97 protein-coding genes and 1 tRNA gene are annotated in these 115343 nt (G+C 59.6%); 43 read left to right on the top strand and 55 right to left on the bottom strand.

The features are described 5' to 3' along the window. Positions 1–129: 129 nt before the first annotated feature. A complete protein-coding gene (gene rloA2, locus AC1DXW_RS04420; protein ID WP_477753036.1) occupies positions 130–636 on the top strand; it encodes a retropepsin-like aspartic peptidase RloA2 in 507 nt (168 codons plus the stop codon). 12 nt (positions 637–648) lie between these two features. Here the strand turns inward: rloA2 and AC1DXW_RS04415 are convergent, their stop codons facing one another. The 8 genes from AC1DXW_RS04415 to AC1DXW_RS04380 all read right to left on the bottom strand — a co-directional run bounded on the left by AC1DXW_RS04415 (position 649) and on the right by AC1DXW_RS04380 (position 9871). Further along, positions 649–1278, bottom strand: a complete 630-nt coding sequence (locus AC1DXW_RS04415; RefSeq protein WP_477753035.1) for a glutathione S-transferase — start codon at positions 1276–1278, stop codon at positions 649–651. Between the two features lie 166 nt (positions 1279–1444). Then, complete coding sequence (locus AC1DXW_RS04410; protein ID WP_477753034.1) at positions 1445–1624, bottom strand: hypothetical protein; 180 nt, start codon at positions 1622–1624, stop codon at positions 1445–1447. Next, positions 1621–2751: a PepSY-associated TM helix domain-containing protein gene (locus AC1DXW_RS04405; protein WP_477759792.1), complete on the bottom strand. Its 1131-nt coding sequence runs from the start codon at positions 2749–2751 to the stop codon at positions 1621–1623. The genes AC1DXW_RS04410 and AC1DXW_RS04405 overlap by 4 nt, the downstream gene beginning before the upstream one ends. Positions 2752–2823: 72 nt before the next feature. Next, positions 2824–5268, bottom strand: coding sequence for a TonB-dependent siderophore receptor (locus AC1DXW_RS04400; RefSeq protein WP_477753032.1), 2445 nt, complete (start codon positions 5266–5268; stop codon positions 2824–2826). Between the two features lie 243 nt (positions 5269–5511). Beyond that, positions 5512–6486: a FecR family protein gene (locus AC1DXW_RS04395; RefSeq protein ID WP_477753031.1), complete on the bottom strand. Its 975-nt coding sequence runs from the start codon at positions 6484–6486 to the stop codon at positions 5512–5514. Further along, positions 6483–7001, bottom strand: coding sequence for an RNA polymerase sigma factor (locus tag AC1DXW_RS04390; protein WP_477753030.1), 519 nt, complete (start codon positions 6999–7001; stop codon positions 6483–6485). The genes AC1DXW_RS04395 and AC1DXW_RS04390 overlap by 4 nt, the downstream gene beginning before the upstream one ends. A 225-nt stretch (positions 7002–7226) precedes the next feature. Then, on the bottom strand, positions 7227–7934 hold the full coding sequence (locus tag AC1DXW_RS04385) for a 3'-5' exonuclease (RefSeq protein WP_477753029.1): 708 nt from the start codon (positions 7932–7934) through the stop codon (positions 7227–7229). Further along, a complete protein-coding gene (locus AC1DXW_RS04380) occupies positions 7931–9871 on the bottom strand; it encodes a putative nucleotidyltransferase substrate binding domain-containing protein (protein WP_477753028.1) in 1941 nt (646 codons plus the stop codon). The genes AC1DXW_RS04385 and AC1DXW_RS04380 overlap by 4 nt, the downstream gene beginning before the upstream one ends. A 253-nt stretch (positions 9872–10124) precedes the next feature. Here AC1DXW_RS04380 and AC1DXW_RS04375 point away from each other — a divergent pair, with 253 nt between their 5' ends. Together AC1DXW_RS04375 and AC1DXW_RS04370 are read left to right on the top strand one after the other, a co-directional pair. Next, entirely contained in the window at positions 10125–10583 is a 459-nt protein-coding gene (locus tag AC1DXW_RS04375; protein ID WP_477753027.1) for a response regulator, read from the top strand. A 372-nt stretch (positions 10584–10955) separates the two neighbouring features. Further along, the gene (locus AC1DXW_RS04370) at positions 10956–11855 is read left to right on the top strand and encodes an EamA family transporter (RefSeq protein ID WP_477759791.1); all 900 of its coding nucleotides are present in this window, start codon (positions 10956–10958) and stop codon (positions 11853–11855) included. A 73-nt stretch (positions 11856–11928) separates the two neighbouring features. Here AC1DXW_RS04370 and AC1DXW_RS04365 read toward each other — a convergent pair whose 3' ends face one another. Continuing rightward, positions 11929–14118 (bottom strand): malate synthase G, encoded by a 2190-nt coding sequence (locus tag AC1DXW_RS04365; RefSeq protein ID WP_477759790.1) that lies wholly within the window; start codon positions 14116–14118, stop codon positions 11929–11931. 560 nt (positions 14119–14678) lie between these two features. Here AC1DXW_RS04365 and AC1DXW_RS04360 point away from each other — a divergent pair. Further along, positions 14679–15197 (top strand): glycine cleavage system transcriptional repressor, encoded by a 519-nt coding sequence (locus AC1DXW_RS04360; protein WP_223460390.1) that lies wholly within the window; start codon positions 14679–14681, stop codon positions 15195–15197. A 215-nt stretch (positions 15198–15412) separates the two neighbouring features. Here the strand turns inward: AC1DXW_RS04360 and rarD are convergent, their stop codons facing one another. The 5 genes from rarD to AC1DXW_RS04335 all read right to left on the bottom strand — a co-directional run bounded on the left by rarD (position 15413) and on the right by AC1DXW_RS04335 (position 21203). After that, positions 15413–16300, bottom strand: coding sequence for an EamA family transporter RarD (gene rarD / locus AC1DXW_RS04355; RefSeq protein ID WP_477753024.1), 888 nt, complete (start codon positions 16298–16300; stop codon positions 15413–15415). Positions 16301–16512: 212 nt separating this feature from the next. Beyond that, positions 16513–17487, bottom strand: a complete 975-nt coding sequence (locus AC1DXW_RS04350) for a serine/threonine protein kinase (RefSeq protein ID WP_477753023.1) — start codon at positions 17485–17487, stop codon at positions 16513–16515. A gap of 178 nt (positions 17488–17665) precedes the next feature. Continuing rightward, positions 17666–19567, bottom strand: coding sequence for a PhoX family protein (locus tag AC1DXW_RS04345; RefSeq protein WP_477759789.1), 1902 nt, complete (start codon positions 19565–19567; stop codon positions 17666–17668). Positions 19568–19634: 67 nt separating this feature from the next. Next, complete coding sequence (locus tag AC1DXW_RS04340; RefSeq protein ID WP_477753021.1) at positions 19635–20399, bottom strand: TOBE domain-containing protein; 765 nt, start codon at positions 20397–20399, stop codon at positions 19635–19637. Between the two features lie 63 nt (positions 20400–20462). After that, positions 20463–21203 (bottom strand): double zinc ribbon domain-containing protein, encoded by a 741-nt coding sequence (locus AC1DXW_RS04335; protein ID WP_477753020.1) that lies wholly within the window; start codon positions 21201–21203, stop codon positions 20463–20465. 93 nt (positions 21204–21296) lie between these two features. Here AC1DXW_RS04335 and bioB point away from each other — a divergent pair, with 93 nt between their 5' ends. The 7 genes from bioB (at position 21297) to AC1DXW_RS04300 (ending at position 28413) form a co-directional block, all read left to right on the top strand. Continuing rightward, positions 21297–22352, top strand: a complete 1056-nt coding sequence (bioB, locus tag AC1DXW_RS04330; protein WP_095944924.1) for a biotin synthase BioB — start codon at positions 21297–21299, stop codon at positions 22350–22352. A 172-nt stretch (positions 22353–22524) separates the two neighbouring features. Next, the gene (gene bioF, locus AC1DXW_RS04325) at positions 22525–23703 is read left to right on the top strand and encodes an 8-amino-7-oxononanoate synthase (protein ID WP_477753019.1); all 1179 of its coding nucleotides are present in this window, start codon (positions 22525–22527) and stop codon (positions 23701–23703) included. Beyond that, entirely contained in the window at positions 23696–24427 is a 732-nt protein-coding gene (locus tag AC1DXW_RS04320; protein ID WP_477753018.1) for an alpha/beta fold hydrolase, read from the top strand. The genes bioF and AC1DXW_RS04320 overlap by 8 nt, the downstream gene beginning before the upstream one ends. Continuing rightward, the gene (gene bioC, locus AC1DXW_RS04315) at positions 24420–25232 is read left to right on the top strand and encodes a malonyl-ACP O-methyltransferase BioC (RefSeq protein ID WP_477753017.1); all 813 of its coding nucleotides are present in this window, start codon (positions 24420–24422) and stop codon (positions 25230–25232) included. Before AC1DXW_RS04320 ends, bioC begins: the two co-directional genes overlap by 8 nt. Next, the gene (bioD, locus tag AC1DXW_RS04310) at positions 25229–25909 is read left to right on the top strand and encodes a dethiobiotin synthase (RefSeq protein WP_007982063.1); all 681 of its coding nucleotides are present in this window, start codon (positions 25229–25231) and stop codon (positions 25907–25909) included. Before bioC ends, bioD begins: the two co-directional genes overlap by 4 nt. Positions 25910–26032: 123 nt before the next feature. After that, positions 26033–26329 (top strand): pyrroloquinoline quinone biosynthesis protein PqqE, encoded by a 297-nt coding sequence (locus tag AC1DXW_RS04305; protein WP_477753016.1) that lies wholly within the window; start codon positions 26033–26035, stop codon positions 26327–26329. 278 nt (positions 26330–26607) lie between these two features. Next, positions 26608–28413, top strand: coding sequence for a phenylacyl-CoA dehydrogenase (locus AC1DXW_RS04300; RefSeq protein WP_008051571.1), 1806 nt, complete (start codon positions 26608–26610; stop codon positions 28411–28413). Between the two features lie 82 nt (positions 28414–28495). Here AC1DXW_RS04300 and AC1DXW_RS04295 read toward each other — a convergent pair whose 3' ends face one another. Further along, positions 28496–30283 carry a hypothetical protein gene (locus tag AC1DXW_RS04295; RefSeq protein ID WP_477753015.1) on the bottom strand — a complete coding sequence of 596 codons (1788 nt, stop codon included), beginning with the start codon at positions 30281–30283 and terminating at the stop codon, positions 28496–28498. Positions 30284–31392: 1109 nt separating this feature from the next. Between AC1DXW_RS04295 and AC1DXW_RS04290 the strand changes: the two genes are divergently transcribed. The 4 genes from AC1DXW_RS04290 (at position 31393) to AC1DXW_RS04275 (ending at position 38871) form a co-directional block, all read left to right on the top strand. Beyond that, positions 31393–33552 carry a cytochrome-c peroxidase gene (locus tag AC1DXW_RS04290; protein ID WP_477759788.1) on the top strand — a complete coding sequence of 720 codons (2160 nt, stop codon included), beginning with the start codon at positions 31393–31395 and terminating at the stop codon, positions 33550–33552. Positions 33553–33722: 170 nt separating this feature from the next. Further along, positions 33723–34997 (top strand): GGDEF domain-containing protein, encoded by a 1275-nt coding sequence (locus AC1DXW_RS04285; RefSeq protein WP_477753041.1) that lies wholly within the window; start codon positions 33723–33725, stop codon positions 34995–34997. A gap of 85 nt (positions 34998–35082) precedes the next feature. Beyond that, positions 35083–36879: an acyl-CoA dehydrogenase C-terminal domain-containing protein gene (locus AC1DXW_RS04280; RefSeq protein WP_477759787.1), complete on the top strand. Its 1797-nt coding sequence runs from the start codon at positions 35083–35085 to the stop codon at positions 36877–36879. 213 nt (positions 36880–37092) lie between these two features. Continuing rightward, entirely contained in the window at positions 37093–38871 is a 1779-nt protein-coding gene (locus AC1DXW_RS04275; RefSeq protein ID WP_477753012.1) for an acyl-CoA dehydrogenase C-terminal domain-containing protein, read from the top strand. Positions 38872–39098: 227 nt separating this feature from the next. Here the strand turns inward: AC1DXW_RS04275 and AC1DXW_RS04270 are convergent, their stop codons facing one another. Beyond that, positions 39099–40028 carry a LysR family transcriptional regulator gene (locus AC1DXW_RS04270; protein ID WP_477753011.1) on the bottom strand — a complete coding sequence of 310 codons (930 nt, stop codon included), beginning with the start codon at positions 40026–40028 and terminating at the stop codon, positions 39099–39101. A gap of 169 nt (positions 40029–40197) precedes the next feature. Between AC1DXW_RS04270 and AC1DXW_RS04265 the strand changes: the two genes are divergently transcribed. Both AC1DXW_RS04265 and AC1DXW_RS04260 read left to right on the top strand, forming a co-directional pair. Further along, positions 40198–41481 (top strand): aspartate aminotransferase family protein, encoded by a 1284-nt coding sequence (locus AC1DXW_RS04265; protein ID WP_477759786.1) that lies wholly within the window; start codon positions 40198–40200, stop codon positions 41479–41481. 205 nt (positions 41482–41686) lie between these two features. After that, positions 41687–41845: a YqaE/Pmp3 family membrane protein gene (locus AC1DXW_RS04260; RefSeq protein ID WP_003228885.1), complete on the top strand. Its 159-nt coding sequence runs from the start codon at positions 41687–41689 to the stop codon at positions 41843–41845. A 104-nt stretch (positions 41846–41949) separates the two neighbouring features. On the opposite strand, the gene AC1DXW_RS04255 is transcribed toward AC1DXW_RS04260, so the two are convergent. The 10 genes from AC1DXW_RS04255 to AC1DXW_RS04210 all read right to left on the bottom strand — a co-directional run bounded on the left by AC1DXW_RS04255 (position 41950) and on the right by AC1DXW_RS04210 (position 52923). Next, on the bottom strand, positions 41950–43776 hold the full coding sequence (locus tag AC1DXW_RS04255; protein WP_477755084.1) for a S9 family peptidase: 1827 nt from the start codon (positions 43774–43776) through the stop codon (positions 41950–41952). Continuing rightward, positions 43742–44914 (bottom strand): pyrroloquinoline quinone biosynthesis protein PqqE, encoded by a 1173-nt coding sequence (gene pqqE, locus AC1DXW_RS04250; RefSeq protein ID WP_477755085.1) that lies wholly within the window; start codon positions 44912–44914, stop codon positions 43742–43744. The genes AC1DXW_RS04255 and pqqE overlap by 35 nt, the downstream gene beginning before the upstream one ends. Then, complete coding sequence (gene pqqD, locus AC1DXW_RS04245) at positions 44886–45161, bottom strand: pyrroloquinoline quinone biosynthesis peptide chaperone PqqD (protein WP_008051583.1); 276 nt, start codon at positions 45159–45161, stop codon at positions 44886–44888. Before pqqD ends, pqqE begins: the two co-directional genes overlap by 29 nt. Then, a complete protein-coding gene (gene pqqC / locus AC1DXW_RS04240) occupies positions 45158–45910 on the bottom strand; it encodes a pyrroloquinoline-quinone synthase PqqC (RefSeq protein WP_007993179.1) in 753 nt (250 codons plus the stop codon). The genes pqqD and pqqC overlap by 4 nt, the downstream gene beginning before the upstream one ends. Before the next feature lie 138 nt (positions 45911–46048). Beyond that, positions 46049–46960, bottom strand: a complete 912-nt coding sequence (gene pqqB, locus AC1DXW_RS04235; RefSeq protein ID WP_477755086.1) for a pyrroloquinoline quinone biosynthesis protein PqqB — start codon at positions 46958–46960, stop codon at positions 46049–46051. Between the two features lie 78 nt (positions 46961–47038). Further along, the gene (pqqA, locus tag AC1DXW_RS04230) at positions 47039–47113 is read right to left on the bottom strand and encodes a pyrroloquinoline quinone precursor peptide PqqA (RefSeq protein ID WP_003444522.1); all 75 of its coding nucleotides are present in this window, start codon (positions 47111–47113) and stop codon (positions 47039–47041) included. A gap of 158 nt (positions 47114–47271) precedes the next feature. Beyond that, the gene (pqqF, locus tag AC1DXW_RS04225) at positions 47272–49701 is read right to left on the bottom strand and encodes a pyrroloquinoline quinone biosynthesis protein PqqF (protein WP_477755087.1); all 2430 of its coding nucleotides are present in this window, start codon (positions 49699–49701) and stop codon (positions 47272–47274) included. Positions 49702–49749: 48 nt separating this feature from the next. Then, positions 49750–50544 (bottom strand): carbon-nitrogen hydrolase family protein, encoded by a 795-nt coding sequence (locus tag AC1DXW_RS04220; RefSeq protein ID WP_477755088.1) that lies wholly within the window; start codon positions 50542–50544, stop codon positions 49750–49752. Between the two features lie 12 nt (positions 50545–50556). Next, positions 50557–52239 (bottom strand): flavin monoamine oxidase family protein, encoded by a 1683-nt coding sequence (locus AC1DXW_RS04215; RefSeq protein ID WP_477755089.1) that lies wholly within the window; start codon positions 52237–52239, stop codon positions 50557–50559. Positions 52240–52461: 222 nt separating this feature from the next. Continuing rightward, positions 52462–52923: an Lrp/AsnC family transcriptional regulator gene (locus AC1DXW_RS04210; RefSeq protein WP_007980298.1), complete on the bottom strand. Its 462-nt coding sequence runs from the start codon at positions 52921–52923 to the stop codon at positions 52462–52464. A 128-nt stretch (positions 52924–53051) separates the two neighbouring features. On the opposite strand from AC1DXW_RS04210, the gene AC1DXW_RS04205 reads away from it, so the two are divergent. Continuing rightward, on the top strand, positions 53052–53693 hold the full coding sequence (locus tag AC1DXW_RS04205; protein ID WP_477755090.1) for a zinc metalloprotease: 642 nt from the start codon (positions 53052–53054) through the stop codon (positions 53691–53693). Positions 53694–53820: 127 nt separating this feature from the next. Here the strand turns inward: AC1DXW_RS04205 and AC1DXW_RS04200 are convergent, their stop codons facing one another. From AC1DXW_RS04200 to rpsU, 6 genes are all read right to left on the bottom strand, one after another. Further along, positions 53821–54129 carry a DUF3077 domain-containing protein gene (locus AC1DXW_RS04200; RefSeq protein WP_477755091.1) on the bottom strand — a complete coding sequence of 103 codons (309 nt, stop codon included), beginning with the start codon at positions 54127–54129 and terminating at the stop codon, positions 53821–53823. A 403-nt stretch (positions 54130–54532) separates the two neighbouring features. Next, positions 54533–54609 (bottom strand) — tRNA-Ile (locus AC1DXW_RS04195). Positions 54610–54624: 15 nt separating this feature from the next. Further along, on the bottom strand, positions 54625–58371 hold the full coding sequence (locus AC1DXW_RS04190; RefSeq protein ID WP_477759785.1) for a bifunctional diguanylate cyclase/phosphodiesterase: 3747 nt from the start codon (positions 58369–58371) through the stop codon (positions 54625–54627). 122 nt (positions 58372–58493) lie between these two features. Further along, positions 58494–60341, bottom strand: coding sequence for an RNA polymerase sigma factor RpoD (gene rpoD / locus AC1DXW_RS04185; protein ID WP_477754896.1), 1848 nt, complete (start codon positions 60339–60341; stop codon positions 58494–58496). Between the two features lie 67 nt (positions 60342–60408). Next, positions 60409–62376 carry a DNA primase gene (gene dnaG / locus AC1DXW_RS04180; RefSeq protein WP_223460320.1) on the bottom strand — a complete coding sequence of 656 codons (1968 nt, stop codon included), beginning with the start codon at positions 62374–62376 and terminating at the stop codon, positions 60409–60411. A 480-nt stretch (positions 62377–62856) separates the two neighbouring features. Next, positions 62857–63072: a 30S ribosomal protein S21 gene (gene rpsU / locus AC1DXW_RS04175; protein ID WP_002551877.1), complete on the bottom strand. Its 216-nt coding sequence runs from the start codon at positions 63070–63072 to the stop codon at positions 62857–62859. Between the two features lie 199 nt (positions 63073–63271). Here rpsU and tsaD point away from each other — a divergent pair, with 199 nt between their 5' ends. Then, complete coding sequence (gene tsaD, locus AC1DXW_RS04170) at positions 63272–64297, top strand: tRNA (adenosine(37)-N6)-threonylcarbamoyltransferase complex transferase subunit TsaD (protein ID WP_477754895.1); 1026 nt, start codon at positions 63272–63274, stop codon at positions 64295–64297. Positions 64298–64320: 23 nt separating this feature from the next. Here tsaD and plsY read toward each other — a convergent pair whose 3' ends face one another. Next, positions 64321–64890, bottom strand: a complete 570-nt coding sequence (gene plsY / locus AC1DXW_RS04165; protein WP_477754894.1) for a glycerol-3-phosphate 1-O-acyltransferase PlsY — start codon at positions 64888–64890, stop codon at positions 64321–64323. Positions 64891–64964: 74 nt separating this feature from the next. Here plsY and folB point away from each other — a divergent pair, with 74 nt between their 5' ends. Both folB and folK read left to right on the top strand, forming a co-directional pair. Beyond that, the gene (gene folB, locus AC1DXW_RS04160; protein WP_477754893.1) at positions 64965–65321 is read left to right on the top strand and encodes a dihydroneopterin aldolase; all 357 of its coding nucleotides are present in this window, start codon (positions 64965–64967) and stop codon (positions 65319–65321) included. Beyond that, positions 65312–65830 (top strand): 2-amino-4-hydroxy-6-hydroxymethyldihydropteridine diphosphokinase, encoded by a 519-nt coding sequence (folK, locus tag AC1DXW_RS04155; protein WP_477754892.1) that lies wholly within the window; start codon positions 65312–65314, stop codon positions 65828–65830. The genes folB and folK overlap by 10 nt, the downstream gene beginning before the upstream one ends. 121 nt (positions 65831–65951) lie before the next feature. On the opposite strand, the gene AC1DXW_RS04150 is transcribed toward folK, so the two are convergent. The 11 genes from AC1DXW_RS04150 to AC1DXW_RS04100 all read right to left on the bottom strand — a co-directional run bounded on the left by AC1DXW_RS04150 (position 65952) and on the right by AC1DXW_RS04100 (position 80125). Next, positions 65952–67175, bottom strand: coding sequence for a multifunctional CCA addition/repair protein (locus AC1DXW_RS04150; RefSeq protein ID WP_477754891.1), 1224 nt, complete (start codon positions 67173–67175; stop codon positions 65952–65954). Positions 67176–67238: 63 nt separating this feature from the next. Next, entirely contained in the window at positions 67239–68801 is a 1563-nt protein-coding gene (locus AC1DXW_RS04145; RefSeq protein WP_477754890.1) for a SpoVR family protein, read from the bottom strand. Then, entirely contained in the window at positions 68798–70069 is a 1272-nt protein-coding gene (locus tag AC1DXW_RS04140; protein ID WP_007993202.1) for a YeaH/YhbH family protein, read from the bottom strand. The genes AC1DXW_RS04145 and AC1DXW_RS04140 overlap by 4 nt, the downstream gene beginning before the upstream one ends. Before the next feature lie 203 nt (positions 70070–70272). Beyond that, positions 70273–72195, bottom strand: a complete 1923-nt coding sequence (locus tag AC1DXW_RS04135) for a PrkA family serine protein kinase (RefSeq protein WP_108216905.1) — start codon at positions 72193–72195, stop codon at positions 70273–70275. Between the two features lie 297 nt (positions 72196–72492). Further along, complete coding sequence (glpE, locus tag AC1DXW_RS04130) at positions 72493–72822, bottom strand: thiosulfate sulfurtransferase GlpE (protein WP_007982657.1); 330 nt, start codon at positions 72820–72822, stop codon at positions 72493–72495. A 33-nt stretch (positions 72823–72855) separates the two neighbouring features. Next, positions 72856–73737, bottom strand: coding sequence for a symmetrical bis(5'-nucleosyl)-tetraphosphatase (locus AC1DXW_RS04125; protein WP_477755970.1), 882 nt, complete (start codon positions 73735–73737; stop codon positions 72856–72858). Beyond that, complete coding sequence (gene apaG, locus AC1DXW_RS04120; protein ID WP_477755971.1) at positions 73737–74117, bottom strand: Co2+/Mg2+ efflux protein ApaG; 381 nt, start codon at positions 74115–74117, stop codon at positions 73737–73739. Before apaG ends, AC1DXW_RS04125 begins: the two co-directional genes overlap by 1 nt. Positions 74118–74231: 114 nt before the next feature. After that, positions 74232–75050, bottom strand: coding sequence for a 16S rRNA (adenine(1518)-N(6)/adenine(1519)-N(6))-dimethyltransferase RsmA (rsmA, locus tag AC1DXW_RS04115; RefSeq protein WP_477755972.1), 819 nt, complete (start codon positions 75048–75050; stop codon positions 74232–74234). Continuing rightward, entirely contained in the window at positions 75047–76036 is a 990-nt protein-coding gene (gene pdxA, locus AC1DXW_RS04110) for a 4-hydroxythreonine-4-phosphate dehydrogenase PdxA (protein WP_477755973.1), read from the bottom strand. The genes rsmA and pdxA overlap by 4 nt, the downstream gene beginning before the upstream one ends. Beyond that, entirely contained in the window at positions 76033–77349 is a 1317-nt protein-coding gene (gene surA / locus AC1DXW_RS04105; protein WP_477755974.1) for a peptidylprolyl isomerase SurA, read from the bottom strand. The genes pdxA and surA overlap by 4 nt, the downstream gene beginning before the upstream one ends. Beyond that, positions 77330–80125, bottom strand: a complete 2796-nt coding sequence (locus AC1DXW_RS04100; protein WP_477759784.1) for an LPS-assembly protein LptD — start codon at positions 80123–80125, stop codon at positions 77330–77332. The genes surA and AC1DXW_RS04100 overlap by 20 nt, the downstream gene beginning before the upstream one ends. A 130-nt stretch (positions 80126–80255) precedes the next feature. Here AC1DXW_RS04100 and AC1DXW_RS04095 point away from each other — a divergent pair, with 130 nt between their 5' ends. From AC1DXW_RS04095 to AC1DXW_RS04085, 3 genes are read left to right on the top strand one after another with little or no spacing between them, the layout of a single operon-like run. Continuing rightward, positions 80256–81275, top strand: coding sequence for an aminoglycoside phosphotransferase family protein (locus tag AC1DXW_RS04095; protein WP_477756437.1), 1020 nt, complete (start codon positions 80256–80258; stop codon positions 81273–81275). Beyond that, the gene (gene murU, locus AC1DXW_RS04090; protein WP_477759783.1) at positions 81272–81943 is read left to right on the top strand and encodes an N-acetylmuramate alpha-1-phosphate uridylyltransferase MurU; all 672 of its coding nucleotides are present in this window, start codon (positions 81272–81274) and stop codon (positions 81941–81943) included. Before AC1DXW_RS04095 ends, murU begins: the two co-directional genes overlap by 4 nt. 1 nt (position 81944) lies before the next feature. Beyond that, on the top strand, positions 81945–82712 hold the full coding sequence (locus tag AC1DXW_RS04085) for a TerB family tellurite resistance protein (RefSeq protein ID WP_477756622.1): 768 nt from the start codon (positions 81945–81947) through the stop codon (positions 82710–82712). 152 nt (positions 82713–82864) lie between these two features. Here AC1DXW_RS04085 and AC1DXW_RS04080 read toward each other — a convergent pair whose 3' ends face one another. After that, entirely contained in the window at positions 82865–83854 is a 990-nt protein-coding gene (locus tag AC1DXW_RS04080) for an alpha/beta hydrolase family protein (RefSeq protein ID WP_477759782.1), read from the bottom strand. A gap of 73 nt (positions 83855–83927) precedes the next feature. Between AC1DXW_RS04080 and AC1DXW_RS04075 the strand changes: the two genes are divergently transcribed. The 10 genes from AC1DXW_RS04075 to trpE all read left to right on the top strand — a co-directional run bounded on the left by AC1DXW_RS04075 (position 83928) and on the right by trpE (position 96371). Then, positions 83928–86330, top strand: a complete 2403-nt coding sequence (locus tag AC1DXW_RS04075) for a PAS domain-containing sensor histidine kinase (protein WP_477759781.1) — start codon at positions 83928–83930, stop codon at positions 86328–86330. 17 nt (positions 86331–86347) lie between these two features. Then, positions 86348–86977 (top strand): response regulator, encoded by a 630-nt coding sequence (locus tag AC1DXW_RS04070; protein WP_008051638.1) that lies wholly within the window; start codon positions 86348–86350, stop codon positions 86975–86977. 374 nt (positions 86978–87351) lie between these two features. Continuing rightward, positions 87352–88476: an ABC transporter ATP-binding protein gene (locus AC1DXW_RS04065; protein WP_477759780.1), complete on the top strand. Its 1125-nt coding sequence runs from the start codon at positions 87352–87354 to the stop codon at positions 88474–88476. Between the two features lie 48 nt (positions 88477–88524). After that, positions 88525–89568 (top strand): ABC transporter substrate-binding protein, encoded by a 1044-nt coding sequence (locus tag AC1DXW_RS04060; RefSeq protein ID WP_477756444.1) that lies wholly within the window; start codon positions 88525–88527, stop codon positions 89566–89568. Between the two features lie 182 nt (positions 89569–89750). Continuing rightward, positions 89751–90998: an ABC transporter permease gene (locus tag AC1DXW_RS04055; RefSeq protein WP_108216892.1), complete on the top strand. Its 1248-nt coding sequence runs from the start codon at positions 89751–89753 to the stop codon at positions 90996–90998. A 12-nt stretch (positions 90999–91010) separates the two neighbouring features. Then, positions 91011–91835: an ABC transporter permease gene (locus AC1DXW_RS04050; protein ID WP_046039496.1), complete on the top strand. Its 825-nt coding sequence runs from the start codon at positions 91011–91013 to the stop codon at positions 91833–91835. 230 nt (positions 91836–92065) lie between these two features. Beyond that, positions 92066–93214 carry an iron-containing alcohol dehydrogenase gene (locus AC1DXW_RS04045; RefSeq protein ID WP_477755508.1) on the top strand — a complete coding sequence of 383 codons (1149 nt, stop codon included), beginning with the start codon at positions 92066–92068 and terminating at the stop codon, positions 93212–93214. Positions 93215–93329: 115 nt separating this feature from the next. Continuing rightward, the gene (rpe, locus tag AC1DXW_RS04040; RefSeq protein ID WP_477755507.1) at positions 93330–94004 is read left to right on the top strand and encodes a ribulose-phosphate 3-epimerase; all 675 of its coding nucleotides are present in this window, start codon (positions 93330–93332) and stop codon (positions 94002–94004) included. Next, positions 94001–94819 (top strand): phosphoglycolate phosphatase, encoded by an 819-nt coding sequence (locus AC1DXW_RS04035; RefSeq protein ID WP_007986028.1) that lies wholly within the window; start codon positions 94001–94003, stop codon positions 94817–94819. The genes rpe and AC1DXW_RS04035 overlap by 4 nt, the downstream gene beginning before the upstream one ends. A gap of 70 nt (positions 94820–94889) precedes the next feature. Further along, positions 94890–96371 (top strand): anthranilate synthase component I, encoded by a 1482-nt coding sequence (trpE, locus tag AC1DXW_RS04030; RefSeq protein ID WP_477755506.1) that lies wholly within the window; start codon positions 94890–94892, stop codon positions 96369–96371. 169 nt (positions 96372–96540) lie between these two features. Here trpE and estP read toward each other — a convergent pair whose 3' ends face one another. Further along, complete coding sequence (gene estP, locus AC1DXW_RS04025; protein WP_477759779.1) at positions 96541–98451, bottom strand: esterase EstP; 1911 nt, start codon at positions 98449–98451, stop codon at positions 96541–96543. A gap of 408 nt (positions 98452–98859) precedes the next feature. Here estP and AC1DXW_RS04020 point away from each other — a divergent pair, with 408 nt between their 5' ends. From AC1DXW_RS04020 to AC1DXW_RS04005, 4 genes are all read left to right on the top strand, one after another. Further along, the gene (locus tag AC1DXW_RS04020) at positions 98860–99453 is read left to right on the top strand and encodes an aminodeoxychorismate/anthranilate synthase component II (protein WP_007906885.1); all 594 of its coding nucleotides are present in this window, start codon (positions 98860–98862) and stop codon (positions 99451–99453) included. Positions 99454–99462: 9 nt separating this feature from the next. Next, on the top strand, positions 99463–100512 hold the full coding sequence (gene trpD, locus AC1DXW_RS04015; RefSeq protein WP_223548332.1) for an anthranilate phosphoribosyltransferase: 1050 nt from the start codon (positions 99463–99465) through the stop codon (positions 100510–100512). Continuing rightward, on the top strand, positions 100509–101345 hold the full coding sequence (gene trpC, locus AC1DXW_RS04010; RefSeq protein WP_477759778.1) for an indole-3-glycerol phosphate synthase TrpC: 837 nt from the start codon (positions 100509–100511) through the stop codon (positions 101343–101345). Before trpD ends, trpC begins: the two co-directional genes overlap by 4 nt. 143 nt (positions 101346–101488) lie before the next feature. Then, entirely contained in the window at positions 101489–102190 is a 702-nt protein-coding gene (locus AC1DXW_RS04005; RefSeq protein ID WP_477756211.1) for a lipoate--protein ligase family protein, read from the top strand. A 10-nt stretch (positions 102191–102200) separates the two neighbouring features. Here the strand turns inward: AC1DXW_RS04005 and crp are convergent, their stop codons facing one another. Then, the gene (gene crp / locus AC1DXW_RS04000; RefSeq protein ID WP_477756210.1) at positions 102201–102845 is read right to left on the bottom strand and encodes a cAMP-activated global transcriptional regulator CRP; all 645 of its coding nucleotides are present in this window, start codon (positions 102843–102845) and stop codon (positions 102201–102203) included. A gap of 230 nt (positions 102846–103075) precedes the next feature. Between crp and AC1DXW_RS03995 the strand changes: the two genes are divergently transcribed. Further along, a complete protein-coding gene (locus AC1DXW_RS03995; RefSeq protein WP_007994936.1) occupies positions 103076–103498 on the top strand; it encodes an OsmC family protein in 423 nt (140 codons plus the stop codon). A gap of 239 nt (positions 103499–103737) precedes the next feature. Then, the gene (gene speD, locus AC1DXW_RS03990; protein WP_477756209.1) at positions 103738–104529 is read left to right on the top strand and encodes an adenosylmethionine decarboxylase; all 792 of its coding nucleotides are present in this window, start codon (positions 103738–103740) and stop codon (positions 104527–104529) included. A gap of 81 nt (positions 104530–104610) precedes the next feature. On the opposite strand, the gene coq7 is transcribed toward speD, so the two are convergent. The 6 genes from coq7 to hemJ form a co-directional block, all read right to left on the bottom strand. Beyond that, positions 104611–105258: a 2-polyprenyl-3-methyl-6-methoxy-1,4-benzoquinone monooxygenase gene (coq7, locus tag AC1DXW_RS03985; RefSeq protein ID WP_096515638.1), complete on the bottom strand. Its 648-nt coding sequence runs from the start codon at positions 105256–105258 to the stop codon at positions 104611–104613. Between the two features lie 148 nt (positions 105259–105406). Then, positions 105407–105745, bottom strand: a complete 339-nt coding sequence (locus AC1DXW_RS03980) for a histidine triad nucleotide-binding protein (RefSeq protein WP_046039514.1) — start codon at positions 105743–105745, stop codon at positions 105407–105409. An 80-nt stretch (positions 105746–105825) separates the two neighbouring features. After that, positions 105826–106614 carry an SDR family NAD(P)-dependent oxidoreductase gene (locus AC1DXW_RS03975; RefSeq protein WP_477759777.1) on the bottom strand — a complete coding sequence of 263 codons (789 nt, stop codon included), beginning with the start codon at positions 106612–106614 and terminating at the stop codon, positions 105826–105828. Positions 106615–106675: 61 nt separating this feature from the next. Then, positions 106676–107641, bottom strand: coding sequence for a DUF805 domain-containing protein (locus AC1DXW_RS03970; RefSeq protein ID WP_477756860.1), 966 nt, complete (start codon positions 107639–107641; stop codon positions 106676–106678). Between the two features lie 93 nt (positions 107642–107734). Further along, positions 107735–108703, bottom strand: coding sequence for an NAD(P)H-dependent flavin oxidoreductase (locus AC1DXW_RS03965; RefSeq protein WP_477759776.1), 969 nt, complete (start codon positions 108701–108703; stop codon positions 107735–107737). Between the two features lie 33 nt (positions 108704–108736). After that, positions 108737–109168 carry a protoporphyrinogen oxidase HemJ gene (hemJ, locus tag AC1DXW_RS03960; RefSeq protein WP_477759775.1) on the bottom strand — a complete coding sequence of 144 codons (432 nt, stop codon included), beginning with the start codon at positions 109166–109168 and terminating at the stop codon, positions 108737–108739. A gap of 135 nt (positions 109169–109303) precedes the next feature. Between hemJ and argC the strand changes: the two genes are divergently transcribed. Both argC and erpA read left to right on the top strand, forming a co-directional pair. Next, positions 109304–110338, top strand: a complete 1035-nt coding sequence (gene argC / locus AC1DXW_RS03955) for an N-acetyl-gamma-glutamyl-phosphate reductase (protein ID WP_008051660.1) — start codon at positions 109304–109306, stop codon at positions 110336–110338. Positions 110339–110504: 166 nt separating this feature from the next. Then, positions 110505–110855, top strand: coding sequence for an iron-sulfur cluster insertion protein ErpA (gene erpA, locus AC1DXW_RS03950; protein WP_007906865.1), 351 nt, complete (start codon positions 110505–110507; stop codon positions 110853–110855). Between the two features lie 68 nt (positions 110856–110923). Here erpA and AC1DXW_RS03945 read toward each other — a convergent pair whose 3' ends face one another. Together AC1DXW_RS03945 and AC1DXW_RS03940 are read right to left on the bottom strand one after the other, a co-directional pair. Beyond that, positions 110924–112015 carry an anhydro-N-acetylmuramic acid kinase gene (locus AC1DXW_RS03945; RefSeq protein WP_477759774.1) on the bottom strand — a complete coding sequence of 364 codons (1092 nt, stop codon included), beginning with the start codon at positions 112013–112015 and terminating at the stop codon, positions 110924–110926. 3 nt (positions 112016–112018) lie between these two features. Next, positions 112019–113437 carry a peptidoglycan DD-metalloendopeptidase family protein gene (locus tag AC1DXW_RS03940; RefSeq protein WP_477759773.1) on the bottom strand — a complete coding sequence of 473 codons (1419 nt, stop codon included), beginning with the start codon at positions 113435–113437 and terminating at the stop codon, positions 112019–112021. A gap of 211 nt (positions 113438–113648) precedes the next feature. On the opposite strand from AC1DXW_RS03940, the gene tyrS reads away from it, so the two are divergent. Next, the gene (gene tyrS, locus AC1DXW_RS03935; RefSeq protein WP_477759795.1) at positions 113649–114848 is read left to right on the top strand and encodes a tyrosine--tRNA ligase; all 1200 of its coding nucleotides are present in this window, start codon (positions 113649–113651) and stop codon (positions 114846–114848) included. The last annotated feature ends 495 nt before the right edge of the window (positions 114849–115343 follow it).

Below are 115343 nucleotides of genomic sequence, written 5' to 3'. Positions count from 1 at the left end.
AAGCAGCTTCGGGCGGCAGGCCAAATCGGTGCTGACGAATGTTTCACTTTTGGGTCGGTAACGTTGTGGGAACGATCAAGCGAACGACGGTCTAAAATCCGATTGCTCACTCTCATGGAAACCCATTACGTGAAATCCCTCCTTGCAGTGCTCTCCCTTATCGCCCTGCCGGTCATGGCCGCCGAGCCGACCCTGTACGGGCGTTACGAATACATTGCCCTGCCGGAAATCGGCGGGCAGGTTCTCAAGGCCAAAATGGACACCGGCGCCCTGACCGCGTCGCTGTCGGCCAAGGACATCGAAACCTTCAAGCGTGACGGCGAAGACTGGGTGCGTTTCCGCCTCGGCACCAAGGACGCGAGCAACCAGGTCTACGAACACAAGGTCGCGCGCGTCAGCAAGATCAAGACCCGTTCCGAAGAGGACGAAGAGGACCGCGAAGTCGTCGCGCCGACCAAGCGTCCGGTGGTCGATCTGGAACTGTGTCTGGGCAACGTCAAGCGCACCGTGGAGGTCAACCTCACCGACCGCAGCAGCTTCAACTACCCGTTGCTGATTGGCGCCAAGGCGTTGCGTGAGTTCGGGGCGGCGGTGAATCCGGCTCGGCGGTTTACGGCCGACAAGCCGGATTGCTGATCTTTTGCAGGCTTAAACCTTCGGCATCGTCGCAATCATCGAAGGCCGCTGGCTCACCTCGAAATACCACGCCGCCAGTTGCGGATTCGCCGTGCGCCAGTCCAGATCCGGATGGCGCAAATCCAGGTAACCCAGTGCACAGGCCACGCTGATCGCGGCCACGTCGAAGTGGCAGGTCAGCTCGGCAATCGCGTCCTTTTCCAGCAATGCCAGGGCGCGGCGGATTTTGTCGCGCTGGCCGTCGAGCCATTCGTCCCAGTGTTTTTCCGGGGCGCGCAGGGCGACTTCGTAGCGCACCAGCACGGCCGCGTCCATGATCCCGTCGGCCAGCGAAGCGAGGGTCAGGCGCCGCCAGCGGGCCGAGCCTTCGCGGGGGATCAGCGGGTTGCCGACGTGCTGCTGATCGAGGTAATCGAGGATGACCCGGCTGTCATGGATGATGTTGCCATCGGCCAGGCGCAGCGCCGGGATCTTACCCAGGGGATTATCTTCGATCAGCGTGAGGTCCGGGTTGACCGGGGTGAGTACGCTGGTCTGCAACGCCACGCGGTCCTGTTGACCGGTTTCGTGCAGCAGCACCATGACTTTGCGAACGAAGGGAGAGAGCGGGTTGTGGTACAGGGTCATGCTCGGGGCAGACATGGCAGCGTCTCGATCGGTGGCAGTGTCGGGCAGCATAGCGTGTTGATCCGATTGCTCAAGATCACAATCTCCTGTGGGAGCGAGCTTGCTCGCGATAACGGTACGACAGTCACTATCAGTGTTGACTGATCTATCGCCATCGCGAGCAAGCTCGCTCCCACAGGGATCAGTGGCGTTGCAGGAGGCCGCGCAGGGCAAGAGCGGCCGGGATGCCAAGCCCCAACCAGCTCAACGAATCCCAAACACCATCCCCGAGCAACGCGGCAAACAACCCTGCCGCGCTGAGCACTGCGATGACGGTCGGAATGGCAAACACTTTCCAGAAGTTCGACTGCCGGGGCTTCATGCCACGCTCTCCGCTTTTTCCGCCACGGGTTTTACAGCCTTGCGCCGCACCACCCACAGATAAACACCGCTGCCGAGCACGATGATGGTCAGCACATCCAGGGTCGCCCAAAGGATCTTCATCGGCATGCCTCCGTAGTCGCCGAAGTGCAGTGGCTGCGACATGCCCATGGCGTCCATGTACCACGGTCGTTCGGCCACGGCAGTGACTTGCAGGGTGCTGGCGTCGATCAGTACCGGCGTCAGCAGGTGCGAGGTCAGGTGCGTGCTGCCTTTCATGAACACTGCGTAATGGTGCTCGCTGGAGAATCGCGTGCCGGGAAAGGCGATGAAGTCCGGCTGCATGCCCGGCGCAACGTCCCTGGCGATGTCGAGCAGATGGGTGGCCGGCGCCCGTTGCGTCAGCGGTGGCGCATCGCGGTACGGCGCGACCATCGCGCTCAGGCTGTCGTTGCGCCAGGCGGCAATGATCAGGTCGGCGCAGGCACTGATCACGCCCGTCACGCCGACCACCAGGGCCCAGGTCAACGTCACCACGCCGATCAGGTTATGCAGGTCGAGCCAGCGCAGGCGCGTGGATTTGTCCTGGCGCACGGTGGCGAATTTCAAGCGGCGCATGAACGGCAAATACAACACCGTGCCGGAAACGATCGCCACCACGAACAGAATCCCCATGAACGCCAGCAGCAATTTGCCCGGCAAACCGGCGAACATGTCCACGTGCAGGCGCAGCATGGTCAGCATGAAGCCGCCGTTGGCCGATGGCGTCTCCAGCGCTTCGCCGGTACGGGCGTCGAGCATGAAGGTGTGGGACGAGTTCGGCTCGGTGCCCGCGGTCGCGGCCATGATGGTCAGCACGGTGTTGGGCTCATCATCTTCGAAGCCAAAATACTGCAGGACTTCGTAGGGGCGATGTTGCTCGGCGGCCTGCACCAACTGCTGCAAATTCAGGTGCGGAGTGTCCGCCGGCATTTCCTTCACTTCAGGCGCATCGCCCAACAAGTGGTCAATCTCGTGGTGAAAGATCAACGGCAGGCCGGTCAGTGCCAGCAGCAAGAGGAACACCGTACAAATCAGGCTGGTCCAGGTATGAACAGCGGACCAGCGGCGAATAGTTTTACTTTTCATTTCTTGGCCTTCAGAAAAACCAAAGCCGTCCACGAAGGACGGCCTGATCATTGGGCGTGTCAGCTCAACGCGTTACCACTTGTAGGTTGCACTGGCGACGACACTGCGCTGGTCGCCGTAGTAGCAGTAGAAGCTGTCGCAAGTCGAGATGTAGTCCTTGTCGAACAGGTTGGTTGCGTTAACGGCCAGCGAAGCGCCTTTGAGGCTGTTGTCCAGGCGACCGAGGTCGTAGTGAACCACCGCGTCGAACACCGTGTAAGCACCGGCTTTGCCCAGCCAGGTGTTGGCCTGATCGCCATAGGTATTGCCGGTATAGCGCGCGCCAGCGCCGATGCCGAAGCCATCCAGCACGCCGTTGTGCCAGGTGTAGTCGCCCCACACCGATGCTTGCTGGTTAGGCATCAGTTGCAGGCGGTTGCCCTTGTAAATGCCCTCTTGCACTTCGGATTTGGCCAGAGTGTAGGCAGCCGTGACCTTGAGGTTTTCAGTCACGTCGGAAACGGCTTCCAGCTCCAGGCCTTTGACTTTCACTTCGCCGGTCTGGCTGGTGACTGTCACGTTGCCCACGTTGTGGGTGACGGAAACGTTTTTCTGGGTCAGGTCATATACCGCCGCCGTCAGCAGGGTGTTGCTGCCCGGTGGCTGGTACTTGATACCCAGTTCCCATTGCTTGCCTTCGGTCGGCTTGAACGACTCGGTCGGCGAGGCGACGGCATTGCTGGTCGGCTGGAACGATTCGGCATAGGACAGGTATGGCACGAACCCCGAGTCGAACACGTAGCTGATCGCCGCGTTGCCGCTGAAGTTCTTGTCGCGCTCGGTGTTGGTGGCATCGCCTTTGTTGAAGAACGTGGTGCCGGTGTGGACCCAGTCTTCACGACCGCCGAGGGTCAGGCGCCATTGGTCGATGGCCATCTGGTCCTGGAGGTACAGGCCGGTCTGCTGGGTCTTCTGCTCGTAGTCGTAGAACGCCGTGGAGCGTGCCGGACGGGTGATCGGCAAACCATAGATCGGGTCGTTGACGTTGATGCCCGGCGCGGTGCCGAAGATCGAGAGGTAGTTGGTGGTGTTGCGCTGGTGGTCCAGGCCGATCAGCAAGGTGTGACTGACGTCGCCGGTGACGAAGTCGCCCTGGAAGTTGTTGTCCACGGCGAATTGGGTGATGTCTTCGTCGACATTGGTGGTGCCACGGCCGGTGTTGCCTTGATCGTCGACGACAAAGCCGAGGTTGGCAAAGTCAGGGTTGTAGCTGTTGACGGTCACGGCCTGGAACGACAGCTCCGACCTGGTGTAGCGCAGGTTCTGCCGGAACTGCCAGACATCGTTCAGGCGGTGTTCGAAGGCGTAACCCAGCGCGTAGTAGGTGCGGTCATAGAAGTCATAGTTCGGATCACCCAGGTTCTTGTGGTGGGAGATCTCGCCGAATGGCATGTCGATCTTGGTGCCCTGGATCGGATAGAACTGACTGGTGATACCGGTATCGTCACGGGTGAACTGCGTGAGCAGGGTGAACCTGGTGTCTTCGTCGATGTTCCAGGTCAGGCTCGGCGCAATGTTGTAGCGCTTGTCATCGATGTGGTCGATCGGAGTGCCGCCGTCGCGCAGCACGCCGCTGAGGCTGTACAGAAACTGGCCTTCGTCGTCGATCTTGCCGGTGCTGGCGAAGTTGATCTGGCGATGGTTGTCGCTGCCGTACTGCAACTGGATCTCGCTGCTGGCTTCAGCGCTTGGGCGCCGGCTGACCATGTCCAGCAGGCCGCCCGGCGGGGTCTGGCCGTATACGGACGAGGCCGGGCCACGCAGCAGCGCCAGGCGGTCGAGGTTCCAGGTTTCCTGTTTCGGGTTGGCGTACACACCTTTTGGCAGTGGCAGGCCGTCGAGGAATTGAGTCGGTTCGAAACCACGCACGCGCAACCAGTCGGAGCGGGTGTCGCTGCCGAAGCTGCTGGCGGTGATGCCCGGCAAGTAGCGCACGGCATCATCGAGGGTGTGCACGTTGCGGTCGTCCATCTGCTCACGAGTGACGACCGAAATCGAACGCGGTGCTTCGACCAGCGCGGTGTCGGTCTTGGTGCCGGCGGCGGTGCGCTTGGCCAGGTAGCCCTGTGCCGGGCCCCAGGCGCTTTCAGTGTCTTGCACACCGATCACGCTGGTTGCCGGCAGGTCCATCACGCCCTCGGGCACGGCCACCAGGCTGTAGGTGCCCGCACTGCTCAGCTCCAGTTGCAGGCCAGTGCCACGCAGGGCTTCGCGCAACGCGCCGGCTGCGTCGAACTGGCCTTTGACCGGCGCCGAGGTCTTGCCCGCCGCCAGGGATGGGTTCAACGACAGGGCCAACCCGGCCTGGCTGGCGATCTGGTTCAGGGTGCTGGCCAACGGTGCGGTTGGCAGGTTGTAGGTGCGGACGCTGGACACCTGTTCAGCGGCGACCAGTTGGCTGCCGGCCAAAGGGGTGCAAAGGGCAATGGCGACCGCCAGCAAACTGCGGCGCAACAGAGAGTCTAGCGAACGAGGCATACAGCGGCTCCTGAATGGAAATATTTCTCAATTGCCTGTGTGCCGAACGAAAATCAAAAAGTGATAGGGCTTGATGAAAATAATTTCGATTCAGAAGTCGGTTGCGGCTGGTATTGGGTCAAAACGGTTTTTGCGGGGAGTCGAACGCCGTCATCGCGAGCAAGCTCGCTCCCACAATTTGAAATGCATTCCAATGTGGGAGCGAGCTTGCTCGCGATGACGGTTGATCAGACACAAAGCTTTTCAGGGTCTGGTATCGGCCTTGGCCACGACCTTCACCCACCATGGCGTGTGTTGTTCGATCTGCACCGGCAGGGTCGGCAGCAGGGCATTGAGTGCCAGGTCGGTGTCGCGCAGCGGGAAGCTGCCGGTGATGCGCAGGTCGGCCACCTCCGGTGCGACCCCGACGAAACCGTTTCGATAGCGGCCGATTTCATGCACCAGGTCTTCCAGTCGCGTGTTGTCCACCACCAGCATGCCGCGGGTCCAGGCATCCGCGCCGAGGTTGACGGCCAGCACCGGACCCAGACCGTTGTTGCGGATCAGTGCCTGCTGGCCTTCGTGCAGAATCTGTTCGGCCGGGTTGGACTCAGGGTGAACCGCCACCGCCGACTGCAACACACTCAGGCGCGTGCCTTGTTCTTCGCGCTTGACCAGAAACCGCGTACCCAGCGCGCGCATGCTGCCTTCACGGGTTTCGACGATGAACGGCCGCGGATCGCCATGGCCGGTTTCCACCAGGATTTCGCCCTCCTGAAGCACGATGCGCCGCTGCTTTTCATCGAAACGCAGATCCAGCGCGCTGTGGGTATTGAGATTGATCAGCGTGCCGTCAGCCAGGCGCAGGGTGCGCTGCTCGCCAACGGCGGTGCGCTGGTCGGCCAGCCAATAGTCGATCGGCAGGTAACGATCCCCGGCGAACAGGGCCAGGCCGATCACTGCAACGATACTGGCGACACTGTTGCCAAGCTTGCGCACTCGCCGGCGAATGCCTTCGCGTGATTGCAGCAAGGCAGTGCGGGCCGGGCCGCTGGCCACGCCGATACGCTGGTCGAGCATGCCCAACTGGCGCCAGGCGCGGGCGTGCTCTTCGTGGGCCGCGTGCCACTTGGCGAACTCTTCGCGTTCTACCGGGTTGGCACAATCCATGGACAACTGCCAGGCAATCGCCGCGTCCAGCACGTTGGCCGATACCGGTTTGGAACTGAGCGGATTCACGTCGGCTCACCATATAGCGCGATGTAACACTGGCGAATGCCTTGGGCCAGGTACTGGCGCACCCGCGGCACCGACACCCCCAGGCGCTCGGCGATTTCTGCGTGGCCGAGGCCGTCGAGACGGTTGTAGAGGAACGCTGCCCGGGCCTTGCTGGAAAGCTTGCCGAGCAATCGGTCGATGTTTTTCAGGTCTTCGAGGATCATTTGCTGTTCTTGCGCCGACGGTTGTTCGGCTTCGGGAACCAGCATCAACTCGGTGAGGTAAGCCTGTTCCAGCGCGGCGCGGCGGAAATAATCGAACAGCAGGCCCTTGGCGATCGCCACCAGGAATGCCCGGGGTTCGCCCGGGACCTTCAGTTCCTCGCGGCCCAGCAAGCGCACGAACGTGTCCTGGCTCAGGTCCTCGGCCCGCTGCGGGCAGGCGACGTTGCGTCGAAGCCAGGCCAAAAGCCAACCGCGATGGTCGCGATATAACGCACCGACGAGCTCACTTTGAGGGCTTGGGACTGACGACACGCCGCACACCGATTGGGAAATATTAACTAACGAGAATTGTTCTCGATTGTGTCAGAAGCGAGGGAGGTAAGCAATTGGCGTTGGTCGTGTGGGAATTTGGCGACAGCCTTTGTAGGAGCGAGCTTGCTCGCGATGAGCCAGAGAACAACGCGGGGTGTCAGATTGGACGCGTTATCGTTGACGACCATCGCGAGCAAGCTCGCTCCTACAGGGATGGTGTAAGGATCAGAAGGAAGGCGCCTGCTGCCGACGTTTCCACTGACTCAAGCGCTGTTGCAGATTCAACGGGCTATGAATCTGCTGCTGCCGCGCGCGGCTGAACAGAATCAGCGCCAGCTCAGCGGTGGCCAGGGCGTCGGCGCTGGCGTGGTGGCGCTCGAAGACTTCGAGCTTGAACCAGTCGATCCAGTCGTCCAGCCCGGCCTCGCGAATATGCGCCTGGGGGCATAGCAGTGGCGCAATGTCCGCCACGTCCAGAAACGGATGCTGCAACTTCAAGCCCAGATGATCTTTCAGCGCACGGCCGAGCATGTGTTGGTCAAACGGCGCGTGGAAGGCCAGCACCGGACTGTCCCCGATGTACTCCATCAGGTCGAGCAGTGCTTCTGCCGGGTCGCTGCCTGCCGCAATGGCGCTGGGGCCAATGCCGTGGATCAGCACACTGGGGCCGAGTTTCACTTGCGGATATTGCAGGGTGCGTTCGAACTGCTGGCGAAAATCGATGGCCCCGTCCTCGATCACCACCGCGCCGATGGACAACACCTGGTCCTTGTTCAGGTTCAAGCCGGTGGTTTCCAGATCGAGCACCACCCAGCGTTGCTCGCGCAGGCTGCACTCAGACAGGTCGGCAGCCGTCGGTAATTGGTCCAGCCGATGTTGCAGATGAGCTGGGAGGGTGGGACTCGCCGGGCGCAGCCATGAAAACAGGCTCATAACTGATACCGCAAGGTCAGGCTGCTTTGCAGGCGTTGTGCCTGGCGCAGGGACTCACGCAGGATGCGCCGGTCCAGATGATTGAGACTGTCGGGATCGACCCGATTTGAGTAAGGAAAATTCTCCCGGGTCTGTAGTTGATGTTGCTGCATGCGGGTTTGCTGGATGAAGTGATAGGCCTCTTCGTACGCGGCGCCGTCCAGGGGTTCGATGACCTCTTTGGCGACCAGCTGGCGAAAACGCTCCAGCGTGTTGTTCGCTTCGATACCGTGGGCGAGGGCCAGCAACCGGGCGCCGTCGACGAACGGTGCCAAGCCCTGAATCTTCAGGTCCAAGGTGGCCTTCTCGCCATTTTTGCGCGCCAGCACGAATTCGCGGAAACGCCCAACAGGCGGGCGATTACGCAGCGCATTCTCGGCCATCATGCGCTGGAACAAACGGTTGTCGCCGACCTGATCGAGAATGCCCCGACGCAACTGCTCACAGCCTTGCTCGCTGCCCCAGACCACGCGCAAATCGAAATAGATGCTCGAACCCAGCAGGTTCTCCGGGGTGGCCTCGCGGATAAACACTGCAAAGCGCCGCGCCCATTCGGCCCGGGACAGGCACAGCTCGGGGTTACCGGCCATGATGTTGCCCTTGCACAAGGTGAAGCCGCACAGCGCCAGGCTCTGGTTGATCTGCTGGGCAATGGGCAACAACTTGCCGCGAATCTCGGCGGCATGGGCCGCATCCCTGGCTTCGAACAGAATGCCGTTGTCCTGATCGGTGTGCAGGGTCTGCTCGCGACGGCCTTCACTGCCGAAACACAGCCAGCTGAATGGCACACCGGGGTCGCCTTTTTCGGCGAGGGTCAGTTCGATCACCCGGCACACGGTGTGGTCGTTGAGCAAGGTGATGATGTGGGTGATCTGCGTCGAAGACGCGCCGTGGGCCAGCATGCGCTCGACCAGTTGACCGATTTCGCCCCGTAGCGCCACCAGGTTTTCCACCTTGTGGGCATTGCGGATAGTGCGCGCCAGGTGCACCAGGTCGACCCGCTGCAGGGAAAACAGATCGCGCTCGGAAACCACGCCGCACAAGCGTCGGTCCTTGACCAGACAGACATGGGCGATGTGCCGCTCGGTCATGGCAATCGCCGCATCGAATGCACTGTGATCCGGCGACAGGAAAAACGGTGCCCGGGTCATGTGCCCTTCGATGGCTTCGTTGAAATCACTGCTGCCGTTGGCCACGGTTTGACGCAGGTCGCGCAGGGTGAAAATCCCCAGTGGCGCCTTGAGTTCATCAACCACCACGATGCTGCCGACCTGTTGTTCGTGCATCAACGTCACGGCTTCGCGCAATGGCGTCTGTGGGGCGCATGTCACCGGGTGGCGCATGGCCAATTCGCCCAGTCGGGTATTGAGTGAATATTGGGTGCCGAGGGTTTCCACGGCTTTTTGCTGCACTTGCTGGTTGACCTGATCCAGCAGGCTGCTGACGCAGCGCAGGGCGAAGTTGCGGAAGGTGTCCGATAGCGAAAACAGGCGGATGAATGCCGGTTTGTTCAGTTGCAGGCAGAAGGTGTCCTCGCCGGCCAGGTGCTCGGTGCGGGTCGCCCGTTCACCCAGCAACGCCGCGAGAGGGAAACATTCGCCAGTGGTGATCTCGAAAACCGTTTCGGTGCCACCCTTGGCCGTGTGCGGACGCTCGCCCACGACCCGGCCTTGCTTGACGATATAGAAGTGCTCGACCGGGCCGTCGGCGGGTTTGATGATGCTCTCGCCGTGGGCGTAAAAACGCAGCTGACATTGCTCGACCAGATACGCCAGATGAGCGTGTTCCATCTGGTTGAAGGGCGGGAAGCGCTGAAGGAATTGCAACGTGCCCTGGATGTTCTGCAACACCGCGGTTTTCCCTGCCTGTGTGAAGGCGTCCGCTTTACTCATAACCATTACCGCAGTCTTTTTTGAATTGTTTTAGTCGGATGACCCGGACATGGTCGACCCCTGTGGCCGGGGTGCCCATTGGACGTAAGTCTAGGTAGGCGATCAGGGTGATGGAATGTCGGAAAAACCTTACGCAACTGTGAGAAAAACCTCTCTATTCTGCTATTGGAAAAATATCCGACGGGGTGCACATTGATGGTTCGCTGAGCGATGTCACACCGCTGTGTCAGGGAATTGTATTGAACATATAGGGAAAGCCATGTCCGACCACGACATTTTGAGTGACGCCGAGCGCGAAGCGCTGAGCGCCGTAATGCTGGAACCTGACCTGCCGCAGCAACGGGTGCTGATCGTCGATGACGATGAAGACGCCCGGGAGCTGCTGTCAGAGATTCTGGCGATAGACAGCATTCACTGTGTAATGGCGTCCAGTGGCGAAGCGGCACTCAAGATCCTGCTGACCAAGGCAGAAATCAAAAAGCTCTCGATTGGTTTAATGATCACCGACCTGCGAATGGGCCACGTTGACGGGCTGGATCTGATCCGCCATGTACGCGAATCGGTAAGGGCGGCATTGCCGATCATCATTGTCTCGGGTGACGCCGACGTGAAGGATGCGATCGCCGCAATGCATTTGAGCGTGGTGGACTTTCTGCTCAAGCCGATTGACGCCAGTCATCTGCGGACACTGGTAAAACGCGAATTGGGCATTAAATAACTCAAGCCTGTAATTGTTAATTACAGGCTTGAGTTGTTTTTGTGAGCTAGGCTTGTAATTAAATTTATCTAATTGGTGTGCGAAAAAGCTACTCACACATAGCTTGTTTCTTCTTTCGATTATTCAGCTATCGTTCGGTTCTTGAAAGCCAATGTGGGCATCTATTTGATGTTGTACTTGGTTTAATGAAATCTGTCGTAGCACTATCCAGGTTGCCAGTTTGGCACTCCGCTTTTTAGTGGCTTGAGTATGCCGATGGTTGTCGTGTATTCAGTCTGCGGCTAGTTCCTGCGGATAAAATACCGACAAAGGTCATTGCTTTTCCTGGGTTGTGTGGCTGTGTATCGCATTGAGGACGATATGATAAAGAAAATGGAATTTCGCGATCTTGTACTTATTGTCGGTGTCACAATCATGTGGGGCAGCAATTTTACGGTAATTGATATCAGTCTCGATGGCATCGATCCATTCATATTGACAGCAATGCGCTTTACTTTCTGTGCATTGCCACTGGTGTTCTTCATCCCGAAACCGAAAGGTGTCAGTACTTTTGTAACTATCGTCTACGGTTTGTTGTTTGGTATCGGAATGTGCTGGCTGATGAACTACGGCATGTTTCTTGGCGTCAGTGCCGGCGTGACATCTTTGCTCTTGCAATTCAGTGCTTTTTTTACGGTCATCTGGGGAGTGCTGCTGTTTGGCGAGAAAATGACGGCAATACAAGTGGCCGGCATTCTCATGGCGTTGGTGGGGCTGATGTTCATTATTCATGTAACGCACGGTGATGCCGAAAGCTTTGGACTTTTTCTGGTACTGCTCGGCGCATTGTTCTGGAGTCTTTGCAATGTGCTGGTCAAGAGAAGCAAAGTGGTTGATATATTTTCCTTTGTCGTTTGGTCGAGTCTGTATGCAACACCTCCTCTATATCTGATGACTTACTGGGTCAAGGGAGCAGCCCCTTTCCAGGCGTTGCTAACGGATATAACTGCTCCAGTGCTGGCATCGGTCCTGTTCCAGGCCTATGTGGCGACGGTATTCGGGTATTGGGTGTGGAACCGAATGATTGAGAAGTATCCGGCGAGCCAGGTTGCACCCTTGTCAGTGATTGTTCCGATATCGGGTATCTTGACCTCGTGGTATGTACTCGACGAACCCATTGGTGGTGAAAAACTGTTTGCTCTCATCATCACGGTCCTTGGAATTGCCTTGTTCATGAATGCATCGAGAATAGGCCGCCACATCGCTGCAAACGCGTTGCGCTTCAGGAGATAGTTCTGCATTTGCAGGACGCAGAAACAAAAATCCCCCGGTTTTCAACCGGGGGATTGCTGTGGAGTGAGCTGGTTTACAACCCGTTCTTCGCCTTGAACTCGCGACGACGACGGTGCAGGACCGGCTCGGTGTAGCCGTTCGGCTGTTTGGTGCCTTCGACCACCAGTTCGACGGCTGCCTGGAAGGCAATGTTGCTGTCGAAGTTCGGGGCCAGCGGACGGTACAGCGCGTCGCCGGCGTTCTGGCGGTCAACCACTGGCGCCATGCGCTTGAGACTTTCCATGACCTGGTCTTTGGTGACGATGCCATGGCGCAGCCAGTTAGCGATGTGCTGGCTGGAAATACGCAGCGTTGCACGGTCTTCCATCAGGCCGACGTCGTTGATGTCCGGCACTTTCGAACAGCCGACGCCCTGGTCGATCCAGCGCACCACATAACCGAGAATGCCCTGGCTGTTGTTGTCCAGTTCGTTCTTGATCTGCTCAAAGGTCCACTGCGGGTTCACCGCCAGCGGGATGGTCAGGATGTCGTCCACCGAAGCATGGGCACGCTTGGCCAGTTCGGCCTGACGGGCGAACACGTCAACCTTGTGGTAGTGCAGCGCGTGCAGGGCAGCAGCGGTCGGTGATGGTACCCAGGCGGTGTTGGCACCGGCCATCGGGTGAGCGATTTTCTGCTCGAGCATCGCCGCCATCAGGTCAGGCATGGCCCACATGCCTTTACCGATCTGCGCGCGACCTTGCAGGCCGGTGCTCAGACCGATATCGACGTTGGAGTTCTCGTAGGCGCCGATCCATTTTTCCGCCTTCATGTCCGCCTTGCGCACCATCGGGCCGGCTTCCATGGAGGTGTGGATTTCGTCGCCCGTGCGGTCGAGGAAACCGGTGTTGATGAACACCACGCGCTCGCTCGCCGCCTTGATGCAGGCCTTGAGGTTGATCGTGGTACGACGCTCCTCGTCCATGATCCCGACTTTGAGGGTGTTGCGTGGCAGGCCCAGCACGTCTTCGATGCGACCGAACAGCTCGTTGGTGAACGCTGCTTCTTCAGGGCCGTGCATCTTCGGCTTCACGATGTAGATCGAGCCGGTGCGGGTGTTTTTGCGCGAGGTGTTGCCGTTCAGGTTGTGCATCGATGCCAGGCAAGTCACCAAGCCATCGAGAATGCCTTCCGGCACTTCGTTACCGTCTTTGTCGAGGATTGCGTCGATGGTCATCAGGTGACCAACGTTACGCACGAACAACAGCGAGCGGCCGTGCAGGCTCAGATCACTGCCGTCGACAGCGGTGTAGGTGCGGTCGGCGTTCATGGTGCGGGTAAAGGTCTGACCGCCCTTGGCGACGTCTTCCGACAGATCGCCCTTCATCAGGCCGAGCCAGTTGCGGTAGATCACCACTTTGTCATCAGCGTCGACGGCGGCAACCGAGTCTTCGCAGTCCATGATGGTGGTCAGTGCGGCTTCCATCAGGATGTCTTTGACGCCGGCCGCGTCGGTCTGGCCGACCGGGGTGCTGGCGTCGACCTGGATTTCGAAATGCAGGCCGTTGTTTTTCAGCAGGATCGCGGTCGGTGCCGAAGCATCACCCTGGAAGCCGATCAGTTGCGCATCGTTGCGCAGGCCGGTGTTGCTGCCGCCTTTAAGGGCGACCACCAGTTTGCCGTCGACGATCTTGTAGCCGGTGGAGTCGACGTGGGAGCCGGCCGCCAAAGGCGCCGCTTCGTCGAGGAAGGCACGGGCGAAAGCGATGACCTTGTCACCGCGCACCTTGTTGTAGCCTTTGCCTTTTTCCGCGCCGTCGGCTTCGCTGATGGCATCGGTGCCGTAGAGCGCGTCGTACAGCGAGCCCCAGCGGGCGTTCGAGGCATTGAGCGCGAAGCGGGCATTCATGACCGGCACTACAAGCTGCGGACCGGCCATGCGGGCGATTTCTTCGTCGACGTTTTGCGTCGTTGCCTGGAAATCGGCCGCTTCTGGCAGCAGATAACCGATCTCTTGCAGGAAGGCTTTATAGGCCTTCGGGTCGTGCGCCTGGGCTGACCCAAGAGCTTGGCGGGATTGGTGCCAGCCATCGATACGAGCCTGGAAATCATCGCGTTTGGCGAGTAGGGCTTTGTTCTTCGGCGCCAGGTCATGGATGACCTTGTCGGCACCGGCCCAGAACTTATCGGCGGTGAGGCCGGTACCGGGAATGGCTTCGTTGTTCACGAAGTCGAACAGGACTTTGGCGACCTGCAGGCCACCGACTTGAACGTGTTCAGTCATTGCTTGCCTCACTCTGCTCAGCTATTTCGCTTTTCAGCTCTTCAATTTAACAATGAAGCCTTGGGCCATTTAAACCACAAACCCGTCTACCAGTACATGCCATTTGCGGGCGGCTGGGTTGGGACCAATCAACGGCTTGGGGCCTTGCTGACAGGGCTTTCAGGGTTGCGAACGTGCCTGCGGCAGACATCGATCCAACGTTATGTAGTGCGCGCTGCGGCATACTACATGATGAATTGCGGTTGTGAAAATTAGACTTATTACGTCGTTCTGCGACCCCATGACGCATTGCGGTCACGGCGCGGAGCAGGATGTTCTCAAAAAACCAGTGGATTGTTCCAGTTAAATATCGAAAGTTGTACACGATTTGTTGTTCGCAGGTTCATCGGTTGCGACCCTATCGCGAGCAAGCTCGCTCCCACAAAGGCCTGCGCGATCCCTGTGGGAGCGAGCTTGCTCCGGGCGGCGTTCCGACGATGACGTCAGACCTGTCAACACCGAGTCAGCCCTTGCCTATACTTGGTTCTCTATAACAAAAGTCATGACCAGAGGGCTGCGCCATGGACCACCTCGTACTCACCGTATTCGCACCGGACAAGCCAGGGCAAGTCGAGCGCATTGCCCAATGCATCGCCGAACACGGCGGTAACTGGCTGGAAAGCCGCATGTCGCGCATGGCGGGACAATTCGCCGGGATTCTTCGAGTGGGTGTGCCGGCCGAGGCCTACGACGAATTGGTCGATGCCCTACAGGGCTTGTCCACCCAGGGCATTCGCGTGTTAATCGCCGAAAGTGGCATCGAACAATCCTGCACCTGGAAGCCGATCGCCATGGAACTGGTGGGCAATGATCGTCCGGGGATCGTGCGTGACATCACACGCTTGTTGAGCGAGCAGGGGGTGAACCTGGAGCGGCTGGTCACCGAAGTGCGCCCGGCACCGATGAGCAGCGAACCGTTGTTCCATGCCGAAGCGATTCTTGCCGTCCCGCTGACGCTGTCGCTGGACGTACTGCAATCGCGCCTGGAAACCCTGGCTGACGACCTGATGGTCGAATTGGTGCTGCGCAGTGAACCCTGATGAGGTTATCCAAGTTAAACGTGCACCCGCCTGTGGATAACCTGTAGAGACACCCCGCCAGGCCACACCGGCCGGGGTTCTCCAAGATCTGATCAAAAAACCAGCAGTTTCAACCACTTGCGCACAATCGGCGGGGATCACGCTGTGGATAACCTTGGGAAGGAATGATACAGGCCACGGGAGACGTGGCCTGTAGGGTTTTGTGTGTTTTTTGATCAGCTGCGGCGGCGCAAACTTATCCACGCGTCGACGCTGTAAACCGCCAGACCGGCCCAGATGAACATGAACGCTACCAGGGTGCTGGACGACAGGTGTTCGCCAAACAGCAGGACCGCTTGCAGCAGCACCAGTGTCGGTGCCAGATACTGGAGAAAGCCCAGTGTCGTGTAGGGCAAATGCCGGGCAGCCGCGTTGAAACAGACCAGCGGCACCAGCGTGATCGGGCCGGCGGCCACCAGCCACCAGGCCTGGGAGGTGGTCCAGAATTCGGCCTGGGCGCTGCTGGCCGTCGGATTGAGCAGCAACCAGCCGAGGGCAATCGGTACCAGCATCCAGGTTTCCACCACCAGCCCCGGCAGCGCCTTGACCGGTGCCTGCTTGCGAATCAGGCCATAGAAACCGAAGGTCAGTGCCAGCACCAGCGACACCCACGGCAGGCTGCCCACTTGCCAGACCTGCTGCGCCACACCCACAGCCGCCAGACCGACGGCAATCCATTGCATGCGCCGCAGCCGTTCGCCGAGGATCAGCATGCCCAGCAACACGTTCACCAACGGGTTAATGTAGTAACCAAGGCTGGCCTCCAGCATGCGGCCGTTGTTCACCGACCAGACGTAGGTCAGCCAGTTGGCCGCAATCAGTGCACCGCTCAGGGCCAGGGTCGCCATCCTTCGCGGGTTCTCCCGCAGTTCGCGCCACCAGCCGGGATGCTTCCAGACCATCAGCAACAAGGCGCCGAACAGCGCCGACCACAGTACCCGGTGGATGATGATTTCCACGGCGGGCACGCTGGCGATGGCTTTGAAATAGAGGGGGAAAAGTCCCCAGATGATGTAGGCACTCAGGCCTAGAATGTACCCGCGACGCGGGTTGGCGGCTTGCATGCAGAATCCTTGCTTAGGCAGCTAACAAAGAGGGGATTGTAAGGAGATTTATCTGCGAATGTCCTGACTGAATAGGTAGGTCATTTGTGAACATCGGTATCTGTAGGAGCGAGCTTGCTCGCGATGGACGCCAACGATAACGCGTGCTGTCTGGGTAAACGCGCTGCCCTTGCGTTTTTCGCGAGCAGGCTCGCTCCTACAGGGGGGGGTAGTCAGAAAAGTTTAAGCGGCTCTTCGTTAAGCGCAGCACATTGCTCACGCAACGCCAAAACCTGATCACCCCAATAACGCTCGGTGCCGAACCACGGAAAACTGCGGGGGAAGGCCGGGTCTTCCCAGCGGCGGGCGAGCCAGGCGCTGTAGTGCATCAGGCGCAAGGCGCGCAACGGTTCGATCAAGGCCAGTTCACGCGGGTCGAAGTCGTGGAATTCGTTGTAGCCATCCATCAGTTCCGACAACTGGCTCAGGCAATCCTGGCGATCGCCGGCGAGCATCATCCAGATGTCCTGTACTGCCGGACCCATACGACAGTCGTCGAGGTCGACGATATGGAACATCTCGTCGCGGCACATCATGTTGCCGGGGTGGCAGTCACCGTGCATGCGAATGTTCTGGTGTGGCGTGTTGCTGTAGGCATCTTCCACACGCTTGAGCAGATCGCGGGCCACCGACTCGTAGGCCGGCAGCAGGCTGCGGGGGATGAAGTTGCCGTCGAGCAACGTGGCCAGCGAGTCATGGCCGAAGTTTTTCACCGCCAGTGCTTCACGGTGCTCGAATGGTCGGGTCGAGCCGACCGCATGCAGGCGGCCGAGCAACTGGCCCAGGCGATACAGCTGGTCGAGGTTGCCCGGCTCCGGTGCGCGGCCGCCACGGCGGGGGAACAGGGTGAAACGGAAACCGTTGTGTTCGTGCAGGGTTTCACCGTTGTGGATCAACGGCGCCACGACCGGTACCTCGCAGTCGGCGAGTTCGGCGGTGAACTGGTGCTCTTCCAGAATCGCTTCGTTGCTCCAGCGTTGCGGCCGGTAGAACTTGGCGATCAGCGGCTCGGCGTCTTCGATACCGACCTGATAGACGCGGTTTTCGTAGCTGTTGAGCGCCAGGATGCGCGCGTCGCTGAGAAAGCCGATGCTTTCTACAGCATCGAGCACGAGGTCTGGTGTGAGGGTTTCAAACGGGTGGGCCATGCTGACTCCTGCGCGCAGCAGGCTGCTGCGTCCGGCCAGGCATGGTAGCGCAGACGGGCGCAGATAGGTGGTGACTGTGCTGACGCTTTCGCGGGCAAGCCCGCTCCTACAGGGGTATGCGCGGGTTTCAAGTCGGCGCAAATCCTGTGGGAGCGAGCTTGCTCGCGATGAGGACCTATCAGGCGCCGACGACTCCGCCATCCTCGCGGGTAATCGCCATCACCGAAGACCGCGGCTTGCCATTGGGCAGGTGCTCGGGGAAGGTCGAACCACCGTTTTCACCCGGGTGCTGGATCCCGACAAACAGGGTTTTCTGATCCGGTGAGAAGCTGATCCCCGTCACTTCACAACCTACCGGGCCAACCATGAAGCGGCGAATCTCGCCGGTTACCGGGTCGGCACAGAGCATCTGGTTGTTGCCCATGCCGGCAAAGTCTCCGGCGTTGCTCGAATCGCCGTCGGTGAGAATCCACAAGCGTCCGGCCTTGTCGAAGCCCAGCCCGTCCGGGCTGTTGAACATGTTCTGCGGCGTGATGTTCGACGATCCGCCTTTGGGTGTGCCGGCGTGAATACCCGGATTACCGGCGACGACGAACAGGTCCCAGGCAAAAGTTTTCGAGCCGTGATCGTCGCGCTCGGTGCGCCAGCGCAGGATCTGGCCGTAGACGTTCTTCTCGCGCGGGTTCGGCCCGCCCACCGGTTGCCCGTCTTCGCCGCGCTTGGCGTTGTTGGTCAGCGTGCAGTAAACCTGGCCATCCTTGGGGCTGACCACGATCCATTCCGGGCGGTCCATGCGCGTGGCTTTCACCACGCTGGCGGCGAGACGGGCGTGGATCAGCACTTGAGCCTGATCGGCAAAACCGCTGCTGGCGTCGATGCCGTTTTTACCGTGGGTCAGCTCGATCCATTCACCCTGGCCTTTCGGGTGATCGGCGTTGCCGTCCCCCGCATCGAAACGCGCCACGTACAGGGTGCCGTGATCGAGAATGTCGCGGTTGGCCTTGGGGTTTTTGTGGTCGATCTTGTCGCGGCTGACAAATTTGTAGATGAACTCGCCGCGTTCATCGTCGCCCATGTACACCACGGCATGACCGTCGCCGGTTTCGGCCAGGGCGGCGTTTTCGTGTTTGAAGCGCCCCAGGGCCGTGCGTTTGACCGGTGTCGATTTCGGATCGAACGGATCGATCTCCACCACCCAGCCGTGACGGTTGAGTTCGTTGGGGTTCTTCGCCATGTCGAAGCGTTCGTCGTGCGGGTGCCAGTTGATCTCTTTGCTGGTGGCCACCACACCATAGCGTTTTTGCGCCGGGTCGAATTTCTGCTCGGCGTTGCTGCTGCCGAAGCAGTCGGTGAAGTTCTCTTCACAGGTCAGATAGGTGCCCCACGGTGTCTTGCCGTTGGCGCAGTTCTGGAACGTGCCCAGAACGTTCTTGCCGTGCGGATCGGCGCTGGTTTTCAGCAGGGCATGTCCGGCGGCCGGGCCGCTCAGGGTGATGGGTGCGTTGCCGTGAATGCGGCGGTTGTAGCGCGAACCCTGGACGAACTGCCATTGGCCGTTCTTGCGCTGCACTTCAATCACTGACACACCTTCGCAGGCCAGCGCCTTGCGCACTTCTTGTGCCGATTGCGGCATGCCGCCGTGAGCGTAGAGGTAGCGGTAGTTGGTGTATTCGTTGTTGATCGCCATCAGCGCCCGGTCTTTTTCGCCCGGAAATTCGAACAGGCTCATGCCGTCGTTGTTGTCGCCGAACTGGGCTTCCTGATGTTCGGCGCTGCCGTTGCCGCTCGGGTCGAACGCCGGGCCGTCCTTGTGCAAAGGCTGGCCCCAGCTGATCAGCACCGAGGACTTGTAGCCCGGCGGCAGGGTGATGGTGTCAGTGGCGGCGGCGGCAATACTGTCAAAGCCCAGCAGCTGGCTGTTACCGGCGCTGACGCTGGCAGCCATCACACTGCGGCTCAGCAGGTTGCCGCCGAGGAACATCGCGGCGCCGCACAGGGCACCTGCGCTGATGAAGCCGCGACGACTGAGGCCGACCATGGTTTCGAGGTCGGTGGACTGGTTTTCTTCTAATAGGCTCATTTCAGGCTCCCTGCGGATTTTGCAGACACCTTAATGGTGAGTAATGAACCTTTTGTTGCAGTTTTGCTTATAACGGTGTGCCCAGCAGAACCCTGGACGGCGAAAACTCCACGCGCACCGGTTTGCCGCAGGTCAACCGCGATGCTTGCAGATGACTCGGTTCGGCCAAGGCGCATAGGGTCAGACCGTTGGGCAGGGTGATGCGCACTTCGCTGGGGCCGTCGTCGGCGTCGAGAATTTTTTCGATGATGCCGCTGAGGCAATTGTTTCCAGGCGTTTCGACAGAGTCTATTTGCAGCACGTCGAGCCAACCGGCCTTGATCAATGCCACGACTTCGGTGCCGATTTGCAGTTCCAGGCGCTCGGTGCTGTCGTGGGTGATTTGCGCGGCGACGATCACGCCTTCGGCAACTTCGAGGCGAATCAGGTCGTTGCGCCCCTGAGGTTCGATCGCCATCACCTTGCCGTGCAACTGGTTGCGCGCGCTGGTGCGCAGCATCAGGCGCCCGAGCAGATCCAGATCGCTCGCGTCTTCAGCGGCTTCCAGCACCTGGGCCTGCAGGGCTTGCAGCTTCTGGTACAGCCGCAACACCCGCTCCCCCTCGTTGGACAGGCGCGCACCGCCGCCGCCCTTGCCGCCGACAATCCGCTCCACCAGAGGCTTCTGCGCCAGGTTGTTCAGCTCATCGATCGCATCCCAGGCGGCCTTGTAGCTCATGCCCGCGCTTTTAGCCGCGCGGGTGATCGAGCCTTGTTCGGCGATGTGCTGCAGCAGGGCGATGCGCTGCGGACGGCGGACAATGTGCTGGGACAACAAGGTTGGCAAAGACATGACAAGTCGCTTTGGGTGGTGACGATGGTGAGGACGTTGGCCGCTTGGGTCGCGCGAGTCAAGTCAGGGGGTCTCACCGGGTTTTGGTGTGCGGGCCAGGCAATAGACGTCGACCCTCGCCGCACCGGCGTCCATCAGCAGGCGAGCCAGGGCCTGGGCCGTGGCGTCGGTGGTCAGGACGTCGTCGATCAGGGCCAGGTGTTGGCCTTTGACGACGACGCCGGACGCCAGGGCAAAAGCGTTACGCAGGTTCTTTCGGCGGGCTTCGGCGTTCAAGGCCTGTTGGGCATCGGTGTCCTGGGTTCGTAGCAGCAGTCGTTCGTCGCAAGGGATATCGAGACTCGTACCCAGCCACTGAGCCAGCATCGCCGCCTGATTGAACCCTCGCTGGCGCAGGCGTCGGTTGGCCAGCGGCACCGGGATCAGTACATCGGGTCGCTGCAGATCGTCATCGAAGCGATGTTGCAGGTATTGAGCGAGAAGTTCGGCGAGCAGGCGGCCAAACGGCCACTTCGCGTTGTGTTTGAAGCGGGTGATCAGGCCGTCTACCGGGAAGCTGTAGGTCCAGGGGGCAATCACTTGTTCGAATGCCGGTGGCTGCTTCAAGCAATGGCCGCAGGTCAGTCCCGCCGCCGGGAGCGGCAGGGCGCAGGTCTGGCAGTGATCGCCGAGCCAGGGCAACTCGGTTTCGCAGGCCGTGCAGACAGGGTAGATGCCGTCGGCCGTTTCATCGCACAAAAGACATGTTTGATTGTTTTTTGACCAGATGTAAACCTGGCCTTCGTATCGCGGTTGACAGCGCATCGCTCTTCCTTAAATATGCCGAAACATCTGTGAAGCGGCTGTGACATTCCATTACCCAGCCGCATGCCAAAGCATAATTCAAAGGAAACGCCCATGAGCGCCAGCACCACTGCAACCCTGCGTCATGACTGGACTTTGGCCGAAGTCAAAGCACTCTTCGTTCAGCCATTCAACGACCTGTTGTTCCAGGCGCAGACGGTGCACCGTGCGCATTTCGACGCCAACCGCGTCCAGGTGTCGACCCTGTTGTCGATCAAAACCGGCGCTTGCCCGGAAGATTGCAAATATTGTCCGCAGTCCGGTCACTACAACACCGGCCTGGAAAAAGAAAAGCTGATGGAAGTGCAGAAGGTCCTCGAAGAGGCCGCCCGCGCCAAGGCCATCGGTTCGACCCGCTTCTGCATGGGCGCGGCGTGGAAGCACCCGTCGGCCAAGGACATGCCATACGTGCTGAAGATGGTCGAAGGTGTGAAAGCCCTGGGCCTGGAAACCTGCATGACCCTCGGTCGCCTGGATCAGGATCAGACCGAAGCGCTGGCCAAGGCCGGTCTCGACTACTACAACCACAACCTCGATACGTCGCCGGAGTTCTACGGCAGCATCATCACCACCCGCACCTACAGCGAGCGCCTGCAAACCCTGGCGTATGTACGTGAGTCGGGGATGAAGATCTGTTCCGGCGGCATTCTCGGCATGGGTGAGTCGCTGGACGACCGCGCCAATCTGCTGATCCAGCTGGCCAACCTGCCCGAGCATCCGGAGTCGGTGCCGATCAACATGCTGGTGAAAGTCGCCGGCACGCCGCTGGAAAATGCCGACGACGTCGACCCGTTCGACTTCATCCGCATGCTCGCCGTCGCGCGCATCCTGATGCCGCAATCCCACGTGCGCCTGTCCGCCGGCCGCGAAGCCATGAACGAACAGATGCAGGCCCTGGCGTTCTTCGCCGGTGCCAACTCGATTTTCTACGGCGAAAAACTGCTGACCACCGCGAACCCGCAGGCCGACAAGGACATGCAACTGTTCTCGCGTCTGGGCATCCTGCCGGAAGCTCGCGAAGAGCACGCCGACGAAGTGCATCAGGCGGCTATCGAACAGGCTCTGGTGGAGCAGAAGAGCAGCGAGCAGTTTTATAACGCGGCCGTCTGAAATTTGCTCCGGTTCCTCTGAGGGAATGCAACCCCCCTGTAGGAGCTAGCTTGCTCGCGAAGGCGTCAGGTCAGTCGACATGAATGTTGAATGTTAAGGCCTCATCGCGGGCAAGCCCGCTCCCACAGGGATCGTATTTACTTCGATTTTTATGATCTGACCCGAGGCCTGCATGTCTTTCGATCTCGCCGCACGCCTTGCTGCCCGTCGTGCCGAAAACCTCTATCGCCAGCGTCCGCTGCTCGAAAGCCCGCAGGGGCCGCAAGTGGTGGTCGATGGCCAGCCGTTGCTGGCGTTCTGTAGCAACGACTACCTGGGCCTGGCCAATCACCCGCAAGTGATCGAAGCCTGGCGCGCCGGCGCTTTGAAGTGGGGTGTGGGCGGAGGGGCGTCACATCTGGTCATCGGCCATAGCGCCCCGCACCATGCCCTGGAAGAAGCATTGGCCGACTTGACCGGTCGCCCTCGCGCGTTGCTGTTCACCACCGGCTACATGGCCAACCTCGGCGCGGTCACGGCGCTGGTGGGGCAGGGCGATACGGTGCTCGAAGACCGGCTCAATCATGCGTCGCTGCTCGACGCGGGGCTGCTGTCCGGCGCGCGGTTCAATCGTTATCTGCACAACGACCCGGTGAGCCTGGCCAAGCGCCTGGAAAAAGCCACCGGCAATACACTGGTGGTCACCGACGGCGTGTTCAGCATGGACGGCGATATCGCCGACTTGCCAGCGCTTGCCCGAGAGGCCAAAGCCAAAGGCGCCTGGTTGATGGTCGACGATGCCCATGGTTTTGGACCGCTGGGCGCCAACGGTGGCGGCATCGTCGAACATTTCGGTTTGAGCCAGGATGACGTTCCGGTGCTGGTCGGCACCCTCGGCAAAGCGTTCGGTACGGCGGGTGCCTTTGTGGCTGGCAGCGAAGAGCTGATCGAAAGCCTGATCCAGTTCGCCCGGCCCTACATCTACACCACCAGCCAGCCACCTGCGCTGGCTTGCGCCACGTTGAAAAGCCTGGAACTGCTGCGCAGTGAACACTGGCGCCGCGAGCATTTGCAGGCGCTGATCCGCCAGTTCCGCCACGGCGCCGAACAGATTGGCCTGGAACTCATGGACAGCTTCACGCCGATCCAGCCGATCATGATCGGCGACGCCGGGCGCGCGGTGCGCCTTTCGCAAATGCTGCGCGAACGCGGGTTGATGGTGACCGCAATTCGCCCGCCGACCGTACCCGCCGGCAGCGCCCGACTGCGGGTCACGCTGACGGCTGCCCACAGTGAGGCCCAGGTACAGCTATTGTTAAACGGACTGGCCGATTGTTTTCAACAACTGAAGCCGGAGCCAAGCCATGCGTGATCGTCTGATTCTGCTGCCCGGCTGGGGCCTTGGCGTTTCACCGCTGGAGCCTTTGGCGGCGGCCTTGCGAGGTCTGGATGAACATCTGCGCGTCGAGATCGAGCCATTGCCGGAGCTGGAGTCGAGCGATCTTGAAGAGTGGCTCGATGAGCTTGACTCGACCTTGCCGCAAGATGCCTGGCTTGGCGGTTGGTCGTTGGGCGGCATGCTCGCTTGCGAGTTGGCGGCCCGGCGTGGCGATCGCTGTTGTGGTGTTTTCACCCTGGCCAGCAATGTTTCTTTTGTCGCTCATGAACAATGGTCAAGCGCCATGTCCGGGGAAACCTTCGATGCGTTTCTGGCGGGATGTGCAGCCGATCCTCGTGCGACATTGAAACGCTTTTCATTGCTCTGCGCCCAAGGCGCCGAAGACCCGCGCGGATTGTCGCGGTTGTTGCTCGGTGGCGCACCGAACACCGTCGCGCCGGTGCTGCTCAGTGGTCTGCAAGTGCTCGCGCAACTGGATACACGACAGGCTTTGCAATCGTTCCGCGGTCCGCAACTGCATTTGTTCGCCGGCCTCGACGGGTTGGTGCCGGTGGAAGCGGCGGGCGAGTTGTTGGCATTGCTGCCGGATGTCGAAGTCGGTCTGATTGAACAGGCCGGTCACGCGTTTCTTCTGGAGGATCCCCACGGGGTAGCGGGGGCGATCCAGGCCTTTTTGCATGAGTCCGGCGATGACTGATTTATCTCTTCCCAAACTGCCCGGCGGCTTGCCTGACAAGCGCCAGGTAGCAGCCTCTTTCTCCCGTGCGGCGACAAGCTACGACAGCGTGGCCGAATTGCAACGTGATGTCGGTAGCCAATTGCTCAGGCGCCTGCCGCAGGGCTTCGTACCGCAGCGTTGGCTGGATCTGGGCTGTGGCACCGGGCATTTCAGTCGTGCGCTGGATGAGCAATTTGCGGGCAGTCACGGTGTGGCGCTGGACATTGCCGAAGGCATGCTCGACCACGCCCGGCCATTGGGCGGTGCCACGCACTTCGTGGCCGGCGATGCCGAGCGATTGCCACTGCAGGATTCGACCTGCGACCTGATCTTCTCCAGCCTGGCGGTGCAGTGGTGCGCGGACTTCGCCTCGGTGCTCGGTGAAGCCTTTCGGGTGCTGAAACCGGGTGGCATTTTCGCGTTTGCTAGTCTGTGTGCAGGGACATTGTTTGAATTGCGCGACAGCTGGCGGCAGGTCGACGGTATGGTGCACGTCAATCGCTTCCGGGAGTTTGGTGTGTATCAACAGCTGTGTGCAGCCAGTGGGTTACATGTCGTCAGTCTGCAAAATGAACCGCACGTGCTGCATTACCCGGATGTGCGCAGCCTGACCCATGAGCTCAAGGCGCTGGGCGCGCACAACCTCAATCCCGGTCGACCGGGTGGCTTGACCGGCCGGGCGCGGATTTTGGGTCTGATTGAGGCTTATGAGCAGTTTCGTCAGTCCCAGGGACTGCCGGCGACTTATCAAGTGGTGTACGCCGTATTGGAGAAACCCTTATGAGCGCAGCCTATTTCATCGCCGGCACGGATACCGATGTCGGTAAAACCACGGTCGCTGCGGGGCTGCTGCATGCGGCGCGTTCGGCGGGTTTGAGCACGGCGGCGGGCAAACCGGTCGCGTCCGGTTGCGATGTGACACCCAAGGGCCTGCGCAACGCCGATGCGCTGGCCTTGCTGGCGGAGTGTTCGCTGCCGCTGACGTATGCACAGGTCAACCCGGTGGCCTTTGAACCTGCGATTGCACCGCATCTGGCGGCTCGAGAGGCGGGCGTGGCGCTGACGGTGCAGTCGTTGCTGGCGCCGATGCGGCAGATTCTGGGCATGCAGGCGGACTTCACCCTGATCGAAGGCGCTGGCGGCTGGCGCGTGCCGTTGGCGGATCAGGACAATCTGTCGGATCTCGCCATCGCGTTGCAGTTGCCGGTGATTCTGGTGGTCGGCGTGCGACTGGGGTGTATCAGCCATGCCTTGCTGACCGCCGAAGCGATTGCCCGGGACGGTTTGCAACTGGCGGGATGGGTGGCCAACATCATCGACCCGAAAACCTCGCGGCTGGAAGAAAACCTGGCCACCCTTGCCGAGCGCCTCCCGGCACCGTGCCTGGGACGTGTACCTAAACTCAAGGCCGTCACGGCCGAAGCAGTGGCCGAGCACTTGCAACTGGACCTGTTGGACTGACGTTTTTGCAATGCGGCTTTTGCCTATGATAAGGCACTGTGCCATTAGTGTTTTTGTCGGGTGTTTTGCCGGCCACTCTGCTTCAATGGCCGCTGTTGATCCTTTGAAAGGACGAGTTTTCCCATGGAAATCTCAGGAAACACCGCTTTTTATGCAGGTTGGAGCACCCTTCAGGCAGGGCAGAACCGTGTCGATCAAGCCGCCGGGCAGATCGCCAACATGACGATCGAGCGATCGGTCACCAGCCAGTCCTCCGAGGCGCAGGTCGATCGTCTGCGATCGGTTGATCGCAGCCAGCAATCGGACCTGAGCAGCAACGTGGTCGAAATGGCCCAAGGCAAGATTCAGGCAGAGCTGGGCGTGAAAGTCGCCAAGGCAGCCGACGAAGTGCTCGGGACGTTGATCGATACCTACGCTTGATTCTTTAAAGAGTCCGCACCCTCCAGCGCCGCGCCTGTTCGCGGCGTTTTTCTGCGTAAGTCTTTCTTGCTCAACTAATCTTTTCAGTGTGGCGGGCTGCTTCGAAAGCGCGGCTGCGTTGTCGTGTGCCTGTGTGTCCAAACCTGCGATGACGAACGGCAAAAGATCGACGCTTGACAAGATTTGGGCGTAAACGTATGTTTCAAACAACTGTTTGATCGCAACAACAAATCAATGCGGTCGTTCATTCCCGGTTACATCAGCAGAGGTTTATCGCTATGCCTGACTACAAGGCCCCCTTGCGTGATATTCGCTTCGTTCGTGACGAGCTGCTCGGCTACGAAGCGCACTATCAGAGCCTTCCGGCTTGTGCCGACGCAACTCCGGACATGGTTGACGCCATTCTCGAGGAAGGCGCCAAGTTTTGTGAGCAGGTACTGGCTCCGCTGAACCGTGTGGGCGACATCGAGGGTTGCACCTGGAGCGAGTCCGGCGTCAAGACCCCGACTGGCTTCAAGGAAGCCTACAAGCAATTCGTCGAAGGTGGCTGGCCGAGCCTGGCTCATGACGTAGAGCACGGCGGCCAAGGCCTGCCGGAGTCCCTGGGTCTGGCGATCAGCGAAATGGTTGGCGAGTCCAACTGGTCGTGGGGCATGTACCCAGGCCTGTCGCACGGTGCGATGAACACCATCTCCGAGCACGGTACCCCTGAGCAGCAAGAGGCTTACCTGACCAAGCTGGTTTCCGGCGAGTGGACCGGCACCATGTGCCTGACCGAGCCGCACTGCGGCACCGACCTTGGCATGCTGCGCACCAAGGCCGAGCCTCAGGCCGACGGTTCCTACAAAGTCTCCGGCACCAAGATCTTCATCTCAGCCGGTGAACACGACATGGCCGATAACATCGTCCACATCGTACTGGCCCGCCTGCCGGATGCACCGGCCGGGACCAAAGGCATCTCCCTGTTTATCGTGCCGAAGTTCATGCCGAACGCTGATGGCTCGGTTGGCGCGCGTAATGCTGTGTCTTGCGGTTCCCTGGAACACAAGATGGGCATTCACGGCAACGCCACCTGCGTGATGAACTTCGACGGTGCCACCGGTTTTCTGATCGGCCCGGCGAACAAAGGCCTGAACTGCATGTTCACCTTCATGAACACCGCACGTCTGGGTACCGCACTGCAAGGTCTGGCCCACGCTGAAGTGGGTTTCCAGGGCGGCCTGAAATACGCTCGCGACCGTCTGCAAATGCGCTCGCTGACTGGCCCGAAAGCACCGGACAAAGCCGCTGACCCGATCATCGTCCACCCTGACGTGCGCCGCATGCTGTTGACCATGAAGGCATTCGCCGAAGGCAACCGTGCGATGGTTTACTTCACCGCCAAGCAAGTCGACATCGTCAAGTACGGTGTGGACGAGGAAGAGAAGAAGAAAGCCGACGCACTGCTGGCTTTCATGACGCCAATCGCCAAAGCCTTCATGACCGAAGTCGGTTTCGAATCGGCCAACCACGGCGTGCAGATCTACGGCGGCCACGGCTTCATCGCCGAGTGGGGCATGGAGCAGAACGTCCGCGACAGCCGCATCTCGATGCTGTACGAAGGCACCACTGGTATCCAGGCTCTCGACCTGCTGGGCCGAAAAGTGCTGATGACCCAAGGCGAGGCTCTGAAGGGCTTCACCAAGATCGTCCACAAGTTCTGCCAGACCAACGAAGGCAACGAAGCGGTTCAAGAGTTCGTCGCTCCGCTGGCTGCACTGAACAAGGAATGGGGCGAACTGACCATGAAGGTCGGCATGGCCGCCATGAAAGATCGCGAAGAAGTCGGCGCGGCCTCCGTGGACTACCTGATGTACTCCGGTTACGCCTGCCTGGCCTACTTCTGGGCTGACATGGCGCGCCTGGCTGCCGAGAAACTGGCTGCCGGCACTTCCGAAGAGGCGTTCTACACCGCCAAGCTGCAGACAGCGCGCTTCTACTTCCAGCGCATCCTGCCGCGTACCCGCACTCACGTCGCAACCATGCTGTCGGGCGCCAACAACCTGATGGACATGAAAGAAGAGAACTTCGACCTGGGCTACTAATAAGCCTTAACGCAGTCCTTCAAAAAAAACCGCCGCTTCCTCCGGGAGCGGCGGTTTTTTTTGCGCTGTGGTCAGGCCTTGCTCACCATGGCGTAGGGTCCAGAGGGCCGACGCCAGTCGGGGTGCCCACGCCTTCTCCGTTACGTATGAACGGCAGGTGCCAGAAGTCGTTCGGGACGACGGGATCGCCAGGCTTGACGCCTTCCGGAAAGATGAACTCGAACACCGGCGCCACATACTGTCCGGCAATCAGTCCATTGGCGACGGTCAGCCTGCCCGCGTTCTGGATGCAACTGTCCACGCCTGGCTGGGACAAGCTTAGCTGTGGAACGCAAAGTGACCGCGCAACGACGCGCAAGGTACGTGTCGGCTGGCTAAGTAGCCCGGTGGGCGCTTTGGTCGCGCGTAATCTGGCGCGTTGTGGCTGAGGGCCCGTGTTCTGTGTGGTAATACCGCCCGAGGCTCCCAGGCAACTGGCCGCAAGGCCCAGCCCAGAGTTGCATTCACCCGTCATCTCATAGGGTGTAATCCAGCGATTGGTTTGCACACCCGTCGATGGATTGACATCTATCAGATAGATGTCGACCGGGGTCTTGATGTCGGTGGTCGAGGCTTCAAGGAAAATCCGGTCCTGCGTCTCCTGGGCTACTCCGCTGATGGCCGTTGCGGCCGGGTCGGCCGTACCAATGCCAAATTCCCCGATAGCCAGGTAGCTGGGCTGCGAACCAGGCTGAGTGTAGATCCCGACATTCGCCTCGATCGTGTGTGCAGAGATGAAGTCCGGGAGGCCCGTTGTTGCTGACTTGAACAGAGTACCGGACCAGCTGATGAAGTCGCCGACTTCGAAGGGGGCCTGTTGTGTCGGGTCGGGGTCTGTCGCCGTGCGTGTAGCATCGCTGAATCTCTTCATGACGTACTGGCTGCAATAGACCTGCCCCACCGCTGGACCCGAGAGCTCTCCACTGGCCGGAGGCGTGACGCCGGCCTGGCTGAAGTTGCGGCAGTTGTTGGTCGTGGTCGGGGTGACCACTTGTGGTCGGTTTTTCTGTGGGCAGAGCGCATCGTCCCCGGAAATCGTGCGCGGCACGCACATCGGGTAGCCGGTGGCAGCATGGATGGTCGGGTTGGCATCATCGACGGAGAAGCGTGGGTCGGGGCTTTGGGCACGGCCAAAACGTCCAGTCGGATCGTTGATCTGAATGATCGTGGGTTGCGTCGGGTTCCCGCTGTCAACTTCGAGGTTGCCGTTGGTGTAGTCGATCCGGGTGATGACACCGCTGCCCGCATTGACTGATTGCTGGGAGACAAAGATCAGCCCGGCAATTTGCTTGTTGGAGACAGTATTACCCACCACATGGATCTCGAACGAGGGGTAGGCTGCCGGTGATTTTCCGAGCGCCAGGGTTCCACCCCTGACGAAGTCGGCCCAGGTCAGGGTATTGGCCGGCATCTGCATAACGGTGTTGCAAGGGACAACAATCGTGACGCCGTTCAACTGGACGGTCCCCCCAAAGCGGCCCGGGTCGCTGGTATTGGGGCAATTCGCATTGGTGGTGTCCAGGGTCATGTTTTGGATAAAACCGGTAACGTCAAACCCATGAATCGCAGTCGGGTTTGTAAAAATCGGATCGGGCAGTGTGGGTGTCGTGAACGGCGAGGGCAAACCCGGGGGCTTGGCAGTCCCGCCACCGCCGCCGCCACCGCCGCCACCGCCAGCTCCGTTTTTGGCAAATGCATCTCCACCACCACCAATGGCCAGTGCGACAGCGACGGCACTGGCGAGCAGAGCATGGCGACTGAAGATGCCGTTGAATCGCTTGTGAGGCAGCAGCGGTATGGCGAGCGTTTTTTCGAACAAAGATAAGCTCATGGCTCACTCCAGAATCTTGCAGGACCAATTGCCGGCCGATCGAGATCGCGGATCTGCTGATGCGCTGAATCCTGCGCAAGAAAAACGCAAAGCCGTGAGTGTCGAATTGGGGCTCGATCCGGAGGGATAAGTGCCTGTGTACGGTCGTCACTTGCCGTTCGGATGCTTTCACCTGCGTTGCGTTGGCCGGTTACGAACGCAAACGCGAGAGACATTTCCTTGAGCCTGAGGGGTACATAGCAGTAGTCGTGCCTGATTGGTTCAGTTGCCTTGTTAGCCAGCAAAAATGCGGGCTGCGCTGATGTTGGTGATATACATATAGTTATATGTTATGTGGTTAACACCGAAGTGGGTGGGGATATATGCCCAAGTTTGAGTGTTATTAAAGGCTCTAGTAAGTGTGTCTCCTTTAGTGGTAGTTGAGAAGTATTGTCTGTTAAATACTACTAAAGTCGCAGGTGTGCAAAGGGGGGAAGAGGGTGGAGAGAAAATAGTCGTGTATGGGAGGTATAAATGAAAAAACAATAGCTAACGCAGTGCAACTTGCGCACGAATGGATTTTATATGTCTGATGGATGTTTTTATTGGCTGGCGATGCGGGTCTACAGGTGTTTTTTTAAAGTGCTGCTTACACCGCGGTGTTTGGACCAGCAAATACTCTGCCAGCTTCAAAAAAAACGCAGTCTGGTTGCCTGATGCCCTTTAAATTCTGGCTTTTAGAGGTCGTCGCTGATCGCTTGGTGCGGGCTGATTGGGGAATGGCACCCAATAATGGGGTGAAGTTTAACCAGAACTGAGGAATAGTGCGCAGTTGCTGTTGTTATTGGTAGGTTTTCTTGATTTGGATTAAATAAAAATATAGAAAGTTTCATGTTTAATTTTTTTGTTGCGGCTAGAGTTGCATCAAGCGCTATCCAGTAGCGCGAAATGTCATTTTTTCAAAAGGCCTGAGCCACGAGAGTGCTTTGCCAGTTAAGTCTCGCTTTGTCCATGCAACTTCAAGTTGGTGTGGTTACTCGAGCGAGCAGCAAGATTCATGGCGATGAGCTCATCTCGCAACAGGGCAACCGCGGAGCCTGACTACTCCGTACTGAATCGGGAACGTCGTCATGTTTAAGTATTTGAGCCTCTTTCGAACCACCGGCTTGCCCCGTGCAATGGTGATGACACTCTTCGCCATTGGCCTGCCCGTCATGAACGTTTGGGCCGCCGACCCGGTCGAGGTCGTTCCGGCCGTACCGGAAGTGCCGGTCGTTCCGGACGTGCCCAGCCTGCAGTCGCTGCGCGGCATGACTCCACCCGACCCTTCAGGAACCGAAGGCGGGCGCAAGGTCGACCTGATGACCGACTACGTGCTCAATCGCTCGGCGGCAGTGCTCCTGGGCAAGGCACTGTTCTGGGACATGGAGATCGGCAGTGACGGCTCCACCGCTTGCGCATCCTGCCACTTCCACGCGGGTGTCGATCATCGCACCACCAACCAGATCAACCCGGGCCAGGCGAATACCAACGCGAACGTCTCGTCGATCTTCAACAAGCCGTTTACCGCGTCGGATATTCCGGGCGACGTGCCGAGCTACACCACCAGGTCCGGTGGCAAGGGCGGCCCGAACTACCTGCTGAAGAAAAGCGACTTCCCGACCCACGTGCTGGCCGATCCGCTGGATCGCAACTCGGCGATTGTCTATTCAAGCGATGATGTGATCGGCTCCCAAGGCGTGTTCGACGCCAACTTCGTCAAGCCCAATCAGTCGCGGTTCGACAAGTGCATTCAGCAACCGGACGGTATCTTCCAGGTGGGCGGTATCAATGTTCGCCGTAGCACCGGGCGTAACGCACCGACGGTGATCAACGCTGCGTTCAACGTGCGCAACTTCTGGGATGGCCGGGCCAACAACGTATTCAACGGTTTCTCACCGTTCGGCAATCGCGACCCTGACGCCGGGATTTTCGTGACCAGCGATCGCAGTGGCGTGGCGACCAAAGTCAGGCTGGCGCTCAAGGATGCTTCCGCCGCCTCGCAAGCGGTAGGGCCGCCCGGCAGCCCGGTGGAAATGTCCTGCGGCGGGCGTACCTTCGCCGACATCGGCCGGCGCATGCTCGACACCTTGATGCTCAAGCAGCAACGGATCTCGTCCACCGATTCGGTACTCGGGCCGATATCCGGTGGTCATCGGCCGACCTACCGTGAACTGATCAAGAACGCGTTCCAGCCGCGCCTGTGGAATGCCACGCAGCAGGTCTCGCTGGGCGGTGCGCCATACACCCAGATGGAGGCGAACTTCCCGCTGTTCTTCGGGCTGGCGATCCAGATGTATGAATCCACGCTGATCTCGGACCAGGCGCCGCTGGATGCCTATTTACAGGGCGATCACACAGCCATGAATAACCAGCAGGTCCAAGGCATGGAACTTTTCCTGGGCAAGGGTAAGTGCATCAGTTGCCACGGCGGCGCGGAATTGACCAACGCCGGCAGCCGTTTGCTGTTCCATCCTCAGGAACGGATCGAACGCATGGTCATGGCCGACAACCTGATCACGCTGTATGACAACGGCTTCTACAACACCGGGGTGCGTCCAACGTCGGAGGACCTGGCGCTCGGTGGCTCGGATGCGTGGGGCAATCCGTTGTCTTTCACCCGTGAGTACAACACCGTACTCCAGGGCGGCCAGATCCCTGACCCACTGGAAGTCGATGTGTGCACCTTCGAAGCGCCTTTGAGCCCCGCCATCCCTTGTGACGCGACGCTCAAGCCCAATGTCGGTTTCCGCGATGCGGTCGATGGCGCCTTCAAGACACCGACCTTGCGCAATATCGCGTTGACCGGGCCGTATTTCCACAACGGCAGTCGCGCAACGCTGCAACAGGTGATGGAGTTCTACAACCGCGGCGGCGACCGGCGTGGCGAAGATGCCAGCAACACCAGCGGCTTTGAGCATCCGGCGGTCAATCAGCACAACGGCTCCAATCTTGATCCGGACATCACCCGTCTGAGCCTGGCCCCGGATGAAGTGGATGCACTGGTCAAGTTCATGGAAGTCGGGCTGACCGATCCACGGGTCGCGTGGGAACGGGCGCCGTTTGACCATCCGTCGCTGGTGCTGGCACAGGGTGAAAAGGGTGATGAAAATTCCGTCGGGCAAAAACCGGCGAGTCCGAAGATTACTACCCGGCAAGCGAAGGATGCCGAAATCGAGCTCAGACCGATCGGTGCTGAAGGTCGCACAGCGCTGGAAGGGCCGCTGCAACCGTTCAACAACGACCTGTAACCGTATTGCCCCTTGCGTCACTGGCGGCCGATGGACGCCAGTGACGACCTTTTACAAATACCTCAGTATTTCACTCAGCAAATCGGGTTTTCTGCCGTTAAAGGGGGTGGGCACATTGCCATCTATTGATCTGACGGGTCGGAGCTTTACCCTTGCTGCGTTCTTCCGCTATGCGTTTCAGCCATTTCCTGCCGTCATTACTGCTGTTGCTGGCGGGGCTTGCGGCTGCATACATCAAGGATCTGAACGTCTTCTTCACCTCGTTGTTCAACGTGCTGCCCACCCTGGTGCTGTTGCTCGGTGGTGCCTATTGCGCGGTGTACCGACGCCAGCGTGAACTGTTTCTGATGGTCACGGTGTACATCGCCTACTTCCTGCTCGACACCCAGACTGACTATTACCGCGACAACGGCAAGGTGCGTGACGATGCCGCCGTGGTCTTTCATTTGTGTTGCCTGCTGCTGCCGCTGCTGTTTGGCATCTTCGCGGCGTGGCAGGAGCGTACCCATCTGTTCCAGGACATGGTGGCGCGTTTCGCAGTATTGCTGGCGGTGGGCAGCGTGACGCTGGGGCTTGAGCAAAGCTATCCGCACGCGCTGCTGATCTGGCTGTCGGAGATTCGCTGGCCTGCCTTGCATGGCGCCTGGATGAGCCTGATCCAGTTGTCCTATCCGGTGTTCATTGCTGCGTTCCTGCTGCTGGCCTGGCAATACTGGCGCAACCCGCGACCGCTGCATGCCGCGCAATTGGTGGGGCTACTCGGGTTGTTCTGGATGTTGCCGAAAACCTTCATCCTGCCGTTCACGCTGAACATCATGTGCAGCCAGGTGATGCTGATGATCGCCGCTGCCGTTGCCCACGAAGCCTATCAAATGGCCTTCCGCGACGAACTGACCGGACTGCCGGGCCGTCGTGCGCTGAATGAACGCATGCACCGGTTGGGGCGCAACTACGTGTTGGCCATGAGCGACGTCGACCACTTCAAGAAATTCAACGACACCCACGGCCACGACGTCGGTGACCAAGTGCTACGGCTGGTGGCCAGCAAGCTGTCGAAAATCGGCGGTGGCGGTAAGGCGTATCGCTATGGCGGCGAGGAATTTGCCCTGGTGTTTGCAGGCAAGACCCTCGAAGAGTGCCTGCCGCACCTGGAAGTCCTCCGCGAGTCCATCGCCACTTACAACATTCAACTGCGCAATCAGGAAAATCGCCCGCAGGACGATCATCAGGGGCGCCAGCGGCGTGCCGGTTCCGGGGCATCGAGTGTGTCGGTGACGGTCAGTATCGGCGTTGCCGAGCGGATCGATCAACGCGCCCCGGAAGAGGTGCTCAAGTCCGCTGACCAGGCGCTCTACAACGCCAAGGGCGCGGGGCGCAACTGCGTGATGGCGTTCGGGCAGAACCGCCGTGGCGCCGTGCGCATGGACGCCGCTACGGTTGAGTGATGATGGCGCATTCAGCGAGCGCAAAGTGATTGTGAGGCGTGGTCGGCAGCAGTAGGTTGGAGAAATCTGCCGACGGAGAATGACCATGCCCGAGTACAAAGCTCCCTTGCGCGACATGCGCTTTCTGATCGACCACGTCTTCGACTTTCACAGTAACTACGCCACGCTGGGAGCCACCGATGCCAGCCCGGACATGGTCAATGCGATCCTCGAAGAAGGGGCGAAGTTCTGCGAAAACGTGCTGTCGCCGCTCAATCGCAGCGGCGATGAAGAAGGCTGCCATTTCGACAACGGCGTGGTCACCACGCCGGCGGGCTTCAAGCAGGCATTCGCCCAATATGTCGAGGGCGGCTGGCATGGCCTGGCGGCGGATCCGCTTTACGGCGGTCAAGGGTTGCCGATCTCTCTGGGCCTGGTGATCAGCGAGATGGTGGGTTCCAGCAACACCTCATGGGGCATGTACCCCGGCCTGACCCACGGAGCCATGTCGGCGATCCACGCCCATGGCACCGAGGCGCAGAAGCAGACCTATTTGAAGAAGCTTACCGCTGGCCAATGGACCGGCACCATGTGCCTGACCGAAGCCCATTGCGGCACCGACCTGGGCATCATCAAGACTCGCGCCGTGCCTGCGGCTGATGGCAGCTATGCGATCTCCGGCAGCAAGATATTCATCTCCGCCGGCGAGCACGACATGAGCGCCAACATCATTCACCTGGTGCTGGCCAAGTTGCCGGACGCGCCGGCCGGGACCAAAGGCATTTCGCTGTTCATCGTGCCCAAGTTCCTGCCTGATGCGTCGGGCGAAGCGGGCGAGCGCAACGGTGTGTCCTGCGGCTCGATCGAACACAAGATGGGCATCAAGGCCTCGGCTACCTGCGTGCTGAATTTCGACGAGGCCAAGGGCTTCCTGATCGGTGAGCCGAACAAGGGCCTCAACTGCATGTTCACCATGATGAACCACGCGCGGCTGGGCACTGGCATGCAAGGGCTGTGTCTGGGGGAGGCGAGCTTCCAGGGCGCGATCAAATACGCCAACGACCGTTTGCAGATGCGCGCGCTGACCGGCCCGAAAGCCCCGGAAAAAGCCGCCGACCCGATCATCGTGCACCCTGATGTGCGGCGGATGTTGCTGACCATGAAAGCCTTCAACGAGGGCAACCGCGCGCTGACCTACTTCACCGCGCAGTTGCTCGACGTTGCACACCTGAGCGCGGACGAAACGGCGCGTCAGGATGCCGAAGACCTGCTGGCGTTCCTCACACCGATCTGCAAAGCCTTCATGACCGACACCGGGCTGGAGGTGACCAACCACGGCATGCAGGTGTTTGGCGGCCACGGGTTCATTCGCGAATGGGGTATGGAGCAACTGGTACGCGACTGCCGGATCGCGCCGATCTATGAGGGCACCAACGGCATTCAGGCGCTGGACTTGCTCGGGCGTAAGGTACTCGGCAGCCAGGGCAAGCTGCTGCGCGGTTTCACCAAAATCGTCCACAAGTTCTGCGCGGCGAACGCCGAGCACCCACAACTGGCCGGGTACGTGGCGCAGCTCAATCAACTGAACCAGCAGTGGGGTGAATTGACCACCAGGGTCGGCATGGCGGCGATGAAGAACCCTGACGAAGTCGGTGCCGCGTCGGTGGATTACCTGATGTACAGCGGTTACATCATCCTCGGCTACCTGTGGTTGCGCATGGCGCTGGTGGCTCAGGCGCAACTCGATGCTGGAAGCGACGATGGCGATTTCTGCCGGGGCAAACTGGCGACCAGCGAGTTTTACTTCAAGCGTCTGTTGCCACGCACTGCCGCTCATCGGGCGGCTATAGAGGCGGGTAGCGATTGCCTTATGCAACTGCCAGCGGAGTTGTTCGCGCTTTAATTAATTTTCAATCCTTAAAAGATCGCAGCCTTCGGCAGCTCCTACCTTAATTGGCGTAGGAGCTGCCGGAGGCTGCGATCTTTTTGGCGTGACTAAAAATAACAAAAACGTCACAGACTGACCCTATGTGTCGCAAAAGTTGTTGAGGTACACTCCGACCCAACGAAAACACTCTTCCTGTGAATTACCTGTATAGATCTTGCGAGGTTTGCCATGGCTGACTACAAAGCGCCCCTGCGCGATATGCGCTTCGTCCTCAATGAAGTTTTCGAGGTCGCCAAACTCTGGGCCGAACTGCCTGCACTGGCTGAAACCATCGATGCAGAAACGCTCGAAGCCATCCTGGAAGAAGCCGGCAAAGTCACCAGTAAAAGCATCGCACCGCTGAGCCGTGCCGCTGACGAAGAAGGTTGCCATTGGGCGGACGGTGCCGTCACCACGCCGGCAGGTTTCCCACAGGCCTATCAGACCTATGCTGAAGGCGGCTGGGTCGGTGTCGGTGGCGATCCGTCCTACGGCGGCATGGGCATGCCCAAAGCCGTTTCGGCCCAAGTCGAAGAAATGGTCAACTCCGCCAGCCTGTCATTCGGTCTGTATCCGATGCTGACCGCCGGCGCTTGCCTGTCGATCAACGCCCACGCCAGCGAAGCGCTGAAAGCCGCGTACCTGCCGAACATGTACGCCGGCATCTGGGCCGGTTCCATGTGCCTGACCGAGCCACACGCTGGTACTGACCTTGGGATCATCCGTACCAAGGCCGAGCCTCAGGCCGACGGTTCCTACAAGGTCAGCGGCACCAAGATCTTCATCACCGGTGGCGAACACGACCTGACCGAAAACATCATCCATCTGGTGCTGGCCAAGCTGCCGGATGCACCGGCGGGGCCGAAAGGCATTTCGCTGTTCCTGGTACCCAAGTTCATGGTCAATGCCGATGGCAGCCTGGGCGCGCGCAACCCGGCCAACTGCGGTTCGATCGAGCACAAGATGGGCATCCAGGCGTCCGCGACCTGCGTGATGAACTTCGATGAAGCCGTGGGTTACCTGGTCGGCGAGCCAAACAAAGGCCTGGCGGCGATGTTCACCATGATGAACTACGAGCGACTGGGCGTCGGTATCCAGGGCCTGGCCACTGGCGAGCGTTCGTACCAGAACGCCGTGGAATACGCCCGTGACCGTCTGCAAAGCCGTGCGCCAACTGGCGCGCAGAACAAGGACAAAGTGGCTGACCCGATCATCGTCCACCCGGACGTGCGTCGCATGCTGCTGACCATGAAGGCCTCGAACGAAGGTGGTCGTGCGTTCTCCACCTACGTGGCGATGCAACTGGACACCGCCAAGTTCAGCGAAGATGCCGCCACCCGCAAGCGTGCGGAAGACCTGGTTGCGTTGCTCACCCCGGTGGCCAAGGCGTTCCTGACTGACCTCGGCCTGGAAACCACCGTACACGGCCAGCAAGTCTTTGGCGGCCACGGTTACATCCGTGAGTGGGGCCAGGAGCAACTGGTGCGCGACGTGCGCATCACCCAGATCTATGAAGGCACCAACGGCATTCAGGCACTGGACCTGGTCGGGCGCAAGATCGTGGGTAGCGGCGGGGCGTTCTACAACCTGTTCGCCGACGAGATTCGTCACTTCACGGCGACCGCCAGCACGGACCTCGCCGAGTTCACCAAGCCACTGAACGACGCAGTGACCACCCTCGATGAACTGACCGCGTGGTTGCTTGACCGTGCGAAGAGCAATCCGAACGAAATCGGCGCGGCGTCGGTCGAGTATCTGCAGGTTTTCGGTTACGTGGCGTACGCCTACATGTGGGCTCTGATGGCCAAGGCGGCTTTCGGCAAGGAAGCGCAAGACGATTTCTATGCCAGCAAACTGGGCACGGCGCGGTTCTATTTTGCCCGCCTGCTGCCGCGCATTCACTCCTTGAGCGCGTCGGTGAAGGCCGGTAGCGAATCGTTGTTCCTGCTGGATGCAGGACAATTCTGATGAAGTAACGTTATGTAAGCATTCTCTTACATAACGTGCTGCTGTTCTCCCATAGATACAAATTGGATCCACAGCTAATCTACTTCTCATGGACGTAGCGCAGGAAGCGCAAAGCAACAACAGGGACACGTAGGATTCTGCCAGGACGGCGGAGTGAAATGGATGTCAGGGAAACAGTCTGCAAAGCCCCGCTTCGGCGGGGTTTTCTTTTGCCCAAAGAAAAGTTTCTAGCCCCGCCCATCCAGAGCCTGCGCGCTGTTCAAGCGCCCATCCGGGCCGTTTATCACCTCTTCCAGCAATGTCCGCAGCAAAGCCAGCGAGGCCTGCTGCCGTTGCACATCCCGACACACCAAACCGACTTTCAGCGGCACTCGTGGTTCGCTCAGGGGTTTCCACAGCAGTTCGTGGTTGCCATGAATCTTTTGCGAGCGTCCGGGCAGCACCGTCGCCAGGCGCGTGTGCGGCAGGCTGTCGAGGATGCCGGCCATGTTGTTCAGTTCGGCTTGCACCTGTGGGCGACGTCCCAGGCTTGTCAGCTGTGCCTGCCAGATCTGCCTGATCTGAAATTCCTCGCCCAGCAGCAACATCGGCAGTTCGGCGGCCTGACTCATGGACACTTTCTTGAATTCACGCAGCGGATGCTCTGCCGGGATGACCAGTGTCAGTTCATCTTCGTACAGCATCACGCCATGCAAGCCAGGCTGGCGGGGCGGCAGGTAGCCGATGCCGATATCCAGAGAACCGTTGAGCAGTCGCCGCTCGATTTCCAGCCCGGTCAGTTCATAGATCTGCACCACCAGATGCGGCTGCGCCTTGCGCACCCGTTCGAGCATCTGCGGAACGAGGCTGGTATGCACCGTCTGCAATACACCGATGGCCAGGGTGCGTAGCGCCTGACCTTTGAAGTTGCCGAGCGCTTCCCGTGCCCGTTGCAGGCCATCGAGCAAAGGCAGGGCGTGGTTGTACAGCGTGTGGGCCGCGAGGGTCGGCAACAGGCGCTTGCTGCTGCGCTCGAACAGGCCCACATCGAGGTTTTGCTCGAGGTGGCGGATTTGCTGGGACAGCGCCGGCTGGGAGATGGACAGGCGCTCGGCGGCCCGGCCCACGTGGCCTTCTTCATAGACCGCGACGAAATAACGCAGTTGTTTGAAATCCATAAGTAATACTTATCGAAAATGCTGGGAAATCGAAATGGCTGAACACCTCGCCTGAGCCTAGTCTAACCGCATTTACAGGGCTTACAGGGCCACAGAGCGCGATGAATACCCTTTGCTTCGATGGTATTTACATAGGTAAGGCAAAAAACCTCATCAGAGGTTTTTTCAGATGAATCTGTTCAGTCTGCGCCGCAGTCCTCCCAGTCTTGATGATCTGGTCATGGACGCCTCCCTGCCATCCCAAGGCGATAACCTTTCCAGCGAGTACTTGATGCCCAGTGTCGAGCGGCCGAAACAGGTGTTTGTGCGTGGCCAGGGTTCATGGTTGTGGGACAGCGATGACCGTGCGTACCTGGATTTTTCCCAGGGCGGCGGGGCCAACAGCCTTGGTCATAGTCCTTCGGTTCTGGTCAACGCAATCACTGCACAGGCTCAGTCGCTGATCAATCCGGGTTTCGGCCTGCACAACCGCGGCATGCTCAGCCTCGCCGAACGTTTGTGTGCCAGCACCGGCAGTGATCAGGCCTACCTGCTCAATACCGGCAGCGAAGCCTGTGAGGCGGCGATCAAACTGGCGCGCAAATGGGGGCAACAGCATCGCGGCGGTGCGTCGCGAATCATTGTGGCCAACAACGGTTGCCATGGCCGCAGCATGGGGACGATTTCTGCGTCGGACAGTTCGACACTGACCAACCGATTCGAGCCGCAATTGCCAGGCTTCAGTCGTGTTCCTTTCAATGACCTGCCAGCGTTGCATGCGGCCGTGGATGAACGGACCGTAGCGATCATGCTCGAGCCGATCCAGAACGAAGCCGGCGTGATCCCGGCCACCGCGCACTACCTCAAGGGCGTCGAACGCTTGTGCCGTGAACTCGGCATTTTGCTGATCTTCGACGAAGTGCAAACCGGCATCGGCCGTTGTGGCACCTTGCTCGCGGAACAGATCTTCGGTGTAACGGCGGATATCGTCGTGCTCGGCAAAGGGTTGGGCGGCGGCGTGCCATTGGCCGCGCTGCTGGCGCGGGGCAAGGCTTGCTGTTTCGACATTGGCGAGGTGACAGGCACTCATCACGGTAATGCGTTGATGGCCGCGGCGGGACTCTCGGTGCTCGATACCGTGCAAGACAAGGCTTTCCTCAAGCACGTCGCAGAAGCCGGTCAACACCTGCGTGAAGGCTTGGAGCGGTTGGCCAATCGTTACGATCACGGCGAGTTGCGCGGACAAGGGCTGCTTTGGGGGCTGACGCTGTCGGACGATTCCGCTGACGCGGTGGTCAAGGCCGCACTGTACGAAGGCTTGCTGCTCAATGCCCCGCAACCCGACTGCCTGCGCTTTACCCCAGCGCTGAATGTCAGCAACGCCAATATCGATGAAATGCTCCTGCGCCTGGCGCGCGCCTTCTCCCGAGTACGCACCGCGCAATTGCAGTGCCGCAAAGGGATTGCCGTCTGATCAGACGCGCCCTGCACACATTCCAGAACCGTCTCGCGGTAATACGCACGCCCCACGCCCGATACTTTTGGCGTGGGGCGTTTTTTTGTCTGCGAAACTCAACGAAGGGGCGGAGCTTGGGAATAGAGGGACTGAACCCTGACAAACGGCACAGGTCGATTAGCTGTAGGGCTCGAACGAGTCCACCCCAATCAGGAGCTGTCCCATGGACTTTATTCGCATCATCATCGCCATCCTGTTGCCGCCACTGGGTGTGTTTCTGCAAGTAGGATTCGGCGGGGCGTTCTGGCTGAATATTCTGCTGACGTTGTGCGGTTACATTCCGGGGATCGTGCATGCGGTGTACATCATCGCCAAGCGCTGAATTTTTGCGGCGTTAGATAGATCGCTTTCGCTGGCAAGCCAGCTCCTACGGGAGATCACGGTTCTGTAGGAGCTGGTTTGCCAGCGATTGGAATACCGCCGATTTCAGCTGGCGTGCTCCATCACCCGCCGATAAAACAACCACTCCTGCTCCAGCGCATGGGCCTGGTTACCGGCCTTGCGAAAACCGTGGCGTTCGTCTGCATAGTAATGCGCTTCGACCAGGATGCCGTTGTCCTGCAGCGCCGCGACCATGTCGCGGGTCTGCTGCGGGACGACCACGGCATCCAGTTCTCCTTGAAAGAAGATCACTGGCACGCGGATGTTGCCGGTATGCAGCAGCGGCGTGCGGGCCGCGTAGCGTTCGGCATCCCGCAGAGGATCGCCGATCAACCAATCCAGATAATCACTTTCGAATTTGTGGGTCGTGCGCCCCAGCGCCACCGGATCGCTGACCCCATACAGACTGGCGCCGGCGCGGAACACGTTGTGAAATGCCAAGGCGCAAAGGGTGGTGTAACCGCCAGCACTGCCGCCGCGGATGAACGCTTTGTCGCCATCGATCAAGCCACGTTCGGCGAGATGGCTGACCACCGCGCAAGCGTCTTCGACATCCACATCACCCCAGCTCAAATGCAGCGCCTGACGATAGTCCCTGCCATAACCGCTGCTGCCGCGATAGTTGAGGTCGGCCACAGCGAAGCCCCGCTGTGCCCAATACTGGATACGCGGATCGAACATCGGGTAACACGCCGAAGTCGGGCCACCATGGACGAACACCACCAATGGCGGTTTCGCCGCGCCGGTCATCGCCGGGTAGAAGAAGCCGTGTGCTTCGCCTGAGCCACTTGGGTAGCGCAAGGTTTGCGGGCGGCTGATCTGTTCGGGAGCAAGCGGTGCGATGCCGCCGGCCAGCACTTGCACTTGCCGGCTCTGGCGGTCGATGGCGATGACGGCGGTTGAACTGACGGGCGACGCCGCGATGCAATAGATGAACTGCTTATCCACGGCGAGATGGCGGAAGCGGCTGTAGTCGCCGGTGAAGTCGGCGCTGGAATCGCCGCCTATGCCCAATCGGCCAAACCCGCCTTCGGTCCAACTGGCCAGATAGCTGTCGTTGCCCAGCGGCAACCAGGTGCTGCCACCGAGTTGCCAGGGCGCGGGGCCATGGTCGGCGGCGGCGCTTGGCAATGGGCTCAGGCCTTTTTCAGATTCCATCCATGGCTGCCAGAAACCGGCGCGATCGGTCAGGCAATACAAGCGACCGTTGGCATCAAACCGCGGTTGTTGCACAGACTCTTGCGCGCCTTCGCCCGCCACACAACGAGCTTCGGCAAGCCCGCCAGTGGCGAGGCGTTCGGCAACCATCAAGCGGGTCGTTGTCCATGGCTGATCCGGACGACTCCATTCGATCCAGGCCAGGCGCCGGGCATCAGGGCTCAGCGTCGGTGCCGCGTAGAAGTCAGCACCCTCGGCCAGCAGGTGACGTGCGCCATCGAACAGATCGATCGCCACCAGTCGGTGTTGATCGCGAAGTTCCTCGACCGCCAGCACCTGCCCGTTGGCGAACTGTAAATCACCATAACGGCACGCACTGGACGTCAGCCTTTCGGGCGCTTCGCCTTGCAGTGATTGCCGATACAGTTGCTGGTCTGCCTCGTTGACGAAAACGATACCGTCGTCCGTCAGGCAAAACGCGCCGCCGCCATATTCGTACACCCGACTGCGCACGCTGAACCCCAGTGGCGTCAGGCATTTCGCTGCACCGTCACGCCAATGCCAGATCCGGCACGCCGCGTCTTCGGGTCGGTACTCGTTCCAGAACAGGCCCTGTCGACCGACCTGCAGTTCGGCAAAGTCGATACCGGCGGCCACGGCTTTGGCAGCGCTGAAAGGTTCAGCTTTTGGCGATGAGGCGTGAGTTTCGTTCATTGCGAAAGGCCAGTTGGTCGATGGTCTGGGTAGCGTGCCCGGCTTCTTCGCGAGCCTTGAGGATCACGCCGTGTTGTGGCGACTTGCTGCACACCGGGTCGGCGTTGCTGGCATCACCGGTGAGCATGAACGCCTGGCAGCGGCAGCCGCCGAAGTCTTTTTCTTTCTCGTCACAGGAGCGGCACGGCTCGGGCATCCAGTCATAACCGCGAAAGCGGTTGAAGCCGAACGAGTCGTACCAGATGTGTTGCATGCTGTGGTCGCGCACGTTGGGAAACTGCACCGGCATCTGTCGGGCACCGTGGCAGGGCAAGGCGGTTCCGTCTGGGGTGACCGTCAGAAAAATACTGCCCCAGCCATTCATGCAGGCTTTTGGGCGTTCTTCGTAATAGTCCGGGGTGACGAAAATCAACTTGCACGGATGCCCTTCGGCTTCGAGTTTGGCGCGGTATTCGTTGGTAATGCGTTCGGCGCGCACCAGTTGTTCTTTGGTCGGCAATAGCCCAACGCGATTGAGTTGCGCCCAGCCGTAGAACTGGCAAGTGGCGAGCTCGACAAAGTCCGCTTCCAGAGCGATGCACAGCTCGATGATGCGGTCGATCTGGTCGATGTTGTGCCGATGGGTCACGAAATTCAGCACCATCGGATAACCGTGGGCCTTCACTGCCCGGGCCATTTCCAGTTTCTGCGCAAAGGCCTTTTTCGACCCGGCCAGCAGATTGTTCACCTGTTCGTCGCTGGCCTGGAAGCTGATCTGGATGTGATCGAGACCGGCCTTCTTGAAGTCGCTGATTTTTTGCTCGGTCAGGCCGATGCCGGAGGTGATCAGGTTGGTGTAGAAACCCAGTTTGCGGGCTTCACCAATCAACTCGGCAAGGTCCTGGCGCACCAGCGGCTCGCCACCGGAAAAGCCCAGTTGCGCGGCACCCATTTCCCGCGCTTCGCGGAACACCTTGATCCACTGTTCGGTGCTCAGCTCCTTGCCTTGTTCGGCGAAATCCAGCGGATTGGAGCAGTACGGGCATTGCAGCGGGCAGCGGTACGTCAGCTCGGCCAGCAGCCACAGCGGCAAGCCGATTTCAGGTTTGGGCGGCACTTGCACCGATGAATCAGGCAAGTTCGATCCAGTGTTGCGCACGGGCAACCTCCATGAATTGCTCGATGTCGTCACCAAGCTCGGGCACGCCGGGGAACTGTTGGTCGAGCTCGGCGATGATGGCTGCCACGTCTCGCTCACCATCAATCAAACCACCGATCAGCGCGGCACTTTCGTTGAGCTTGATCATGCCTTCCGGGTACAGCAGTACGTGGCCTTTTTGTGCCGGTTCGTACTGGAAACGGTAGCCGGGACGCCAGGTCGGGGTCTTGCTGCGATCGAAACTCATAAGGTGATTCCTTTGTGCCAGACCCGTTCTCCGGTCACGCTGTGATACGGCGGGCGTTTCAGTTCGTAGGCCATGCTCATGGCATCGAGCATGCTCCAAAGAATGTCCAGTTTGAACTGGAGAATTTCCAGCATGCGCTCCTGGCCTTCACGAGTAGTGTAGTGCTGCAACGTGATCGCCAGACCATGCTCGACATCACGCCGTGCCTGACCCAGGCGCGTGCGGAAATACTCGTAGCCGGCCGGGTCGATCCATGGGTAATGCTGGGGCCAACTGTCCAGGCGCGATTGGTGGATCTGCGGGGCGAACAGTTCGGTCAGCGAGCTGCTCGCGGCTTCCTGCCAACTGGCGCGGCGGGCGAAATTGACATAGGCGTCCACGGCGAAGCGTACGCCGGGCAGCACCAGCTCCTGGGAACGCAGTTGGTCGGGGTCGAGGCCCACGGCCTGGCCCAGGCGCAGCCAGGCTTCGATGCCGCCGTCTTCACCGGGCGCACCGTCGTGGTCGAGCAGGCGCTGAATCCACTCGCGGCGGATCTCGCGGTCAGGGCAGTTGGCGAGGATAGCCGCGTCCTTCAGGGGGATGTTCACCTGATAGTAGAAACGGTTGGCGACCCAGCCCTGGATTTGTTCGCGGGTGGCCCGACCTTCATACATCGCCACGTGATAGGGGTGATGGATGTGGTAATAGGCGCCCTTGGCGCGCAGGGCCGCTTCGAATTCGGCGGGGGACATTGGGGTGTCGGTCATTGCGGTTCTCCGGGGAACAACCGTAGAGGTGTAGTGCTTGTGCCGGCCTCATCGCGAGCAAGCTCGCTCCCACAGGGGAATGCGGTCAACTGTGGGAGCGAGCTTGCTCGCGATAGACCGCGCAGCGGTCTCGACTACTTACAAAACAATACTCATGCCGTCATACGCCACTTCCACCTGGCGCCGATCCAGCTCCGTGCGCTCCGGCGAGTCCTCATCAAGAATCGGGTTGGTGTTGTTGATGTGGATAAGCACCTTGCGCTGCTCGGGCAGTTGTTCCAGCACTTCGAGCATGCCGCCAGGGCCGTTCTGCGCCAGGTGGCCCATCTCGCGACCGGTGCGGGTGCCTACGCCACGCCGCTGCATTTCATCGTCATCCCACAGCGTGCCGTCGACCAGCAGGCAATCGCTGCCAGCCATGATTTCCAGAAGCTCTGCATCCACCTTGCCCAGGCCCGGCGCATAGAACAGCTTGCCGCCGGTGCCGAGGTCTTCGACGATCAGGCCAATGTTGTCGCCCGGATGCGGGTCGAAGCGGTGCGGCGAGTACGGCGGCGCGGCACTGCGCAAAGGCAGCGGGGTGAAGCGCAGGTTCGGGCAGGCGGGAATGGTGAAGCTTTGATCGAGTTCGATACGGTTCCAGTTCAGCCCGCCGTTCCAGTGAGTCAGCATGTTGAACAGTGGGAAACCAGTGCTCAGGTCCTCGTGGACCATGTCGGTACACCAGACCTGATGCGGGCATCCCTCGCGCAGCATGAGCAGGCCGGTGGTGTGGTCGATCTGGCTGTCCATCAGGATGATCGCGCCGATCCCGGTATCGCGCAGGGCGCGGCCCGGCTGCATCGGGGCGAAGCTCTGGAGTTGGGCGCGAATGTCCGGGGAGGTGTTGCACAGCACCCAGTTCACGCCGTCATCGGAAATCGCGATGGACGATTGCGTCCGCGCCTTGGCCCGCAGGCTGCCGTCACGAAAGCCTGCGCAGTTCACACAGTTGCAGTTCCACTGGGGGAAGCCGCCGCCGGCAGCGGAACCTAGAATCTGGACAAACATGGACGCTCCATCATTTCAACGCTGAAAATAAAACGCCTCGGGATAACCGAGGCGTTAGCTGCAGTCCGCCAAGGCAGATTAGCGGCTGGCGAAGTACATGGTGACTTCAAAGCCGATACGCAGGTCGGTGTAGGCAGGTTTGGTCCAGGCCATAGATTGAACTCCTTCAAGTGGGGTGGGACAGCGCTATCTATAGGTATAGTCCACCTCAAATCAGAGATGTTCCAGATAGTTAGGTGGCAATGTTACTCAAAATTTCAAAGGGATTGTCCGTGAAACTTTGAGAAAGCTCCTTACAGCCCCGGTAATGATCATTTTGTCGCTCGCCAGGGAGTGCCGGGTGCAGGGCTGTTGGCCAGGCTCAGCCAGCCGCCCTCGGCCTGATTCAATCGCTGTGCGGCGGCCAGCAGTTCGGCGCGGTCGATCAGCAGGATTGCCTCGGGTAATTGCGTCAGATAATCCGACGAGCGGCCGCCCAACTTGCCCTGCCAAAGCAATTCGGCCGCTTGGCTCGTGGTGAGCGCGGCGCTGGAAAATTGATCCGCCAGAGCCTGGCGTTGAGCATTGAAGGTGGTGTCGTCGAGCGCGTGGATCAGCTCCGGCAATCGATTCAGGAATTGCTCGATGTGTTGCAGCAACGCCGTTGGTGCAGCGCTTGGCGATTGCACGCCGAACAGCAGCCCGGTTTGGCCGTGAATCTGCCGCAGGGCGCTGAACACCGCATAGCCGAGTTGCAGCTCCACCCGCAGGCGCTGGTAGAACGGCGTCTGTGAGAGGTGAGCGAGCAAACGCCACGCGGCTTCGTCGGCCATTTCCTGGGTGGCTGTCGGACAGAACAGCAGCAACGCGTGCTCGCTGGAGGCGGTATCGACAGTGCTCCACAGATGCTGTGCGAGGATCGAAGAGGGCTGCGTCAGTTGATTGTCCGGCGTGCCGGGTATGCGGCTCAAGGCCAGGCCCATGGCCGCTTGAGTCTGAGCCGATAACCCGATGGCCAACCCATCCCATCGCGCACTCGACCAGAGTTGCTGCAGGTCATCCGAGCTCGCGCTGTGCTCGAGGCAGTGATCGGGCAATGTTTTGAGCAGTTGTCGAATCGGTATCAACGCAACACTGGTCGATTCGGCTTGTGAGACAGCGGCATCAGGTTTTGTCAGTTCTTTCAGCGCATGCTCCAGGACGCCGGGCATCGGCTCCTGAAGCCCGCTCAGTTTCAGCAGCCATTCGTTGCCCGACGCACTGAAGGAAACATCTACGCCGGCCTGACGCGCGTCTTCGCGCAATGGTTGCAGGTGGTTTTCCAGCTGTGATTGAAGGTGGCTGCCGGGAGTCGAACCTAGGCGCCAGCGCAGATAAATCGCACCTTCAGCACCGTTGTCCGGCCATGCCTGGCTGAATTGCATCGGCGAACGTTCACGACGGCTGCGCGAGCGATCCTGGGCAAAAGTGCGCAGGCCACGGTGGGCGCTGGTCTGGCCGCGAATCAATCCGGCGTTGGCTGGCGGTGCTTCGCAGGGCAAGAACGGGTTGGGTGCTGGCAATTGCCAGCGGCCGCTGAAGTTATCCACAGCGCCGATTTGTTTGAGGACTTGCTTGAGGGCTGTAACGCCTTGGTCAGATAACCCGACTTCGCGTTGTTCGCTGTCCAGTCGGGCCAGTTGCAAGGCGCTGCTGACTTGCTGTTGGCGCTGGAGCAGGGTTGCGTATTCTTCGCGCAATCGGCTCCAGTCTTGCCTGGCGAAGAAGCCCAGCCAATCCATCAGCCGCTCGCGAATCCCGGTTGCCAAAGAGTTGGCGGGCAATGTGAACGCCAAGTGCAGCAAGGCTTGCCCGGCGAATTGATACAGCGACTCGGCCTTCAGTTTTTCGGCCAATCCACGCACACGCAAATCCGCCAGCAAACCGCCCGGTTTCTCGGCATTCAGCCAGTGACACAGAAAACCCAGTGCTTCGGCGGCGGAGTCGGGTAGCGCTTCGAGGGCAAACAGCAAATCCAGTCGGCGCTCGCCAGCCTGTTGATAACTGGCGTTTGAGGTCGCCATCAGCGGTGCCGGGGATTGTTGCGTGGCCTTTTCACCGCCGGCAATGACGCTGGCAAATGTTTCGGCCAAACCTCTTAGTTCATCGAGGCTCTGTGGCCCGGCCAGGCTCAAGGTCATCTGCCCGGTCTGGTAAAACCGCTGATAAAAATCCTGCAATACCTGCTGAAATTCGGGTTGCGACACCGGGAGGCTGTCGCGATTGCCAGCATGGAAACCTCGAAGCGGATGAGCCTCAGAAAGCCCATCGAACAATGCCCGCTGTTGTTGCGCCACCGGATCCTGCGACCAGGCGATAAATTCCGCCTGCAGCACTTCCCGTTCCCGCTGTTGATCGTCCGGGTTCATGCGTGGATGGGCGAGCATGTCTGACAGACGCTCAAGCCCACCGGTAAACGCTTGGGGTGGCAGTTCAAAAAAGTAGTCCGTGGTGCGTTCGCTGGTCCGCGCATTCACTTGCCCGCCATGCCCCTGGACGTAGGCCATCAGCCCTTGGCCCGCAGGAAATCGCTCAGTCCCCAGAAACAACAAATGCTCAAGAAAATGCGCCAGACCGGGCCAGGCCAGCGGCACATCATGGCTGCCGGCAGCCACGCGCAACGCCGCCGCGCAACGCTTCAGGTTCGGGGCATGACGCAGCGTCACCCGCAGGCCGTTGGCCAGGGTTTCCGTAGGGGGGCGAGGTTGATTCAGCGCGGGCATGGGCACTTCCAGAACAGTGAAGTGCCAATGCTAGCGGATTACAGTGGACTAGCGCTTGTTCAGGTTGCCGTAAAGCTCAGGGCGGCGATCGAGGAAATAGCGATTGGCGGCGCGGGAGTCGAGCATCAACTGGCGATCCAGCTCGCCGACGATCAGCGCCTCATCCAGACCCGCCTGGGCGATACGGCTGCCATCCGGTGCGGCGATGCTGCTCTGGCCGCAATAATGAATGTCGCCTTCGCTGCCGCAGTAGTTGGCGTAGGCCACGTAGCACTGGTTCTCAAAGGCCCGGGCGCGGACGGTGACGTCAGCGATGAAGTCGTAGGGAATCATGTTGGCGGTCGGCACCAGGATCAGCTCGGCACCGGCCAGGGCCAGGCGTCGGGCATTTTCCGGAAATTCCAGGTCGTAGCAGATCAGGAAACCGAGCTTCCAGCCGTTGAGCTCAACGATGGGAAACTCGTCTGAGCCGGCGCTGAACATCGAGTGATCGAGGTCGCCGAACAAGTGAGTTTTGCGGTAGTTGCAGACGCGCTCGCCATTGGCATCGATCAACTGCACGGCGTTGTAGATCTGCCCGTCGGCGGTGCGCTCCGGGTAGCCATACAGGATGGCGATCCCGGCTGCCTTGGCAATGCGCGCGATCTGCTGCGCCGACTCACCGTTGTACACCTCCGCCAACACGCTGACGGCATCGACGCCGATGTTGTAGCCGGTCAGGAACATCTCCGGCAGCACCAGCAGGTCGGCGCCTTTTGCCTCCAGCGCAAGCTGCTGCAAGCGTTGCAGGTTGCCGGCGACATCCAGAGGCAGCGGTGGACATTGGTAAAGGGCTACGCGCATTTCGGATTCCTCTTACTCGGGCAGGGCGATCGGTCCGATCTCGTTGAACACATCTCCTGGACCCGGATTCTCGGCGTGAGTTGCACCGCCGAAGTGTTTCATGATGCCCCACACCGCATTGAGCGACGTCTGCACCGCGCCTTCGACCCAGGCCGGCGTCCACGAAACATCGTCGCCGGCGATGAAAATCCCGCGTTGTTCGGCTGGCATGTCGTCCTGCATGAAGTGTGCGTACATACGCTGGTTGTAGCGGTAATGGCCGGGCAGGGCGCCTTTGAATGCACCGAGGAAATGTGGGTCGGCTTCCCAGGACACGGTGATCGGATCGCCGATGATCCGCGCGGCGATGTCGACTTTCGGGTAGATCTTCTTCAACGCATCCAGCGCCAGCTTCACGCGTTTTTCCACCGGCTGCGGCAGCATCTTCAGGGCGTCGCTCATCCACGAGTACGACAGGCAAATCACTCCCGGTTTGTCGTCGCCGTTGTCGAACAAATAAGTGCCGCGGGTCAAACGATCGGTGAGGGTCATGCTCATCAGGTCGCGGCCGGTTTCCGGATCTTTGTCTTTCCAGAACGGGCGGTCGACCATCACGAAAGTCTTCGACGACTGCATGTAGCGGGTGCGGTCCAGGGCCATCCACATTTTTTGCGAGAACAGGGTTTCGTCGCATTCGATCTGGGTGGTCAGCAGCCAGCTCTGGCAAGTGGTTAGCACTGCGGCGTATTCGCGTGTGTCGCCCCAGTTGTCGGTGACGGCGAAACGGCCGCCCGGTGCGTGGGCAATTTTCTTCACACCGGTACGTGGTGCGCCGTTGTGCAGGGAACTGAGGCTGGTGCCGGCCGGCCAATGCGCGCAACGTTCCGGCACATGGCGCCAGATGCCCTGTGGCACCTGTTCCACACCGCCGACCACCAGATGCTGATGGTCGTCGCAGTTGGTCATCACCACGCGGAAAATTTCCAGCATCGAGTTGGGGAAGTCCGAGTCCCAGCCGCCGGTACCGAAACCGACCTGGCCGAACACTTCGCGGTGATGGAACGAGAGCTTGGCGAAGGCCTTGGAGGTGGCGACGAAATCGTAGAAGGTGCGGTCGTCCCACAGCGGCACCAGGGTGTTCCACAGCTCTTTCAGGCGTGGAACATCACGATCACGAATGGCTTGCTGGATATCGGAGAACTGCGAACCGGCTTCCAGGGCATCGGCCCAGGCGTCAGCCACTTCCTGGAACAGCGCAGGAAGGTCCGACAGCTTCTGTGCGTAATGGGTCTGACCTTCGAGGTCGATCACCGTGCTGCCCGACGCGGGCGTCAGCGGGTTAGGGAAAGGTTTGGTTTCCAGACCCAGTTTGTCGACGTAGTGATAAAACGCGGTGGACGACACCGGGAAGCGCATCCCGCCCAGTTCGGCAACGATGCCTTCGGCGCCATTGAACGCCTGGGAACGCAGGCGGCCGCCCATTTTCGAAGCTTCGTAGACGACCGGTTTCAGGCCCAGCTTCATCAGCTCATACGCCGCTACCAGGCCGGCGATCCCGCCGCCGACAATCGCCACTTCGGCACCGTGACTATGCTCAGGAATGCTGCCCAGCCCGGCCGGGTGTTCGATCCAGTCGTCGAAGGCGAAAGGAAAATCCGGGCCGAAAATGGTGACTGGTTTCTTACCGTCTGCAGGATGGCGATTGTTCTTGTTCATGGCTGACCTTGCTGGCGACCCGACGCGGAATGCGCATCTGAGTATAGGAAAAGATGCCAGCCATTCTAGAGAGCACAGAACACGTTAATAAGACGCAAAGTGTCGTCATTTTGCCATTTTATTGGTCGATATGACTAACTTGATATACACACTGACCACTGTAGGAGCGAGCCTGCTCGCGATGACGTCAGTTCAGACACCCATTAAACCTGAATTGGAATCTCAAACCGGCTGCCCCCGATCAATCTTGCTGCTCAAGATGATCGAGGTCGTGGTCTTCTCCACCCCGTCCACGCTGCCAATCTGATCCAGCAATTGATCCAGTTGCTCCGGTGAATCGGTGCGCAACCACGCCACATAATCAAATTCACCACTCACCGCACACAACTGCTGCACCTGCGCCATCGCGCTCAGGCGTCGCAACACCTCCTTGCCGGAACGCGGTTGCACAGTGATCCCGACATACGCCTGCAACCCGCCATCCACCACCCGCTGACCGAGGCGCACACCGTAGCCGGTGATCACTTTGGCCTTTTCCAGCCGCGCCAGGCGCGAAGTGACCGTGGTACGGGCGATGCCCAGTTGCCGGGCAAGCATGGCCACGCTCTCGCGGGCGTTGATCTGTAGGGCGGCAATCAATTGGCGGTCGATTTCATCGAGAACAGGGGGGCGAGTGTCGGGCAACGGCGTGGCTCCAGAGGCGTGAATCAATGGTCCAGCATGTTACAGGCTCGTTCGACGCGACGCTTGTGGCCGAAAGAGAGTGGGCAAACGACTAAGATTGATGCAGTCGAGGGCGAGAGGCCAAGGACATGACAACAAAGCTACCTGCTGCTGTACGGGACCGTGCATTGCAGATCGCCCATCACGAAATGGGGCACTACGTGGTRGCCCGCGCCCTGGGATTTGAAACGGGCGGCGTGACGCTGACAGTGACCAAGGATTTGCGGCACCAGGGAGGGGCCTCGATTACGTTGGTGCGCCCAATTTCGTCGATGGAAGCCATGAAGGAACATCTGGAAGCCCGGATGATGGTGCTCCTGGCTGGCGCAATGGCGCAGACCCTGCCATCAAAACCTTCAGCCGCAAAACGCGTCGATAAGCCCAAAGCCGCCGCCATCCTCAAAGGCGAGCAGGGGGCGGAACAGGATTACGCAAAAATCAGGGAGCTTCAGCATCTGCTGCGCAACATCGCCTGTCCCGATACCGATCCAGCGTCGTCTGAACGCATAACGGCRCAGCTCAAAGCGATGACTGATCGGGTGTGGGATCGGACGCAAAAAATCATAGAGGATCAGGCCGAGACGATTGCCGAATTGGCGGGGGCGCTGGTGGACGGCATGGTCATCGTGGAGCAGTGGGGGCGGGCGGCGGATATGTATGAGGTCGTGTTGACGGGGCAGATGCTGGAGCGGCTGCGGGCAGTCCAGGCTATCCCTTCGCTGCGTGTTTGAACTGACAGTTGCAGTGATGTCGTTCAGCACTGGAAATAACGAAAGCCCGAAGAGGCTGGCTCTATCAGTCCCCAAAAGGGAATTCTCGGTCCCTTTTTGGGAATTTTCCGGTCCTGTGAACAGTGTTCTATTGATCTGCATCCGTTCTCGATTGAACAGGCCTTCGCGTCAGCACCTTCACCACATCATCAATCACCGCTTTGCTCATCGTCGTTAGATAGTGCGCGGCCCTGGCGTGGCGGTCGGAGTCTTGGGCGTAGGCGGCGTCCACGGTGAGGGACTTGGCGAGGAACAGCAGGTCAGAGGCTTGGGCCAGAGCGTCGGCGATGGGGACGTTGCGGCAGACGTGGAACAGGGGTTGGTCCGAGAGATAGAGGAAGGGGGTGAAGCCGACGGTTTTCAGTTGTGAAGGATCGGACGAAATGGGTTTGCTCATGATGTAACTCCTTAATCCAAGGAGCGGCCACGTTCGTTTCCAAGCGAATGGGTGGCAGCTGTACGCAGGTTGGAAAACCGGGGATCAAGGAAACCGGCACGCCCGAAAGCGTCCCACGCACAGCTGCCATAACACAGTTTCGCAGTCGTAAAAAACGACTGGAGTAGTGGTAGATACTGCTGCGCTTTGATCCGACGGGTTTCCAAGCCCGATCGCTGAATGGTCAGCGACGTCCAGAGACTATCCCGTCGAAGAAAAGCGCAACAAGGCATCAAAGTGCCCAAAAGCAAGATTCGGAGTTTGCCTACAAGGTCTGCGGGCGTCATCCGATAAAGCGAGACCATAAGTAAACAAAACTAAACGTCAGACACGAAAAAGCCGCGCATTGCGCGGCTTTCTTGTTTGGTGGGCCCACACGGACTTGAACCGTGGACCAAAGGATTATGAGTCCTCTGCTCTAACCAACTGAGCTATAGGCCCTCAGTAGGCCGCGGATTATAACGACGGTTTCGCGGCTGTGCCATCTGAAAAAGCCATTACGTTTGTACGAAGAAATGTCGCGGCAAATTCGTCGGGGGGCAGGGGCAGGCTGACGATGTAGCCCTGGATTTGTTCACAGCCCTCGGCAGCGAGGAATTGCTGTTGCGCCAGTGTCTCGACCCCTTCGGCAATCACGGTGAATGGCATGCTGCGTCCGAGCGCGATGATGGCGCGTACGATCGCCGCATCGTGGGGATCGTCCGGCAGGCCGCGGACGAAGGACTGGTCGATCTTGAGGATGTCCAGTGGCAGGCGCTTGAGGTAGCTCAGGGACGAGTAACCGGTACCGAAGTCATCGATGGCCAGTTGCACGCCCAGTTTTTTGAGTTGATGCAGCACCGCCAGCGCTTCTTCGGCCTGGCTCATGATGAAGTTTTCGGTGATTTCCAGTTGCAGGAAACCGGGGTTGAGGCCGTTGTCCTTGAGCAACTGTTCGATACGGCCCAGCAGATTGGGTTGACGTAATTGGGCGCCGGCAAGGTTGACCGACAGCGGGCCGGGACTGTCGTACAGCCGGTGCCATTCGGCCATCTGCCGGCAGGCGGTTTCCAGGACCCAGTCGCCGATTTGCAGGATCATGCCGTTTTCTTCCGCCAACGGGATGAAGTGTTCCCGCGGCACGTCGCCAAAGGTCGGATGGCGCCAACGGATCAGGGCTTCGGCGCCGACCAGGCTGTAGTCCGCGAGGCTGATTTTCGGTTGGTAGCACAGGTGCAACTCGTTGCGTTCGATGGCGCGGCGCAGTTCGTGTTCCAGCGCCACGCGTTCGCTGGCCTGGGCGGTGAGGTCGCGGGTGTAGCTTTCGACGCGGTTGCGGCCCTTGGCCTTGGAGCGGTACATCGCGGCGTCGGCGTTCTTGATCAGTGTGGCAACGTCGCAGCCATCCTTCGGATAGAGGCTGGTGCCGATACTGGCGCTGATGAAAAACTCGTGTTCGCCGGCCTGGAACGGCGCGGCGAAACAATTGAGCAATTTGGTGGCGATGTGGTCGGCATCGCTGGATTGTTGCAGGCCCGGCAATAGAATGATGAATTCGTCACCACCCAGGCGCGCCACGGTGTCGATGTCACGCAACTGCTCCTTGAGACGTACGGCAATACCCTTGAGCAGCAGGTCGCCGACCGGGTGGCCGAGGCTGTCGTTGATGTGCTTGAAGCGGTCAAGGTCGAGGAACAGCACGGCGCCCTGGCCGCCGTTTTCCTGTTGGTTGTTGAGCGCCGTCAGCAGGCGGCTTTCGAACAGCGTGCGGTTCGGCAGGCCGGTCAGTGGGTCGTGGTGCGCCTGGTAGTCGAGTTTGGCCTGGGCATGTTTGAGACTGGAAATGTCGGCGAACACCGCGACAAAGTGGGTGATGAACTTGTCGCGGTTGCGCACGGCGCTGATAGTCAGCCAGCTCGGGTACAGCTCGCCATTCTTGCGCCGATTGGAAATCTCGCCCTGCCAATGACCTTCGGCGGTCAATTGATGCCACATGGCCGCGTAGAACGCGCTGTCATGCAGGCCTGAGGCGAGCAGGCGTGGCGTGTGGCCCAGGGCTTCGTTTTCGCTGTAACCGGTGATTTCGGTGAACGCACGGTTGACCGCGCTGATGTGCTGTTGGGTATCGGTGATCAACACGCCTTCGGCAGTGCTTTCGAACACAGTGGCGGCCTGTTGCAGTTTTTCCTGCATCAGGTGCCGCTCGGTGATGTCCCGGGCGATGGTCAGCATGCAGTCTTCATCGCCAATCGGCAGCGGACGGCTGGACACTTCACAGAGGCGGATCTGCCCGTCGCTGCGGCGGATATGGCAGCTGAAGTCGCGGACAAAGCCGTCGCGGTGCAGCAGGTCGAGCATTTGCTTGCGTTCATTGAGGTTGACCCAGATTCCCAGGTCCAGCGCCGAACGATCCACCGACATGGCACTGTTGAACCCGGTGATGCGGCTAAAACCATCGTTGACCTCCAGCAGCAAGCCATCACTTTGCCGAGACAGCAGCAAACCGTCGGGAGAGGCGTGGAAGGCCTTGGCGAATTTTTCTTCGGAAGTTTGCAGCTGTTGCTGGGTTTCCTTGAGCTGGGTGATGTCCCGCACTACGACCACCAGCGCCGGTGTCATGTCGAGGTTGAACGGTTCGGCAGAGATCAGGCCGGTAAACACCTGGCCGTTGCTGCGACGAAAGGGCATCTCCAGGTTGCGGATGCTGCCGGCCTGCAAGCGTTGCAACAGGCCTGGCCCAACACCGGGAATCCCCCAGATGTTCAGGTTGGTGGCGGTCTGGCCAATGACGTCCTCGGCCTTGAGGCCGATCTGTTCTTCGAACGCTTCGTTGACTTCCAGCAGGCAGCCGTCGCTCAGGCGCGCGATCACCAGCATGTCCGGGCATTGCTGGAACACGGAAGCGAATTTCTGCTCCGACAGGCGTAGCGCTTCCTCGGTGCGCTTGGCGTCGGTGATATCGATCATCAACCCGCGCAGCACCGGCTCATGCCCGTGTTCGATCAGGCTGACGATATCGCGCACCCACAGGCAGCGGCCATCGGCGGTGATCACCCGGTAATCGAGGCGGTGATCGCGCCCGGCCAGCACTTCGTGATCGCAGAAGGTCTGGGCGCGGGTCAGGTCGGCGGGGTGAATGATGTTGCGCCAGAAACCCGGAATCAGCCAATGGGACAGGGGATAACCGAGAAGGTCTTCGGCGTGGGGCGATACATAGCTGTAGGTGAAGTCGGTGACTTTTGCTTCCCAGGCGATGGCCGACAGGCTCTCCACCAGGCCGCGGTAGTGGTATTCGCTGCTGCGCAGTTCCTGTTCAAGGTTGACCCGGCGGGCGATTTCCGAGCTCAGGCGGCGGTTGATGCGGATAACCACCGCCAGCACGGTAGTCAGCAGCAGCAATCCGGGCAGGCCATACACCAGCAGGTCATTCCAGAACGTTCGATGATCGAGGACGTTGCCGACCCAATGCTCCTGAATGGCGCTGATTTCAGCGGGGCTCATGTCTGCCAGGACTTTGTCGAGAATGCCGACCAGCATCTTGTTGTCGCGGGGTACAGCCATGGCCAGTTGATAGCGATAGGGGGTTTCACCGCTGACATACAACCCATCGAGCTTGAGTTGGCGCAGTCCCCAGACGCTGGAAGCCAGATCGCCCACCACGGCGTCCACTTCGTCGGTGGCCAGCGCCTGTAGCGCCGAGCTGACGTTGGGCACCGCCACCAGGTTCAAGTCGGGATGGTGGCTGCGCAGCAGCTCGTGGGGGGCGTAGTTTTCCACCACGGCGATTTTCAGGCCGTACAAGTCTTGCAGGTTATGTGGCTGGGGGCCGCCGACATGGGCCAGGATGACAATCGGAAAATCCAGATAGGGGCGAGTGAACGACAGGTATTTCTGGCGTTCCGGGGTCGACATGATGCCCGGCAGCAGGTCCAGTTTGCCCTTTTTGGCTTGTTCCAGGACGGCGGTCCAGCTCACCGGCTCGATGGGCGTGAGCCGGGTTGCCAGCCTTTTGCGGATGACCTCGATGTAATCCGCGGCAAGGCCCTGGTAGCGGCCCCCATCGTCACGAAACTCGAAGGGCGGCCACGACGCATCGACACCCAGGCGCAATTCCGGGTGAGCCGCCAGCCAGCTACGTTCATCGTCAGTGAGAGTCAGCGCGCCAGCCGTTGCGGTCCAGGTCATCAGCGACAGCAAAAAAAACACGGTCGGCAGTCTGGGCATAACGGTCTCGTTATGGCTCGGGGGAATGTTTCGAGTGTAGACGGCTACAGGGAGGAGGGGGGAAGCAGGGAGATTTAATCTGTACAAAGCAAAACCCCCGGCCTGGGCCGGGGGTTCTGTGATCACTCGTCGAGGAAGGAGCGCAGATGCTCGCTTCTCGTCGGGTGGCGCAGCTTGCGCAGCGCCTTGGCTTCGATCTGACGAATCCGTTCACGGGTCACGTCGAACTGCTTACCAACCTCCTCGAGGGTGTGGTCGGTATTCATGTCGATACCGAAGCGCATGCGCAGAACCTTGGCTTCACGGGCAGTGAGGCCGGACAGGACTTCGCGAGTCGCTTCTTTAAGGCTCTCAACAGTGGCGACATCGATTGGCGACTGCATGGTCGAGTCTTCGATGAAGTCACCCAGATGAGAATCTTCGTCATCACCGATCGGGGTTTCCATGGAGATCGGCTCTTTAGCGATCTTCAATACCTTGCGGATCTTGTCCTCAGGCATTTCCATGCGTTCGCCCAGCTCTTCCGGGGTCGGTTCGCGACCCATTTCCTGCAGCATCTGCCGGGAAATACGGTTGAGCTTGTTGATCGTCTCGATCATGTGCACCGGAATACGGATGGTGCGGGCCTGGTCGGCGATCGAGCGAGTGATCGCCTGACGGATCCACCAGGTGGCATAAGTCGAGAACTTGTAGCCGCGACGGTATTCGAACTTGTCTACTGCTTTCATCAAGCCGATGTTGCCTTCCTGGATCAGATCGAGGAATTGCAGGCCGCGGTTGGTGTACTTCTTGGCGATGGAGATCACCAGACGCAAGTTGGCTTCAACCATCTCTTTCTTCGCGCGGCGGGCCTTGGCCTCACCGATCGACATGCGACGGTTGATGTCCTTGATCTCGGCGATGGTCAAACCGGTTTCGGTTTCCAGCGCGGTCAGCTTCTGCTGGCAACGGATGATATCCGGCTGCAGACGACCAATGGCTTCAGCGTATTTGCCTTTGCCTTTGGCCAGGGCGTCACTCCAGCTTTCGTCGACTTCGTTGCCCGGGAACTGGCGCAGGAAGTCGGCACGCGGCATGCGTGCATCACGAACGCAGAGCTGCATGATTGCGCGCTCTTGCTGACGCAGGCGATCCAGGGCACTGCGAACACGCTCGACCAGGCCTTCGAATTGCTTCGGCACCAATTTGATCGGCATGAACAGCTCGGCCAGGGCCAACAGCTCGGCAATTGCTGCCTTGTTGTTGCGACCGTGCTTTTTCAGCGCCTTGCGGGTGATTTCCATCTGATCGGCAACAGCGCCAAAGCGCTGTGCAGCGATGACCGGATCCGGACCGCTTTCGGCTTCTTCCTCGTCATCCGAGGCTTCACCGTCTTCGTCGTCGGAATCGTCATCCGCCTTGACAGCTTTCGCGTCAATTGGCGGCGGCACTTCTGCTGCAGGCGGCGCGATGCCGTCGTCCGGGTCGATATAACCGCTCAGGACGTCGGACAGGCGGCCACCTTCGGTGGTGACGCGGGTGTACTCGGAGAGAATATGATCAACCGTGCCAGGGAAGTGCGCGATTGCGCTCATCACCTCACGGATGCCCTCTTCAATACGCTTGGCGATTTCGATTTCGCCTTCACGTGTGAGGAGCTCCACCGTACCCATTTCGCGCATGTACATGCGCACCGGGTCGGTAGTGCGACCAATGTCGGTCTCGACCGCAGCCAACGCTGCAGCGGCCTCTTCGGCTGCGGCTTCGTCGGTATCGGCGTCGGCCAGCATAAGGGAATCCTTATCTGGCGCAACCTCGAACACGTTGATCCCCATGTCGTTGATCATGCGGATGATGTCTTCCACCTGTTCCGGATCTGAAATATCCTCCGGCAGGTGGTCGTTGACCTCCGCGTAAGTCAGGTAGCCCTGCTCACGACCAAGTGTGATCAACTCTTTGATACGAGACTGCTGTTGCGCTTTTCCGGACATAACACCCTATCCACTGAAGGTCTTGGCGGGCAAAAAACAAGCCGAGGATTATACCTGAGCTATGACCTCACGCGCCAGTTGAGGTCGGGTTTGTTGCGGAAACATTGCGACTCAAGAGATCGCGCAGTTGATTTTTCTCTTCGCTGGTCAATTCGCTTTGACGCGCTTTTCGCAGAAGTTGTTCCAGGTTTCGCTCGCGTTGGCGGGCTGACAAGCTAGTAATGGTGTCGAAAAACTGTTGTTCAAGGTTATCTCCGTCAATCAGCCATTCCTTTTCGGCCAGCGCCCTGAGCAAACGGCCTTGTTCTGTGCCGTGCCAACGCGCAATCAGTTGAATTGAGTTTAGCTTGGGATTCTTCTGCACGGCTTCGAGCAGCGCCACCAGCAATTGTGTGTTGGTGTGATCTTCGGCGGCGAAGTGCCCGGCATCCTCGACTTTTTCCGCCAGTTGCGGGTGATGCAGCAACGTGCGCAAGGCGGCGAGGGTTGGCGGTTCTACGGCGGCGGGCACCCGTGGCGCGCGGGGTTGATCGCGATCACCGCCTCGCTTGCCATTCTTGTCCCATGGTTTCTTGTCCCATTTCTTGCCTCCTGCACCGGGCTTCTTCGGCGTCCATTCTTGCTGCGGCACATACATTTCCTGTGCCTGCGGCTGATGATAGTCGCTGTAATCGGGCATTGCGTCGTAATCGATGCCCGGGTCGTAGGCCGGCGGTGCTTCTTGCGGGGCGCTTTGTGCCAGCTGGCTCACCGCTTCGCCGCTAAGGCCGGTGATTTCGCTCAGGCGCTGACGCATCAAGGTGCGCAGGTTGGCACCGGGGACTTTGTCGATCAGTGGCGCGGCGAGGGTGGCCATGTGGGCCTTGCCCTCGAGCGAGCGCGGGTCGGCTTCTTCCGTCAGCTGCTGGAAGAAATAATCGGCCAGAGGCTGCGCGTGCTGGTTGATCCGTGCGCGGAAGGCATCGGTGCCTTCGGAGCGGACCAGGGTGTCCGGGTCTTCGCCTTCGGGCAGGAACAGAAAGCGTGCGCGACGACCGTCCTGCAGGCTCGAAAGTGTCGCCTCCAGCGCCCGCCATGCCGCATTGCGGCCGGCCTGATCGCCGTCGAAGCAGAACAGCACGCTGGGCACGACGCGAAACAGCCGCTTGAGGTGTTCCTCGCTAGTAGCGGTGCCCAGGGTCGCAACGGCATTGCGCAGGCCTTGCTGGGCCAGGGCTATGACGTCCATGTAGCCCTCGACGACGATGATCTCGTCGAGGTTGCGGTTGGTCTTGCGCGCTTCGTACAGGCCGTAGAGTTCCTGGCCTTTATGGAAAACAGGGGTTTCCGGGGAGTTCAGGTACTTCGGCTTGTCGTCGCCCAATACCCGGCCGCCGAAGGCGATGACGCGCCCGCGACTGTCGCGGATCGGAAACATCACGCGGTCGCGGAAGCGGTCGTAACGTTTACCGCTTTCGGCGTTTTCGATCAGCAGGCCGGCATCGATCATGGCTTTTTGTTGCAGGGTATCGCTGCTCAAGTGCTTGAACAGGTTGTCCCAGCCGGGTGGAGCAAAGCCGAGGCCGAAGTCCCGGGCGATTTCGCCGGTCAGCCCGCGACCTTTCAGGTAATCCACGGCGGCCTTGCGCGATGGATGACTTTTCAGGGCCTGGCGATAAAAGTCGGCAGCGGCGCTGAGTAGTGGATACAGCGGCGAATCGGTCGGCTGTCGCGGTTTGTGCGGGCGGCCGCTTTCTTCGCGGGGGATTTCCATGCCGGCGGCTTTGGCCAGCTCTTCGACGGCCTGGACGAAATCCAGGTTGTCGTGGTCCATGATGAAGCCGAGGGCGTTGCCGCCAGCGCCGCAACCGAAGCAGTAATAGAACTGCTTGTCGGGGCTGACGCTGAACGATGGAGTCTTTTCCTTGTGGAACGGGCAGCAGGCGGTGTGGTTCTTGCCGGCCTTTTTCAATTGCAGGCGCGAGCTGACCACATCGACGATGTCGGTGCGGTTCAGAAGGTCGTCAATGAAGCTCTGGGGAATTAACCCGGCCATGGCGTTCTCGTCATCTGCGCTGAAAGGAACCCGAAACGTGCGGCGATCGAACGCGGTCATTGTTTGAGGCGCGCAAAGTGTGCGGCTCGACCAGTGTCGTCTGCGTAATCGCTGTCGGGAAGTGTATCTGCCGAAAATCCACTGACGTTAATGCTAATCAGTATTCGACTGTTTGAATGTGTTGCGCTGAATCCGCTGTGGCCAATCATAGGCCCCGGATAGCTCATCATCTGGCACGCAAGCAGGTGCCTTGGGCTGATCGTCGTGAGAGGAATCAGTGGGTGTGCTCGTCAGTAGCCTTGAAAGGCTCGTCAGAAAAGACGTGCACCGCTGGCAAAAGAGCCAGGTCTGACGCGGTGAAGCAGATTTGTCTCGGTCGCGTCTGCGGCTTTGACAGTGAAGCATCAAGCGTTTTACGCAAATGCCATAAGCCCGGCTGAGGGCCGGGCTTGGCAGAAGCTTGCTACGATCGTCTGTGTATTAGTACAGACGAACGGCGCGGCGCTGTTCGCGCTGAACTTTCTTGGCGTGACGCTTAACAGCGGCTGCTGCTTTGCGCTTACGCTCAGAAGTTGGCTTCTCGTAAAATTCGCGGCTACGAACTTCAGCCAGTACACCGGCTTTTTCGCAGGAGCGCTTGAAACGACGCAGAGCTACGTCGAAGGGTTCGTTCTCTTTTACTTTGACGGCTGGCATCCAGAGCTACCTTCATTCATTACCGGGGTCAACATCCTCGCGGCAAAAGAGCACTTGAAGACGTCGGTTTTTAAGGGTTGCGGATGTTAACCCCTCAACGCTCGGAATGCAAAGCCTCTGATCGAAAACCGCTGGTCGGGGCATCACGCGACGACTATTATGCGCGCCTTCGAATTCAGCCTAAACAAGGCGCAAACCCATGCTAGTACTGGGATTAGAAACCTCCTGCGACGAAACCGGTGTCGCATTATATGACAGTGAGCGCGGCCTGCTGGCCGACGCATTGTTCAGTCAGATCGACCTGCACCGCGCCTATGGTGGCGTGGTGCCGGAGCTGGCTTCGCGCGATCACGTCAAACGCATGCTGCCCTTGATTCGTCAGGTGCTGGCTGAGGCCGACTGCGTGCCGACCGAGATCGATGCGATCGCCTACACCGCGGGTCCTGGCCTGGTCGGTGCCTTGTTGGTAGGGGCTTCTTGCGCTCAGGCGCTGGCCTTTGCCTGGGGCATTCCGGCTCTTGGCGTGCATCACATGGAAGGCCATTTGCTGGCGCCGATGCTGGAGCCGCAACCTCCGGAGTTTCCGTTCGTCGCTTTGTTGGTGTCGGGTGGTCATACGCAACTGGTTCAGGTCGACGGAATTGGTCAGTACACGCTCTTGGGCGAGACCCTGGATGACGCCGCTGGCGAGGCCTTCGACAAGACGGCCAAGATGATGGGCCTCAATTATCCCGGCGGACCGGAGATCGCTCGCCTTGCAGAACTGGGTGTTGCAGGACGTTTCGTCTTCCCGCGTCCAATGTGCGACCGCCCGGGCCTGGATTTCAGCTTCAGTGGCTTGAAAACCTTCGCACTGAATACCTGGCAACAGTGCGTCAGCGCCGGGGACGACAGCGAACAAACCCGTTGCGACATCGCGCTGGCATTCCAGCAGGCCGTGGTGGAGACTTTGACCATCAAGTGCAAGCGTGCCCTGAAGGCCGCCGGCATGAAGCGCCTGGTGATTGCAGGGGGCGTCAGTGCCAACAAGGCGTTGCGCACTTCCCTGGAGAAAATGCTCGGCGACATGAAGGGTGATGTGTTTTATGCCCGTCCGCAGTTTTGCACCGATAACGGCGCGATGATCGCCTTTGCTGGCTGCCAGCGCTTGCAGGCCGGTCAGCAGGAAAGCCTGGCGATCAGCGTGCAGGCACGCTGGCCGATGGAGCAGTTGTCCGCATTGTGATGAGCGGCGCTCATGTCCGGCTGCTAGAAATGCCGTTCGCGCCCGGCAAACAGGTCGCGTAGATTGCCGCGATGACGCCAGACGATCAGCCCGGTGAGCGCGCTCATGGGCAGCAGGGCGGCCGGTTCTTGCCAGGCCAGCAACGGCAGGCTCAGCGGTGTGGCGATGAGGGCGGCCAGGGAGCTGGTGCGGGTCAGGTAGAACGTCAAGAGCCAGGCGCAGACCGCCAGAAGGGCAGCGGGCGGGTACAATCCCAGCAACATGCCCGCAGCGGTGGCGACACCCTTGCCGCCGCGAAAGCGGAAGTACAACGGAAACAGATGGCCGATGACGGCATAGACGCCGATCCAGGCTTGTTCCTGCTGCGAAAGGCCCGCAAGGCGCGCAATCAGTACCGGCAGCAGGCCTTTGCAAAGGTCGCCGAGCAGGGTCAGGATGGCGAGTTTCTTGCCGGCCAGGCGCAACATGTTGGTGGCACCGGCATTGCCCGAGCCACTCATTCGCGGATCGGGGTTGCCGGTCAGGCGGCTGAGCAAAATGGCAAAGGACAGAGAGCCGAGCAGGTAGGCGAGGATCGCCAATAACCAAAACATGCTAACTATTCCGGGCGAGGAAGCCCTGATTCTAACGGCGCATTGCGCCCTTGTCGTGTAGCGGAGAGAAGTGCTTGGACAGAGTGTTTATCGAGGGCCTGGAAGTCGACACGGTGATTGGTGCCTACGATTGGGAACGAGGCATCCGACAGTGCTTGCGTCTTGACCTGAGCTTCGCCTGGGATAATCGCCCGGCCGCAGCCGGTGATGACCTGACCCTGGCGCTCGACTACGCCAGTGTTTCTTCGCGCATCCAGGCGTTTGCCGAGCAGGCGCAATTCCAGCTGGTGGAAACCTTTGCCGAGCGCCTGGTTGAAGTGCTGATGAGCGAATTCAAGATCACCTGGATGCGCATCAAGCTGACCAAGCCAGGTGCGATTCCTGCCGCCACCGGCGGCGTGGGCGTGGAGATCGAGCGCGGATGTCGCTGACTCAGGTGTACCTCGGGCTCGGTAGCAATATCGAGCGTGAAGCCCATTTGCGGGCGGGGCTCGATGCATTGGCGACATTCCTTGTCGATATCCGCTGTTCGGCGGTGTTCGAAAGCCAGCCGGTGGGCATCAAGAGCGGGCCGTTCTTCAATTTCGTGGTGTCGGCGTATACCGATCTGCCGCTGATGGAGCTTGATCGTCGACTGAAGTTCATCGAGGCGGATAACGGTCGTTACGCACCGGATCGCCGAGGTTTGCCGCTGGATATCGACGTGTTGTTGTTCGGTGATCTGGTGGGCAACTTCGATGGACTGATCTTGCCGCGGGCAGAAATTCTGAAAAATGCGTTCGTTCTGTGGCCGTTGTCGTTGATAGCGCCGGATCGCGTGCACCCGGGCGCAGGCAAGAGCTTTGCGACCTTGTGGGCTGAAGCGCAGATTGATCAGGTGTTGGCGCCAGTGGCTTTCGAATGGCGTGGTGAGCAGCTGACACCCTCTGATTTACTGTAAAGCAAAAAGATCGCAGCCTTCGGCAGCTCCTACAAAGCAAAAAGATCGCAGCCTTCGGCAGCTCCTACATGGATTGATGCGTCCTGTAGGAGCTGCCGAAGGCTGCGATCTTTTATCCTGGTCAGGTTTTTTCTTTGTAAGCCTTCAGTGCCTTTAGCCGCTCGCGCTTGATCGCCTCCCCCAGCTCTGGTCCCTTGAAGCCTTGCTCCAGCAATGGCTGAACCGCCACGCTGCGAGCAGCGGTTGCCGCGCCGCGCAAATAATCCGCCTGTGGATAACTTCTTTCTTCCAGCCCTTTGCGCCCCCGCGCATCCATCTCGCATGCCGCGATGAACTCCTCGAACCGCTGTGGCCGACGGTAAATGTCGAAGCTTTGCAGCAATTCCAGCAATGTCGATGGCTTCAGCTCAAGGGCGCGATGCCCGTGGGTGTGATACTCGCCCACCAGCAGCGCCAGTTCCTGGCAGTCTCTCGGCACCTTGAAGCGTTCGTTGATCGCTTTGATCAGCTTCAGGCCTTTGCACTCGTGGGCAATGTGTCGCGGCCATTCTTTCTCTGGCGTCAGGCCTTTGCCCAGGTCATGCAGCAGGGAGGCCCAGCGCACGGTCAGCGGCTGTTTGTACAACGCCGCTTGCTGCAACACGCTCAGGGTATGCGCGCCTGTATCGATTTCCGGGTGATGGGCCGGGGGTTGTGGTACGCCGAACAGCGCGTCGACCTCGGGCATCAGTACCTTGAGTGCGCCGCATGCGCGCAAAACCTCAACAAACACTTGTGGCTGATCTTCCATCAGGGCGCGGGAAATTTCCTTCCAGCTGCGCTCCGGGGTCAGCGCCTCAAGCTCGCCTGATTCGCTGAGTTGGCGCATCAGCGCCAGGGTTTCCGGGGCGACGGTAAAACCCAGCGTCGCGTAGCGCGCCGCGAAGCGGGCAACACGCAGGACCCGGAGCGGATCTTCGGCAAATGCCGGGGAAACGTGGCGAAGCAGGCGTGCTTCGAGATCGCGCTGGCCGTGGTACGGGTCGGTCAGGTTCTGCTGATCGTCTTCAGCCATGGCATTGATGGTCAGGTCGCGACGGATCAGGTCTTCTTCGAGGGTGACTTCAGGGCTGGCGTGAAAAGTGAACCCGCCGTATCCGCGCCCGCTTTTGCGCTCGGTGCGGGCGAGGGCGTATTCCTCACCGCTTTTGGGATGAAGGAACACCGGGAAATCCGCGCCCACCGGGCGAAAGCCCTTGGCGAGCATCTCTTCGGTCGTCGCGCCGACCACGACCCAGTCGATATCGGTAACCGGTTTGCCCAGCAGGCGATCGCGTACCGCACCACCGACTTTATAAATCCGCATAAAAAACCTCCGTTAGCTCGACAGGATAACCGTTGCATCGAGCTTTCGGAGGCACAAACCGGATCAAAGATGGATGACGGCCAGGTCCAGGCGGCCGTAATCGCCTTCGCTGTGCTCGCTTCTGGGCGGCACATGATGGGTTTTCATGACCTGATCGCCCTGCAGGGTTTCCAGGTGAATGTCGAAACCCCAGAGGCGGTGCAAGTGCTTGAGCACTTCCTCGGTGGACTCTCCCAGCGGTTTGCGGTCGTGCTGTTGGTGGCGCAGGGTCAGAGAACGGTCACCACGCCGGTCGATGCTATAGATCTGCACGTTGGGCTCGCGATTGCCCAGGTTGTACTGTGCCGCGAGAGTTTCACGGATGATGCGGTAGCCTCCTTCGTCGTGAATGGCGGGCACCAGCAGGTCGTCCTTCTGGTCGTCATCGAGAATGCTGAACAGCTTCAGGTCGCGGATCACCTTGGGCGACAGGTACTGCAGGATGAAGCTCTCATCCTTGAAGCTGCTCATGGCGAACTTGATGGCTGCCAGCCAATCTGTGCCAGCAATTTCCGGGAACCAGTGGCGATCTTCCTCGGTGGGTTCTTCGCACATGCGCCGGATGTCCCGGTACATGGCAAACCCGAGAGTGTAGGGGTTGATTCCGCTGTAGTAAGGGCTGTCGAAGCCCGGCTGAAAGACCACGCTGGTGTGGGATGTCAGGAACTCCATCATGAAGCCGTCGGTGACCAGGCCCTCGTCGTACAGGTCGTTCATCAGGGTGTAGTGCCAGAACGTGGCCCAACCTTCATTCATCACCTGGGTCTGACGCTGTGGATAAAAATACTGGGCGATCTTGCGCACGATGCGTACGATTTCCCGCTGCCATGGCTCCAGCAGCGGCGCGTGTTTTTCGATGAAGTACAGGATGTTTTCCTGAGGTTCGGCGGGAAAGCGTGCGTTGTCCTTGTCGCTGTACTTGTCCGCGCCCTTGGGAATGGTGCGCCACAGATCGTTGATCTGTTTCTGTAGATGTTCTTCCCGGTCCTTTTGCCGGCGACGTTCTTCTTCCGCGGAGATCGGATAGGGGCGTTTGTAGCGGTCGACACCATAGTTCATCAGTGCATGGCAGGAGTCGAGCAGGTCCTCGACCGCGTCGATACCGTGGCGCTCTTCGCATTGCATGATGTACTGCTTGGCAAACACCAGGTAATCGATGATCGAACTGGCGTCGGTCCAGGTGCGGAACAGGTAATTGCCTTTGAAAAAGCTGTTGTGCCCGTAGCAGGCATGGGCCACCACCAGCGCCTGCATGCAGATGGTGTTTTCTTCCATCAGGTAGGCGATGCACGGGTCGGAGTTGATCACGATCTCGTACGCCAGGCCCATCTGGCCGCGTGTGTAGGACTTTTCGGTGCTGAGGAAGTGCTTGCCGTAGGACCAGTGGTGATAACCCAGCGGCATACCGACCGAGGCGTAGGCGTCCATCATTTGCTCGGCGGTGATCACTTCGATCTGGTTGGGGTACGTATCGAGTGCATAGCCAGCCGCAATACGRCTGATTTCGCGGTCGTAGGCCTGGATCAGCTCGAACGTCCATTCGGAGCCGGTGGAAATGGGTTGGCGTTTCTGCTCTTTGGCGGTCATGTCACTAACCTGCGCTGGAAGAGTTCACGGAAGACCGGATAGATATCCCCGGCCGAGACCAGTTGTTGCTGGGCAAAAGTGTCGGAAAAGGCTTCGGCGATGCGCTCGTACTCGAACCACAGGGCCTGGTGTTCGCGCGGGGTGATCTCAACGTAAGTGTAGTACTGCACGAACGGCATGATCTGGTTGATCAGGATGTCGCGGCAGATCGGAGAGTCGTCGTTCCAGTTATCACCGTCGGAAGCCTGGGCGGCGTAGATGTTCCACTCGTTGCTCGGATAACGCTCGGCCATGATCTCCTGCATCAGTTTCAGGGCGCTGGAGACGATGGTGCCGCCGGTTTCCCGGGAGTAGAAAAATTCCTCCTCATCCACTTCGCGGGCGCTGGTGTGATGGCGGATGAACACGACGTCGATCTTTTCGTAGTTCCGCTTGAGAAACAGGTACAGCAGGATAAAGAAGCGCTTGGCGATGTCCTTGGTCGCCTGGGTCATCGAGCCGGACACGTCCATCAGGCAGAACATCACGGCCTTGGAACTGGGGTTGGGTTGCTTGATGAGCAGGTTGTACTTGAGGTCGAATGTGTCGAGAAACGGTATGCGGTGGATGCGCGCGCTGAGTTTTTCGATTTCAGCTTCTATTTCCTGAATATCGCCGAAGTTGTCTGGTTCTTCCTGCTTGAGTCGCAGAAGTTCTTCCTTGGCTTCGCGCAGTTTTGCCCGGCTGCTGCCGGACAGGGCGATTCGCCGGGCGTGGGCTGAACGCAGGGTGCGGATGATGTTGATCCGCGACGGGTTGCCCTCGTTGCTGATCCCGGCCCGCACGGTCTTGAAGGTATCGGTGCCGGTCAGGTTGCGCTTGACCAGGTTGGGCAGTTCGAGATCCTCGAACATGAATTCGAGGAATTCTTCCTGGGTGATCTGGAAGACGAATTCGTCCATCCCTTCGCCGGAATTACCGGCCTTGCCGGGGCCTCTACCGCCACCGCCTCCCGGTGGGCGGGCGATATGTTCGCCGCTGGTGAATTCCTTGTTGCCCGGGTGCACGACCGTTTGCTTGCCGCCGCGACCGTGGTGGAGCACCGGCTCGTCGATGTCGCGGCCGGGAATGCTGATTTGTTCGCCGTGTTCCATATCGGTAATGGAGCGCCGGCTGACCGCCTCTTCGACAGCCTTTTTGATGTGGTCACGGTAACGCCGCAGAAACCGCTGACGGTTCACCGTGCTCTTGTTCTTGCCATTGAGACGTCGGTCGATCACATAGCTCATGACTGCTCCTTAGAAGCTGTCCTGAAAGGGGCGAGCGGTGATACAGCATCGAACCGAGAGCCGAGGGATATTGAACGCTCCCCCAAGCGCTTTGGATGCTGCCTGAACTCGCTACCGACTTTCGAACACCTCCCAGAGGCCTGTGTAACAGAAAAGCCCACACAGGTCTCTGGCTGACGACAACCGGTCTGACCGGCAGCGGGTTATTGTGATTTTCTGACTCGCAGGTACCACTCGGACAGCAGTCGTACCTGTTTGTCGGTGTAACCGCGCTCGACCATCCGTGTGACGAAGTCGTTGTGTTTTTGCTGGTCCTCTTTGCTGGCCTTGGCATTGAAGCTGATGACTGGCAGCAAGTCCTCGGTGTTGGAGAACATTTTCTTCTCGATGACCACCCGCAGTTTTTCGTAGCTGAGCCAGGTCGGGTTCTTGCCGTTGTTGTTGGCCCGGGCACGCAGGACGAAGTTGACGATTTCGTTGCGGAAATCCTTCGGATTGCTGATGCCGGCCGGTTTCTCGATTTTCTCCAGTTCTTCGTTCAACGCTACGCGGTTGAGGATCTCGCCGGTTTCCGGGTCGCGGTATTCCTGGTCCTGGATCCAGAAGTCGGCGTACAGCACATAGCGATCGAAGATGTTCTGGCCGTACTCGCTGTAGGACTCGAGGTAGGCGGTCTGGATCTCCTTGCCGATGAATTCGATATAGCGCGGTGCCAGGTACTCCTTGAGGAAACGCAGATAGCGTTCGCGGGTCTCCGCCTGGAACTGTTCCTGTTCGATCTGTTGTTCCAGCACGTAGAGCAAGTGCACCGGGTTGGCGGCGATTTCGTGCGGATCGAAGTTGAACACCTTCGACAGGATCTTGAACGCGAACCGGGTGGAGAGACCGTTCATGCCTTCGTCGACACCGGCGTTGTCGCGGTATTCCTGGATCGACTTGGCTTTCGGATCGGTGTCCTTGAGGTTCTCGCCGTCGTACACGCGCATCTTCGAGTAGATGTTGGAGTTTTCCGGCTCCTTGAGGCGCGAGAGCACGGTGAACTGGGCCAGCATCTTCAGGGTATCCGGCGCGCAATGAGCCTTGGCCAGCGAGCTGTTGAACAGCAGCTTGTCGTAGATCTTCACTTCGTCACTGACCCGCAGGCAGTACGGCACTTTGACGATGTAGATCCGGTCGATGAAGGCTTCGTTGTTCTTGTTGTTGCGGAAGGTATGCCATTCCGATTCGTTGGAGTGGGCCAGCAGGATCCCGGTGAACGGAATCGCACCAAGACCTTCGGTGCTGTTGTAGTTGCCTTCCTGGGTAGCCGTCAGCAATGGGTGCAGCACCTTGATCGGTGCCTTGAACATTTCGACGAATTCCATCAGACCCTGGTTGGACCGGCACAGTGCGCCCGAGTAGCTGTAGGCATCGGCGTCGTTCTGTGGGAATTCCTCCAGTTTGCGGATATCGACCTTACCCACCAGTGCCGAGATGTCCTGGTTGTTTTCATCGCCCGGTTCGGTCTTGGCCACGGCGATCTGGTTGAGGATCGACGGATAGAGTTTGACCACGCGGAACTGGCTGATGTCGCCACCGAATTCGGCCAGGCGTTTGGTGGCCCATGGCGACATGATGGTGTTGAGGTAGCGCCGTGGAATGCCGAAGTCTTCCTCGAGGATCGCGCCATCTTCGGTGGCGTTGAACAGACCCAGGGGTGATTCGAAAACCGGCGAGCCCTTGATCGCATAGAAGGGTATTTTTTCCATCAGTTGCTTGAGCTTCTCGGCCAGGGACGATTTACCGCCACCGACGGGGCCAAGCAGGTAGAGGATCTGTTTCTTCTCTTCCAGGCCCTGAGCGGCGTGGCGGAAATACGATACGATCTGGTCGATGCATTCTTCCATCCCGTGGAAGTCTTCAAAGGCCGGATAGCGGCGGATCACCTTGTTGGAAAAGATTCGCGACAGTCTCGAGTTGGTCGAGGTGTCGAGCAGCTCCGGTTCTCCGATGGCCAGCAGCAGACGCTCGGCGGCGGAAACGTAGGCGCTGCGGTCCTTTTTGCACAGCTCCAGGTACTCTTGCAGAGAGAGTTCTTCCTGGCGTGTGGACTCGAAGCGTTGTTGGAAGTGGCTAAAGATACTCATGACGTCACCTCGCTCGATACGTGGAGCCGACGCCGGATCACTCAGTCGATGCTGGCAGCAACCGAACAGGCGGTTGCTGTTTACCCCCCAGAACTCCCTCAAGGCTTACCGCCCCGAAAGCTACTCCCGATGACCCGTGCGCCGGTGTACCGGCTCTCCCCTGTTTTGGATGGCCTGCGCTTAAGGATAGTTGGGAATTCGGCAGGTAAAGGCGAGATACGAAATTGTTTGTGGCAGACCGTTCGTCTGCCACCGCGCCAGCCCGCGGGAGCCGGGGCCTGCAACGTTACAAAAAAATTATTCGGAGGTGCCTTGTGCGGTTTCTGCTGGATACGTCGTACGCCACAACTCAAATCCGCCATCCATGCTGTAGACGTCGGAGAAGCCCTGGCTGATCAGGTAGGCGGCCGCGCCCTGGCTGGAATTGCCGTGATAGCAGACCACCACGGTCGGTGCGTCGAGGTCGGCACCCTGGATGAAAGCGTGCAGGGAATGATTGTCCAGATGCTTGGAGCCTGCGATGTGCAGGGCGGCAAAAGTGGCCGGGTCGCGGACGTCGACCACCACCGCGCCTTGTTCGCGCAGGGCCTGGGCCTGTTCCGGGGGGATACGTTTGAATTCGCTCATGGCGGGCTCCTGTGGCTCGGCTGAATGGGCAGTCTAGCGCGGGGCGCCGGCTGACGATGTTTGGGGAATGGATAAGGCGACTGGCGGCACGACATGACCGTGTTCGTCGCATTTGCAGGAAAGGCGCTCACCGCTGTCGACGTTCATCAGGGTCAGGGCGCCGCCCCAGACGCAACCGGTGTCGAGGGCCGAGATGCCCGGCTCGTCGCACTTGCCTTCCAGTGCTGCCCAGTGACCGAAGATGATTTTCACATCCCTGGTCTTGCGCTCCTTGTGCTGGAACCAGGGCTTGTAGCCGGCGGGCGCGGTATCGAGGCCTTCCTTGCTCTTGAGGTCGAGTTTGCCTTCGGCGGTGCAAAAACGCATGCGCGTGAAATAGTTGGTGATCGCCCGCAGGCGCGTTACGCCTTTGAGGTCGTTGTCCCATTTCGCCGGATCGTTGCCGTACATGCCATCGAGGTAAGGCGGCAACAGGTTGTCGTCACGCAAGGCAGTCTCGACTTCGGCAGCACACTTCAAGGCTTTGCGCAGCGACCACTGGGGTGGAATGCCGGCATGGACCAGTGCAATGTTGCGCTGTTCGTCGTAGTGCATGAGCTTTTGCTGGCGCAGCCATTCGAGCAGTTCGGCGCAATCCGGCGCTTCAACGATCTCGCGCAGGGTATCGGCCTTCTTCAGGCGCTCGATGTTGCGTCCGGCCGCCAGCAGGTGCAGGTCGTGGTTGCCGAGCACGCACACCAGCGATTCGCGAATGCCGTAGAGGAAGCGCAAGGTTTCCAGAGACTGCGGGCCGCGGTTGACCAGGTCGCCCACCAGCCACAGACGATCCCGTTGTGGGTCGAACGCCACTTGTTTGAGCAGGCATTGCAGGGCTTGAAGGCAGCCTTGCAGGTCACCAACCGCGTACGTCGCCATCAGTGCAGGGCTCCGGGCACCGCCAGGCGGAAGGGCGCGATGATGGCATCGAAATGTCTGCCGTCGTCGGAAAGCATCTGATAGGTGCCTTGCATGGTGCCGACCTTGGTGGTCATGACCGTGCCGCTGCTGTAGGTGTGGCTCTTGCCGGGGTCGATCAACGGCTGCTGACCTACCACGCCTGCGCCGCGCACTTCTTCGACATGCCCGTCACCATCGGTGATGACCCAGTGCCGTGAAAGCAGTTTGGCGGGCATTTCGCCGTTGTTTTGCACGGTGATGGTGTAGGCGAAGGCAAAGCGGTCGTGCTCGGGTTGCGATTGTTCTGCCAGATAGCGGGTGACGACGCTGACGTCGACCTGATAACGAGGATCGGACATGCAAGGGGCCTTAAAAACGAAGCGGGACGCGGGGCGTAGCTGATGGGTTCAGTCTAGGCCAAGTATCGGGTAGTAGACCAGAGTGGTGTCCTACCCGATAGCGCTTATCGCCTGTCAGACTGCAACTGGCGTTTGTGGCGCTTGCTCGCTGAGCTTGTCGGCCAGACGCACGAAGGCGGCCAGGTCGAGTTGCTCGGGACGCAGGCTGCCATCGACGCCGGCGGCTTCGATTTCGGCATTGCTCAGCAGCAGCTTGAGGGTGTTGCGCAGGGTTTTGCGGCGCTGGTTGAACGCTTCGCGCACGACGCGCTCCAGCAAGCGGTGATCCTTGGCCGGGTGCGGCAATACCGCGTGGGGCACCAGGCGCACGATGGCCGAGTCGACTTTCGGTGGCGGGTTGAACGCGCCTGGGCCAACGTTGAACAGGTGCTCGACCCGACAGTGGTACTGAACCATGATCGACAGGCGGCCCCAGTCACCTCCACCAGGACCGGCAGCCAGGCGCTCGACCACTTCCTTTTGCAGCATGAAGTGCATGTCGCGGATCAGGTGCGAGTTGTGCAACAGGTGAAAAATCAGTGGCGTGGAGATGTTGTACGGCAGGTTGCCGACCACGCGCAGGCTACCTGGCGCGGCATTCAGGCTGTTGAAGTCGAACTTCAGTGCATCGCCCTGATGCAGATTGAAGTTGCTCCTGCCGGCAAACTGCTGGTTGAGGATCGGGATCAGGTCCTTGTCCAGTTCCACCACGTCGAGTTGCGCGCCGCTGCTGAGCAGGCCTTGCGTCAGTGCGCCCTGGCCCGGGCCGATTTCCAGCAGGCGGTCTTCTGCCTTGGCATGAATGGAACGCAGGATACGGTCGATAACGCCGGCATCGTGCAGGAAGTTCTGGCCAAAGCGTTTGCGCGCCTTGTGTTGGTATTGCTCGGTCATAAACGGGTCTCGGCCATCTGGTAGGCGGTTTCCAGGGCGACTTGCAGGCTGCCGGTGTCGATCTTTCCACTGCCGGCCAGGTCCAGGGCAGTGCCGTGGTCGACCGAGGTGCGGATGATCGGCAAGCCGAGGGTCACGTTGACTGCTGCGCCAAAGCCTTTGTACTTCAGCACCGGCAGGCCCTGGTCGTGGTACATCGCCAGCACCGCATCGCAGTGCTCCAGATATTTGGGGGTAAACAGAGTGTCGGCGGGCAGGGGGCCGCGAAGGTCCATGCCCTCGCCGCGCAAGCGCTCTAATGTGGGTTCGATGATATCGATTTCTTCATGGCCCAGGTGTCCGCCTTCGCCAGCATGGGGGTTGAGCCCGCAGACCAGGATACGTGGCTGGGCGATGCCGAATTTGTTTTGCAGGTCGGCGTGCAGGATTCGCGTGACGCGTTCCAGGCGCTCCGGCGTGATTGCATCGGCAATCTCGCGAAGGGGCAGGTGAGTGGTCACCAGGGCCACGCGCAAGCCACGTGTGGCCAGCATCATCACCACTTGCGCGGTGTGGGTCAGGTCGGCGAGAAATTCCGTGTGCCCGGAAAAGGCGATGCCGGATTCGTTGATCACACCTTTGTGCACCGGCGCGGTAATCATGCCGGCAAAATCCCCGCTCAGGCAGCCCTGGCCGGCGCGGGTCAGGGTTTCCAGAACGAAGGCAGCGTTGGCCTTGTCCAGTTGCCCGGCGACGACCTTGGCATTGAGCGGCGTGTCCCAGACATACAGGCTGTTGGCCGGCGCGGGTACATCCGGCCAGTTGTCCGGTTTTACCGGCAGCAAGTCGACAGCCACGCCCAGTTGCGCGGCCCGCTCAGTGAGCAGGTCGCGGCTGGTAATGGCAATCAGGGGGTGGGGCTGGGCTTGGGAGGCGAGCAGCAGGCACAGGTCAGGACCTATGCCGGCTGGTTCACCGGGTGTCAGCGCGAAACGTTGGGTTTTCACTGCGCTGCCTGGTCGGCGCCAGGGAGTTTGATTTCCACGTACGCTTCATCACGGATCTGACGCAGCCAGGTTTGCAGCTCTTCGTCGTATTTGCGGTTACGCAAAACGGTCATTGCCTGTTGCTCGCGGGCCTGTGAGGTGCTGTCGGTGGCGCGACGGCCAAGGACTTCCAGGACGTGCCAGCCGTATTGAGTCTGGAACGGCCTGGACAGCTGACCTTGCGGGGTCTTGGCCATCACTGCGCGGAACTCGGGCACCAGCGCGTTCGGGTCGATCCAGTTCAGGTCGCCGCCGTTGAGGGCGGAACCCGGGTCTTCCGAGTAGCTTTTCGCCAGCTCACCGAAGTCTTCACCAGCTGCGATACGGCTGTAGAGCGACTCGGCCAGGGCCTTGGTTTTCGCTTCGTCGCGGATCGGGCTCGGTTTGACCAGGATGTGGCGAACATGCACTTCATCGCGCATCTGGGTCTCGCCGCCACGCTTGTCGAGAATCTTCAGGATGATGAAACCGCCCGGGGTGCGCATTGGCTGGGTGACATCACCCACCGGCATGGTGCTCAGCAGACGATCGAACGGCGGAGGCAGTTGAGCGGCCTTACGCCAGCCCATGTCGCCACCTTCCAGTGCGGTTTCGCTGGCGGACTTGGCGATGGCCAACTGACCGAAGTCAGCGCCTTGCTTGAGTTGCTGGTAAATCGCATTGGCCTGTTTGGCTGCATTCTGAATCGCGTCGGAGTTGGCGCTTTCCGGCGTAGGAATCAGGATGTTGGCCAGGTGGAACTCTTCGGACAGCTGCATTTTGCCCAAGTCGGACGCCAGGAAGTTCTTCACTTCCTGCTCGGAGACCTGAATGCGTTCGGCAACCCGACGCTGGCGCACACGGCTAATGACCATTTCGCGGCGAATCTGCTCACGCGCGTCGTCGTAGGACAGGCCGTCGCGAGTCAGGGCGGCGCGGAACTGCTCGACTGACATGTTGTTGCGCTGGGCAATGGTGCCGACAGCCTGGTTCAACTCTTCATCGGTAATGCGGATGCCGGAGCGATCGCCGATCTGCAATTGCAGGTTTTCGACGATCAGGCGCTCAAGTACCTGCTGCTCCAGCACACTGGCCGGCGGCACGGCAGAGCCACGCTTGGCAATGGTTTGCTGAACGTCATGAACGCGCTGGTCCAGTTGGCTCTGCATGACCACGTCGTTGTCGACGATGGCCACCACCTTATCGATGGACTGTACGGCGGCACTGGCCGCCGTGCTCAGGAACAGCGCGCCCAGCATCAGCGGGCGCAGACAATCAGAAAGCTTGGTCTTCACGTTCACGATAACCTTGAATGCCTTTGTCGAGGAAGCTCTCTGCCTTGGCGCCGGTGAGGCCGCCGAGTCCCTTCAGAACAATTTGGAGGAAGACGCCATGGTCGCCTTTTTCGTTTTGCGGTGCTTGCTGGCTGAACTCGTCATAATCAACGAAGTAGCGGTTGATCAGGCGCAGTTTCCAGCAGCAACTGTCGTACTCGAAACCACCGAAGGCTTCCAGGGTACGGTTGCGGTTGTAGTCATACTGCCAACGGCTGATAGCGCTCCATTGCGGCACGATCGGCCAGATCACCGAGAAGTCGTGTTGCTGGATCTTGTAGTAATCCTTCACGAAGCCAGGCTGGCCAGGGGTGCCGTAGTCACCGCCGAACTGCCATTTACCGGTGTTCTGGTTGTAGATCACCTGGTCGTTACGATAGCGATAGCCAACGTTGACGACCTTGTTCGGGTTGTCTTCAGGCTGGTAGTGGAACATCGCGCTGCCCGAACGAGGGCTGCGGCTGTCCGGGTCCCAGTTGTAGTCGGCCGTGGTACGCCAGTCGCGGTTCCAGCGATACTCGTATTCCAGTGCATATGGGGAAACGCTGGCTTTGGCGTCGTCACGGTCGTTGAAGTTCACGCCTGGCAACTGGACTTCACGGTCCTTGAAGTACAAGGCCTGGCCGACACTGATGCGTTGACGCTCGAAACCGTTGTCTTCGATCCAGCGGCTGGTCACACCCAGGGACAATTTGTTCTCGTCGCCGACACGGTCGGAACCGGAGAAGCGGTTGTCACGGAACAGCGATGCAAAGTTGAAGGTGTTTTCGCTGGTGTCGAATACCGGGATGTCTTCCTGGTCGACTTCAGGCACGTACAGGTAGAACAGGCGCGGCTCGAGGGTCTGGCGGTAGTTCTTGCCGAAATACTGGGTATTGCGATCGAAGTATAGGCCGCTGTCGATGCTGGCGATCGGCACGCCGCGGTTCTGGTTGCTGTCGAAGGTCCCGCTGAGCTTGTCCTGCTCTGCGCTTTGCGCGGCGATCTGCGCCTTACCGGTGTTGTCCAGATCCAGTTGGTACTGGGTGTACTGGTACTTGAGCGTCGGTTTCAGGAAGCCGTAGGTCCAGTTCAATGGCAGGCTGACAGCCGGAGCCAGGTTGAGTCGGTCGCCATTGGCGCGAGCCAGACCTTGAATGTTGTTATCAAGACGGGGAGAGCCGACGCCGTCTTCGTCAAAGTATTCCCCGTTCTGCAGATCCCGGTCAAACCGTACGACTTCGGTGTTGTACGTGAAATCCAGGCCTTCCGGATGATAAGGCAGCATACCGTCGAGGGTTATCTGCGGCAGGCGGTCGTACGGCGTAATGTTCGAAACGGTCGCCAGCTGAAAGGCCTGGGCATTTACGCGAGCGGTATAGCTGTCGCCGCGATAGGTGACAGAGCCCTGCTGGTTCACGTAGTCCTGGCTTTTCACGCCAATCTGGTCGGTCTGCAGATCCTGGAAGTAATACGGATCGCTGATCTTGGTGTAGTCGACTTGCGTGAGCACTCGCGAGTCGAGACCACCCTTGTGCTGCCAGTTGTACATGTAGCGGGTTTTTTCGGCGTCTGACTGTTTGTCGCGCTCGTCGCTTTCGTCGTTGAGGTACGCCGCGCCGAACTGGCCTTCGCTGGACTTGGTCAGGTAGCGGAATTCGCCTTCCATCAACAAGCCGTGCTTTTCCATGTAGCGCGGGTACAACGTGGCATCGTAGTTCGGCGCCAGGTTGAAGTAGTACGGGGTGACCAGCATGAAGCCGGTATCGCTGCCGGTGCCAATGGTCGGCGGCAGGAAGCCGGACTGGCGACGGTCGTCGATCGGGAAATAGATGTACGGCGTGTACAGGACCGGAATGTCCTTGACCCGCAGCGTCACGTTGGTCGCCGTACCGAAACCGGTGGCCGGGTTCAGGGTGATGTTGTTGCCCTTGAGCTGCCAGGCGTTGCTGTTCGGTTCGCACGTGGTGTACGTACCATCCTTGAGGCGGATGATCGCGTTCTCGGCACGTTTGGCGTACAGCGCATTACCGCGGATACGGGATTTGTGCATCACGTATTCGGCGTTGTCGACCTTGGCTTCACCGGTGTCGAGCTGCACGTCGGCGTGGTCGCCGACGATCAGTGCGCCGTTGTCGCGAATGCGCACGTTGCCGTTCAGGTCGCCACGGCTCTCGGCCTGGTACAGGTTGGCTTCGTCGGCTTCGACCTGCATGCTGCCCTGGCGCATGACAACGTCGCCGGCCAGGGTCGCGACCTGCTCATCCTGCTTATAGCGGGAGGCTTTTGCGCCGATAAAGGTTGGAGCGTCACTTTTATCCGTCTTGTCATCCATGCCAGGACGAATCGGTTCGATATAGGAACCAGAGCAATAAGGACCGGTTTCGGCCAATTGTGCGGCGGTGAGCTGCTCGCGGGGAACCCAGTCGAGGTGACTGTAGTCTGCGCTACGCGACTTCAGGCCACGGCCTTTGGACTCGGTGACCAGCACCGGCTTGGCGCCAGTGTCTTGGCTGGAACCGTTCTCGGCCGGGGCTTCGCCGGTGGCGGAAGTTGCGCTGCCATCATGAACGGGACGCGGTGGCAATGCAGCCGCCGGCGACTTTGGTGCACAGTCCCAGGAACCCGAAGCAGAGACTGAGCAGTCAAACTGTTCCGCGGCGACCACGTAGGAAGTGGCAAGGGGTTGCAGCGCCAGCAAACTGCCGGTAACCAACAACGGAAATTTTTTACGAAACGCGGGGGATTTCAATGCCATCTTATTAGTCCGGGCTTCCTGCGTGCCATCTGCCCGCGGTGTGGGCCGCACGCCTCTCGATGGTCTGAAAAAGATGCTGGATAATAAAGCATGACCCGCTTGACGGCTAGCGCCGTCGGAGACCCTTGCAATGCCTGATCAAGATGTACGCTTGCAACACCTGAATGTTTGGCTCGATGAACAATTGGCGACCCTTTTTGCCGAGCAGGGCTGGGGCGCCGTCCCCCCGGCCACGTTGACTGCGGCCAGCAGCGACGCGAGCTTTCGGCGGTATTTTCGCTGGGAAGGCGGTGGCAAAAGTTTCATTGTGATGGACGCGCCGCCGCCCCAGGAAAACTGCAAACCCTTCGTGGATATCGCCTTTTTGCTGGCCAAATCCGGAATAAATGTGCCGAAAATTTATGCCGAAGACCTCGAGCGCGGTTTTCTTTTGCTCAATGACCTGGGCAACAAGACCTATCTGGACGTCATCGACAACGAAAACGCCGACGATTTGTTCAAGGATGCCCTGCAGGCGTTGCTGGCTTTCCAGCAGTTGCCGATGGTTGCGCCATTGCCGAGCTATGACGTGGCCTTGCTGCGTCGTGAGCTGGAACTGTTCCCTGAGTGGTACGTGAAGCGCGAATTGGGCATCGAATTCGACGCGGCGCAGCAAGTGCTCTGGCAGCAGGTCAGCGAACTGTTGATCGACAGTGCCCTGGCACAGCCAAAAGTCCTGGTGCATCGTGACTACATGCCGCGCAACCTGATGCTCAGCGAGCCCAATCCCGGTGTGCTGGATTTCCAGGATGCGGTGTACGGCCCGGTGACCTACGATGTGACCTGCCTGTTCAAGGATGCGTTTCTCAGCTGGCCCGAGGCGCGCGTGAATGGCTGGCTCGAAAACTACTGGCAGCAAGCAAGCGCCCTCGGCATTGCGGTGCAACCCGAGTTCGAGGACTTCCTGCGGGCCAGCGATTTGATGGGTGTGCAACGCCATCTGAAAGTCATCGGCATTTTTGCGCGCATCTGCCATCGCGACGGCAAACCGCGTTATCTGGGCGATGTGCCACGTTTCTTTGCGTACATAGAAGCGGTGATCGCTCGCCGTCCTGAACTGGCCGAGCTGGATGTGTTGCTGGCCAGTCTGCGCGCCGGAGTGAAAGCATGAAGGCAATGATTCTGGCAGCGGGCAAAGGCGAGCGCATGCGCCCGCTGACCCTGACCACGCCAAAACCTCTGGTTCGTGCAGGCGGCGTGCCGCTGATCGAATATCACCTGCGAGCACTGGCCGCGGCCGGGTTCACCGACATCGTGATCAATCACGCCTGGCTCGGTCAGCAGATCGAAGACTATCTGGGCGATGGTTCGAATTATGGCGTGAGCATCCAGTACTCGGCGGAAGGTGAGCCCCTGGAAACCGGCGGCGGGATTTTCCGCGCATTGCCGTTGCTGGGGGATGAAGCGTTTGTGGTGGTCAATGGTGACATCTGGACCGATTACGACTTCAGCGTGCTGCATCAACCCATCAACGGCCTGGCGCACCTGGTGCTGGTCAGCAACCCGCCCCATCATCCGGCCGGGGACTTCTGCCTGGTCGAAACTCTGGTGCACGACCGTCAGCCGGAATCAGCCACCCTGACTTACAGCGGCATCGCCGTGTTGCATCCGCAGTTGTTCGACGGTTGCACCGCGGGGGCCTTCAAGCTCGCGCCGCTGTTGCGCAAGGCCATGGCTGACGGTCAAGTGACTGGCGAACAGCTGAATGGGCACTGGGTCGATGTCGGCACTCACGAGCGTCTGGCCGAAGTTGAAACATTAATCGAAGCGAGCCGCTGACATGTTGTGGCCAGGGACTCTGATTGGAGCCGGAGCAGGCTTTGCCATAGCCAGTATTCCGGGGGCCTTGCTTGGCGCGTTGTTGGGGCAGGCGCTGGACCGGCGCTTGCACCTGCAGAGCTGGGGGCATTTGTGGGAAAAGCTGGGCGGTCGCCCGGTGTTGCGTAACGATGAATTGCTATTTGTCCTGTTGGGGCGCCTGGCCAAGTGCGACGGCCAGGTGATGGCCGGGCACATCGATCAGGCCCGAGCGGAAATGCGTGCGCTGGACATGTCCGAGCCGGCCCGGCGTCGTGCGATAGCCGCGTTCAATCGCGGCAAGTCGGGCCGCGACCGGCTACGTGGTTATCTGCGTCGCCTGAGTGCCCAGCCCCATGCGGCGGAAGGCGTGTTGCGCGCCTGCTGGCGAATGGTCTGGGCCGATGGTCGTGCCGGCAGCAGTGAGCGTGAGTTGATCGGCCAATGGGGCCAGTGGCTGGGCTGGACGCCGCGCCAGGTACAGGCGTTGGCCCATGACTATGAGCCGCAGAAGCGGCCATTGGGCAGCAGCGTGCCAAGTTATCAGGAAGCGTTAAGGCTTTTGGGGGTGTCGGCCACCACTGAACCGGCGCAGATCAAGCGTGCCTATCGGCGTCTGCTCAGTCGCCATCATCCGGACAAGATTGCCGGCAGTGGCGCGACGGCGTTGCAGGTGCGTGAGGCTACCGAGCGAACGCGTGAGCTGCATAACGCCTACACGCTGATTCGGGAGCGGCGGGATTTTCGCTAACAGGAAAGGCTTGTGTCGTCTGTAATGACCCTATCGTCGGAACGCCGCCCGGAGCAAGCTCGCTCCCACAGGTTTTATGTCGATAACAAAAATTGTGTACGACGTTAATCCTGTGGGAGCGAGCTTGCTCGCGATGAGGGCGACACAGTCTTTCAGTCTGTCGCAGGCTGCGGATTCAACCAACCCCGCACCCGACGGAACAATTGCTCCTGTTCAGCCTTGGTATCCGGTAACGCCTTGAGTGCGACCTGGTTGAATGCCGATGACTTCAGGCGTTTGCTGGCCTGCAGGCGCTCCAGTGCTGCGTCGCGATCCAGCGCTTTGTCCTTGTAGAAAATATCCGCGGTCGGCAGTTTCAGGGGCGGGGTCAGCTCTGCCAGCCCGGGCGTGGCTGCCACAGGTGTCCGGGCGGCAACCATTACCAGTTTTTCGACTTGCGACGGCTGCTTCTCGCTCAGGTAACGCGTGGCCCAATAGGCGCCGGAACCATGTCCCAACACCACGATACTGCGGGCGCTTTGCTGTTCGGCGAAGGCGATCGCGGCGTCGATCCGGGCGAAGATGCGCTCGGCATCTGCCTTGGACTGTTCCTCAGTGGTCTCGGCAATGGCCTTGTCGGCCACGTCGGCCTCGCCACCGGCCACTTGTTCGATGGGGGCCGCGGTGGTCGAGTCTTTGCTGCCGGTTTCGGGGGCCTTGGGAGCCGGCGCTGCTTCCACGACTCGTGGCGCAATGGCATCGCTTTGCAGGTCCGGCAAGGTGATACTCAGGCTGCTCCACTCGGCGTCCGGCAGTTTGCGCCGTAAAGGGCCAACCGCTTGCGGCCAGTCAACGGTTTCGCCGGTGCCGGGGATGATAATCACCGCACCTTTGGGGTCGGCGGTATTGGCAGGTTTCCACAATGCCAGAAACGTGTCGGCGCCCACTTGCAGTTGTTGCTGTTCCTGAGCCGGGATTTTTCGCTCAAGTGCAGTCGCTTCTTCCTTACTACGCTCAGGCAACGGCTGACGCTCGAGTGGTTTTTCTTCGGCGGTTTTTTCTGCTGCTGCAGGCGCCGGGTCGGCCGCCTCGACGGAAAAAACGCATGGCAGGATCAGCGACAGGCACAATGCTGGCAGTGCCAGGCGGTAGACAGGGGGCATTGGATATTCCAGGCCAGAAGTTGTTCCGGCAGCCTAATGGGTTGGTCAGTATTTGTCAGTGTGTGAGAGTTCAATGATGCGTTTACGCTGCCTGTGGGTTATCGGCTGTTTGTGGTTTCCCTTGATGGGTTGGGCGGCGGCCATGCCCCCGGAGCACGTTGCCCAGTTGACCCCGAAACAACAACACTGGCTGGCGCAGCAGGACGAGTTGCGGGTCGGCGTGGTGTTGCAGGCGCCCTATGCGCAATATGATCGCCGCTTGCAGCGCCTGTCCGGGGTGAATGTCGACTTGATGAAGTGGCTGGCAAAGACCCTCAACGTCGAACTGAGCTGGCGTAACTTTCCCGACCTTGAACAACTGGAGGCGGCTGCACGCGAGGGCGAAATCGACATCGCCCCGGGGCTGACCCAAACCCCTGGCGGATTGCGCCTCTGGCAGTTTTCCGACCCTTACATGCGAGTGCCGCAACTGGTGGTCAGCGACCAGAAAAGCGCCGGCGCTGTCGAGCTGGAAAAGCTCGATAGCCAGACCCGCGTCGCCGTGCGCATGCCCAGCGCCATCGCCGATTACCTGCGTAGCAACTATCCGCACCTGAATCTGCAAGGCGTCCCGATGGAGCGTCAGGCATTGCAATTACTGACTGGCCAGCAGGCGGGTTATGCGGTGGTTGATGAGGCGCAATTGGGACGCTTGTCGGTCGAGACGGAGTTCGCGGGGTTGGTGGTGGTGGGGGATGTCGGCCTGCCGCAGCTGCTGCGGGTGGCCACGCGCCGCGACAAGCCGGAACTGGCGGGCATCGTCGAAAGTGCATTGCGGGCGATCCCGGCCAAGGATCTGGAGCAACTGCACAATCAATGGCTGCAGCCCAAGTATCCGCGGCTCTCCGAGTCTCCGGGCTTTTGGCAGAACCTCTGCCTGTTACTGGCTGTGCTGACGTTAAGTTGCATGGCCATCGTGTTCTGGCAGCGTCGCCAGCAACACAACCTGGAACAACGCCTGCTGGCCGCGCAGGAAGACATCGCCTTGCGCGCCGCCAGCGAAGAGGCGTTACAGCTCACCCAGTTTTCCATCGACCAGAGCACTGTCGGCATCCTCTGGGTCAACTGGGACAGCCACGTGCGCTACGCCAACCGCGCGGCGGAAAGCATGCTGGGCTATCCGGCCGGAGGGATCATCGATCGACCCCTGATCGACTTCGAGCCTGGCCTGCACATGGACCGTTGGCTGAACCTGTGGAAGCGCGCCCGGGCCAGTGAAGACGGCCCGCAAAGTTTCGAATCCAATTGCGTGCGGGCCGATGGCAGCATCCTGCCGGCCGATGTCTCGTTGAGCTTTCTGCGCTTTCGCGATGGCGAATACCTGGTGGTTTACCTCAACGACGTCACCGAGCGGCGCCGCGCCCTGGCCGCCTTGCAGGAAAGCGAGGCGCGGCTGCAAGGCATCGCCGCCAATGTTCCGGGGCTGGTATTCCGCCTGGAGCGGGCGCCGGTGACCGGTCAGATCGACTTTGCCTACATCAGCGAAGGCAGCGAAAGCCTGGTGGGTTATTCGCCGGCCACGCTGGCGCATCGCGACAAAGGCCTGCGCAGCCTCGTGCATCCGGATGACAAGGCCAGCTATCACCAGACCCAGGATCATGCGCTGGATACCGACAGCGACTGGTCGTGGCAAGGTCGAATTCTCACGCGCCAGGGCGAACAGCGCTGGGCAGAAATCAAGGCCATCACCCGCCGGCTGGAAGACGGAGCCTATGTCTGGGACGGTATTGTCTGGGACATCAGCGAGAGCAAGCGCATAGAGCTTGAACTGGCCAGCTCCCGGGAACAACTGCGTGAGTTGTCCGCGCACCTGGAAAGCGTGCGCGAAGAAGAAAAGGCGCGCATCGCCCGGGAAGTTCACGATGAGCTGGGTCAGATGCTGACCGTGCTCAAGCTGGAAACCTCCATGTGTGAACTGGCTTACGCGCAACTCGATCCAGGCCTTAACGAGCGCCTGGGCAGCATGAAGCGCCTGATCGCTCAACTCTTCCAATTGGTTCGCGACGTGGCGACTGCATTGCGCCCACCGATTCTCGATGCGGGTATTGCCTCGGCCATCGAATGGCAGGCCCGACGGTTTGAGGCGCGCACGCAGATCCCGTGTCTGGTGCAAGTGCCGGACAATCTTCCGGTGCTCAGCGACGCCAAGGCTATCGGCCTGTTCCGGATCCTTCAGGAAGCGCTGACCAATGTCATGCGCCACGCCCAGGCGCATACTGTTGAACTGACGCTGGCGCTGGAAGGCGACGAGTTGTGTCTGACGGTCAGCGATGACGGTGTAGGATTTGTCGCCGCGCTTGGCAGGCCAGCGTCCTTTGGGATCGTCGGAATGCGTGAGCGGGTATTGATCATGGGTGGTGAGTTATCCCTTGAGAGTGAACCGGGTGAAGGCACGACCCTGAGTGTGCGCGTGCCGCTGGACCGCCGACAGTCGTAATCAATGAGGAGGGGCAAGTGATTCGTGTACTGGTAGCCGAAGACCACACCATCGTTCGCGAAGGCATCAAGCAGTTGATCGGCCTGGCCAAGGACTTGCTGGTGGTGGGGGAGGCGAGCAATGGCGAGCAGTTGCTCGACACCTTGCGTCATGTGCCCTGCGAAGTGGTGTTGCTGGACATCTCCATGCCAGGCGTCAACGGTCTGGAAGCGATTCCGCGGATTCGCGCCCTGAATAATCCGCCGGCGATCCTGGTGTTGTCGATGCACGACGAAGCGCAGATGGCCGCCCGGGCGCTGAAGGTGGGCGCTGCCGGTTATGCGACCAAGGACAGCGACCCGGCGCTGTTGCTGACGGCCATTCGCAAAGTGGCGTCGGGCGGGCGTTATATCGACCCGGAACTGGCAGACCGCATGGTCTTCGAGGTCGGCCTGACCGACTCGCGTCCTTTGCATTCGCTGCTCTCCGAGCGCGAATTTTCTGTGTTCGAACGCTTGGCCCAGGGCGCCAACGTCAACGATATCGCCCAGCAACTGGCGCTGAGCAGCAAAACCATCAGCACCCACAAGGCGCGGCTGATGCAGAAACTCAACATCACCTCGTTGGCGGAACTGGTGAAGTACGCGATGGAACACAAGCTCCTCTAAACCACACCGCTGTACCTGTGGGAGCGAGCTTGCTCGCGATGAGGCCCTATCAGTCAATACTGATGTCGACTGACAGTCCGCTATCGTCGGAACGCCGCCCGGAGCAAGCTCGCTCCCACAGGGTTCTCCATCAGTCGTTGAACCGTGCGCATATCCAATAGCGACGTGCCTGACGAGCTGCTTTCACCGTTACTTGTGGCTTGTAGCTGACCCCTTGCCACTACATTTGCCAAAACGCGCCATCCTTGTAGGGCAATCCCTACCCCCAACCTTCCATCCGGCTGAGGCGAATCTCTCTTGCCCCCCGATTTGCGTGGTCTCCAGCGTCCACTAGGCTTAATCCCACAGCAGTCATCAATAACAAAGGTGTGGGTATGAGCCAGGTCGATTCAAGTGCAGGGGCCAATGATGTTCTGGTCAGCTTTCGTGGAGTGCAGAAGAGCTACGACGGCGAGAACCTGATCGTCAAAGACCTCAACCTGGACATTCGCAAAGGCGAATTCCTCACCTTGCTCGGGCCGTCCGGTTCCGGCAAGACCACCAGCCTGATGATGCTCGCCGGCTTCGAAACGCCGACCGCGGGCGAAATCCTGTTGGCGGGGCGTGCCATCAACAACGTGCCGCCGCACAAGCGCGACATCGGTATGGTATTTCAGAACTATGCATTGTTCCCGCACATGACGGTGGCCGAGAACCTGGCGTTCCCGCTGACCGTGCGTGGCATGAACAAGAGCGACGTCAGTGCCCGGGTCAAGCGGGTCCTGAGCATGGTCCAGCTCGATGCCTTCGCCCAACGCTACCCGGCGCAGCTCTCCGGTGGTCAGCAACAGCGTGTGGCATTGGCCCGCGCACTGGTGTTCGAGCCGCAATTGGTGCTGATGGACGAACCCCTCGGCGCACTCGACAAACAACTGCGTGAACACATGCAGATGGAGATCAAGCACCTGCACCAGCGCCTGGGCGTCACCGTGGTCTACGTGACCCACGATCAGGGCGAAGCCTTGACCATGTCCGACCGTGTGGCGGTGTTCCATCAGGGCGAAATCCAGCAGATCGCGCCGCCGCGCACCCTCTACGAAGAGCCAAAGAACACCTTCGTCGCCAACTTCATCGGCGAGAACAACCGCCTCAATGGCCGCCTGCACAGCCAAACCGGCGACCGTTGCATTGTCGAACTCGGACGCGGTGAAAAGGTGGAAGCCCTGGCGGTTAACGTCGGCCAGACCGGTGAGCCGGTGACCCTGTCCATTCGTCCGGAGCGCGTGAGCCTCAATGGCTCCAGCGACCAATGCGTCAACCGCTTCACCGGGCGAGTCGAAGAATTCATCTATCTGGGCGACCACGTCCGGGTGCGCATGGAAGTCTGCGGCAAGACCGACTTCTTCGTGAAACAGCCGATTGCCGAGCTTGATCCCTCGCTCGCCGTCGGCGACGTGGTACCGCTTGGCTGGCAGGTCGAGCACGTTCGCGCACTCGACCCACTTCTAGAGGCGCATTGATCGCCCCGGCAATACCAACACCAACCCTGCACGTGGAGAGAACAATAAATGTTGAGATCCCTGAAATTCACCGCTTTGGCACTGGGCATGATGGGCGCGGCACACGCAATGGCGGCTGGCCCGGACCTGACCGTGGTGTCCTTTGGCGGCGCGAACAAGGCGGCTCAGGTCAAAGCCTTCTACGCACCGTGGGAAGCGGCAGGTAACGGCAAGATCGTGGCCGGCGAGTACAACGGCGAAATGGCCAAGGTCAAGGCCATGGTCGACACCAAAAGCGTGTCCTGGGATCTGGTAGAGGTTGAATCGCCGGAACTGTCCCGTGGTTGCGACGAAGACATGTTCGAGCAGCTCGATCCGAAGTTGTTCGGCAAGAACGAAGACTACGTCAAGGGCGCCATCCAGCCTTGCGGCGTGGGTTTCTTCGTGTGGTCGACCGTGCTGGCCTACAACGCCGACAAGCTGAAAAGCGCACCGACCAGTTGGGTGGATTTCTGGGACACCAAGCAGTTCCCGGGCAAGCGTGGTCTGCGTAAAGGCGCCAAGTACACCCTGGAATTCGCACTGATGGCCGACGGCGTTGCGCCGAAAGACGTCTACAAAGTGCTGGCCGGCAAGGACGGTCAGGACCGCGCATTCAAGAAGCTCGATGAACTCAAGCCGAACATCCAGTGGTGGGAAGCCGGCGCACAACCGCCGCAATACCTCGCTTCCGGTGACGTGGTCATGAGTTCGGCCTACAACGGCCGGATCGCTGCCGTGCAGAAAGAAAGCAACCTGAAAGTGGTGTGGAACGGCGGCATCTACGACTTCGACGCATGGGCCATTCCAAAAGGCCTGGACAAGGCGCGTGCCGAAGCGGCGAAGAAGTTCATCGCTTACTCGGTGATGCCACAACAACAGAAGACCTACTCGGAAAACATCGCCTACGGCCCGGCCAACACCCAAGCCGTACCGTTGCTGTCCAAGGATGTCCTGAAAGACATGCCGACCACCCCGGAGAACATCGCCAACCAGGTGCAGATCGACGTCAGCTTCTGGGCTGACAACGGCGAGCAACTGGAACAGCGCTTCAACGCCTGGGCTGCCAAGTAAGACCGCACCGCGGGCTTACGCTGTAGGAGCGAGCTTGCTCGCGAAAGCGGTGGGTCAATCAACATGGATGTTGAATGTGATGGCCTCATCGCGAGCAGGCTCACTCCTACAAGTTGCGGTGTTTCAACACAACAGGGGCGGTTCGCCGCCTCTGTAACGATCAAAGATTCCCGGAGTACGTCATGGCTATCGCCGTTCCCCTGAACGAGGGCACCAGCCCCACCTTGAAGCAGCGGCTCAAGCACGCCGAGCGGGTCAACCGCTGGAAGGCCCAGGCGTTGATCGCGCCGCTGGTGCTGTTTCTGTTGCTGGTGTTCCTGGTGCCGATCGTGGCGCTGCTCTACAAAAGCGTTGGCAACCCGGAAGTGGTCGGCGGCATGCCGCGCACCGTGACCGCCATCGCCAGCTGGGACGGCCGCGGCCTGCCCGCTGAACCGGTTTACAAAGCGGCGGCCGAAGATCTCGCCGACGCTCGCAAGAACCAGACCCTGGGCGATTTGTCCAAGCGCCTGAACATGGAACTGGCCGGCTACCGCAGCCTGCTGACCAAAACCGCCCGCGCCTTGCCGCTCGCCACTGAGCCGGCTTCTTATAAAGAAGCGCTGGAAGGTCTCGATGAACGTTGGGGCGACCCGGCCTACTGGCAAGCGGTACGCCGCAACACCAGCAGCATCACCCCGTATTACCTGCTGGCGGCCGTCGATCATCGCATCGACGACCTCGGCGAAATCGCCCCGGCCACCCCGGACCAGGCGATCTACCTCGACATCTTCGCCCGCACCTTCTGGATGGGCCTGATCATCACCGTGATCTGCCTGGTGCTGGCATACCCCTTGGCTTACCTGCTGGCGAACCTGCCGTCACGGCAGAGCAACCTGCTGATGATTCTGGTGCTGTTGCCGTTCTGGACCTCGATCCTGGTGCGGGTCGCGGCGTGGATCGTATTGCTGCAATCGGGTGGCCTGATCAACAGCGGCCTGATGGCCATGGGCATCATCGATAAGCCGATCGAGCTGGTGTTCAACCGCGTCGGTGTCTACATCTCGATGGTGCACATCCTGCTGCCGTTCATGATCCTGCCGATCTACAGCGTGATGAAAGGCATCTCGCCGACCTATATGCGTGCCGCGATTTCCCTCGGCTGCCATCCGTTCGCCAGTTTCTGGCGGGTGTACTTCCCGCAGACCTATGCCGGTGTCGGCGCCGGATGCCTGTTGGTGTTCATCCTCGCCATCGGCTACTACATCACCCCGGCATTGCTGGGCAGCCCGAACGATCAGATGGTCAGCTATTTCGTCGCCTTCTACACCAACACCAGCATCAACTGGGGCATGGCGACCGCACTCGGTGGATTGTTGCTGCTGGCGACTGTGGTGCTTTATCTGATTTACAGCTGGCTGGTGGGCGCCAGCCGCCTGCGCCTGAGCTAAGGGGAGAACGAAATGCTGAGTCCTTATATGTCGCCCATCGAACGGGTGTGGTTCTACAGCTTGCGGATTCTCTGCGGCTTGATTCTGTTGTTCCTGATCCTGCCGGTACTGGTGATCATTCCGCTGTCGTTCAACTCGGGGAGTTTTCTGGTCTATCCGCTGCAAGGCTTTTCGCTGCACTGGTACCAGGACTTCTTTGCCTCGGCGGAATGGATGCGTTCGTTGAAGAACAGCATCATCGTGGCCCCGGCAGCGACGGTACTGGCGATGATCTTCGGCACGCTGGCGGCGATCGGCCTGACCCGAGGCGATTTCCCGGGCAAGCCGCTGGTGATGGCGCTAGTGATTTCGCCGATGGTGGTGCCGGTGGTGATCATTGGTGTGGCCAGTTACCTGACCTTCGCTCCACTGGGATTTGGCAACAGCTACACCTCGCTGATCGTCGTGCATGCCGTGCTCGGTGTGCCGTTTGTGATCATCACAGTGTCGGCGACCTTGCAGGGGTTCAACCAGAACCTGGTACGGGCCGCGGCAAGCCTGGGCGCTTCGCCGTTGACCACGTTCCGCCGGGTGACCTTGCCGCTGATTGCACCGGGCGTGATCTCGGGGGCGCTGTTTGCCTTTGCGACTTCGTTCGATGAGGTGGTGGTGACGCTGTTCCTCGCAGGTCCCGAACAAGCGACCCTGCCACGGCAGATGTTCAGCGGCATCCGCGAAAACCTCAGCCCGACCATCGCTGCCGCCGCGACGCTGCTGATTGCCTTCTCGGTGATCCTGTTGCTGACCCTGGAATGGCTGCGCGGGCGAAGCGAGAAACTGCGTACGGCGCAGGTTTAAGCCTTCACACCAATCAACTGTAGGAGCGAGCTTGCTCGCRATGGTCGTCAACGATAACGCGGGCCTTCTGAATGCCCGCGTCGCACTCAGGTTCATCGCGAGCAAGCTCGCTCCTACAGTGTATTTTGGTGTTCCCGGAAAACTCGGTCATTCATGACCTGAATGGAAGACAACCCGCAATCCCCAGCTACTATTGTGCCCAGCTCCCCTATCTATAAGAGGCTGCGCACATGAGTCTTTCCTCTTTCAAGATCGCTCACAAACTGATCACCGGCGCAGGTGCCATCGAGCAATTGTCTGCCGAGCTGGCGCGTCTGGACATCGACAACCCACTGATCGTCACTGATGTCGCTTTGGTGAAATCAGGCACAGTAGAACTGGCACTGGCGCAGCTGGGCGAACGCAGCTACGAGATTTTCGATCGGGTACTGCCAGACCCGGAAATCGCCATCGTCGAAGATTGCATGCGTGCCTATCGCGACGGTGGGCATGACGGCTTGATCGGCCTCGGCGGCGGCAGTGCCATCGACATTGCCAAGAGCGTGGCGGCCTATGCCGGTTACCACGGCGCGCTGGAGGATCTGTTCGGTATCGATCAGGTCCCGCGCAAGGGCCCGCCGCTGATTGCCATCCCGACCACCGCCGGCACCGGCTCGGAAGTGACCAACGTCGCCATCCTTTCCGACAAGGTCGCGCAACTGAAGAAGGGCATTGTCAGCGACTACCTGTTGCCGGATGTGGCGCTGGTCAGTCCGCAAATGACCCTGACCTGTCCGCGCAGCGTCACGGCGGCCAGCGGCGTCGATGCGCTGGTGCACGCTATCGAGTCCTATCTGTCGGTCAACGCCTCGCCGATTACCGATGCGTTGGCCATTGGCGCCATCAAGTTGATCGCCAAGGCTTTGCCCAAGGCCTACGCCAACCCGTCGAACCTGCAAGCCCGGGAAGACATGGCCACTGCCAGCCTGATGGCCGGGATGGCGTTCGGCAATGCCGGGGTCGGCGCGGTGCATGCGCTGGCGTATTCGCTGGGCGGGCGTTTCAACATTGCCCATGGGGTCAGTAATGCCTTGCTACTGCCCCATGTCATGACCTGGAACAAGATGGCCTGCATCGAACGCATGCAGGATATCGCCGAGGCCATGGGTGTGAAGACCGCTCATTTGAGCATCAACGAAGCGGCCGACAAAGCCGTGCAAGCCATGAGCGAGCTGTGTGCAGCCGTGGAAATTCCTCAGGGCCTGCGCAGTTTCGGTGTGCCCGAGGACGCCATCCCGTCCATGGCCGTGGAAGCAGCGGGGATCGAGCGCTTGATGCGCAACAATCCGCGCAAATTGAGTGCCACCGATATCGAAAAGATCTATCGCGCGGCGTATTAGGGCTTCTGCCGTTGATGGATGATGGCAAGGTCCAATCATCGCGCTCACGGTGCGCACGTCAAAGCATGAGGTATACAATGCGCGCCATCGTGATTCTGCTCAGAAAAGGTGCGTCATGCAGCCCTTCGTAATTGCTCCGTCGATTCTCTCCGCCGACTTCGCCCGCCTGGGTGAAGAAGTGGACAATGTCCTGGCCGCCGGCGCTGACTTCGTGCACTTCGATGTCATGGACAACCACTACGTGCCCAACCTGACCATCGGCCCGATGGTCTGCGCGGCACTGCGCAAGTACGGCGTGACCGCGCCGATCGACGCGCACCTGATGGTCAGCCCGGTGGACCGCATCGTCGGCGACTTCATCGAAGCCGGCGCTACTTACATCACCTTCCACCCGGAAGCCACCCAGCACATCGACCGCTCCCTGCAATTGATCCGCGAAGGCGGCTGCAAGTCGGGCCTGGTGTTCAACCCGGCGACCCCGCTGGATGTGCTCAAGTACGTCATGGACAAGGTCGACATGATCCTGTTGATGAGCGTCAACCCGGGCTTCGGCGGGCAGAAGTTCATCCCTGGCACCCTCGACAAGCTGCGTGAAGTGCGGGCGCTGATCGATGCCTCCGGCCGTGACATTCGCCTGGAAATCGACGGTGGCGTGAACGTGAACAACATCCGCGAAATCGCAGCGGCCGGTGCCGACACCTTCGTCGCCGGCTCGGCCATCTTCAATGCGCCGAACTATCAGGAAGTCATCGACAAGATGCGTTCCGAACTGGCGCTGGCTCGCCCATGAGTGGCTTTGAGCAGTTGTTCCCGGGGCAACTGCCGCGGCTGGTGATGTTCGATCTGGACGGTACCTTGATCGACTCGGTCCCGGACCTGGCAGTGGCTGTGGACAAGATGCTGCTCAAACTCGGTCGTAAGCCCGCCGGTCTGGAAGCAGTACGCGAATGGGTCGGCAACGGCGCGCCGGTATTGGTGCGTCGTGCGCTGGCTGGCGCTATCGATCATTCGGCGGTCGATAACCACGAGGCCGAACGGGCGCTGGAGTATTTCATGCAGGCTTATGGCGAGAGCCATGAGTTGACGGTGGTGTATCCCGGTGTGCGCGACTTCCTCAAGTGGCTGCAAAAGCAGGGCGTCGAGATGGCGCTGATCACCAACAAGCCGGAGCGTTTCGTCGCGCCGCTGCTGGATCAGATGAAAATCGGTCGTTACTTCCGCTGGATCATCGGCGGCGACACCCTGCCACAGAAAAAACCCGATCCGGCCGCGCTGTTTTTCGTGATGAAAATGGCCAACATTCCGGCTTCGCAGTCGTTGTTTGTCGGCGATTCGCGCAGCGATGTGCTGGCGGCGAAAGCGGCGGGGGTCAAGTGCGTGGCCCTGAGCTACGGCTATAACCACGGTCGGCCAATTGCCGAAGAGTCGCCGGCGCTGGTGATCGACGACCTGCGCAAACTAATTCCCGGTTGCCTGGATCCGGCCGCTGAGATAACGTTGGCCGACGCTGTCAAACCCCCTTCTGGAAACGCCATCGTGGTGGTCACTCGCAAACTCTGGATGAAAGTCATCAAGGCCCTGGCCCGCTGGCGTTGGCGCGCCTGACTTGATTCTGGCCGGTTATCCGGCGCGTTTGCATACCTGACTGTTCGACCCTCAAGCCACGAGGCACCTCATGATCCGCGAAGAATTCCTGCGTTTGGCCGCTGCCGGCTACAACCGCATCCCGCTTGCCTGCGAAACCCTGGCCGACTTCGACACGCCGCTGTCGATCTACCTGAAGCTGGCCGACGAGCCCAATTCCTACTTGCTGGAGTCCGTACAGGGCGGCGAGAAGTGGGGCCGTTACTCGATCATCGGCTTGCCGTGCCGCACCGTGCTGCGGGTTCACGATCATCACGTCAGCGTGACCGTCGATGGCGTCGAGACCGAAAGCCACGATGTGGAAGACCCGCTGGCCTTCGTCGAAACCTTCAAGGCCCGCTACAACGTGCCGACCATTGCCGGCCTGCCGCGCTTCAACGGCGGCCTGGTGGGCTACTTCGGTTACGACTGCGTGCGTTACGTGGAAAAGCGTCTGGGCAAGTGCCCGAACCCGGATCCGCTGGGCGTGCCGGACATTCTGCTGATGGTTTCCGACGCGGTGGTGGTGTTCGATAACCTGGCCGGCAAGATGCACGCCATCGTCTTGGCCGACCCGGCGCAGGAAGACGCCTTCGAACAAGGTCGCGCACGCCTGGAAGAGCTGCTGGAAAAACTCCGTCAGCCGATCACCCCACGCCGTGGCCTGGACTTCAGCAAACAACAATCGGCTGACCCGGTATTCCGCTCCAGTTTCACCCAGGACGATTACGAAAAAGCCGTCGACACCATCAAGGAATACATTCTGGCCGGTGACTGCATGCAGGTCGTGCCGTCCCAGCGCATGTCGATCGACTTCAAGGCGGCACCGATCGATCTGTACCGCGCACTGCGCTGCTTCAACCCGACGCCTTACATGTACTTCTTCAACTTCGGCGACTTCCACGTCGTCGGCAGTTCGCCGGAAGTGCTGGTGCGGGTCGAAGACAACCTGATCACCGTGCGCCCGATTGCCGGCACCCGTCCGCGGGGCGCCAACGAAGAGGCCGACCTGGCGCTGGAAAAAGACCTGCTGTCGGACGACAAGGAAATCGCCGAACACTTGATGCTGATCGACCTCGGTCGCAACGACACCGGTCGCGTATCGGAAATCGGTTCGGTGAAGCTCACCGAGAAGATGGTCATCGAGCGATACTCCAACGTGATGCACATCGTGTCCAACGTCACCGGGCAACTGAAAGCAGGGCTGACGGCCATGGACGCACTGCGAGCGATTCTGCCGGCGGGCACCTTGTCCGGCGCACCGAAGATTCGCGCAATGGAAATCATCGACGAACTGGAGCCGGTCAAGCGTGGCGTCTACGGCGGTGCAGTCGGTTACTTCGCCTGGAACGGCAACATGGACACCGCCATTGCGATCCGCACGGCGGTGATCAAGAACGGCGAACTGCACGTGCAGGCCGGTGGCGGCATTGTGGCTGACTCGGTGCCGGCGCTGGAATGGGAAGAAACCCTGAACAAGCGTCGCGCGATGTTCCGCGCCGTTGCCCTGGCTGAACAGACCCCGGAAAGCTGAGCTGACCACAAATCCTGTGGGAGCGAGCTTGCTCGCGATAGCGGTGGGACAGGCAACATCAATGTTGACTGTGAAGCCCTCATCGCGAGCAAGCTCGCTCCCACAATGATCTCATCGCCAAAAAAAACGCGGCGCCTGTGAGGGCGCCGCGTTTTTTATTGCCTGCACATCAGAAGTCCAGCGCAACACCTAGGTTGATGCCCTGTTGGGTGAAATCGTCGTCCTTGCGAATACTGTAGCTGGCGCGCAATGCCAGGTCCTTGGTGAGGTTGTGGCTCACCCCAAGGTTCACACGTTGCAAATGACTTTGCGGGGTGTAGCCTTCCAGCGTGAACTGATTGTTCGGCAGGCTGTTGAGGTTGATACCCACGTCCTGAGTGTCGTCGTTGTACTCACGCTCGATTGCCGCTTCGCCGAAAACCTGGGTTTGCGGGGTGATCTGGTATTTGCCTTGCAGGCCAGCGCCCAGACGCCGGGAAATACGCTCCTGATCGGCGAAGGTCAGCGCCGTGGAATTGTTGCCGTCCTCCGAGTAACCGTCGACTTGTACCTTGGAGAAGTCGGCGCTGACAAACGGAGACAGGTGCCAGGGGCTGCTGGCTTGTTGCGCAATGTCGTAACCCACGCGTGCGCTGAAGGCTTCGACGTAGCCGCTGGTATCGCCTTTTTCGCCGCGTTCGTTGACGCCCAGCTGGAATTTACGCTTGAGGCTATCGTAATCCAGATGCCCGGCCGTCAACGCCGCATCAGCCCACACACGGTTTTGCTGGTACTGGGCGAATGCCGTGCCCAGGTAAGTGTTGAGCTTGTAGTCGGAATCGTTGTTGCCGGCTTCGAGTTTCTGGTTATAGAAACCGGCCACCAGGCCGACACGCCAGGCATCGTCGAGACGATAGCTGCCACCAATGTTCAGGTTGGCTCCGTTACCGTCGGCGCTTGCCACGCTGTCCTGACCGTCAAAGTCCTGATGCTGTCCGCCGCCGGAAACAATGGCTCGCCATTGGCCGACGCCTTGCCAGTTTTCCCAATCGGCCAGCCACTGATTGCGCAATTCATCCTGATGCGCACGCACGGTGCCCTGGGCCATTTCCGGCAGCAAGGTCAGCTCCCACGGCGCCGCCAGTAGGGAATAGGCGTAATCGGCAATCAGGCGCTGCCCGGCTTCGGTGGGGTGCACCGAGTCGTTGTAGATCAGCTTGGTCGGGTCCGGCGTGGCGCTGTTGATGCCGTAGCGGGCGTTCTCGGTGCAGCCGTTGCCGCTGAAGCAGGTGGCGATGAGGTTCTGGTCGGTGGCCAGGCCAAACTGTGCCGGGTTGGCGAACGTCTCTTTGAGCAGTACCGGAATGTTGAGCGGGATGACTTCGGCATTGATGTTTTGCAGTCGGCTTACCAGTTCAGTGTTGAACTGGGCGCTGAGTTGGGACGTGAACGCTTGCAGCGGGGTGCCGTTGAACGCCGGGGTAAAGCCGATATCGGGCAGCAACCAGACCATGACGTACTTGGCGCCGGCGGTTTGCAGCGTCTGCACGCTGTCGGCCAGGCGGTCGGCGGCGGCACTGGCCTGGGGCAGACTGGTGACTCGACCTTGCAGGAAGTCGTTACCGCCGCCCGACAGGTAATACAGTGCGTTCGGGTCGGCACGGAAGTTATTGGATGGAAGATAGCCGGCCCGGGTGCGTTCGCCGGTGGCGGAGGTGCTGGTAATCGAATCAAGAATCTGGTCGGTACGGTAGCCGCCTACAGCCCAGTTGTTACCATCAGGCAGGCCTTCGTTGGCGCGAACTGCTGAAGCAGAGGATGCCGTCTGGTCTGGTGAAAACCCCAGTTTTCCGCCCAGAATCTGCGTGGCGTTGAGCGAGCGGACTTCGCCACTGCCATCCAGGTACACCGGCCCCGTCCGGTTGGTGAAGCGCTGCGTCGCCCCGGCAGGCCCGCCCGTGTCGGCAAAGGTCCCAGCGTCGTTGAGGCTGTCCCCGAAGACAATGAAACTTGTATAAGGATTAGGTGCGGCGTTCGCCTGGGCGCATGCGATCGCGAGCAAGCATCCTGCGAGTGGTACAAACAACGACTGTTTGATCATGAGCAAGTCCGTTTATTTATTGTTGTAGTGAACGAAACGACAGTACCAAAAACTTTCGGCCTTTTGCCATCTGTCGCGAAGCCTTTGATAGTTTCGCGGGCAGCACCCCCGGCGATATTGCGCGCTCTGCCCAGCTAAGTTACTGTGCCGGAACGTACGAACGAGACCTTCCCCGTGTTGATCATCAGTAAACTCCTGGATCAAGTCATCAAGGCACACGCCCGCTGGCGTTGGCGCGCCTGAATTCTTTTGCCGGCCTTGCCGGACCTGTATCGCTTTGCCTTCTTTACCTGTTTGAAATGCCGCTTTGCTGGCGCTGCTCCAGCACCAGACAAAGCGCAGCGCTCTGCGGGTAAATCATTCGAAGGCCATCTTAAAAGTCAGTGAATTCAAGAGGTTCTAAACGCCATGTTGCTGATGATCGATAACTACGACTCCTTTACCTACAACGTTGTGCAGTACCTGGGCGAGCTCGGCTCCCAAGTCAAGGTCGTGCGCAACGATGAACTGACCATCGCTGAAATCGAAGCCCTCAACCCTGAGCGCATCGTTGTGTCCCCCGGTCCTTGCACGCCGACCGAAGCCGGCATCTCGATTGAAGCGATCAAGCATTTCGCCGGCAAACTGCCGATTCTTGGCGTCTGCCTCGGCCACCAGTCCATCGGCCAGGCTTTTGGTGGTGATGTGGTGCGCGCCCGCCAAGTGATGCACGGTAAGACTAGCCCGGTATTTCACGAGGACAAGGGTGTATTCGAGGGCCTGAATCGTCCGCTGACGGTCACGCGCTATCATTCATTGATCGTCAAGCGCGAAACCCTGCCAGATTGTCTGGAACTGACCGCCTGGACCCAGCTCGAAGACGGCTCGGTCGACGAGATCATGGGCCTGCGTCACAAGACGCTGAACATCGAGGGCGTGCAGTTTCACCCTGAGTCGATCCTCACCGAACAGGGCCACGAACTGTTCGCCAACTTCCTCAAACAAACCGGCGGCACGCGCTAAGGACTTTTCATGAATATCAAGACAGCCCTGAGCCGAATCGTCGATCACCTCGACCTCAGCACCGATGAAATGCGCGATGTCATGCGCGAAATCATGACCGGGCAATGCTCCGACGCGCAGATCGGCGCGTTCATGATGGCCATGCGCATGAAGAGCGAAAGCATCGACGAGATCGTCGGCGCGGTGTCGGTGATGCGCGAGCTGGCGGACAAAGTCGAACTCAAGACACTCGACGGTGTGGTCGATGTGGTCGGCACCGGCGGCGACGGCGCCAATATCTTCAACGTGTCGACCGCTGCTGCGTTCGTGGTTTCCGCTGCTGGCTGCACCGTGGCCAAGCACGGCAACCGTGCAGTCTCGGGCAAGAGCGGCAGTGCCGATCTGCTGGAGGCGGCCGGTATCTACCTGAACCTGACACCGGTGCAAGTGGCGCGCTGCATTGATAACGTTGGTATTGGTTTCATGTTTGCCCAGACCCATCACTCTGCGATGAAATACGCTGCAAGCCCGCGCCGCGAACTGGGTCTGCGGACCTTGTTCAACATGCTCGGCCCGCTTACGAATCCGGCCGGTGTGAAGCATCAGGTGGTGGGCGTGTTCACCCAGGCATTGTGCCGGCCGCTGGCGGAAGTGTTGCAGCGTCTGGGCAGCAAGCATGTGCTGGTGGTGCATTCGAAGGATGGCCTGGATGAGTTCAGCCTGGCAGCACCGACCTTCGTGGCAGAGCTGAAAAACGACCAGATCACCGAGTATTGGGTCGAGCCGGAAGACCTGGGCATGAAGAGCCAGAGCTTGCATGGCCTGGCGGTGGATAGCCCGGCGGCGTCCCTGGAACTGATTCGCGATGCCCTGGGCAAGCGCAAGACCGAGAACGGTCAGAAAGCGGCCGAGATGATCATGCTCAATGCCGGTGCCGCGCTGTACGCAGCCGACCATGCCAGCAGTTTGAAAGAGGGAGTTGCACTTGCGCACGATGCGCTGCACACCGGCCTCGCTCGGGAAAAGCTCGAGGAGCTGGGTGCGTTTACCGCGGTATTCAAAGTGGAGAATGAGGGATGAGTGTACCGACGGTTCTGCAAAAGATTCTGGCGCGCAAGGTCGAGGAAGTCGCCGAGCGCAGCGCTCGCGTCAGCCTCGCCGAGCTGGAAAGTCTGGCCAAGACGGCCGATGCACCCCGTGGTTTTGCCAAGGCCTTGCTGGCTCAGGCCAAGCTGAAGCAGCCGGCAGTCATTGCCGAAATCAAAAAAGCCTCGCCGAGCAAAGGTGTGATCCGCGAGAACTTCGTTCCCGCCGACATCGCCAGAAGCTACGAGAAGGGCGGCGCGACCTGCCTGTCGGTACTCACCGACATCGACTACTTCCAGGGCGCGGATGCGTACCTGCAACAGGCCCGCGCGGCGTGCCAGCTGCCGGTGATCCGCAAGGACTTCATGATCGATCCATACCAGATCGTCGAAGCCCGTGCCTTGGGTGCCGACTGCGTGCTGTTGATCGTTTCCGCGCTGGATGACGTGAAAATGGCCGAACTGGCGGCCGTGGCCAAAAGCGTCAACCTCGATGTGCTGGTGGAAGTCCACGACGGCGACGAGTTGGAGCGGGCCTTGAAAACCCTCGACACTCCACTGGTTGGCGTGAACAACCGCAATCTGCACACCTTCGATGTCAGCCTGGAAACCACCCTCGACCTGTTGCCGCGTATTCCGCGCGATCGTCTGGTCATCACCGAGAGCGGCATTCTCAACCGCGCCGATGTCGAACTGATGGAAATCAGCGACGTCTACGCGTTCCTGGTCGGCGAAGCGTTCATGCGCGCCGAAAGCCCGGGTACCGAGTTGCAGCGTCTGTTCTTCCCTGAGCGCGGTGTACCTGTCAGCGGTTCGACCCTCGACTGAAAAGCATCGCGAGCAAGCTCGCTCCCACAGGGTTTGATGGTGGCCACAAAATCTATGAGCTGCCGAGATCAAATGTGGGAGCGAGCTTGCTCGCGATAGCGGCATAAGAAGCACCACAGACTTTATGTCCTACGGAATACCTTATGACCTCACCTATTTCCCTGACCATCGAAGCCGGTCTGCAAGCCGAGCAGGATTTGCTGGCGTCGGTCTGTGCCGGCAACGCGGAATTCGGTCTGTTGTTCTGGCAACCGAGTGACCAGGCATTAGTGATGCCGCGTCGCTTGAATCGCTTGCCAGGCTTTGAATCCGCATGTGAAGTCTCGGCAGCGGCAGGCTGGCCAGTGTTGTTGCGCGATACCGGCGGAGAGCCCGTTCCGCAATCCGACACCACGATCAACATCGCTCTGGTCTACGCACCGCCGCGCAGCGAAGGCGACCTTAACCGCATCGAATCCGGCTACCGGCGTCTATGCGATCCAATCTGTCAGTTGCTGGATGAGTTAGGTGGCACTTCGTCCCTGGGTGAAATCGAAGGCGCCTTCTGTGACGGTCGCTTCAACGTCAACCTCGATGGTCGCAAGATGGTCGGCACCGCCCAGCGCTGGCGCCAGAGTCAGGGTGGGCAGCGTCCGGTAGGACTGGTGCATGGGGCGTTGCTGCTGGATAACGAGCGAGAGTCTATGGTCGCCGCGGTCAATCGTTTCAACGAGGCCTGCGGTCTGGAGCAACGCGTACGCGCCGAAAGCCACATCGCGCTGCATGAGAAGTTCGCGGCGCACGATGCCCTGGCGCGCCTCGACTATCTCTACCGGTTGGTGCTGGTGCAGATGTTCAGCGGCTAGGTTTTCGAGCTTATCGCGTACCGAAAACCACCATGGTCTTGCCTTTGACGTTCACCAGTTCGCGTTCTTCCAGATCCTTGAGGACGCGACCGACCATCTCCCGGGAACAACCGACTATCCGCCCGATCTCCTGACGGGTCACCTTGATTTGCATGCCATCGGGGTGAGTCATGGCATCTGGCTGTTTGCATAGCTCCAGCAGGCAGCGGGCGACTCGACCGGTTACATCAAAGAATGCCAGGTCACCGACCTTGCGCGTGGTGTTGCGCAGGCGCTGTGCGATTTGTCCGCTGAGGACGTAAAGAATGTCTGGATCCTGCTGGGACAACTCGCGGAATTTCGCGTAGCTGATTTCCGCGACTTCGCATTCAGCCTTGGCCCGCACCCAGGCGCTGCGCTCCTGCTCCAGGCCAGCTTGCTCAAACAGACCCAACTCGCCGAAAAAGTCCCCGGTGTTCAGGTAGGAAATGATCATTTCCCGGCCGTCGTCATCTTCGATCAGGATGGTGACTGAGCCTTTGATGATGTAGAACAGCGTTTCCGAACGGTCGCCGGCACAAATGATGTTGCTCTTGGCCTGATAGCGGCGGCGCTGACAATGCATCAACAGCTTGTCGAGGTTCTTGATCTTGGGGTTGGGGGCAATCGCAACCATGGTTGTATCCCGAAAAGACTGCACGGTGTGTTTGGTTTTTTTATGAATAGCGAACGCTGGGGGAAAGCTGGCAATGCGCCATTGATTTGGCGTCAGCTTAACAGACACCTCCTGCAATATTCGAGCATTTACCTACAAGGCGGTGGGATATGTCCTAGGACGCCGGGCGCCGTCAGTCACGGGGCCTGTGCTAAGCTGGCGACCCTTTTTTATACAGTGGAGTCTTGGCGATGAAGGCACGCATCCAATGGGCTGGCGAAGCCATGTTCCTCGGCGAATCCGGTAGTGGTCATGTCGTGGTCATGGACGGTCCGCCCGATGCCGGCGGACGTAACCTGGGTGTCCGGCCGATGGAAATGCTGCTGCTGGGTGTCGGCGGTTGCAGCAATTTCGATGTGGTCAGCATCCTCAAGAAGTCCCGCCAGGCGGTCGAAAGCTGTGAAGCGTTCCTTGAAGCCGAGCGTGCGACCGAAGATCCAAAGGTTTTCACCAGGATCCACATGCATTTCGTGGTCAAGGGCCGTGGGCTGAAAGAAGCCCAGGTCAAGCGCGCCATCGAATTGTCTGCCGAGAAGTATTGCTCGGCCTCGATCATGCTCGGCGCGGCAGGCGTGGCAATTACCCACGACTACGAGATCATCGAGCTCGGTTGAATCGACATTCAACTATCATAAAAGCAGTGCAGACTCTGGCGAACACAAGCTGACGTCTGCATAATGCGCCACTTTTTTCAGGGTAGTGGCCCGTCAGCCGACAGGCCTCGCACCCGAGCAGACAACCAAAATCGCCATCGCGAAGAGGTGTTAACCGTCCTACGCAGGTGCGTTGTTCGCATTTGACGGGCATGCTTGATCACGCGGCCGGGCCGCAAACACATAGAGAGTTTTTAACGGTGAAAAGCAAACTCAAGCTCCACGGGTTCAATAACCTGACAAAGACCTTGAGCTTCAACATCTATGACATCTGCTACGCGGAAACCCCGCAAGACCAGCAGGCTTACGTCGAGTACATCAATAAAGAGTACAACGCGAAACGCCTGACGCAGATCCTCACGGAAGTTGTCGATATCATTGGTGCCAACATCCTGAACATTGCCAGTCAGGACTATGAGCCGCAGGGCGCCAGCGTCACGATCCTGATCTCGGAAGAGCCCGTAACCCCGACCGACAGTCAGATCGAAGAGTCCCCGGGCCCACTGCCCGAAATCATTCTGGCCCACCTCGACAAGAGCCACATCACGGTGCACACCTACCCGGAGATCCACCCGGTCAGCGGTATTGCAACCTTCCGTGTGGACATCGACGTGTCGACTTGCGGGGTCATTTCACCGCTTAAAGCGCTCAACTTCCTGATTCACCAGTTCGATTCGGACATCGTGACCGTGGACTACCGTGTGCGCGGCTTCACCCGTGACGTTGAAGGCAAAAAGCACTTCATCGACCATGAGATCAATTCGATCCAGAACTACCTCTCCGATGACACTTACGACGCGTACCAGATGACCGACGTGAACGTGTACCAGGAAAACCTGTTCCACACCAAGATGCTGCTGAAGAACTTCGAACTGGATAACTACCTGTTCGGCGACGCCACCAACAACCTGTCCTCTGAGCAACGTGCCCAGGTGACCGAGCGGGTGAAACACGAAATGCTCGAAATCTTCTACGCGCGCAATATGGCGTAAGACTCTCGAACACAAAAAAGGCGACTCCCTCACGGCAGTCGCCTTTTTTTATTCTGGCGCTCGCTCCTACAAAAAACGGAGTCAGATCCGATAAGTACTCTTGGTCATCACCTTGGCCATCAGGCTCATCCCGAACTTCACCGGTGCCGGAAAGCGGAACCCGCCAGCCTCCAGCGCACTTTCGGCATGCTGTTCTTCATCGATGCGCATCTGCTCAAGAATCGCCCGGGACTTTTCATCCTCGGCCGGCAATTGCTCCAGATGTTCGTTCAGGTGTTTGCACACCTGGTCTTCCGTCGCCGCAACGAACCCCAGGCTGACTTTATCGCTGATCAGGCCGGCCACTGCGCCGATCCCGAACGACATGCCATAAAACAGCGGATTGAGGATGCTGGTGTGGCTACCCAGTTGATGAATACGTTGTTCGCACCAGACCAGGTGATCGATTTCTTCTTCGGCGGCATGCTCCATCGCGGCACGCACTTGCGGCAGTTTGGCGGTCAGCGCCTGTCCTTGGTACAGCGCCTGGGCGCAGACTTCGCCGGTGTGGTTGATGCGCATCAGGCCGGCAACGTGGCGTGTGTCTTCGTCGCTCATTTTCGCATCCGGCTGCACGATGGCGGGCGACGGACGGTACGGCTGGCCGCTGAAGGGCAGCAGGGTGCGCATCGCGGCATCGGCTTGCAGCAGAAGGCGGTCAATTGGCGAGTAGTGACGTTGGGTAGTCATGCTGACCTCCGGGGGAATTTCGGCGGCCAGTTTAACCCAATCGGCCGGGGAAGGATTGCGCTGGGTCATTGTGATGCAGAGGCTGTGACAGTGCTGTGATGCCTTTTGTGAAAGCGGCGGTGCGCCGCTTTCACAGGGTTTAGAGCAATCAGCCCGGCGGCCAGTGCATCTGGCGCTGACCCAGCACGTGCATATGAATGTGGTAGACGGTTTGTCCGCCTTCTTCATTGCAGTTCATGACGACGCGGAAACCTTTTTCGCAGCCCAGTTCCAGTGCCAGGCGCTGCGCGGTGAACAGAATATGCCCGGCCAGCGTCTTGTCGTCCTCGGTCAGGTCGTTCAAGGTGCGAACCGGTTTCTTCGGGACCACCAGAAAATGTACCGGTGCCTGTGGGGCAATGTCGTGGAAGGCCAGTACCTGGTCGTCCTCGTAAATGATCTTCGCCGGGATTTCCCGGTTGATGATCTTGGTGAACAGAGTATCCACAGCTGTTTTCTCCGTTATTTGGGCTGGCCTGAGTGTACTCATGGCGTATGCCAGCGCCCAGCTTTTTACCTTGAATTGGATCAGCGCGGGCAGTACGCCTTGTTGATCATGCCGGCGATGGTGCGCGTCAGCCAGCGCGAGCCGAGCCGCGGCAGGAAGGCGAACCAGCGGTTGCGCCGCCCGGGAATAATGATCGCTTGATTCTTTTCCAGTGCGCGCACGGTGTAGAGCGCCACTTCCTCGGGGCTCATCAGCAGTTTGCTGTTGGCCAGTTTGTCGCTGTCGAGTTGTGCGGTACGGAAAAACGCCGTGCGGGTCGGCCCGGGGCAGAGCACCGAAACCTTGATCGCACATTTTCTCAGCTCGACGCGCAATCCTTCGGAAAAGTGCAGCACATACGCTTTGCTGGCGTAATAAGTGCTCATCCACGGCCCCGGTTGAAACGCCGCCACCGAGGCCACATTCAGAATCTGCCCGCCGCCTTGCAGGGCCATGCTGTTGCCGATGGCGTGGCACAGGCGGGTGAGGGCGAGGATGTTCACTTCGATCAGGTCTTGCTCGGTCATCCAGTCCTGGGCCAGAAACGGGCCGCAGGTACCGATACCGGCGCAGTTGACCAACAGATCGATCTGCCGGTCGCCTTCTTCCAGTTCCAGCAGGAATCCGGACAGGCGCAGCGGTTCGCCCAGGTCACAGGCACGGAACAACACTTCCACGCCGAACCTTTGGGTCAGTTCAATCGCAATACTTTCCAGCTGATCACGTTGTCGGGCCACCAGAATCAGGCTGCGGCCGCGCCGGGCCAGCGCTTCGGCCATTGCCAGGCCGATGCCGCTGGAGGCGCCAGTGATCAGAGCGTAACGGGTCATGCAGTTCTCCATCGCAACAGCTCCGCGCCGCGACGCAGGTGTCACGGGCCAGGAGCGCTGTTCATTCTTTCGCAGAGTCTACAGGGGGCCGGGCCTCTTCGGCTGCATCGTCGGTGGAATTTGGCACCGGTTCGATCTCGACTTCGATTTCATCGGTGGTGACCGAACTGCTTTCGTAGCTGCTCTGGGCGGCGCTTTTGTATTCTTCCCGTATCGCCGTGAGACCACCGGCCAGCGAGCCGAACAGAACCAGCGCGATAACGATCAGCCACAGCGAAGACAATACCTTGACCGCGGTACCGTTCGGCGGAGGCGGCGGGCCGTAGCGGTTGGCGGTGTCGTTGCCCGGTACGACCATGATCATGAACGGAAAGAAACTGCCAACGAACGGCACCAGGTTCAGCAGCCACAGCCAGCCGGACCAGCCGACATCGTGCAAGCGTTGAACAGTGATCTGGATGCTGACGAATACAAATCCGACGAACAGGATCAAGGCCAGCAAGCTGCCCAATATCAGGCCGGCGGTCGAATCCGCGCCGATGAGAGCCAGGGCGACCAAGGCAAACACCCCGCAAACGGCCAGAAGCACAGTTGACAGCACCAGCGTCCAGGCGAGGTAACGCAAGCGGCCGATCCGGCCATCGAAACTGAAGGGCTTGAGCGTGGCGAATTCCGCCACGGCTTCGCCGACGGGCGCGCGAGGCGGAGCGTAAGGGGACTGCGGATCTGCCAGGGCAGCCTGGCTACTGGCCGAAGGGTGGTCGTGAACGTCGGCGAGGTTCAGTTCGATCGGCGTTTCGGCTTCGATGCGGGCGTCGATACCGGTTTTGCTCAGCGCCTGGAGATAGGTCTGGGCATCGGCTTGCGACAGGTTGCGTTTGAGCGCTACCGGACGCCCGGTGAACAAGCGTTCAATGGCCGTGACATCGCTTTTGAACAAGTCGGCGAGATTGAGCTTTGCCGTGGTGATGTCGACACCGGGCAGCAAGGCGCCCTCGAATACGATCTTGAAATGATTTTCGCCCATGTGCGAAGCATCCTTGTCGCGAGAGGTTGAAAGAAGAATGTTGTGCCCGGGCGAGAGTAAGGCCAGCCGGGCAAGACTGGCCAAGGTTTGCTGTCAGCTCGGCCAGCGTTTGGTCAACTGGGCAGCCTGCTCCAGGGCCTTGCGGTACTCCGCGTCGAGACGTGCAATCAACTGCTCGACACTCGGCAAGTCCTCGATTTCTCCCACGCCCTGGCCGGCAGACCAAACGGTTTTCCAGGCTTTGGCCTCATCGCTCACGGGTTTGAGCTTGGAGCCGAAGTTGATCTCGCCCTTGCCTTGCAAGGCGGCCATGTCGAAACCGGCTGCTTCCAGACTCTGGCGCATGAAACTCGCGGGGACACCTGACACGGCTGGAGTATGGATGATGTCTGCCGCTTTGGATGTCAGCAGCATTTCTTTGTAGGCGTCGGGCGCGTGACTTTCGGTCGTGCCGATAAATCGTGTGCCAAAGTAGGCCAAATCCGCGCCGAGCAGTTGGGCGGCAAGAATTTCGTGGCCATGATTCAAGCAGCCGGCCAGCAACAGGGTCTTGTCGAAGAACTGGCGGATTTCGGCAATCAGCGAGAACGGGCTCCAGGTCCCGGCGTGTCCACCGGCGCCGGCAGCCACGGCGATCAAACCATCCACGCCGGCTTCGGCCGCTTTCTCGGCATGACGACGAGTCGTCACATCATGGAACACCAGGCCGCCGTAGCTGTGGACCGCGTCGACCAGTTCTTTCACGGCGCCGAGGCTGGTGATCACGATCGGCACTTTGTGCTCGACACAGATCTCAAGATCCGCCTGTAACCGTGGATTGCTGTTATGGACGATCAGGTTTACGGCATAAGGCGCGGGGTTTTCCAGTGTCRCCAGCCCGGCTTCGATTTCTTCCAGCCAGGCCTTGAAACCGCTGCTTTCGCGCTGGTTCAGCGCCGGGAAGCTGCCGACCACGCCCTGGCGACAACAGGCGAGTACCAATTGCGGATTGGAAATCAGGAACATCGGCGCCGCCACCACGGGCAGACGCAAACGTTGTTCGAGCAGAGCGGGCAGCGACATTGGAAGTACCCCGGTGAGTGGTGCCTGGTGGATTTAGAACGGCCGAACGACGACCAGAATTACGATAGCCAGCAATATCAGAACCGGCACTTCATTGAACCAGCGATAAAAGACATGGCTGCGGGTGTTCTCGCCACGGGCAAAACGTTTTACCTGGGCACCGCACATGTGGTGGTAGCCGATCAGAATCACCACCAGCGTCAGCTTGGCGTGCATCCAGCCACCCTGAGTGAAATACGCACTCGGGTTGAGGCTGATCAGCCAGCCGCCGAAGATCAGCGTAGCGATCATTGCCGGCCCCATGATGCCGCGATACAGCTTGCGCTCCATGACGCTGAAGCGTTCCTTGCTGACGGTATCTTCGCTTTGAGCGTGATAGACGAACAGCCGCGGCAAGTAAAACAGGCCGGCAAACCAGCAAACGATGCTGATGATGTGAAGTGCTTTGAGCCACAGATAAAGCATTTTTAGTTATTCCCAGGTTCACGGTAGCGGGAATAGTAGAGGCTAGAAGCTCCGCACGTCACCTTGACGGTTGTCGCAGGGGCGCGCGGCCCCTATTATCGACGGCTTTCCAGTGGGTTCGTTGAGGGCAGGTTTATGGTCAAGGTCGGTATCGTCGGCGGCACGGGTTACACCGGTGTCGAACTGCTGCGTCTGTTGGCGCAACATCCGCAAGCTGAGGTGGTTGTCATCACTTCCCGATCCGAGGCTGGCCTTGCCGTGGCCGACATGTACCCGAACCTGCGAGGCCACTACGACGGCCTGGCGTTCAGCGTTCCGGACATCAAGACCCTGGGTGCCTGCGATGTGGTGTTCTTCGCCACACCGCACGGTGTTGCCCATGCCTTGGCGGGCGAGTTGCTGGCGGCCGGGACCAAGGTCATCGACCTGTCGGCGGACTTCCGTCTGCAAGACGCGGATGAGTGGGCCAAGTGGTACGGCCAGCCGCACGGTGCACCGGAGTTGCTGGACGAAGCGGTCTATGGCTTGCCGGAAGTCAATCGCGAGCAGATCAAGAAAGCGCGCCTGATTGCTGTGCCGGGCTGCTACCCAACTGCAACGCAATTGGGTTTCCTGCCATTGCTCGAAGCCGGCCTGGCCGATACTGCGCATCTGATTGCTGACTGCAAATCCGGTGTCAGCGGCGCCGGTCGTGGTGCTTCCGTAGGCTCGCTGTACTCCGAGACATCGGAAAGCATGAAGGCCTATGCGGTCAAAGGGCACCGTCATTTGCCGGAAATCCGCCAGGGCCTGCGTCGTGCAGCAGGCAAGGACGTCGGTCTGACCTTCGTTCCGCACCTGACTCCGATGATTCGTGGCATTCATTCCACGCTCTACGCAACCGTTGTTGATCGCTCGGTGGATCTGCAGGCGCTGTTTGAAAAGCGTTATGCCAACGAACCGTTCGTCGATGTGATGCCGGCCGGCAGCCATCCGGAGACTCGTAGTGTACGGGGTGCCAACGTCTGCCGTATTGCCGTGCATCGCCCTCAGGATGGTGATCTGGTGGTTGTGCTGTCGGTGATCGACAACCTGGTCAAAGGCGCTTCGGGTCAGGCGGTGCAGAACATGAACATTCTGTTCGGGCTGGATGAGCGTCTGGGCCTGTCCCACGCCGGCATGCTGCCGTAAGCTTTATCGCGTACAGCAAAAGGCCCGTCTGACGGGCCTTTTTGCATTCCGGGCCGGCGATTGGATTGGTTGATATACCATAACAATAGTTGACCGCTTTTCTAGGAGAAGCGGATAATGCGCGTCATCACGCAATATGACGGCGTAACGCCGGGAGATAGTCAGCATGAGCGTCGAATCCTTCACCCCCACGGCTTTGCAATTCACCCACGGTGCCGCGCACAAGGTGAAGAGCCTGGTCGATGAAGAGGGGAATGATCGCTTGAAGCTGCGCGTATTCGTTACGGGCGGCGGTTGTTCAGGTTTTCAGTACGGCTTCACCTTCGATGAAGAAGTGGCCGATGACGACACCATCGTCGAGCGCGAAGGTGTGAGTCTGGTTGTCGATCCGATGAGCTTTCAGTACCTGGCAGGTGCCGAGGTGGACTACCAGGAAGGTCTGGAAGGTTCGCGTTTCGTCATCAAGAACCCGAATGCGACCACCACTTGTGGCTGCGGTTCTTCGTTCTCGATCTGATCAGCGCGCCTGCATTACAAAGCGCCGCATGGCCTCAGGGCCCTGCGGCGTTTTACTGTGTGGAGAATTTATGCGGGGTAGATGGCGCCCAGTACGCGCAAGCCGCGGGCACCGGTAACGCTCGGGCGGTTGGCCGCAATACCTTCGAGGCAGCAATGAGCCAGCCACGCGAAGGCCATGGCTTCGACCCAGTCGGGGTCTACGCCGTAAGTGGCAGTGCTGCTGACACTGGCGTTTGGCAATAGGCTGGCCAGGCGGTTCATCAACGCGGTGTTGTGGGCGCCGCCGCCGCAGACCAGTAGTTCCTGCGTGTCTGCCTGGGCGCTTTGCAGTGATTCGATGATGGTCAGCGCGGTCAGCTCAAGCAGCGTCGCCTGAACATCTTCGGCGGCGAAGGCTGGCAGTTGTGCCAGGTGCTGTGTCAGCCAAGGTAGGTTGAATACTTCCCGTCCGGTACTCTTCGGGCCTTTGGTTACGAAGAACGGATCGCTGAGCAGCTCATTCAATAGAGCCGGTTCAACCTTGCCGCTGGTGGCCCATTGGCCGTCGCGGTCATAGTTGTCGCCACGTTGCTGATGAATCCAGGCGTCCAACAGGACATTGCCCGGGCCGCAGTCGAAACCGGCAACAGGCTTACCGGGTTCGATCAGGCTCAGGTTGCTGAATCCACCGACGTTCAGCACGGCACGATTGCCGGTCCGTTCTTCAAACAGTGTCTCGTGGAAGGCAGGAACCAGCGGTGCACCTTGTCCGCCGGCAGCGACGTCACGGCTGCGGAAGTCGCTGACCACGGTGATGCCGGTCAGCTCCGTCAGCAGGGCCGGGTTGCCGATCTGCACGGTGAAACCGCGTGCCGGTTCGTGGCGGATGGTCTGGCCATGGCTGCCGATCGCACGAATGTCGTCAGGCTTCAGTTGCTGCTGAGCGAGAAGGGCATGAATCCCTTGGGCTGCCAGTTTCACCCAGTTCTGCTGGGCGATGGCGGAGCGGGCGATTTCGTCCGGGCCGCTGGCACACAAGCCGAGCAGCTCGGCGCGCAGGGAATCGGGCATCGGGATGTAGTGAGAGGCGATCAGCCTGATCGCCGGGGCTTGCTCGACCAGTGCGATGTCCAGGCCATCAAGGCTGGTCCCGGACATCACACCTATATAGAGCGCCATGACTTAGCGCTTGCTCGAAGCTAGCAGAGTGGCTTTTTCCTGTTCCATGCGCGCCATCAATGGCTGGCTTTGGGCGAGGAAGCGTGGGCGTTCGGCCTTGGCAATCGGATCGGCCATTGGCAGTTTCTGGCCCAGCGGGTCGACGTGCACACCATTGACCTGGAACTCGTAGTGCAGGTGCGGCCCGGTGGAGAGGCCGGTGGTGCCGATATAGCCAATCACCTGGCCCTGTTTCACCGTGCCGCCAGTCTTCACGCCTTTGGCGAAGCCTTGCATGTGGCCGTAGAGCGTGGTGTAGGTATTGCCGTGCTGGAGAACCACGGTATTGCCGTAGCCACCACGGCGGCCGGCCAGCAAGACCTTGCCATCACCGGCAGCCTTGATCGGCGTGCCACGCGGTGCTGCGTAGTCGACGCCTTTGTGGGCGCGGATCTTGTTCAGGATCGGATGTTTGCGGCCCATGGAAAATTTCGAGCTGATGCGGGCGAAGTCCACCGGTGTGCGGATGAACGCCTTGCGCATGCTGTTGCCGTCAGCGGTGTAGTAGCTGCTGTTGCCTTGTTTGTTGGTGTAGCGTACGGCGGTGTAGGTCTTGCCGCGGTTGGTGAAGCGCGCCGACAGGATCGGGCCAGTGCCGACGGCCTTGCCGTTGACCACCTTTTGCTCGTAGATCACGTCGAACTCGTCGCCCTGGCGAATATCCTGGGCGAAGTCCACGTCGTAGCCAAACACACTGGCCATGTCCATGGTCAGGCTGTGAGACAGGCCCGCTCGGGCCGCGGACTGCGACAGCGAGCTGTTGATCACGCCATGAACGTAAGCCGAGCGCACGGTCGGTTTGGCGGTAATGCGGTTGAAGGTGTAGCCCTTGTCGTTCTTGGTCAGGCTGATGCTTTCGAGGTCGTTGAGCTTGCTGTGCAGGTTGGTCAACTGGCCGTCAGGACTCAGTTCGAATTCGAGTTTTTGCCCATGCTTGAGTTGGCTGAACTGCTTGGCCTGCTTGTCGCTGGCCAGCACGTCATGCACTGAGGTGGCCGGGAGGCCGACCTTCTCGAACAGTGTAGAGAGGGTGTCACCCTTGGTGACGATCACTTCCCTGTGGCTTGCCGGCTTCTTTTCTTCGACGACCGGCGCAGGTTCGGCTTGAGCGGTTTCCTGAGTGTCTTCGGCGCTGTTGTCGATCTGCGCGAAGGGGGAGGTTGCTGGTTCATTTGTGGCTTGAACGGCCTCAGCAGCGTCTTGATCTTGTGTCAGTTGTTCAGCAGGGCTTTCCAGTTCAAGACTCAGGGTTGTCTTTTTGGCTTCGACATCGCTGGAAGGGAATACCAGGAGCGCCAGACTGAGAAGGGCGGCGATGCCACTTGCGGCAAGCAAGTGGGTCTTCGGGTAAAGCGGCGGCGCTTTAGACGATTCTGTGGTCATAAGTGGTTTTGACTTTGAAAAAGATGAATTGGAAAAGATGAATGACATGATGAAGATGAAATAACTGTATAAAATATAACCAAATCATCTCTGAAGCAAGTCCGCAGGCGCTCTGTCTGCGGATTGGCGTCCGTGCGCCGGGCAAACCTTGTATTTGACGCGCGATCTTGTATGGTTGGTTCCCTTTGAATCTGAGCCTTGCGGGTCTGTTATGAAGTCGGTTGAAGAGCAGCTAGCGCTGATCAAACGTGGTGCGGAAGAACTGTTGGTCGAGTCCGAGCTGATTGAAAAGCTCAAGCGTGGCCAGCCGCTACGTATTAAGGCGGGCTTCGATCCAACGGCTCCGGATCTGCACTTGGGTCACACCGTGCTTATTAATAAGCTGCGCCAGTTCCAGGAGCTGGGGCATCAGGTGATCTTCCTTATAGGTGACTTCACCGGGATGATCGGCGATCCGAGCGGCAAGAGTGCTACGCGCCCGCCGCTCACTCGCGAGCAGGTCCTCGAGAATGCCGAGACCTACAAGACTCAGGTCTTCAAGATTCTGGACCCGGCAAAGACCGAAGTGGCATTCAACTCCACCTGGATGGATCAGATGGGGCCGGCCGACTTCATTCGCCTGACTTCGCAGTACACCGTGGCTCGCATGCTCGAGCGCGATGACTTCGACAAGCGTTACACAACCAATCAGCCAATCGCCATTCATGAGTTCCTTTATCCGCTGGTTCAAGGGTACGACTCGGTAGCCCTGCGCGCAGACGTCGAGCTCGGCGGCACCGATCAGAAGTTCAACTTGCTGATGGGGCGTGAACTGCAGCGTGGTTATGGTCAGGAGGCCCAGTGCATTTTGACCATGCCGCTGCTTGAAGGCCTGGATGGCGTGAAGAAGATGTCCAAGTCCTTGGGCAACTACGTCGGTATCCAGGAAGCGCCGGGTGTGATGTACAGCAAGCTGGTTTCCATTCCGGATGCGCTGATGTGGCGTTACTTCGAGTTGCTCAGCTTCCGCTCCATGGATGAGATCAATGCGTTCCGCGCTGATGTGGAGGCGGGTGCCAATCCGCGCGATATCAAGATCAAGCTGGCTGAAGAGATCGTTGCACGCTTCCATGGTGAGGAGGCTGCGGCCAGTGCTCATCGTGCTGCCGGTAACCGTATGAAGGATGGCGAGCTGCCTGAAGATCTGCCGGAAATCGAATTGACTGCTATCGAGGATATGCCGATCGCTGCTGTCCTTAATAAGGCAGGGTTGGTCAAGAACTCGGCGGTGGCGCGAGATCTCCTGGGTTCCGGTGGTGTGCGTATAGATGGTGAGGTTGTCGATCGCACCTTTATATATGCACTGGGCGCGACCCATGTTTGCCAGGCCGGGAAGAAGGCATTTGCGCGTATTACGCTCAAATCCGAATAAAGCTGAGATAAAGGGTTGACGGCGAATTTTAGAAGCCTATAATTCGCCCCACTTCCGGCGCAGTCGAAACGGAAAACTCCTTGGTAAACAATGAGTTATGCAGTTTTCGGCAGCAGGTTGCTTCAGGTCATCGAAGCCAAAAGGGAGTTGAAAAAGAGGTGTTGACAGCAGCGTGTAACGCTGTAGAATTCGCCTCCCGCTGATGAGAGATCTGAAGCGCAAGTGGTTGAAGTTGTTAAGGATTCCTTGAAAACTTCTGAAAAATACCACTTGACAGCAARTGAGGCTGCTGTAGAATGCGCGCCTCGGTTGAGACGAAAGCTCTTAACCAACCGCTCTTTAACAACTGAATCAAGCAATTCGTGTGGGTGCTTGTGGAGTCAGACTGCTAGTCAACAGATTATCAGCATCACAAGTTACTCCGCGAGAAATCAAAGATGTAACCAACGATTGCTGAGCCAAGTTTAGGGTTTTCTCAAAACCCAAAGATGTTTG

It is taken from the genome of Pseudomonas sp. P4_C4 (assembly GCF_056402055.1).
Note: the sequence above shows the minus strand (reverse complement) of the source record. Positions and strands in the feature narration are given on the sequence as shown.

Excerpts from the sequence above, each read along its gene's own strand:
- AC1DXW_RS04415 (WP_477753035.1), bottom strand. The coding sequence starts at position 1,278 with ATGTCTGCCCCGAGCATGACCCTGTACCACAACCCGCTCTCTCCCTTC.
- AC1DXW_RS04410 (WP_477753034.1), bottom strand. The coding sequence starts at position 1,624 with ATGAAGCCCCGGCAGTCGAACTTCTGGAAAGTGTTTGCCATTCCGACC.
- AC1DXW_RS04405 (WP_477759792.1), bottom strand. The coding sequence starts at position 2,751 with ATGAAAAGTAAAACTATTCGCCGCTGGTCCGCTGTTCATACCTGGACC.
- AC1DXW_RS04400 (WP_477753032.1), bottom strand. The coding sequence starts at position 5,268 with ATGCCTCGTTCGCTAGACTCTCTGTTGCGCCGCAGTTTGCTGGCGGTC.
- AC1DXW_RS04385 (WP_477753029.1), bottom strand. The coding sequence starts at position 7,934 with ATGAGCCTGTTTTCATGGCTGCGCCCGGCGAGTCCCACCCTCCCAGCT.
- AC1DXW_RS04380 (WP_477753028.1), bottom strand. The coding sequence starts at position 9,871 with ATGGTTATGAGTAAAGCGGACGCCTTCACACAGGCAGGGAAAACCGCG.
- AC1DXW_RS04375 (WP_477753027.1), top strand. The coding sequence starts at position 10,125 with ATGTCCGACCACGACATTTTGAGTGACGCCGAGCGCGAAGCGCTGAGC.
- AC1DXW_RS04370 (WP_477759791.1), top strand. The coding sequence starts at position 10,956 with ATGGAATTTCGCGATCTTGTACTTATTGTCGGTGTCACAATCATGTGG.
- AC1DXW_RS04365 (WP_477759790.1), bottom strand. The coding sequence starts at position 14,118 with ATGACTGAACACGTTCAAGTCGGTGGCCTGCAGGTCGCCAAAGTCCTG.
- AC1DXW_RS04360 (WP_223460390.1), top strand. The coding sequence starts at position 14,679 with ATGGACCACCTCGTACTCACCGTATTCGCACCGGACAAGCCAGGGCAA.
- rarD (WP_477753024.1), bottom strand. The coding sequence starts at position 16,300 with ATGCAAGCCGCCAACCCGCGTCGCGGGTACATTCTAGGCCTGAGTGCC.
- AC1DXW_RS04350 (WP_477753023.1), bottom strand. The coding sequence starts at position 17,487 with ATGGCCCACCCGTTTGAAACCCTCACACCAGACCTCGTGCTCGATGCT.
- AC1DXW_RS04345 (WP_477759789.1), bottom strand. The coding sequence starts at position 19,567 with ATGAGCCTATTAGAAGAAAACCAGTCCACCGACCTCGAAACCATGGTC.
- AC1DXW_RS04340 (WP_477753021.1), bottom strand. The coding sequence starts at position 20,399 with ATGTCTTTGCCAACCTTGTTGTCCCAGCACATTGTCCGCCGTCCGCAG.
- AC1DXW_RS04335 (WP_477753020.1), bottom strand. The coding sequence starts at position 21,203 with ATGCGCTGTCAACCGCGATACGAAGGCCAGGTTTACATCTGGTCAAAA.
- bioB (WP_095944924.1), top strand. The coding sequence starts at position 21,297 with ATGAGCGCCAGCACCACTGCAACCCTGCGTCATGACTGGACTTTGGCC.
- bioF (WP_477753019.1), top strand. The coding sequence starts at position 22,525 with ATGTCTTTCGATCTCGCCGCACGCCTTGCTGCCCGTCGTGCCGAAAAC.
- AC1DXW_RS04320 (WP_477753018.1), top strand. The coding sequence starts at position 23,696 with ATGCGTGATCGTCTGATTCTGCTGCCCGGCTGGGGCCTTGGCGTTTCA.
- bioC (WP_477753017.1), top strand. The coding sequence starts at position 24,420 with ATGACTGATTTATCTCTTCCCAAACTGCCCGGCGGCTTGCCTGACAAG.
- bioD (WP_007982063.1), top strand. The coding sequence starts at position 25,229 with ATGAGCGCAGCCTATTTCATCGCCGGCACGGATACCGATGTCGGTAAA.
- AC1DXW_RS04305 (WP_477753016.1), top strand. The coding sequence starts at position 26,033 with ATGGAAATCTCAGGAAACACCGCTTTTTATGCAGGTTGGAGCACCCTT.
- AC1DXW_RS04300 (WP_008051571.1), top strand. The coding sequence starts at position 26,608 with ATGCCTGACTACAAGGCCCCCTTGCGTGATATTCGCTTCGTTCGTGAC.
- AC1DXW_RS04295 (WP_477753015.1), bottom strand. The coding sequence starts at position 30,283 with ATGAGCTTATCTTTGTTCGAAAAAACGCTCGCCATACCGCTGCTGCCT.
- AC1DXW_RS04290 (WP_477759788.1), top strand. The coding sequence starts at position 31,393 with ATGTTTAAGTATTTGAGCCTCTTTCGAACCACCGGCTTGCCCCGTGCA.
- AC1DXW_RS04285 (WP_477753041.1), top strand. The coding sequence starts at position 33,723 with ATGCGTTTCAGCCATTTCCTGCCGTCATTACTGCTGTTGCTGGCGGGG.
- AC1DXW_RS04280 (WP_477759787.1), top strand. The coding sequence starts at position 35,083 with ATGCCCGAGTACAAAGCTCCCTTGCGCGACATGCGCTTTCTGATCGAC.
- AC1DXW_RS04275 (WP_477753012.1), top strand. The coding sequence starts at position 37,093 with ATGGCTGACTACAAAGCGCCCCTGCGCGATATGCGCTTCGTCCTCAAT.
- AC1DXW_RS04270 (WP_477753011.1), bottom strand. The coding sequence starts at position 40,028 with ATGGATTTCAAACAACTGCGTTATTTCGTCGCGGTCTATGAAGAAGGC.
- AC1DXW_RS04265 (WP_477759786.1), top strand. The coding sequence starts at position 40,198 with ATGAATCTGTTCAGTCTGCGCCGCAGTCCTCCCAGTCTTGATGATCTG.
- AC1DXW_RS04260 (WP_003228885.1), top strand. The coding sequence starts at position 41,687 with ATGGACTTTATTCGCATCATCATCGCCATCCTGTTGCCGCCACTGGGT.
- AC1DXW_RS04255 (WP_477755084.1), bottom strand. The coding sequence starts at position 43,776 with ATGAACGAAACTCACGCCTCATCGCCAAAAGCTGAACCTTTCAGCGCT.
- pqqD (WP_008051583.1), bottom strand. The coding sequence starts at position 45,161 with ATGAGTTTCGATCGCAGCAAGACCCCGACCTGGCGTCCCGGCTACCGT.
- pqqC (WP_007993179.1), bottom strand. The coding sequence starts at position 45,910 with ATGACCGACACCCCAATGTCCCCCGCCGAATTCGAAGCGGCCCTGCGC.
- pqqB (WP_477755086.1), bottom strand. The coding sequence starts at position 46,960 with ATGTTTGTCCAGATTCTAGGTTCCGCTGCCGGCGGCGGCTTCCCCCAG.
- pqqF (WP_477755087.1), bottom strand. The coding sequence starts at position 49,701 with ATGCCCGCGCTGAATCAACCTCGCCCCCCTACGGAAACCCTGGCCAAC.
- AC1DXW_RS04220 (WP_477755088.1), bottom strand. The coding sequence starts at position 50,544 with ATGCGCGTAGCCCTTTACCAATGTCCACCGCTGCCTCTGGATGTCGCC.
- AC1DXW_RS04215 (WP_477755089.1), bottom strand. The coding sequence starts at position 52,239 with ATGAACAAGAACAATCGCCATCCTGCAGACGGTAAGAAACCAGTCACC.
- AC1DXW_RS04200 (WP_477755091.1), bottom strand. The coding sequence starts at position 54,129 with ATGAGCAAACCCATTTCGTCCGATCCTTCACAACTGAAAACCGTCGGC.
- AC1DXW_RS04190 (WP_477759785.1), bottom strand. The coding sequence starts at position 58,371 with ATGCCCAGACTGCCGACCGTGTTTTTTTTGCTGTCGCTGATGACCTGG.
- rpoD (WP_477754896.1), bottom strand. The coding sequence starts at position 60,341 with ATGTCCGGAAAAGCGCAACAGCAGTCTCGTATCAAAGAGTTGATCACA.
- dnaG (WP_223460320.1), bottom strand. The coding sequence starts at position 62,376 with ATGGCCGGGTTAATTCCCCAGAGCTTCATTGACGACCTTCTGAACCGC.
- rpsU (WP_002551877.1), bottom strand. The coding sequence starts at position 63,072 with ATGCCAGCCGTCAAAGTAAAAGAGAACGAACCCTTCGACGTAGCTCTG.
- tsaD (WP_477754895.1), top strand. The coding sequence starts at position 63,272 with ATGCTAGTACTGGGATTAGAAACCTCCTGCGACGAAACCGGTGTCGCA.
- plsY (WP_477754894.1), bottom strand. The coding sequence starts at position 64,890 with ATGTTTTGGTTATTGGCGATCCTCGCCTACCTGCTCGGCTCTCTGTCC.
- folK (WP_477754892.1), top strand. The coding sequence starts at position 65,312 with ATGTCGCTGACTCAGGTGTACCTCGGGCTCGGTAGCAATATCGAGCGT.
- AC1DXW_RS04150 (WP_477754891.1), bottom strand. The coding sequence starts at position 67,175 with ATGCGGATTTATAAAGTCGGTGGTGCGGTACGCGATCGCCTGCTGGGC.
- AC1DXW_RS04140 (WP_007993202.1), bottom strand. The coding sequence starts at position 70,069 with ATGAGCTATGTGATCGACCGACGTCTCAATGGCAAGAACAAGAGCACG.
- AC1DXW_RS04135 (WP_108216905.1), bottom strand. The coding sequence starts at position 72,195 with ATGAGTATCTTTAGCCACTTCCAACAACGCTTCGAGTCCACACGCCAG.
- glpE (WP_007982657.1), bottom strand. The coding sequence starts at position 72,822 with ATGAGCGAATTCAAACGTATCCCCCCGGAACAGGCCCAGGCCCTGCGC.
- AC1DXW_RS04125 (WP_477755970.1), bottom strand. The coding sequence starts at position 73,737 with ATGGCGACGTACGCGGTTGGTGACCTGCAAGGCTGCCTTCAAGCCCTG.
- apaG (WP_477755971.1), bottom strand. The coding sequence starts at position 74,117 with ATGTCCGATCCTCGTTATCAGGTCGACGTCAGCGTCGTCACCCGCTAT.
- rsmA (WP_477755972.1), bottom strand. The coding sequence starts at position 75,050 with ATGACCGAGCAATACCAACACAAGGCGCGCAAACGCTTTGGCCAGAAC.
- AC1DXW_RS04100 (WP_477759784.1), bottom strand. The coding sequence starts at position 80,125 with ATGGCATTGAAATCCCCCGCGTTTCGTAAAAAATTTCCGTTGTTGGTT.
- AC1DXW_RS04095 (WP_477756437.1), top strand. The coding sequence starts at position 80,256 with ATGCCTGATCAAGATGTACGCTTGCAACACCTGAATGTTTGGCTCGAT.
- murU (WP_477759783.1), top strand. The coding sequence starts at position 81,272 with ATGAAGGCAATGATTCTGGCAGCGGGCAAAGGCGAGCGCATGCGCCCG.
- AC1DXW_RS04085 (WP_477756622.1), top strand. The coding sequence starts at position 81,945 with ATGTTGTGGCCAGGGACTCTGATTGGAGCCGGAGCAGGCTTTGCCATA.
- AC1DXW_RS04080 (WP_477759782.1), bottom strand. The coding sequence starts at position 83,854 with ATGCCCCCTGTCTACCGCCTGGCACTGCCAGCATTGTGCCTGTCGCTG.
- AC1DXW_RS04075 (WP_477759781.1), top strand. The coding sequence starts at position 83,928 with ATGATGCGTTTACGCTGCCTGTGGGTTATCGGCTGTTTGTGGTTTCCC.
- AC1DXW_RS04065 (WP_477759780.1), top strand. The coding sequence starts at position 87,352 with ATGAGCCAGGTCGATTCAAGTGCAGGGGCCAATGATGTTCTGGTCAGC.
- AC1DXW_RS04060 (WP_477756444.1), top strand. The coding sequence starts at position 88,525 with ATGTTGAGATCCCTGAAATTCACCGCTTTGGCACTGGGCATGATGGGC.
- AC1DXW_RS04055 (WP_108216892.1), top strand. The coding sequence starts at position 89,751 with ATGGCTATCGCCGTTCCCCTGAACGAGGGCACCAGCCCCACCTTGAAG.
- AC1DXW_RS04050 (WP_046039496.1), top strand. The coding sequence starts at position 91,011 with ATGCTGAGTCCTTATATGTCGCCCATCGAACGGGTGTGGTTCTACAGC.
- AC1DXW_RS04045 (WP_477755508.1), top strand. The coding sequence starts at position 92,066 with ATGAGTCTTTCCTCTTTCAAGATCGCTCACAAACTGATCACCGGCGCA.
- rpe (WP_477755507.1), top strand. The coding sequence starts at position 93,330 with ATGCAGCCCTTCGTAATTGCTCCGTCGATTCTCTCCGCCGACTTCGCC.
- AC1DXW_RS04035 (WP_007986028.1), top strand. The coding sequence starts at position 94,001 with ATGAGTGGCTTTGAGCAGTTGTTCCCGGGGCAACTGCCGCGGCTGGTG.
- trpE (WP_477755506.1), top strand. The coding sequence starts at position 94,890 with ATGATCCGCGAAGAATTCCTGCGTTTGGCCGCTGCCGGCTACAACCGC.
- estP (WP_477759779.1), bottom strand. The coding sequence starts at position 98,451 with ATGATCAAACAGTCGTTGTTTGTACCACTCGCAGGATGCTTGCTCGCG.
- AC1DXW_RS04020 (WP_007906885.1), top strand. The coding sequence starts at position 98,860 with ATGTTGCTGATGATCGATAACTACGACTCCTTTACCTACAACGTTGTG.
- trpD (WP_223548332.1), top strand. The coding sequence starts at position 99,463 with ATGAATATCAAGACAGCCCTGAGCCGAATCGTCGATCACCTCGACCTC.
- trpC (WP_477759778.1), top strand. The coding sequence starts at position 100,509 with ATGAGTGTACCGACGGTTCTGCAAAAGATTCTGGCGCGCAAGGTCGAG.
- AC1DXW_RS04005 (WP_477756211.1), top strand. The coding sequence starts at position 101,489 with ATGACCTCACCTATTTCCCTGACCATCGAAGCCGGTCTGCAAGCCGAG.
- crp (WP_477756210.1), bottom strand. The coding sequence starts at position 102,845 with ATGGTTGCGATTGCCCCCAACCCCAAGATCAAGAACCTCGACAAGCTG.
- AC1DXW_RS03995 (WP_007994936.1), top strand. The coding sequence starts at position 103,076 with ATGAAGGCACGCATCCAATGGGCTGGCGAAGCCATGTTCCTCGGCGAA.
- coq7 (WP_096515638.1), bottom strand. The coding sequence starts at position 105,258 with ATGACTACCCAACGTCACTACTCGCCAATTGACCGCCTTCTGCTGCAA.
- AC1DXW_RS03975 (WP_477759777.1), bottom strand. The coding sequence starts at position 106,614 with ATGACCCGTTACGCTCTGATCACTGGCGCCTCCAGCGGCATCGGCCTG.
- AC1DXW_RS03970 (WP_477756860.1), bottom strand. The coding sequence starts at position 107,641 with ATGGGCGAAAATCATTTCAAGATCGTATTCGAGGGCGCCTTGCTGCCC.
- hemJ (WP_477759775.1), bottom strand. The coding sequence starts at position 109,168 with ATGCTTTATCTGTGGCTCAAAGCACTTCACATCATCAGCATCGTTTGC.
- argC (WP_008051660.1), top strand. The coding sequence starts at position 109,304 with ATGGTCAAGGTCGGTATCGTCGGCGGCACGGGTTACACCGGTGTCGAA.
- erpA (WP_007906865.1), top strand. The coding sequence starts at position 110,505 with ATGAGCGTCGAATCCTTCACCCCCACGGCTTTGCAATTCACCCACGGT.
- AC1DXW_RS03945 (WP_477759774.1), bottom strand. The coding sequence starts at position 112,015 with ATGGCGCTCTATATAGGTGTGATGTCCGGGACCAGCCTTGATGGCCTG.
- AC1DXW_RS03940 (WP_477759773.1), bottom strand. The coding sequence starts at position 113,437 with ATGACCACAGAATCGTCTAAAGCGCCGCCGCTTTACCCGAAGACCCAC.
- tyrS (WP_477759795.1), top strand. The coding sequence starts at position 113,649 with ATGAAGTCGGTTGAAGAGCAGCTAGCGCTGATCAAACGTGGTGCGGAA.